The sequence below is a fragment of the Amycolatopsis tucumanensis genome, assembly GCF_021654135.1.
GTDB lineage: Bacteria > Actinomycetota > Actinomycetes > Mycobacteriales > Pseudonocardiaceae > Amycolatopsis_E > Amycolatopsis_E tucumanensis.
Genome location: NZ_JAKGSD010000010.1, coordinates 11,572 through 98,885 on the forward strand (window position 1 = coordinate 11,572; position 87,314 = coordinate 98,885).

Below are 87,314 nucleotides of genomic sequence, written 5' to 3' on the forward strand. Positions count from 1 at the left end.
CCACCAACCCTCACCCCGGCCGCGCGCCGGAAGGGGGCACCGGCTCGGCAACGCACCTACCGCCAACCCTCACCGGCCGCGCGCCAGGAGGGGGGCACCAGCGCAGCAACGCCCACCACCAACCCTCACCCCAGCCGCGCGCCGGAAGGGGGCACCAGCGCAGCAACGCCAGGCCAAGCCTGCCGCGCCGGCGTCGACAGGCCGGCCGGGGAGATCAGCGGTCGCCGCGGTGGCGGCCGTTTCCGGGCTCGCTGCCGTTGCGTCCGTGGCCGTTGACGGGCCGCGGCTCGGAGGACGATTGGTTGCCGAGTCGCTTCACGAGCGCCGCCGCGCTCGCGGTGCCCGCCTGGTGTTCGGCGAGCGCGCGGGCGAGCAGGTCCGCGAGGCCGGCGTCCTCGGGCAGGTCGTCGTCCGGCACGCCGGTCAACTCGGTGCGGAACGGCTCGCCGAGGCCGTCGTCCTGCAGCACCGGCGCGTTCGTGAAGGGAGTCTCCGATGTGCTGTTGCTGGGAGCCGGTTCGCTGTCCGTGTCGGTGGAGTCGTCCCACGGCGCCAGCGACGGTGGCAATCGCAAGCGCGGCAACCAGTTGTCGATGACCGGCATGCTCGGCGCAGGCTCGTTCTCACTGCGCGCCTCGGATTCGGCCCGCCCCGCCGGCGAGACGTCCGCCCGGCTGACCGGCTCCGCATCCGCGCTCAACCACGACTCACTCGACGAGCCAACGTCCTCCCGGGCGGTGTCCTCGCGGCGCGTGCCCGAGTCGCCGCTGAGGGTCGTGCTCTCGTCGGCTCGTCCGGCAGAATCCCGGCCCGCATCGACGGACTCACCGCGGACGCCCTCGCCCACAGCTTCGGGCGCGACGGATTCCCGGCTCGGGCCGTCCTCAGCGCGGCGACGTCCACCAGACTCGGGCTCCCCCGTGCCAGGCGCGCGACGGTGCCCGCCCGACTCGGGCTCTCCCGTGCCAGGCGCGCGCCGGCGCCCGCCACCCGCACCGGTGCTGACCCCCAGCCGGTCCAGCACGCTCCGCGCCGCGACCGACCCGTGCTCCGAATCGTGCCGAGTCTTCCGGGACGCCCGCGTGTCAGCGCGCTCCGAGCGGGAAATCGCCACGATCTCGGACGACACCTCATTCGGCGAGACGTCAGCCGATTGCCCAACCGACTTCTCCTCGGCCCGCCGACGCCCTCCGGCTGTCCGCCGCTCGGATTCCAACGGCATCCCGGACGCGGCCGTCTCGGGCCGCCGGTACCGCACCACGTCGCCAGAAGCCGGTTCGGACCGCGACATACCCGCGTCAGACCGCACCGACTCGCGTGAGTCGAGGCGCGAGACCGCCGCGACCTCGTCAGCTCGGTCCCGCACCGACTCACGCTGCCCGAGCGACGCTGCCGCGCTCTCGTCCGCCTTCGCTCGCGCGGGCTCACGTTCGGACCGGCCCACCTCGTCCGCTCGCGAGGTCCGCTCCAACCGCGACGCGGCCCCGATCTCATCCCACCGCGAAACCTGTGCCGCATCCTCGGCGCGGGAGACCTTCGCAACGTCCGGACGCTTGTCGGCGGGTTCGGGCGCCAGCGACCAGCTCGGCCGTTCGCTGTTGTTCCGGCTCTGTTCCGCCGCCACACGAGGCCGTGGGGCGTCCCCGTTCCCGGTCGCGACCTCGGCGCTGGGCTCACGGCTGGCCGGAACCTTCGGCTCGGGCACCGACAACGGCGCGACCGCAACGGAAGCACTCGTTCCCTCGCCCGCAGGCACCGACCCGAGCACGCGGTCCAGGTCGACCTCGTGCCCGCCACCGCCGAACTCTCCGGCGAGCAGTCCCACCGCCTGGCGGCGGGCCCGCGCGTGGATGTGCTCGGCCGCACGCGCCAGCTGCAGGCACTCGATGGCTTCGGCGTAGCGGCCGAGGCGCTCCTCGACGTGTGCCAGCTCTGTCCACAGCCGCCCGGTCAACGCGTGCAACTCGTGCCGTTCCGTGGCGTGCACGGCATCCCGCAGCATGCGCGCGGCCGCCTCCACACTGCCGGAGGGCAGCAAGACCCGGGTGGCGATCGCCATCCGGAGCCATCCCGCCGGGGCGACCGACGCGGCCCGCGCCGGTTCGTCCAGCACCGACTGCGCGAGGTCCAGCGCGTTCCTGCCGTCCCCGCGGTCGAGCAGCGAGCACACGAGCTGGAGCACCAGCCGGACCCGCACCACACCACCGTCGTGTTGCGCGTCCTCCAGCTGTTCGAGAAAACCGAGCCCCGTGCGCGCCGCGTCGGCCGCGCCGATGACGTCCCCGTGTCGACGCCGATGCGCCGACACCGCGACCCGCAGCAGCGACCGCGCGAGCAGCCGCCCGTCACCGTCGAGGTCGTCGTCCGCCCCGCACAACCGGTCCGCCTCGGCAAGGGTCTTGTCGAGCTCCAGCTTGCGCCCGAACTGCGCCAGACACGCCACCAGCTGGCTCAGCACCGCCGCCTTCCGCGCACCGCCGAAACTGGACGCGTCCAGCACCGGCCGCAGCGCGGCGAGCCCGGTGAGGGGCGCACCGACGCTGCGGGCGCAGACGGCGAGGTCGGTGCGCAGCTGCGCCGCGAGCGTCGTCTGCCCCGTGTCCTCCGCGGCACGCAAAGCAGCCACGGCACGCCCCACCGTCGGCGCGCGCAAACCGAGACGAACCCGCGCGGACACCGCGAGTCCCTCGCCACGCACCCACAGCTCCTCGGCCCCGGCGGCCTCGGCCAGGGCCGCCGCCCGCTCCCCAAGCACGAGCGCCAGCTCGGGCGCGCGCAGCTCGAAGTCGGCGGCCTGGCCGAGCAGGCGCTCGACCGCGGCGATCTCCGCGCTCCGGCCGCCGTCCTGCGGACGCGAACCGGATCGGCTGTGCTGGGTGGCTACCAAGGGGACTCCGCTTCCGTGTCGGCTCGAGCGTGCTAGCACGGGGCTTCCCCGCTCAGTCGCGAGTCAGCTTGCGGTGTGTCACCCGGTGCGGCCGGGCCGCGTCCGGTCCGAGCCGCTCCACCTTGTTCTTCTCGTAGCCCTCGAAGTTGCCCTCGAACCAGAACCACTTGGCCGGGTTCTCGTCGGTGCCCTCCCACGCGAGGATGTGCGTCGCCACGCGGTCCAGGAACCACCGGTCGTGCGAAATGACCACGGCACAGCCGGGGAACTGCTCGAGCGCGTTCTCCAGCGAGCCCAGGGTCTCGACGTCCAGGTCGTTGGTCGGCTCGTCCAGCAGGATCAGGTTGCCGCCCTGCTTGAGGGTCAGCGCCAGGTTCAGCCGGTTGCGCTCACCACCGGAGAGCACGCCCGACGGCTTCTGCTGGTCCGGGCCCTTGAACCCGAACGCGCTCACGTACGCGCGCGACGGCATTTCGGTCTGCCCGACGTTGATGTAGTCGAGCCCGTCGGACACCACCTCCCAGACCGTCTTCTTCGGGTCGATCCCGGCCCGGTTCTGGTCTACATAGGACAGCTTGACCGTCTCGCCGATCTTGACCTCGCCGTCGTCCGGCTTCTCCAGCCCGACGATGGTCTTGAACAGGGTCGTCTTACCGACACCGTTCGGGCCGATCACGCCGACGATGCCGTTGCGCGGCAGCGTGAACGACAGGTCGTCGATCAGGACGCGGTCCTCGAAGCCCTTCTTCAGGTGCGAGACCTCGACGACCACGCTGCCCAGCCGGGGCCCCGGCGGGATCTGGATCTCCTCGAAGTCCAGCTTGCGGGTGCGCTCGGCCTCCGCGGCCATCTCCTCGTAGCGGTCGAGACGGGCCCGCGACTTGGTCTGGCGTGCCTTGGCGTTCGACCGCACCCAGTCCAGCTCGTTCTTCAGGCGCTTCGCGAGCTTGGCGTCCTTCTTGCCCTGGACCTCGAGGCGTTCCCGCTTCTTCTCCAGGTACGTGGAGTAGTTGCCCTCGTAGCCGACGACGCGGCCGCGGTCGAGCTCCATGATCCACTGGGCGACGTTGTCCAGGAAGTACCGGTCGTGGGTGACCGCGAGGACAGCGCCGGGGTAGGTGGCCAGGAACTGCTCCAGCCACAGCACGCTCTCCGCGTCCAGGTGGTTGGTGGGCTCGTCGAGCAGCAGCAGGTCGGGTTTCGACAGCAGCAGCTTGCACAGCGCGACCCGGCGGCGCTCACCACCGGAGAGGTGGGTGACCGGCTCGTCCGGCGGCGGGCAGCGCAGCGCGTCCATCGCCTGCTCGAGCTGGGAGTCCAGCTCCCACGCGTCGGCGTGGTCGAGTTCCTCCTGGAGCCGGCCCATCTCCTCCATCAGCTCGTCGCTGTAGTCGGTGGCCAGCTGCTCGGCGATCTCGTTGAAGCGGTCGAGCTTCACCTTGATCTCGCCGAGGCCCTCCTCGACGTTGCCGCGCACAGTCTTGTCCTCGTTGAGCGGCGGCTCCTGCTGCAGGATCCCGACGCTCGCGCCCGGCTGGAGGAAGGCCTCACCGTTGCTCGGCTGATCGAGCCCCGCCATGATCTTCAGCACGGTGGACTTGCCGGCACCGTTCGGACCCACGACGCCGATCTTGGCGCCCGGGTAGAACGCGGTGCTGACATCGTCGAGGATGACCTTGTCCCCGACGGTCTTGCGCACCTTTTTCATGGTGTAGATGAACTCGGCCATGCCCACGATCGTAGAGCCGTGTCACGCGCGACCGAACGCCGGTCACCATCCCGCGACGGACAGTCAACCCCTCGTCACCGTGGAGAACGCTCCGCTCGTCACGGGCCCTGCCCTCCTCGTGGCCCGGCGAGCGCCGGCGCAGGCTCGTCCACGGGCCCGTCCTGCAGGGTTTCGACGGCGGAGCCGGCAGCGTCCCACAACGGGATCTGGGACGGGACATCGGGTTCGGGCCGCGGGCCCCGCCTCAGCGAGACGCCGCACTGGGCGAGGTTCGGCCCGAGCGCGAAAGCCTCGAGTTCAAGTTGAGCACGAGACCCGCCGGTGTCCGGGTCAGCGGTGTGCAGCCGCCCGTTGACCACGACCGGATCGCCCCGGCGCAGCCCGTCCGCGGCCGATACCGCCATCCCGCGGCGGCACACCACCCGCGCCGAGAACCGCCTGCCCGGCACCCACTCCTGTCTGTTCCGGTCGAACCGGCGCTCATCGCTGCGCACCCAGAAGATCGCCAGCTCGTGCCTGTCCTGCCCGACCCGCTTGACCGTGATGTCGCTGGTCACCGTGCCCACCAGGGTCACCATCGTCTCCCCGATCGCCATCGCCGCTCTCCTTCACACTCGTCGTCACCGGCTTGAGATCAAGAGTGCACCGGGAACGAGCGATTGGGAGAGCGAAAGCGAAATCGGCCGAAATCTGTGGATGGTTTCGGGGCGTGTGGACAACTCGCCGGGCTGATCGGTCGTGATCCCGGAATTGTCGGTGGGCTGTGCTAGGGGCGCGGCTTGCCTTGGTCCGCCATCTGCTTGAGCATCGCGTTGTAGGCCGCCAGCTCCTGGTCTCCGCTGGCCTCCTCGCGGCGGTCCTTCCGCTTCGCCTCGCGCGCGTCGGCCCGCGACCACTGCACGAGCAACGCGATCAGCACCAGCAGCACCGGGACCTCGCCGGACGCCCACGCGATGCCGCCGCCGAGGCGCTGGTCCGCCAGCAGGTCGGACACCCACGGCAGGTGCAGCGCCCGGTAGAAGTTGTCGCCGATGATCGTCTGCTTCGACATCAGGATCACGCCGAAGAAGGCGTGGAACGGCATCGCGGCGAACATCATCCCGAGCCGGCCGAGGTGCGGCAGGCGCCGCGGAGCCTGGTCCACCCCGATCACCGGCCAGTAGAAGACGTAACCGGCGAGGAGGAAGTGGGCATTCATCAGAAGGTGTGCCCAGTGGTAGGTCAGCGCCGCGTCGAACAGGCCGGAGAAGTACAGCGCGTAGAACGAACCGACGAACAAGGCCAGCGCGACGATCGGATGGGTGAGCACGCGGGACACTGGTGAATGCACCGCGGCCAGCAACCACTCGCGCGGCCCCGGCGGAGCGTCCCGGCCCGCGACCGGCAGCGCCCGCAGCGCCAGCGTCACCGGCCCGCCCAGCACGAACAGCACCGGCGCGATCATCGACAGGAGCATGTGGCTGCCCATGTGCACGCTGAACATCGCGGGCGAGTAGCGCCCGATGCCGGACGACGTGGCGATCAGCAGCACGAAACACCCGGCCAGCCACGCCACCGTGCGTCCGACCGGCCACTCGATCCCGTTGCGCCGCAACCGCCGCAGGCCCGCCAGGTAGAGGACGGCCAGCACGATCGCCGCCGTGCCGTAGACGAGGTCGAAGCGCCAGTCGAACAACAGCCGGAGCACGGTCGGCGCGCCGGGCAGGTCATAGCCGATGAGCAGTTCCGTCGTCGACGGCTGGACGGCCTCCTGCGGCGGCGGGGTGCGGCCGAGCGCGGTGGCGATGCCGATCGTGACGAACATGATCAGGACCTCGACCGCGGCCAGCCGCAGCAACTGCCCGCCGCCCTGTCCGTCCACCACCGCGCGCACCCCGCGAGTCCGCTGCTGCTGTCCGAACACGCCGAGCACCAGCAACGCGACGACCTTCGCCACGACGAGCAGCCCGTACTCGGTGGTGAGCAGGTCGGACAGCGGCAGCCGGACCAGCGCGTTGACCACGCCGGACACGGCCATCACGATCCAGCAGACCAGCGCCAGCCGGGAGAAGCGGCGCGCCGCGAGCGACAGGTGCTCCCCGCGCCGCCACCCGAGCGCGAGGAGCGCGACCAGGCCGCCGACCCACAGCGAGGCGGCGATCAGGTGGTAGAGCAGGCTGTTCGTGGCGAGGTCGTGCGAGCCGCCGCTGGCCGAGTGGCCGGTCACGGCGACCGGGACGAGCCCGGCGACGGACAGCCCGAACAGCACCGCGGTCCAGCCCCACGACAGCGCCAGGCGGCAGCCGAGCACCAGCACGAGCGCGATGCCAGCCGTCCACAGCCAGGCCTTGGGCTGCTCGATCGCGTCCACCAGGTCCAGCAGGACCTGCGGCGAGAACAGCTCGGTGACCGGCTTGCCCGCCGCGTCCGCCGCGGTGAACAGGACCGAGGCGAGCGCGGCGAAGAACCACACCCACGCGGCGATCCCGGCCGTGCGCAGCGCCGCGTACCCGTCCCGCGCCAGCACGCCGGACTTCTGCGGCGGCACCAGGAACGTCGCGAGCAGGAGGGACCCGACGCACACGACCGACGCCGCGTCGGCGAGCACCCGGACCACGCCGACGCCGTACTGGGTCACGAGGCCCGGCTCGGGCAGGCCGGCGATCTGGTAGGTGGCCCCGCCCGACAGCGCGAGCAGCGCGACGGCCACCACCGCCGCCAGCAACCCGCACACCAGGAGCAGCGGGAGGACGCTCACCCGGCGCCGGGTCGCGGTCTCGGAAACTTCAGAGGGCACACGTCGAGGGTAGGCCCGCCTCAAACGGGGAGTTCGGCAGCGGTCCGTTCACGGTGACGTGCGCGACTCGCGCCGACCGCGGCCGGCGCGATGAGCGCCGCCAGAACCGCTACCAGCACGAACGAAGCGGACAACGAGGTCGCCTGTGCGATACCGCCGATCAGCGGCGGACCGGCCAGGAACCCGGTGTAGGCGACAGTGGTGACGAACGCGATCTCGCGCTCCCCACCGCTGCCGTCCGCGCGCTTGCCCGCCTCGCCCGCCAGGCTCAGCGCGACCGGGAACGCGGCGGCCAGACCCGTGCCGGCCAGCACGAACCCGGCGAAGGCCAGCGCGGCGACCGGGACGAGTGCGGAGACCAGCAGCCCGGCCGCGGCCACGACCGCGCCGATCGCGAGGGTCCGGGTGGCGCCGAGGCGGCGCTGCACCCACGCGCTGCCGAGCCGGGTGACAGCCATGGCGAGCGAGAACGCGGTGAAGGCGAGCGCGGCGGCGCCCTCGCCCGCGCCGTGCTCAGTGACCAGCAGCAACGCGGACCAGTCCGAGCTGGCGCCTTCGGCCATCGCGGAACACAGCGGCACCACGGCCAGCAGCCACAGCACCGGGCGCCGGGTGGGTGCGGTGGTCGCCGGCCGGGCGGCTCGTTCGGTCCGGGGCACCGCACGCGGCAAGCCGTGGTAGACGACCAGCATCACAAGCGCGGTCACGATGGCGGCGACCAGGAAGTGCCGCTCAGGTGACCAATGCTGCGCCGCGGCGAGCCCGGCGGCGGCGGACGCGACCAGCCCACCGAAGCTGAAACCGGCGTGGAAGACCGGCATGATCGCCTTGCCCGTGCGCCGCTCGACGCTGACGCCGCCGATGTTCATCGCCACGTCGAGCCCGCCGTTGGCGAAGCCGAGGCCGAACAACGCGACCGCGAGCCACGCCACCGAGCCGACCAGCCCGGTCAGCGACAGCACGACGCACGACAGCAGAGTCGCCACGAGCATCACGGCACGCGCGCCGAACCGCTCCGACACGCGGCCGGACAGCGGTGCCGCAAGCAGGAGCCCCGCGGTGCCGCCGAGCAACGCCAGCCCCAGTTCGCCCGGACTGGCTCCGACCTGCTCGGCGAGCGCGGGCACGCGCGGCGCCCACGACCCGTAAACCGCACCGTTGAGCGCGAAGACGACGAAGACCGCTACCCGATCACTGACCCCAATCACCCGTCCCACAATGACTTAAGCGCTTCAGAACGTCAAGCCGGTCGGTGATCGGTCTAGACTGCGGCGATGACCGGTACCCGTCGGCGCCGCCCGACGCTCGACGACGTCGCCGAAGCGGTGGGCGTCTCGCGGGCGACGGTGTCCAACGCGTACAACCGCCCGGACCAGCTGTCGGCCGAGCTGCGGGACGAAGTGCTGCGCGTGGCGAAGCGGCTCGGCTACACGGGTCCCAACCCGACCGCGCGCAGCCTCGCCACGCAGCGCTCGGGCGCGATCGCCTTCATGCTCGACACCGGGTTGTCGGCGGCGTTCTCCGATCCGGCGTTGTCGATCACGCTGGATGCGCTCGCGAGCCGGGTCGATCCGGAAGGGCACGCGCTGCTCCTCCTGCCGGGCGGACACGACGGCGGACCACGGGCGGACCGAGTGCTGGCGGCGCAGGCGGACCTCGCGGTCGCCTACTCGCTGGCGGACAACGCGCCGGCGCTGCGGGCGGTCAAGCAGCGCGGACTGCCGCTGGTGGTGATCGACCAGCCGATCGTGCCCGGGTCGGCGCGGGTGTCGACGGACGACCGCGGCGGCGCGACGGCCGCGGCCCGGCACCTGCTGGAGCTGGGCCACCGGCGGTTCGCGATCCTGTCCGCGCAGTGCCTGTCCGAGCCGCGCGGGGGCCCGTTGAGCGCGACGGAGGCGGCGCGGAGCCGGTTCCTGGACAACCGGGAGCGGCTCGCCGGCTACCTGGAAACCTTGGGGGCGGCCGGGATCGATCCGGACGCGGTGCCGATCTGGGAGGTGTCCGGACTGTCGCGGGAGGCGGCCATGCCGGGCGCGGCGGCGTTGCTGGACCGGGAGCCGACCGCGCTGCTGTGCATGTCGGACGAGCTGGCCCTCGCGGCGCTGGCCGTCGCCCGGCAACGCGGTCTCCGGGTGCCTGCGGACCTGTCGATCGTCGGGTTCGACGACACGCCGCCGGCCGCGTGGTCGGATCCGCCGTTGACGACCGTGCGGCAGGACCTCGTGCGCAAGGGGCAGCTCGCCGGGGAACTGGCGCTGCGCCTGCTCTCCGGACAGCGCGCGCCGAAGGCGACCACTTTGGACGTCGAACTGGTGGTGCGCGGTTCCACGGGTCCCGCCAAATAGCAGAGGTTTCGCCCATTCGGCAAGAACGAATTCGGCACCCTGTGGACAAGTGCGTTTCCGAGGCCCCGATCGGGTTAACGGAACCTACTTATCCACAGAAGTAGAAATCCCTGCTGACAGCCCTTCTCCCACCGGCCATTGTGGAGTCCGGAACCGCGCACCGCGGAGACCGACTCACAGGGGAGATGAGAAATGTTCGGGAATTTTCGCGCGTATCTGCCGAAGGCGCTCGTCCTGGCCGCGCTGGGACTGTTGACCGCGGGCGGCATCGCCGAGGCCGAGACCGCGCCGCCGGTCGGGTACGGCTGCGAGCAGGGCGAGTTCTGCGCGTGGTCCGAGGAGTTCTACGGCGGGTCGGTGCAGTTCCTCGACCTCCGCACGGCCAATCCCGGCGAGTGCATCCCGCTCAGCGGTGACGCGCGGTCGTTCGTGAACCGGCTGGACCGCGAGGTGACGGTGTACCAGGGCGAGGACTGCTCCACCGAAGGCGACTTCACCACGTACCCGGGTGGCGGGACGTTCGTGCCGCACGCGCCGTTCGTTGTGCGGGCGATCCAGATCTGGGACTACTAGGCCGCGCCGCCGCAGACGAGATCGCCGTTCGCCCGCTCCTGGGGACGTGAGTCCGGGCTGGCGGCGGTCCGGGAACCGCTTCCCCGCGGTTCCCGCCCGCGGGCGCGTCGCGGGCACACGGCGCGCCCGCGGGTCACCACTGAAGGTTCTCGCCCACGGGCCGAGGTACCAGCCGTGGTCTCGCGCTCCCGCTTGGTGCCGAAGATCGTCGGCAACACAAGACCGGGATGGTGACACCACTCGAAGGTCCCGGCTGTCAGCTGCGCTCCCGGTAGGGGTTCAGTTCTTCCGGGGGCACGGCCGCGGCAGGGCGAGTGAGGATGGCTCGTACCCGGGCCGGATCGATCTTGGGCACGCGTCCGGCGGTGAGCAGGCCGTTGCGTTCCTGCTCGGTGTCGGTCAGCTGGGTGTAGCAGAAGCCGGCGAGGTCCGGCGACGAGAGGACCGCGGTGACGAGCTGGTCCAGCCGGGCGGCCAGCTCCTCGTCGTCGGTCACCGTCGAGTAGCCGAACCACTTCTCGTCCTCGGCGGGAACGTGGGAGAGGCCACCGAACTCGGTCAGCATGACGGGGCGGTCCGTCGTGGTGTCGTCGAGCAGGAGGCGGCGACCACCGGGCCGGCCGTCGGACAGGGCACGGCGCAATTCGGCACCGTACCGTGTGGACAGTGCCTCACCGGTCGGGGCGTAGTCGTGCACGCCGATGATGTCGGCTTCCGGGATTTCCCAGCCGTCGTTGCCGATGACCGGGCGGCTGGGGTCGATGCTCTTGGTGAGGTGGTAGATCGAGCGCACGAAGTGGGTTTGCCCGGGTGCCGTGGCGACGTCGGGAACGCCCCAGCTCTCGTTGATCGGCACCCAGGTCACGATGCAGGGGTGGCTGCGGTCCCGGCGCAGGATCTCCAGCCACTCCCGGGTGAGCCGCTCGACGGCTTCGGGCGCGAACTCGTAGGCGTTCGCGGTCTCGCCCCAGACGAGCAGGCCGAGCTTGTCGCACCAGAAGAGGAACCGCGGATCCTCGGCCTTTTGGTGCACGCGGACGCCGGTGAAGCCGAGTTCCTTGATGAGCTCGACCTCCCGGCGGAGTGCGACCGAGTCCGGCGCGGCCAGGTGCGACTGCGGCCAATAGCCCTGTTCCAGGACCATTCGCGGGTAGTAAGGGAGGTGGTTGAGGAGGAAGCGGCCGTCGGCCACGCCGACCTCGCGCAGACCCAGGTAGCTGCTCACCGTGTCGGACGGCACTTCCGCGGCGTGCAGTTCGACCGACGCATCGACGAGCACCGGGTTCTCCGGCGACCACAGCAGGCGGGACCGATCCTGACCGTGCCGCAGCGCGGGCACGGCGATGTCGAACCGGAACCGCCGCCGGTCGACGCGCACGGACTGCTCGGCAAGGATCTCGTCGCCGTGCCGCAGCACCACGCGGATCGTCACCGCTTCGCCGGGCGTCGCGGAAAGCTCGCCCTCACAAGAGACCGATGCGCGGGTGAGTTCGGGAGTCCAGTGCAGTTCGCGAAGGTGGAGTGCCGGGACGACCTCCGCCCACACCGGCTGCCAGATCCCCGTGGTGCGGTGGTACCAGATGTCGTGCGGCTCCGGGTGCCAGTCCTGCTTGCCCCTGGGCTGGGTGCCTTCGTCCGGGCGGTCTTCCGCGCGCAGGACGATCACTTGCGGACCGTGGGGCCGCAGAGCCGCGGTGATGTCGAAGGAGAACGGCGTCTGCCCGCCTTCGTGGCTGCCGAGGTGGATTCCGTTGATCCACACCGACGCCGCGTAGTCCACGGCGGCGAAGTGCAGGACGAGCCGGTGGCCGTCGGGGATCGGCGGGGCGTCGAACTCACGCCGGTACCAGACCACGGTGTGCGGTTCGGTCGCGTGCACGCCGGAGAGTTCCGACTCCGGCGGATACGGGACGGTGATCGTCCGGTCGAACGGCTCGGTGGCGGTGAACCAGTGGTCGGCGAGGCCGCGATCGTCGTCGTCGAAGGCGAAGCCCCAGGCGCCGTCCAGGTCGAACCACTCGGACCGGACGAGTTGTGGTCGTGGGCAAAGTCGGTCCGGGTCGGCGGCGATCATGCCGGAAACCCTACGACAGGAAGGACTGTTGAGCATGACCCCGTGAGCTGTTAACTTCGACGCCGTGACTGCCGGGTCGGCCTTGCGCCGCGCACAGACAGGACTCCCGGCCGCGCCGTGATCACCCGGCGGGCCCGCGGCCCGCCACCTCCTGCGCTCTCCCCTTCTCTGGGACGAAGCGAAAGGAGGTGATCACATGTCCCAGTACCAGGTCTCGCAGGCCGTGTGGCGCGATTTCCTCGCCCAGCACGCGAATGGCGGAGTCATCACCGCGACCGTGACGCGAGTGGTTCCGTTCGGCGCCTTCGTCGAACTGCCGCCGGGCGTTCCCGGGCTGTTGTCCCGGCCCGCCTGGACCGCGGAAGCGGAAGCCGGTGAACGGGTCGATGTCCGCATCGCGAGCCTCGACGTCGAGAACCGGCGCGTGAGCGTGGTTCCTGCGTGATTGACACGGTGTGATCGACAGGGTGCGGGGGCAGAATGGCGCTGCCCCCGCACTCTCCGCAGCCTAGCGAGCGCTCCAGCCCTGGGACGCCGCCGTTTCGGCCCTGTCGCGCCGCGCGCTGCCGGGGCGGCCGGACCGCGCCGACCCGATCGAGCAGCCGCGCCGACGTGCACGTGGAGCCGAGCCGTGCGCGGCAACGGCCAGTTGTGGGCAAACCACAACGCCAAACTCGCCGGGTCAGCGGCTCAAGCCGGCGTTCGTTATGGCCGAGCCTCTCAGACGTGAGCGCGACGGCCGTCGTTCTCGGGGTTGGGCCGGGCTTCGGCGGGGCGGCCGTATGCGCGTCCGTCGTTGCTGCGCTGGAGGAGCCCGGCGTCGACGAGGTAGCGGCGAAGCGCGGCATGGTCCTCGTAGATCGCGGCGAGCTTCGCGCGGACCTCCGGCTCGGTGTAGACCCGGCCGGGCTCGAACTGCTCGGCGAGTTTCTCGAGCAGGGCCTGGCGAAGCTTGCCCGGACGCGGAATGGTGGTGAGCCGGCCGCGGCTGAACAGCGCTTCGAGCGGATCGCTCGGCGGCTTGGCGAGCGAGTCGCGGAAAGCTTGCGGCACTGCCCGGTACCGATCCCCGTCAACGGTGACCATCCCAGCCGAAACGAGGCGCTTCGCAAGTTTCGCGGTGTGCCGATCCCCTGCCACCGGTAACCCGTCGGGCGAAGTGCAGATTCGGGCGAAGAGCATCAGGCGTTCAGGGTCCGCCAGCGCGGAGACCAGCGCTTCCGGTGAGGCCATGGCCCAGACCGTACCCGCGGCCGACGCCCCCGCGAACCAGTTTTCAAGATCCGAACCGGCACGCCGCCGGGCCGACCGGGCACGCCCACCACGAGGTAGCGCACCCCACCAAGGGTGCGCGTCGCCGCCGGGCGGCGAAGCCCACCTCGGAGGGCACACCCGCCGGAAGGCGGGCCGCCGCCCGGGTGGAAGAACCAGCGGCGTTCGCAGAGCGCGCGACCAGCCTCAGCCGCCGCGCGCAGCCGCCGCCCGCTGGAACAGCCCTCCACCGGCGCGCGACTCCGCAGGCCTGACCAACCTTCGCCGGCGCGCCGGCCGACCCGAGCGACTAGCCCCCATCGGGCCCATCGGCCCTAGCCAGCCGCGCCAGCCCCATCAGTCCCAACCGACCGTGTCAGCCCTAACCGACCACCTCAGCCGGGTCGGCCCATCGGCCCTAGCCAGCCGCGCCAGCCCCAATCAGCCCTAACCGACTACGCCAGTCCTAGCCGACCACGTCAGCCGGTCGCGTCTGCGTCACCACGCCTGCCGAGCCAGCCACGCCGGCCTCAGCCGGCCATGCCGCCGCGTCCGACATGTCGGCGTCAGCCGGCCGCGTCCATGACCGCCACACCGGCCCCAGCCAGTCACAGCGGACCGAGCCAGCCACGCCGCCCGCGTCACGTCGGCCTCAGCCGGCCGCGTCCGCGTTCGTCATACGAGACCGAGCCAGCCACGTCGGCCCAATCAAGCCACGCCGACCCCAGTTAGCCACGTCGGCCAGCCGGGCCGCGTCCGCGACGCCTGCCCGAGCCAGCCACGCCGACCCAACCAAGCCACCCCGGCCCCAGTTAGCCACGTCGGCCTCAGCCGACCGCGTCCGCGACCCCTACCCGAGCCAGCCACGCCAGCCCGACCAGCGACGCCGGACCGAGCAGCGGCCTCAGCTGGCCACGCCGCCGGCGTCGGAGACGTCGGCCTCAGCCGGCCAGGCCGCCCGCACCGGATAGGTCGGCCTCAGCCGGCCATGCCGCCCGCATCGGATAGGTCGGCCTCAGCTGGCCACGCCGGATCGAGCCAGCCATGCCAGCCTCAGTCGGCCACGCCGCCCGCGTCGGAGACGTCGGCCTCAGCCGGCCACGCCGCCCGCGTCGGCCTCAGTCGGCCGCGTTCGCCTCCGCCACGTCGGCCACGATGCAGCTGATGTTGTCCGGTCCGCCGCCCGCGTTGGCCAGCTCCACGAGCCTCTGGACGGCCTCCTCCGGAGTCGGCACCGTCGTCAGCACCTCCGTCAGCTGCTCCGGCGTCGCGACGTCGGAGAGGCCGTCGGAGCAGATGAGGTACCTGTCGCCGGGCCTGGCGTCCACCACGAAGAGGTCCGGCTCGGGCTCGCCGGCGCCCTGGAGCGCCCTCGTCAGCACCGAACGCTGCGGGTGGCTCATCGCCAGCTCCGGCGAGATCCGGCCCTGGTCCACCAGCTCCTGCACCACCGTGTGATCGCGCGTCACCTGCGCCAGCTCGCCCTCGCGCAGCCGGTACGCCCGCGAGTCCCCGACGTGGGCCACCGCGAACGACGTGCCGTCCCAGGCCAGCACCGTCAGCGTGGTGCCCATGCCCTGCAGGCGGCTGTCCTCCTCGACCTGGGCCCGCAAGCGGGCACCGGCGTCGGCCACGGCGGCCGCCAGCGCCTCCACGTCGGCCTTCGCGGACTCCGCCTCGAGGCGCTCGTCCAGGGCGGCGATCGCGGCGACCGCGCCCGAACTGGCGACCTCACCGGCGACGTGACCCCCCATCCCGTCGGCGACGGCGAGCAGACGCGGACTGGTGTAGACCGAGTCCTCGTTCGCTTCGCGTCGCTGCCCGACGTCGGAAGCCACGGCGTAGGAAATCGTCAGCGGCCCAGGTTCCATGAGTGAAGTAAAGCAGCGGCCCGCGAACCGCGGCACAGCCTCACCCCGTCCGGCGCGCCATGCGCCACAATCGCGGGGTGTGGTTCGCCGTCCTGGGTCCTGTCGAGGCGCGCTCCGCGGCCGGCGACCCGGTGCCCCTCGGCGGGCCACGGCCCCGGTCCCTCCTCGCGCTCCTGCTGCTCGACGCCGGTCGCGTCGTCGGCACGGACCGGCTCGTCGACGGCCTCTACGGCGACCACCCGCCGGGCGACGCGGCCAACGCCCTGCAGGCCCAGGTGTCCCGCCTCCGCCGCAAACTCGGCGACCAGGCCCGCATCGAATCCCACCCCGCCGGCTACCGCCTCGCGGTCGAACCGGACCAGGTCGACCTCCACCGCTTCACCCGCCTCGCCCGCGACGGGCGCCAAGCCCTCAACACCAACGAGCACGCCCGCGCCGCGAAGCTGCTACGCGAAGCCCTGGACCTCTGGCGCGGCCCGGCCCTCGCGGACGTACGCGACGCCCCCTTCGCCGAAGCACAGGCCGCGCGCCTCGACGAGTTGCGCGTCGCCGCCGTCGAGGACCGCGCCGAAGCCGACCTCGCCATCGGCGAATCCCGCGCGGTGATTGGCGAACTCACCGAACTGTGCGCCGCGCACCCCCTGCGGGAACGGCCCCGCGTCCTGCTCATGCGCGCGCTCGCCGCCAACGGCCGCCAAGCCGAGGCGCTCACCGTCTTCGCCGACGCCCGACGCGTGCTCGCCGACGAACTCGGCGCCGACCCGTCCCCGGAACTCGCCGCCGCGCACCTCGCCGTGCTGCGCGCCGAGCCGCCGCCCGAACCGCCGAAGATCCCCGCCCAGCTCACCACTTTCATCGGCCGCGAAGCGGAACTGGCCCGCATCGCCGACCTGCTCGGCACCGGGCGCCTGGTCACCCTGACCGGCCCCGGCGGCGCGGGCAAGACCCGTCTGTCCATCGAGTCCGGTGGCCGTGCCGACGGCGAAGTGTGCTTCGTGGACCTGTCCCCCGTCACCAGCGGCGCCGACGTCGCCCAGGCCGTCCTCACCGCGCTCGGCCTGCGGGAGACCGGCCTGTTCCCCACCGGCGGCGCCCCGCCGGACCCGGTCGGGCGCATCGAGGTCGCGCTCACCGACCGGCGCCTGCTGCTGATCCTCGACAACTGCGAGCACGTCATCGCCGACGCCGCGAAGCTCGTCCACCGGCTCCTCTCGTCGAGCCCCGGGCTGCGGGTGCTCGCCACCAGCCGCGAACCACTCGGCATCACCGGCGAGGCGCTGTGCGCGGTGCCGCCACTCGCGTCCCCGCCGCTCGGCACCGACGCGGCCGAAGCCACCGGCTACGAGTCGGTGCGGCTGTTCACCGAACGGGCCGCCGCCGTGCGGCGCGGGTTCCGCCTCGACGACGACTCGGCCGAGCGGGTGCGGCGGATCTGCGCCGCGCTCGACGGGCTGCCACTGGCCATCGAACTCGCCGCGGCGCGCCTGCGGACCCTGCCGCTGGACCAGCTCGAAGCCCGCCTCGACGACCGGTTCCGCCTGCTGTCCAAGGGCAGCCGCACCGCCGCGCCCCGCCACCAGACGCTGCGTGCCGTCGTCGGCTGGAGCTGGGACCTCCTCACGCCGGACGAACAGAACCTGGTGCGCCGCTTCGCGATCTTCGCGGGCGGCGCCACGGTGGACGCGGTCGCGAGCGTGTGCGGACTGTCCGAACCGGACACCGAAGACCTCCTCGACAGCCTTGTCGACAAGTCGCTCATCGAGTTCTCCGGTGAGCGCTACCGGATGCTGGAGACGATCCGGGCGTTCAGCTCCGAGCGGCTGGACGAATCCGGCGAACGGGACGCGGTGGCCAGGGCGCACGCCGGGCACTTCCTCGCCCTCGCCCAGACCGCCGACCCGCACCTGCGCCGCACCGAGCAGATCGAGTGGCTCGCCCGCCTGACCGTCGAGCGGGCGAACCTGCACGCGGCACTGCGCTGGGCGGTCGAGTCGGACACCGCGCTGGCGCTGCGACTGGTCGGCGCACTGTCCTCGTACTGGCGTCTGCAGGGCGTGCGCACGGAAATCGCGCCGCTCGCCGCGCGGCTGCTGGCCAACCTCGGCCCGGAACCGCCCGCCGACCTGGCGGAGGAGTACGTGCTGTGCGTGCTCAACGCCGCGCCCGCCGAACCACCCGGTCTCGACGAACACCTGCGGCGGGTCGATTCGATCGTGCCGTCGCTGCCGTGGCCGCTGCGGCAGCCGTACCTGCTGGTCTACTGGGCGCTGTTCGCCGGCCCGCCGAGCCCGGCGCGGCGGCCGAACGAGCTGGAACAGGCCATGGTCGACGACGACGATCCGTGGTTCCAGGCGCTGGTGCACTTCTCGACGAGCTACCTGCGCCTGTTCAACGGTGACAGCGCGGGCGCAGAAGAGGCCTTCGCCAGATCGCTCGAGCTGTTCCGGCAGATCGGCGACCGGTGGGGCACCGCGCAGGTGCTCGACGGGCTCGCCGAGCTCGCGGACCTGCGGGGTGACCGGGACCGGTCCGCCGCGCTCGTCGACGAGGCGATGGACCTGCTCGGTCAGCTCAACGCGACGGAGGAGCTGGCCGAGCTGTGGGCGCGGCGGGCGGACCGGTTGCTGCGCGACGGCGACCTGACCGACGCCGAAACCGGTCACCGCCACGCGGCGGACCTCGCGCGGCGCGCGGGCGCCTCGACCCTGCTCGGCCTCACCGAGCGCGGGTTCGGCGAGCTGGCCCGGCGTCGCGGGGACTTCGCGCAGGCCAGAGCGCACTTCGAGCGGGCGCTGGCCACGCTGGGCACGGACTGGCAGAGCGACGCGGCGAGCGCCCGGACCCTCACCGCGATGGGCAGGCTCGCCGAGGCGACGGGCGACTGGACTGAGGCGCGGGCACGACACCGGCAGGCGCTCGACATCACGCTGGCGCAGCACTTCCGGACCGACATCGCGGACGCGCTGGAAGGCCAGGCGGGGATGACCCTGCTCGACGGCGATCCCGAGCGGGCGGCCGAGCAGCTGGGGATGGCGGTGGCGCTGCGGAGCGCCGCCAGGCCGCACGACCAGGACGTGGCGGCGGTGGCGGCCGGCTGCCAGAAGCTGCTGGGCGCCGACGCCTTCGCAGCCGCCTACGACCGCGGCGCCGCCATGTCCTTCGAGGAGATCGCCGAAACCCTCAGCTCCCGGGAGCCTCAGATCCCGTAGTCCTTCAGCTTCAACGTGTTCGCCGCCTTCAGCGTCATCTTGTCGAACACCCCGGAGAACACGCGGGTCGTCAGCATCCGGTGCGACTGGTTCCGCAGCCACAGACCACGCGCGGTGCGGGGCGCCAGGAACGGACCGGTGCCCTTCGCCTGCTTCGCGCCCGCCTCGGCGGCCGGGCGGACCTCCGACTCGTACCGCTCGAACGCCACCGCGTGGTCCCCGCCCGCGGCGGCCAGCTCGCCCGCCAGCACGTACGCCGCCATCATCGCCAGGCCCGTGCCGCCACCGCCAGGCCCCACGCCCCAGCCCGCGTCGCCGACCAGTGCGACCCTGCCGCTGGTGTAGCGCGGCAGGTACACGTGCGCCAGCTCGTCGAAGTACAGGTCGTCGGCGTCGCGCAGGGCGTCCAGCAGGCGCGGGACCTCCCAGCCGACCCCGGCGTACACCGACGCGATCAAACGCTTCACCTGGTCCTCGTCCTTGCGGTCGTAGGTCAGGCCGTCGGCCGCGAAGACGAAACCGATGCTCGCGGGGCCGTCCGGGTCCTGCGCGGCGTACGTCACGCCGCGGCCGAGCACGTTGTAGATCAGCCCGGTGTGGTCGAGCCGCAGGTGGTTCGGCGCGCTGAACCCCGCGCACGCGTACCCCATCTCGGTGCGGAACCGCGACTCCGGCCCGAACGCCAGCGCCCGCACGCCCGAGTGCAGCCCGTCGGCGCCGATCACCAGGTCCACGGTCCGTGGGGCGCCGTGGGCGAACGTCACCTCGACACCCGAACCGGTCTCCGTCAGCGACGTGATCCAGTCGCCGAAGACGTACTCCGTGCGGTCATTCGTCGCCTCGTACAGCACTCGGCTCAGGTCGCCGCGCTGGATCTCGACCTCACCGCTGATCATCGAGGACGGCAGGCTCGCCACGCGCTTCCCGGACGCGTCCAGGATGTGCTGCTCCCCCATCGACGTCTGGTGCGCGCGGATCTCCTCCAGCAATCCCATCCGCCGCAGCACCGCCACCTGCTCGCCGCGGAAGTCCACGGCCTGCCCGCCCTCCCGCAGGGCGGGCGCCCGCTCGACCACGGTCGTCGCGTAGCCAAGACGGTTCAGCCAGAACGCGGTGGACGGGCCGGCGATGCTCGCGCCGGAGATCAGCACAGTCCTACTCATCGAAGCACTCCTCGAACTCGGTTGCCCCGAGCTTCACCAGGAGCGCTGACCGGTGGCTTACCGTCCGCTGACCGGGCGCGCGTGCACGTGCCAGTGGCCGGTCACCACGAAGCCGCACCGCTCGTACACCCGCTGCGCGCCGGTCGGGTTCTCGCCGTCCACACCGAGCACCGCCCGCCGGTAGCCACGCTCGCGGGCCTCCCGCAACACCCGCGCCACCAGGCTCTTCGCCGCTCCGCGGCCCCGCGCCTCGGGCAGGGTGCCGACGTACTCGACGACCACCTCGCCGTCCGCGACGCCGCGTTCGACGCACAGCACCAGCGCCGTCACCCGGTCGCCGTCGAGCGTCAGGAACGACAGCTCCGGCCGGAACCCGGCACTGCCGGTGACGCGGTGCCGGAACACCTCGGGCGTCAGCGGCGCGCTGCCGAAGTGCTCGCCGAACGCCTCGTTGAGGGCGAGCCGGGTGGCCTCCTCGTGCCGCGGCTCATACCGGACCGGCTCGACCGTGGACTCCACGGACGGCAGGGCCGACAGGTCCGCCGTCATGTCGAGGAAGGTGCGCACGTGCTCGTAGCCGCCGCGGCGCAGCACCGACGCGTACCACCGCTGGTTGTCGTGCGCCATGGCGTGCAGTTCCAGCGGCGCTCCCGGGAACACTTTCCGGTGAAGTTCGGAGCTCGCCTCCTCGTACCACCGGAGCAGCTCCGCGCCGAGGGCGTCCGTCCGGTGGTCCGGGTGCACCATCGATTCGACCCGCATCTGGTGCACCGGATCGGCGGCGGTCCGGCGCGCCGTCATCGCGTAGGCGATCAACCGGTCGCCGTCCAGCACGGCGACCCCCGCCTCGGGCAGCGGCGAGTTCGGCGACTCCAGGCTCTCCCTGATGTCGTCGACGCTGTGCTCCTCCCCCGTGGGCTCCACCTTCTCGGCTGCGGCGAACAACTCCGTCACCGCTTCGGCGTCGTCCAGCCGCAGTGCGCGCCAGGTCACAGTCATCGGTCGAGCGTAGGCACAGCCGCTGGCCCGTCCCCAGCGATTTTCCGCGCCCGGGTTACCCTGCTGGCCGTGCTGGTGCTGCTGCCTCCTTCGGAAACCAAAGCCGCCGGTGGGGACGGCCCTCCGCTGAATCTCGACGCGTTGTCGTTCGCCGAGCTGAACCCGCTGCGGCGCAAGCTCGCCGACGCGCTGGTGGAGCTGGCGGGCAACGTTCCGGAGAGCCTGGACGTGCTGGGCCTCTCGGCGCGGCAAGAGGATGAGGTCGCGCGCAACGCCGCGCTCTGGAGCGCGCCCACCCTGCCCGCGCTGGAGCGCTACACCGGCGTGCTCTACGACGCGCTCGACTACGGCGGCCTGCGTCCCGCCGCGCGGGCGAAGGCGGACCGCAGGCTGGCCGTCGCCTCCGCCCTGTTCGGCATCGCCCGCGGCGACGACCGCATCCCGGCCTACCGGCTCTCCGGGGGCACCACCCTGCCCGCGCTCGGCACGCTGCGGTCGCTGTGGCGGCCGGTCCTGGAGCCCGCACTGGCCGAAGTGGACGGTCTGATCGTCGACCTGCGCTCCGGCGCCTACGCCGCGCTGGCCCGCATCCCGCGTGCGATCACGGTGCGCGTGGTCACCGCGAGCGGCAAGACCGTGAGCCACTTCAACAAGGCCTACAAGGGAAAGCTCGCCGCCGCGCTGGCGACCGCCACCCGTGAACCCTCCACTGTGGAGGGCCTGATCGGCGCCGCCGAGCGGGCAGGCATCACGCTGGACCGGGTCGGCGAGCAGGAGCTGGAGCTGATCACCGACCGGTGAACCGCTCCGGCCGGTAGGGCGCGAGGTCGACCGGCGCATCCTCGCCGAGCGCGAGGCAGGCGACGAGACGTCCGGCGAACGGCGCCGCGGTGAGCCCGCCGGGGCCGAACCCGGTGGCGATCAGCACGTCCGGCCGCTCCACCAGCGGCCCGAGCAGCGGCAGGCCGTCCGGCGAGGCGGGCCGGAAGCCGATCCGGGTTTCCAGCAGCGTCGCGTCGGCCAGGCCCGGCGCGACGGTCAGGGCGTGGTCCAGCACCTCCCGCTGGCCGGCCGCGGTGATGCGGTGGTCGAAGCCGGAGCCGGTCTCCCGCGTGGCGCCCGCGACGACCCGCGAGCCGGGGAAGGCCAGCAGGTAGTGGCTGGACACCGGCAGCACCACCGGCCAGCGCGCGGTGTCCGCGCCCGGCAGTTCGAAGTGGCTGATCTGGCCCCGCTGCGGCGCCACGGACACGGACGGCACCAGCTCGCTGCTCCACGCCCCGGCCGCGACGACGACCTTGTCCGCGTCCAGCTCCTCCCCGGTGACCCGGACGCCGCGCCCGGTCAGCTCCGCCGCGCCCTGAACGATCCGGGCGCCGCGCGCCACCGCGGCGTCGAGCAGCGCCTGCCGCATCCGCCGCCCGTCCACGCGGCCGCCGCCGGAGACGTGCACCGCGGCCAGATCGGGCGCGAGCGCGGGGAACAGCTCGCGGGCCTGCGCCGGATCGAGCCGGGAGACCTCGCCCGCCGCCGGTTCCCCGGCAACGCGCGCACTCACCCGGGCGAACGCCTCGTCGAGCTCGGCCGGGTCCGCCGACACGACCATCCCGCCGACCACCTCGAACGAGGTGTCACCGGCGCCGTCCTCGGCCAGCTGGGCGACCAGCTCCGGGTAGTAGGCGGCGGCCGCGGCGGCGAAGCGGTACTCGTCGTCGCCGCGGCGACTGGTCCACGGGCACACGATGCCCGCACACGCGGCCGTCGCCACTCCCGGACGGCCTGCCTCGACCACGACGACCTCGGCGCCGCGGCGGGCGAGCTGGTGGGCGGTGCTCGCTCCGGCGATCCCGGAGCCGATCACGATCACGCGCATGCCGCCAGTCTGCCGGTAATTCGGTTGCGGCCGCAGCGCCGCCGCGGGCATGATCACGCGAAACGCCGGTGCGCTGGGCCCCGGTGGCGAGTGAAGGAGGTGCGTTGTGTCCGTCGTTGTGCTGGGCCGTGCCTTCGCCGCCCGTCCACCCGCCCCACCCGCCTGATCGAACGGCGCAGGTGGGGCCACTCAGCCTTGGAGACCCACCAGTGCGTCAGCACGATTTCGAAGACTTCACACCACGCTCACGTCGTCGCCGCCCGCGGTTCGACGACGAGATCAACCCCGTCCGCAGCGGCCGCCTCACCGAACAGGAACGGCAGCGGCTCGCCCGCGTGCGCGACGACAGCTACGCCGAACCGGCGGTGCCCGGCGGCGCCGACCGGTACTCGACGTGGGACAGCGCCGAGCACGGCCCGCGCCCGCACCCGGCCTGGCTGGTCACCGAACTGGCCGCCGTGGACACCGAGCTGGGTGTCCTCAAGACCGGCAAGGAGGCCGAGGTGCACCTGCTGCGCCGCGGGCTCCCCGACCGCAGCCGGGAATGCCTGCTCGCCGCGAAGCGTTACCGATCAAGCGAGCACCGCCAGTTCCACCGCGACTCCGGCTACCTCGAGGGCAGGCGCATGCGCCGGTCCCGGGAGAACCGGGCCATGGCGCAGCGCACCTCGTTCGGCCGCAACCTCATCGCAGAGCAGTGGGCGGTCGCCGAGTTCGCCGCGCTCAGTCGCTTGTGGACGATCGGCGCGCCGGTGCCGTACCCGGTGCAGCGGGACGGCACGGAACTGCTGCTGGAGTTCGTCGGAGAGCCCGACGGCACAGCGGCGCCACGCCTGGCACAGCTACGGCCCGAACCGGACGAACTACGCGAACTGTGGTTCCAGACGATCGGGGCGCTCGACGTACTGGCGTCGGAGGGGCTCGCGCACGGAGACCTGTCCGCCTACAACATCCTCGTCCACGAGGGCCGGATCGTGCTCATCGACCTGCCCCAGGTCGTGGATGTCGTGGCGAATCCGAGAGGAGCGGAGTACCTCACCCGTGACGTCCACAACATCTCCGCGTGGTTTGCCGCGCGGGGTCTGCAGGTCGAGGCCGATGACCTGGCTTTCGACCTGCGGCAGCGGGCGGGGCTGAGGTGAGGTCCCCGACGGTCTTCAGGTATTCTGATCACAGTCCGCAACCGGGCGACGTGAATTCGGGTCGCCCCCTTCATGGGACGCGGACACACCACCGATGGCGCAGCCGCGCCGGGTTCGTCCTTGTGAAAGCCCGCCGAACTTGTTCTTCAGCCTGCCTGCGCGCAGGCACACCGGGCCTCCCTTGCGACGTACCACCACGTCCGAGAGGCAGTGCGTGAGCATCACCCTTGAGTCCACTTCCACCGTGCAGTCGTTCGCCGACCTGAACCTGCCGGAGCCCCTGCTCGGGGCTCTGCGCAAGGCCGGCATCGACGCACCCTTCCCGATCCAGTCGGCGACCCTGCCGGACGCGCTCGCCGGGCGCGACGTGCTCGGCCGGGCGCAGACCGGGTCCGGGAAGACCCTCGCCTTCGGGCTGGCCCTGCTGGCCCGCCTCGAGGGCGGGAAGGCCCGGTCGCGGAAGCCCCGCAGCCTGGTCCTCGTTCCCACGCGTGAGCTGGCCCTCCAGGTCAGCGACGCGCTCACCCCGCTGGCCCGCGCGCTGGGCCTGTGGTGCCGGACCGCCGTCGGCGGGATGGCCTTCCCCCGGCAGGCCGACGCGCTGCACCGGGGCGTCGACCTGCTGATCGCCACGCCGGGCCGTCTGTCCGACCACGTCCGGCAGGGCACCGCGGACCTCAGCGAGGTCCAGTTCATCGCCATCGACGAGGCCGACCAGATGGCGGACATGGGCTTCCTGCCCCAGGTCCGGGAGATCCTGGACCTGACCCCGCGCGACGGCCAGCGGCTGCTGTTCTCGGCGACGCTGGACGGCGACGTCGGGCAGCTGGTCAACCGGTACATGCACGACCCGGTCGAGCACTCGGTCGCGCCGGCCACGGCCAGCGTCGACACCATGGACCACTACGTGTTCCAGGTCTCGCGCCAGGAGAAGCAGTCGGTGGTCACCGAGATCGGCGCCCGCGAGGGCCGCACGATCATGTTCGTGCGCACCAAGCACCACGTGGACCGGTTGACCGACCGGCTGCGTGAGCGCGGTGTGCGGGCGGGCGCGCTGCACGGCGGCAAGTCGCAGGGCCAGCGCAACCGGGTGCTGCAGGACTTCCGCGACGGCCACACCACGGTGCTGGTCGCCACGGACGTCGCGGCGCGCGGCATCCATGTCGACGACGTCAGCCTGGTGCTGCACGTCGACCCGGCCGCGGACCACAAGGACTACCTGCACCGCGCCGGCCGCACCGCGCGCGCCGGTGCGTCGGGCACCGTGGTCACGCTGATCACGCCGGACCAGCGGCGCACCGTGCGCCGGATGACCGACAAGGCCGGCGTGCGCGCCGACCAGCTGGTCGTGCGGCCCGGTGACGCGAAGCTGTCCGACATCACCGGCGCCCGCGAGCCGAGCGGGGTCCCGGTGGTCGACCGTCCGCGCGACACCGCCCCGCGCCGGGGTGGCGGCTCGCGTGGCTTCGGCGGCCCGCAGCGGCCGCGCCGGGGCGGCAGCTACGGCGACCGGGACCGCGGTCACGGTGGCGGCTACCGGCAGGGGCGCCCGGGCCGCGGCCCGCGTCGCAGCACGCCGTCGGCCAGCTGACGTACTGAACGCAGAACCGCCGCGATCCCAGCCCGGGGTCGCGGCGGTTCTTTCGTTCAGTGAGCCTTTTCAGTGAGTCGCGCGGCGCGCTCATCAACAGCCCCGGCCACCGCCGCTACGCCCTCCGCCGGGTACAAGCCCCAGGCAGCGCTCCAGCGATTCCTGCCGAACCCAGAACTGCCGGGATCCAGCCCGCGATCGCGGCGGTTCTTCAGTCAGCGAGCCTTCCCGGCAAGTCGCGCGGCGCGGGATCGAGCGGCCCGACCACCGCCGCTACGCCCTCCGCCGGGTACAAGCCCAGGCAGCGCTCCAGCAGATCCTGCTGAACCCAGAACCGCCGCGATCCCAGCCCGTGGTCGCGGCGGTTCTTTCGTTCAGCGGCCTTGCCCGGTGAGTCGCGCGGCGTGCAGGCGCGGCGCCGTGGTTCACGCGCTCTGCTCGGCGAGCGCCGCTTCGTAGGCGGTGCGCAGCTTCACGAACACCGACTCCCGCCCTGGCGGGCGCGGGATGCCAAGGTGCTGTTCGCGCAGCTCGTCCATGAACTCGTCCCACAGCTGGGGCCCACCGCGCTCCAGGAGCTCCGCCCGCACGGCCAGTTCGCGGGTCACCGGCAGGTGCCTGCGCCCCCACGCGCCCAGGTGCGCCATCACCGGCACGAGCTGGATCGCCGGCTCCGTCAGGCTGTAGATCACCTTCTGCTTGTGCGTCGGGTCCGGGGCGCGGGACACCAGCCCCAGCTCGGTCAGCCGCTGCAACCGGGACGCGAGGATGTTCGACGCGATCCCCTCCTGCGAGTTCTGCAGCAGCTCCCGGAAGTGCCGCAGGTTGCCGAACATCATGTCCCGGATCACGACCAGCGACCACTTGTCGCCGAGCACCTCGACCGACAGGTTGATCGGGCATCCCGACCGGCGTTCGTCCGTCATCCCACTCTCCTTCCGATTGCAGTTTACAACCGGTTCCGGAAGCAGTACAGTTCCTCGAAACCGATTGCAAACCACAACCAGTCAGGAGAACTCCGATGAGCAAGGTGTTCAGCAGCCCGACCATCTCGATCGACGGCTTCATGGCCGGTCCCCGCCAGAGCCGCGAGCACGGGCTCGGCGAAGGCGGCGAGGAGCTGCACCGGTGGATGTTCGAAGCCGCGGAGGAGAACAAGGCCGAGCGTGAAGCGATCCTCGGCCACGGCGCGTACATCATGGGGCGCAACATGTTCGGCCCGATCCGCGGCGAGTGGGACGACCCCGGCTGGCGCGGCTGGTGGGGCGAGGAGCCGCCGTACCACGCGCCGGTCTTCGTGCTGACCCACTACCCCCACGAGCCGATCGAGATGACGGGCGGCACGACCTTCCACTTCGTCACCGACGGGATCGAGTCGGCGCTCGACCAGGCGCGCGCCGCCGCGGGCGAGCGGTCCGTGGCGGTCATGGGCGGCGCGTCGACGATCGACCAGTACCTGCAGGCCGGGCTGATCGACGAGCTGCGGCTGTCCATCGCGCCGACGGTGCTCGGCGACGGCGCCCGGCTCTTCGCCGGCGTGACCAGCCTGGACCTCGAGCCCGTCTCGTCGCGCACCACCTCACTGGCCACGCACGTGACCTACCGGGTCCGGCGCTAGATCGGGAACAGCTCGAACGTGCAGGCCAGCGGCACGCCGAACGACTCACCGGCCATGGCGGCGAACTGGCGCAGGAACGGCTCCGGCTCGGCCATTTCGCCGCCCAGCGCCGCCAGGTACGCCTTGTGCTCCCGCAGCGAGGCGACCGCCGCGTCGAAGGTGTCGGTGATGTCCACGGCGTGGGTCTGCACCGGCGAGCCGCACACGGCGACCCACCGCACGCCGCTCCACGGTTCCAGACCGAGGTCGCGGAACAGCCAGCGGTTCGCCGCGTCCCGGACCGCGTCCAGGGTCGCCACGCCGACGTTGCGGTGGTCGGCCATGTTGTACCCGCCGCCGGGGAAGGACTCGCGGTGGTTGAGCGTCACCACCAGCTCCGGGCGGTGCCGCCGGACCGCCGCCGCGATGTCCCGCCGCAACGCGATCCCGTTCTCGATCAGGCCGTCCGGGTGGTCCAGGAACTCGACCTCCTCGACCCCGACGACCCTGGCCGCGGCGAGCTGTTCCTGCGTCCGCAGCGGCCCGGCCTCCTCGGGCGGCATGGTGTCGATCCCGGCCTCGCCGCGTGAGGCGAGCACGTAGACCACCGACTTCCCCTGCCCGGTCCACCGGGCGATCGCCCCGGCCGCGCCGTACTCCAGGTCGTCCGGGTGCGCGACCACAGCCAGCGCCCGGTCCCAGTCCTCCGGCATCATCGCCGGTCCCGTGTCGGTCATGGCCCCTCCACTGCCCAGCCGTGGCTCGGTGCGACACTGCGTGACGTGAACCTACCGGCTTCCTCCTCCCCAGAGCAGGTTTTCGACTGGCTCGACGCCGCCGCCGAGAAGCGCGCGGCGGCCGGGCTGACCCGCCGGCTGCGGCCGCGGGGAGCCTCCTCGACGGAGCTGGACCTCGCCGGCAACGACTACCTCGGCCTGGCCCGCGACAAGCGCGTCGCCGGTGCCGCCGCGGCCGCCGCGCTCCGCTGGGGCGCCGGCGCCACCGGCTCACGCCTGGACACCGGCTCCACCGAGGTGCACACCGAGCTGGAGTACGAGCTCGCGCGCTTCTGCGGCGCACAGGCCGCGCTGGTGTTCTCCTCGGGCTTCACGGCCAATCTGGGCGCCGTCACGGCGCTGTCCGGGGCGGAGTCGGCGATCGTCAGCGACAAGCACATCCACACGTCGCTGATCGAGGGCTGCCGCCTGTCCCGCACCGACGTCGCGGCCATCAGCCACTGCGATCCGGCGGCGATCAAGCACGCGCTGGCGACCCGCCGCAAGCCGCGGGCGCTGGTGGTCACCGACTCGGTGTTCTCCGTCGACGGCGACCTCGCGCCGCTGCCGGAGCTGTCCCAGGTGTGCCGCGAGCACGGCGCGGCCCTGCTGGTCGACGACGCGCACGGGTTCGGCGTGCTCGGCGACGGCGGCCGGGGCGCGGTGCACGCCGCCGGGCTGGCCGGTGAGCCGGACGTCGTCACGACCATCTCGCTGTCCAAGGCGCTCGGCGCGCAGGGCGGCGCCGTCCTCGGGCCGCGCCGGGTGATCCGGCACCTCGTCGACACGGCCCGCAGCTTCATCTTCGACACCGGGCTCGCGCCGGCCAGCGCGGCCGCGGCGCTGGCCGCGCTCGGGGTGCTCAAGTCCGAGCCCGACCTGCCGGAGAAGGTCCTGACCAACGCGATCACGCTGTCCGCCCAGCTGCGCGCGGCCGGGTTCCGGGTGAGCAACCCGGAGGCGGCGGTGATCTCGGTTCAGGCGCCCTCCGCCGAATCGGCCGTCGAGTGGGCGGACCGCTGCGCCGAGCAGGGCGTGCGGGTCGGCTGCTTCCGCCCGCCGTCGGTCCCGGACGGGATTTCGCGGCTGCGCCTGACCGCCCGGGCCGACCTGACGGAGTCCGATGTGGACACCGCGGTGAAGGTGATCAGCGAATCGGCGCCAGCCGGCGCCGCATCGTGATGTGCGGGATGCCGTCCTCGTCGAACTCGTCGCCCTCCGCGACGTACCCGAACTTCTCGTAGAAACCGCGGGCGTAGGTCTGCGCGTCGAGCACGCTGTCCGCGTCGCCGACCGAGATCAGCGCGGCGGTCATCAGGCGGGCGGCGAGGCCCCGGCCCCTGGCGTGCTTCGCGGTGACGACCCGGCCGATGCGCTGGACGCCGTCCCCGTCGTCGAGCACCCGCAGGTAGGACTCGATGCCGTCGGGCCCGTCGATCCAGAAGTGGCGGGTCGTCGGGAGCAGGTCACGCCCGTCCAGCTCGGGGTACGGGCAGGTCTGCTCCACGACGAACACCTCCACCCGGAGCCGGAGGATGTCGTACAGCTGCTGCGTGGTCAGGTCCGGTCCGCGGACGCCTCTGTCGGGGTTCACGGACTCCTGACTACCAGAACACGAGCCGCGACGACTCGGCTTCGCTGCGAATCTCGTTCACGTAGGTGAGCACGCGGGTGTACACGCCCGGTTTGCCCGCTTGCGCGCACCCGTCGCCCCACGAGACGAGCCCGATGAGGGTGCCGCCGACGACCAGCGGACCGCCCGAGTCGCCCTGGCAGGCGTCGATCTTGCCGTCCGGGTAACCCGCGCACACCATCGACCGGGAGTCGTAGTTCGAGTAGCTGGCGCGGCAGCCGGAGTCGCTGAGCAGCGGCACCTCGGCCTTGCGCAGCACGTCCGAGCGGGGGCCGCCGTCGGAGGTGCGGCCCCAGCCCAGCACCGTCGCCCGGGTGCCCTCGGCGTACAGCGAGTCGTCGCTGGGCAGCTCCACCGGCTGGTACGGCAGGCTCTGCGCGAGCTTGAGGACCGCGACGTCGTCGCCCTTGCCGGGGTCGGAGAACGAGTCGGGCGTCCACACCTCGCGCACCGACACGGTCTTGCCGTCGTTCGTGCGCTTGTCCGTCCGGCCCGCGACGACCCGCAGGTCCGCCCGTTTCACGGCGTTGGCGCAGTGCGCCGCGGTGGCCACCGCGGTCGAGCTGACGATGACGCCGCCGCAGAACTGGTTGCCGCTCTTGTCGGTCAGGTACACCGCGAACGGGTAGCTGCTGGTGGACGCCTCGGTGCCGCCGACGATGTTCGGGCGGGCGCCGGTGCTCGGCATGGCCGCTGCCACCACCGGCACGAACGCGGCGGCGGTGATGACCGCCGTCAGCGCCAGGCGGAACTTGCGGTCGCGTCGGCGGTGCTTCGCCATGCGCGCGCTCCCTTCGGAAAAGCTCGATGTCCCCCGGTGACGCACCCGATCGCCGGAAACGAATTCGGGGCGTGAGATTGCCGCACATACAGTAATCGACAAGGGCCCGGAACCGGTGTCACTGGATCGGGTGGACTCCGGCTCTGCGAAGCTGGAGACGTGCGAGGAATCGTGGCGCTCCTGCTGGCGCTCGGGCTCGTGGCGTGCGGCGCCCCACCCGAGCCGCCGCCCCCGCCTGTGCCCTCGCCGACGGCCCCGGCGGCCACCACCACGACCACGGCGCCGCCGACCACCACCACCTCCGCCGCTCCGCCGTGGACCGTCGGCGCCACGACGCTGCCCCGTCGCCCGGACGGTTTCGGCGAGATCCGGCCGACCCCGGCGGTGCTGCGCGACCGCCGCCTGCCGACGCGGGACTTCCTGCCGCCGCCCGCGGACGGCCGCTACGCGTCGACAGTCAGCGCGGTCCCGGCCGACGTGCTGGCCCGCAGCACCTGGCAGCCCGCGTGCCCGGTGGCGGTGTCCGCGCTGCGGTACCTGACGATGTCGTTCTGGGGCTTCGACGGGAAGCCGCACACCGGCGAGATGCTCGTCGGCGCCTCCGTCGCCGAGGACGTGACCCGGGTGTTCGGGCAGCTGTTCGCGGCGCGATTCCCGATCGAGGAGATGCGGGTCACCTCGCCTGCCGAACTCGACGCCCCGCCGACCGGGGACGGCAACAACACCAGCGCCTTCGTGTGCCGCCCGGTGCGCGGTCAGACGAACTGGTCGGCGCACGCGTACGGTCTGGCGATCGACCTGAACCCGTTCTGCAACCCCTACACCAAGGGCGACGTGGTGCTGCCGGAACTCGCCTCGGCGTACCTGGACCGCTCGTGGGTGCGGCCGGGCATGGTGGAGGCGGGCGACGCGACCGTGCGGGCGTTCGCCGCGGTCGGCTGGGACTGGGGCGGGGCTTGGCGGGAGCCGGTGGACAGGATGCATTTCACGGCGACCGGCGGGTAGGAACGGGAACAGATTTCGGGTCCGGCCCGGTTGTACGGGTGCGGACTGCTTGGGAGGTAATCACGTGCCCCACTACGACCTGGTGATCGTCGGAACCGGCTCGGGGAACTCGATCCTCGATCCCCGTTTCGCGGGCTGGAAGACGGCGATCGTGGAGAAGGGCGTGTTCGGCGGCACGTGCCTGAACGTCGGGTGCATCCCGACGAAGATGTTCGTGCACGCAGCGGACGTCGCCGCGACGCCGTCGGTGGCCGGCCGGTTCGGCGTCGACGAGACGCTGGACAAGGTGCGCTGGACCGACGTGCGCGACCGGATCTTCGGCCGCATCGACCCGATCGCCGAGGGCGGGCGCGAGTACCGGAAGAGCCACGAGGACAACGCCGGCGTCACCGTCTACGAGGGCCAGGGGCGGTTCACCGGGCACAAGGAGCTGACGGTGTCGTTCGCGGACGGGCGGCCGGACGAGGTCGTCACCGCGGACAAGTTCGTGCTCGCCGCGGGCGGCCGGCCGGTGGTGCCGGACCTGCCCGGCCTCGAGGACGTCCGCTACCACACGTCGGACACGGTGATGCGGCTCGACGCGCTGCCCGCGCGGATGGTGCTCATCGGCAGCGGGTTCATCGCCGCGGAGTTCGCGCACGTGTTCCGCTCGTTCGGGGTCGAGGTCACGCTGGTGGCCCGGTCCGGCGCGTTGCTGCGCGGCGAGGACTTCGACATCAGTGAGCGGTTCACCGAGCTGGCGGCGCAGCGGTTCGACGTGCGGCTCAACCGGAAGGCCGTGCGGGTGCGGTCGTCGGGCACGGGTGTCGCGGTGGAGCTGGAGGGGCCGTCGGGCGCCGAGACCGTCGAGGCGGACGAGCTGCTGATCGCCGTCGGGCGCCGGCCGAACACCGACCTGCTGGACGTGGCCGCGACGGGCGTGACGACGACCGAGGCGGGGCACGTCGTGGTCGACGACCACCAGCAGACCGCGGTCGAGGGCATCTACGCGCTGGGCGACATCTCGTCGCCGTACGAGCTGAAGCACGTCGCGAACCACGAGGCGCGGGTCGTGCAGCACAACCTGCTGAACCCGGAGTCGCCGATGACGGCCGACCACCGGTTCGTGCCGCACGCGGTGTTCACTTCGCCGCAGATCGCCTCGGTGGGCCTGACCGAGCAGGAGGCGCAGGCGCGGGGCGTGCCGTACGTGACGTCCAAACAGGATTATGCGGGCATCGCGTACGGCTGGGCGATGGAGGACACCAGCGGTTTCGCGAAGCTGCTGGCCGATCCGTCGACCGGGCAGCTGATCGGTGCACACATCATCGGCCCGCAGGCGCCGACGGTGATCCAGCCGCTGATCCAGGCGATGAGCTTCGGCCTCGACGCGAAGTCCATGGCGCGCGGCCAGTACTGGATCCACCCGGCGATGCCCGAGCTGATCGAGAACGCGCTGCTCAACCTGCCGCTCTGAGCAGGCGTCCGGCGCACTTCCCCGACGGAAGTGCGCCGGCGCGGTCAGACGTAGCGCGGCCGGTCAGCGAGACGTGCAGGCATCGGCTATCACCGAGGTGTCCCGGTAGAACGGATGCACCTCGGCGATCCGCCCGTGCTCGGCCGGGCGCTGGCGGGAATCAGACGTAGCGCGGCCGCCCCGCGAAGAAGCCGAACACCATCTGCCCCACGACCACGGCCAGCAGCATCGCGAACGGCACGCTCCACCCGTGCGTCACGTCGTGCAGCAGGCCGAACAGGAACGGGCCCACCGCGGCCAGCAGGTAGCCGATCCCCTGCGCCATCGCGGACAGCTTCGCCGTCTCCGCACCCGTGCGGGCGCGCAGCGCGATCGTGGTCAGCGCGAGCGAGAACACGGCCATCCCGATGCCCAGGAAGATCGACCACAGCAGCGGCGCGGCCTCCGGCGCGACCATCAGGCCGGTCACGCCCGCGATCCCGAACACGCCGAGCAGCAGGATCCACCCGCTCTGGCTGCCCCGCTTCGCGGCCAGCGGCGGCACGATCAGGCTCACCGGCAGGCCGAGCAGCGACACCAGGCCCATCAGCAGGCCCGCGTCGGCGCGGCTGACGCCCGCGTCCATCAGCACCTGCGGCAGCCAGCCCATCACGATGTAGGCCAGGCAGGCCTGCAGGCCGAAGAAGATCGTCACGACCCACGCCAGCGGGCTGCGGAACAGCGAGCGCGCGGCAGTCGCGTTCTCACCGGACGTCGGGCCGCCGGGCCGGGTGCGCGCGGCGGCCAGCCACAGCACGAGCGCCGCCACGGCCAGCGCCGCCCAGCTGCCGAGCCCGGGGCGCCACCCGCCGAACGCGCTGTCCAGCGGCGGCGTCAGCGCGGAGCCGAGCGCGCCGCCGGCCTGCAGCGCGCCGGTGTAGAGGCCGGTCATCAGGCCGATCCGCGTCGCGAAGGACTCCTTGACCACGACCGGGATCAGCACGTTCGCCAGCGCGATTCCCGCGGTGCCGATCAGCGTCCCGCCCAGCACCACCAGCGGCCCGTCGAGCACCCGCAGCACCAGGCCGCCGGCCAGCAACGCGAGCGCGAGCGCCACGGCCACCGCGATGCCCAGTCGGCGGGCGACCACCGGCGCGGTCAGGCCGGCGAGCGCGAAGCACAGGCCGGGCGCGGTCGTCAGCGCACCGGCCCACGTCGCGGACGCCCCCAGCGTGTCGCGCATCTCGTCGAGCACCGCGCCGACGCTGGTCACCGCCGGCCGCAGGTTCAGCGCGGCGAGCAGAACCGCCACGCCGAGCAACCCGGTGCCGATGAGCACGCGGGACGCGGGGACGCGCGTCTTCTCCTGCACCGATGCCTCATCATTGACCGTCACAGAGGCTAGTATGACAAACGTAGGATGATCGGGTGAAGGGATATCCCCGTGCCACTCGCCACGACCCGCCGGACCGGTCTCGTCGACCAGGTGATCGGGCAGCTCAGGGACGCCATCGCGCAGGGCGAATGGCCGATCGGGCAACGGATACCCACTGAGGCGGCGCTCGCCGAGAGCCTCGGTGTGGGACGCAACACGGTCCGCGAAGCCGTGCGCGCGCTCGCGCACAGCGGCCTGCTGGAGGTGCGCCAGGGCGACGGCACCTACGTGCGCGCGACCAGTGAGGTGTCCGGCGCGATCCGCCGGCTCTGCGGCTCGGAGCTGCGCGAGGTGCTCGGCGTGCGGCGGGCGCTGGAAGTCGAGGCAGCGCGGCTGGCGGCGACCGTCCGCACCGAAGAGGAGCTGGCGGCCATCACGGAACTGCTGGACCGGCGCGACGCGGCCTACCGCGTCGAGGAGATCGAGACGTACGTGCGCGCCGACACCGAGTTCCACCTCGCTGTCGTGCGCGCCGCCCACAACGAGCTGCTCACCGAGCTCTACCGCGGCATCCTGGAGGCCGTGACCGCGAGTGTCGCGGCCACGACGGACACCCGCCTGCCGGAGTCGGAGGCGATCGGCCACCGCGGCCTGCTGGAGGCCATCGCGGCGCGTGACGCCGAGCGCGCGATGGCCGAGGCCGCGGGTTTCCTGGACTCCCTGATCAGGGAAGCGTGAGGATCTCCGCGCCGGTCGCGGTCACCACCAGGGTGTGCTCGAACTGGGCCGTCCAGCTCTTGTCCTTGGTGGTGACCGTCCAGTCGTCGTCCCAGATGTCGTAGTCGATGGAGCCCAGGGTGATCATCGGCTCGATCGTGAAGGTCATGCCCTCCTCGATCACCGTGGTCACCGACGGGTCCTCGTAGTGCAGCACGGTCGGCGCGGTGTGGAAGGACGGGCCGACGCCGTGGCCGGTGAAGTCCCGCACCACGCCGTAGCCGAAGCGCTTGGCGTAGGACTCGATGACGCGGCCGATCACGTTCAGCTGGCGTCCCGGCCGCACGGCCTTGATCGCGCGCATCGTCGCCTCGTGGGTGCGCTCGACCAGCAGCCGCACCTCCTCCGAGACGTCACCGGCGCAGAACGTGGCGTTCGTGTCGCCGTGCACGCCGCCGATGTAGGCGGTGACGTCGATGTTGCAGATGTCGCCGTCCTGGATCACCGTCGAGTCCGGGATGCCGTGGCAGATGACCTCGTTGAGCGAGGTGCAGCAGGACTTCGGGAAGCCGCGGTAGCCCAGGGTCGACGGGTAGGCGTGGTGGTCGAGCAGGAACTCGTGCACCACCTTGTCGACGTCGTCGGTGGTGTTGCCCGGCTTGACGGCCTTGCCGCCCTCCTCCAGAGCCTGCGCCGCGATCTTGCCGGCCACCCGCATGGCCTCGATGACCTCGGGCGTGCGCACCCCGTTGCCGGTGTCCCGCTTCGGCGCCGGCTTGTCCACGTATTCGGGGCGCGGAATGCTGGCTGGCACGGGGCGGCGCGGCGTCTGGACGCCAGGGGTCAACGGAGCACGCTGGGACATGACTCCACCCTACGACCCCCGCGGGCGGCGCGGCCGTGAGCCCGGTCAGAACAGCACGGTCGCGTACCGGCCGACCTGCCTGAACCCGATGCGCCGGTACGCGGCGAGCGCGGGGCTGTTGAAGCTGTTCACGTACAGGCTGGCGGTGCGGCCGAGCCCGTTGACGAGCCGGCTCACCACGGCCGCCGTGCCGGACGTGCCGAGGCCGTGCCCGCGCCGGTCCGGCCGCACCCAGACCCCCTGGATCTGGCCGACGCTGCGGGACATCGCGCCGATCTCGGCCTTGAACACGACCTCGCCGTTCTCGAACCGGGCGAAGGCGCGGCCGCTGGAGATCAGTTCCGCGACGCGGGCGCGGTAGCTCACGCCACCGTCGCCGGCGCGCGGGTCGACGCCGACCTCCTCGATGAACATCGCGATCGCGGCAGGCAGGTACCGCTCCAGCTCGTCCGGGCGCACCGGGCGCACCAGCGGGTCCGGCTCCACCGCGGGCTGGGCGTCCATCGCCATCAGCGGCTGGTCCTCGCGGACCTCGCGAGCCGGGCCCCACTCCCCCGCCAGCTCGTCCCACAGGCCGAGGACCTGCTCGGCCGGGCCGACCAGCGAGGAGCACACGCGCTGCTTGCGCAGGGCCCGGTCGGCGAAGGACCGCAGGGCCGCGGCGTTGCCGCGCAACGGGATCAGGTTCGGGCCGGAAAAGCACAGTCCGGGCAGCCGGCCACCGCGGGCGCCGCGGTAGTCGGCGGCCCACAGCTCGCCGCCGAGGCGCCAGGGGTCCAGACCGGCCACCTCGACGCGCGCGCTGACCATGCAACTGGCCACCGGGTCCGCCGCGAGCACGGCGCGGACCACGGGATGATCCCGATCACTGAGCAGCCGTGCACCGGCAAGCCGCAACACATCCACCAGATTGCCAGATGGAGTGGTGGATCGGGAAATCGTGGGGGATCAAGGGGCCCCGCGGTAGGTCCCGAAGGTCCACAGGTTGCCCTCCGGATCGCGGGCGGTGAACGTGTGCGAGCCGTAATCGGTGTCGTGGAGCGGCGCGACGATCTCCGCGCCGGCCTGGCGCACGCGGTCGTGGATCTCGTCGACCTGGTCGGTGACCACGTACGCGGAGCCGGCGTGCTTCGTGTCGCCGTGGACGCCCTCGGTGTGGCTGGTGCTGCCGAACATGACGCCGCCGCCCTCGGGCCAGCGCAGCTCGACGTGGGTGATCTGCCCGTCCTCCCCCGGCACGACGAGCGCCTCGCGGAAGCCGAACACCTCGGTGAGGAACGTCAGCGCGGCGTGCGCGTCGTCGTAGCGGAAGGCGGGCCAGACGGTGGGTGGGTTTTCGCTCATGCCTGCGAGTCTGCGTCCGCGGCGGCGTGGCGGTCTTGGAGGAACGGGAGCTCCTCGGTGATCCAGGTGCGAGGCGTGCACCCGGCCAGTGCGCGCCACTCGTTGGACAGGTGGGCCTGGTCGTAGAAGCCGCAGTCGACGGCGAGGGTGGCGAGGTCCGTGGGCGCCTCGCGGAGCCTGCTGATGGCGCGTTCGAAGCGCAGCACGCGGGCGGCCTGCTTGGGCGGCAGGCCCAGCTCGCGGCGGAAGCGTTCGGCGAAGTGGCGGCGGCTCCAGCCGACCTCGGCGGCGAGGTCCTCCACGCGGATCAGACCGCCCGCCGCGGTGAGGCGGCGCCACGCCCAGCCGACCTCCCGGGCGGGCCGGCGGTCGGCGAGGGCGCCGCGGAAGGCGTCGTCGAGGATGCCGAAGCGGTCCGCCCAGGTGGGCGCCTCCGCGAGTTGCTCGGCGAGGTGCTTCGGGCCCAGCTCGCCGAGGTCGACGACGCAGCCGGACAGGTCGGCCGCGGAGACGTGGAACAGGGCGGGCACGGCGAGCGGGTCGATCTCGACGTGGATGCCCGACTGGAAGGCGTCCTGGGCGATGAGGGCGGGCGCGGTGTGCATGCCGCCGACCGCGGCGGTGAAGCGGCCGGGCGACTGGTCCGGGCGGGGCATGCCGGTGAAGCGGATCGGCTCGGCGAGGCTGATGACGAGGGTGACGTGCCGGGAGGGCAGCCCGCGGTGGGTGCCGAGGGTCACGCCGTGCTGCGTGTAGCCGATGTAGCGCGTGATCGCGGGCCGCAACTGCGGGTGCGGCGCGCGAACAGCCCACTCGGCGGCGGCCATCGCTCAGAACTCGGTGGTCTCCAGCCGGATCCCGAACGGATCGCCGACCTCGACCGACTGCCCGAAGGGGACCCGCACCGTGCGGCTGTCCGGAACGGCGTCGCGAGGCACCACGCAGAGATCCGGCACGTAGATGCTCCCGGTCGCCCGGATACCGACACCCAGCGTCTGGAGAATGCCGCAACCATCCAGCTCGGCCGACGCGAGCGCGTCGTGCACCGAGCTCGCGGTCAGGTTGTGCTGTCCGGTGGGTGGCGGGGTCATGCAGATCCCCTCGGCGGTGAGCTCCGGCCGCCAGCCCTCCGGCACGTGCAGTTCGCGCCAGATGTCCAGCGCTCGGTTCCAGGCCGTCTCGGGACGTGCGAACGCGGTGCTCATCGACCCACTCCCGTTCTGCCGGGGCCCTCTGCCAGGAGGCTAGCTCACCGTGACGACGGGCGAACCGCTTCCTTCCGCGTCCCCCGCCTCCTCGGCGATCCGCATCGCCTCTTCGATCAGCGTCTCGACGATCTGGTGCTCCGGCACGGTCTTGATGACCTCGCCCTTGACGAAGATCTGGCCCTTGCCGTTGCCGCTCGCCACGCCGAGGTCGGCCTCGCGCGCCTCACCGGGGCCGTTCACCACGCAGCCCATCACCGCGACGCGCAGCGGGACCTCCATGCCCTCCAGGCCCGCGGTGACCTCGTCGGCCAGCTTGTAGACGTCCACCTGCGCCCGCCCGCACGACGGGCACGACACGATTTCCAGCTTCCGCGGCCGCAGGTTCAGCGACTGCAGGATCTGGATGCCGACCTTGACCTCCTCGACCGGCGGCGCGGACAGCGACACGCGGATGGTGTCGCCGATGCCCTGCCGCAGCAGCGCGCCGAACGCCACCGCCGACTTGATCGTGCCCTGGAACGCCGGGCCGGCCTCGGTGACGCCGAGGTGCAGCGGGTAGTCGCACTGCTCGGCGAGGATCTCGTACGCCCGGACCATGATCACCGGGTCGTTGTGCTTGACCGAGATCTTGATGTCGTGGAAGTCGTGCTCGGCGAACAGCGACGCCTCCCACAGCGCCGACTCGGCCAGCGCCTCCGGCGTCGCCTTGCCGTACTTCTTCATCAGCCGCGGGTCCAGGGAACCGGCGTTGACCCCGATCCGGATGGGCGTGCCGTGGTCCTTCGCCGCCTGGGCGATCTCCTTGACCTTGTCGTCGAACTTCTTGATGTTGCCCGGGTTCACCCGCACCGCGGCGCAGCCGGCCTCGATCGCGGCGAACACGTACTTGGGCTGGAAGTGGATGTCCGCGATGACCGGGATCTGCGACTTCTTCGCGATCGCGGGCAACGCCTCGGCGTCGTCCGCGGACGGGCAGGCCACGCGCACGATGTCGCAGCCGGCCGCGGTGAGCTGCGCGATCTGCTGCAGCGTCGCGTTCACGTCCGCGGTCAGGGTGGTCGTCATGGACTGCACCGAGATCGGGTGTTCACTGCCGACGCCGACGTTGCCCACCATGAGCTGGCGCGTCTTGCGGCGCTCGGACAGCACGGGGGCGGGGAGGGCGGGCATACCAAGCTCGACGCTCATCGAATCCTCTACGGCGTGAGACGGGCTGCTGACGTTGTCCAGCTTACTCACAGGCCGGGCCCGCCCCGGTGGTGACCAGCCGGAGTGAGTTACCCCGCGCGGGGCCCTGACCTGCGAAGACCTGGCGTTACTGCAGCCTGATCGGGTTGACGATGTCGGCGGTGACGGTGAGCAGGGTTACGGCGCCGCCGATCAGCACCAGCACCACGGTGACCGCGGACAGCTTCGAGTAGTCGACCGGGCCACCGGCGGCCTTGCCGCGCAGCTTGCGGATCCAGTCGCGGACGCGTTCGTACCAGACGATCGCGATGTGCCCGCCGTCCAGCGGCAGCAGCGGCAGCAGGTTGAACACGCCGACGAAGAAGTTCAGGCTGGCCAGCAGCAGCAGGAACAGCGACCACAGCCCGGCCTCGACGGCCTCGCCGCCGATGCGGCTCGCGCCGACCACGCTGACCGGCGTGTTCGGGTCGCGCTCGCCGCCGAAGATCGACGACACCACCGCCGGGATGCGCTCGGGGAACTCGATCAGCCGCTGCCAGGTCTGCACGAACATGTCGCCGGTGAACGAGGCCGCGCCACCGATCGCGGTGATCGCGTTGTACTCCAGCGTGTTCGGGAAGGTCACGCCGATCGAGCCGACGGTGACGATCTTCTCCGGGCCGCTGGGGTTGGCCGGGTCGGTGACCGGGCGGTCGACGCGCACGACATCGACGGTCAGCGGCACGATCTGCCCGTTGCGGTCGACCTCGAACCGGGTCGGGCCGGACAGGTTCTGGATCAGGGCCGTGACGTCGGCGTAGGTCTCGGTGCGCTGGCCGTTGACCGAGACGATCTCGTCGCCGGGCTGGATGCCGCCGTTCTTGGCCGGCGCCGCGTCGCCCGGCCGGCACACCGGGTTCGCGTACTCCTCGTCGGTGGTCGCGCTGCGCACGCACTCGGAGACGGACGAGATCTGCGGCTTGCCGACGACCGCGTTGGGCAGGCCCATCGTGGCGGCCATCAGGTACAGCACGACGAAGCCGAGGATGAAGTGCGTGACCGACCCGGCGGCCATCACGACGGTGCGCTTCCAGGTCTTGAAGCGCCACATCGCGCGCGGCGCCTCGTCCGGCGTCACCTCGTCCAGCGCGGTCATGCCCGCGATGTCGCAGAACCCGCCGAGCGGGATCCACTTCAGGCCGTACTCCGTCTCGCCGCGGCGGAAGGAGAACACCTTCGGGCCGAACCCGACGAAGTAGCGGCGGACCTTCATGCCGAACGCCTTGGCGGTCAGCATGTGACCCGCCTCGTGCAGTGCGACGGACACGCAGATGCCCAGCGCGAACAGCACGACTCCGAAAACGTAGGCCACCCGCTACTTCCCTCCGGTCATGATTTCGGCGGCCCGGGCTCGCGCCCACTCCTCGGCCGCCAGTACCTCCGCGACGTCGCCCGGCTCGCGACGCCACTCGTCGGCGGCCTCCACCACCTCGGTAACAGTGTCCACAATCGCCGTGAAGCCCGCGTTCTGCGTCAGGAAGGCCTCGACGCACACCTCGTTGGCCGCGTTGTAGACCGCGGGGAGGCAGCCGCCGACGGTCCCGACGTGTCGGGCCAGCTCCACGGCCGGGAAAGCCTCGTTGTCCAGCGGTTCGAAGGTCCACTGCGCGGCCTGGTCCCAGCGGCAGGCCGGGGCCGCGCCGGGCACCCGGTCCGGCCAGTTCAGCGCCAGCGCGATGGGCAGGCGCATGTCCGGCGGGCTGGCCTGGGCCAGCGTCGAGCCGTCGGTGAAGGTGATCATCGAGTGCACGATCGACTGCGGGTGGACGACCACGTCGATCTTGTCGCAGGGGACGCCGAAGAGCAGGCTCGCCTCGATCAGCTCCAGGCCCTTGTTGACCAGGGTGGCCGAGTTGATGGTGACCAGGCGGCCCATCGCCCAGGTGGGGTGGGCCAGCGCGTCGTCGACCGTGACGTTCGCCAGGTCGGCGCGCTTGCGGCCGCGGAACGGCCCGCCGGAGGCGGTCAGCACGAACCGGTCGACCTCCTCGGCGCGGCCGCCGCGCAGGGCCTGCGCCATCGCCGAGTGCTCGGAGTCGACCGGGACCAGCTGGCCGGGCTTGGCCTGCTTGAGCACGAGCGGACCGCCCGCGATCAGCGACTCCTTGTTCGCCAGCGCGAGGGTCGCGCCGGTCTCGAGCGCCTTGAGCGTCGGTTCGAGGCCCTGGGAGCCGGGCAGGCCGTTGAGCACCACGTCGACCCCGACCGCGCCGATCAGCTGGACGACGGCGTCGCGGCCGGCGAAGATGCGCGGCATCTTGAACTCGCCCCGCGAGTAGCCGCGCTTCTGCGCCTCGGCGTACAGCGCGAGCTGCAGGCCCTCGACGGCCGTGGGCTTCGTCACGGCCACGGCGTCCACTTCGTGCGCCAGCGCCTGCGCCGCCAGCAGCGCCGGGTCGGACCCGCCCGCGGCGAGGCCCGAGATGCGGAAGAGGTGCTGGTTGCGGGCGGCGACGTCGAGGGCCTGGGTGCCGATCGAGCCGGTCGAGCCGAGCACGAGCACGGTGCGGGGTGCGTTCATCGGGGTCATTGTCGCGAACCCGTCCGAGCGGGTCATCGGCGCGGGGCGGGTCGCGGTGTGGAATCATCCGGTTGGACGTTCGTGCAGGGCCTGGAGGAGTGATCGTGGCGAGCAAGGCGGTCGAGAAGCGGCAGCAGGCCGCTCCGGCGAAGGTGGACCCGCGGGACGAGCCGTCGGCCGAGTGGGGCTGGCACGGCGGGTTCCCGAAGGGCGCGCGCATCGCGGGCTGGGTCACGGTCGTCGTGCTGCTGGCGATGATCTACAACAACCACGAGAACAACACCGAGAACGTGTGGCTGGTCGGCATCGCGGCCGGCATCGTGATCGGCCTGCTGCTGGACATCAGGAAGAAGCGCACGGCCTGGCGCCGCTGACGCACCGGACATGATGAGGGGCCCCTCGGCGAGGGGCCCCTTTTTGCTGCTCAGGCGTCCCGCCGGGCGAAGAGGAAGCCGGTCACGGCGAGCGCGGCCACGAGCCACCCCGCCAGCACCAGGCCACCCAGCGCGGGCGGCAGGGCACCCGGCCGGTAGAGCGCCGCCCCGGCGCGGTCGGGCAGGTAGGCGGCGGCGGGCAGCAGCGGGGACACCACATACACCAGCGTCACCACCGTCGCGAGCGCCCCGACGAGACTTCGCACCGCGAGGCCGACGGCGAGCGCGAGCAAGCCGATCAGGACGAGGTACGCGGTGGCTCCCACCACCGGCACGCCAGGCGACAGCGCGCCGGTCAGCGCGGCGGCCGGGGTGGCGACGGCGAGGTAGGCGAGCACCTTCCCGGTGAGCAGCACGAGCCGGTCCGGCACGGCGGCCAGGCTGGTGCGGATCTGACCCCCGGCGTACTCGGTGGCCGCGGACAGGACCCCGAGCAGCAGGAACCCCGCCTGACCGAACTCGACCGCGCGGTGGCCGAGCGGGGGCGTGACGACCACGGTGAGCGCGACCGTTCCGGGCACCACGCGCAGGGTGGCCAGCTTGATCAGCTCGGCGAGGACGACGTGGCGGAGCGCGTTGCTGCCTGCCACGTCAGGCGTCCCGCCGGCGGAAGACCACCGCGCCGACCCCGAGTGCGAGCAGGGTCCACCCGGCCAGCACGAGACCCCCCGCGGTGGGTGACAGCGGCGCCGTCAGGGGGCTGTTCCGCACGAACAGTTGCGCCCCGGCCGCGTCGGGCAGGAACTTCGCCGCCGGGAAGACCTTGGCCAGCAGCAACGAGACCGAGACCACCGTGGTGTTGGCGATGAGCACGACCAGCGGCACCACCCCGCCGCGCGTCACGGTCGCGACGGCGAGCGCGATCAGCGACATGGAGGCGCAGTAGAGGGCGACGCCGCCGATCCGCCAGCCGAGCGCGTCGAGCGCCTGCGCGGGCGGCACGCCGTGGGGACCCAGCAACGGCTGTCCCACGACGACCCCGAGCACGACCGACGCGGCGGTCAGCGCGGCCGTCACCAGCGCCACCACCACCGCTTTCGCCGCGAACAGCAGGCCGCGGCGGGGCTGGCTGGTCAGGCTCACCGTGATCTGCCGCCCGCCACCGGCGTCGGCCGCGCCTGCGGTGTACTCGCTGCTGATGGCGACGACACCCAGCAGCACCCCGGCGGCGGCGCCGACGGCACCGGTCTCGATGCTCAACTCGGTGAGGTTCCGGCCGCCGAGCGAATGGCCTTCGGCGAGCCGCGACCGGATGGTGTTCGCGTTCAGCGCGGTGATCGCCGGAGCGGCGACGAGGCAGATCCCGGCCGCGATCCGGGCCGGCCACAACGACACCAGCTTGCGGAACTCGGCGCCCAGGTACGTCATCGGCCCTCCCCGGTCAGCGCGAAGAAGGCGTCCTCCAGCGATGCGTGACCGGCGGAGACCTCGGCCACGGATCCACTGTGGACGACCGTGCCGCGGTTGATCACAACGAGGTGGTCGGCCGTGTTGGCCAGCTCGCTCATCAGGTGGCTGGACAGCAGCACCGTCCGGCCTTCTCCCGCGTAGGACCGCAGGAACTCCCGCAGCCACCGGATCCCGTGCGGATCGAGGCCGTTCACCGGCTCGTCCAGCACCAGCACGTCCGGTTCCCCGAGCAGCGCCGCGGCGAGCCCGAGCCGCTGGTTCATGCCGAGGGAGAACGCGCCGGCCCGCTTGCGGCCCGCGTCACCGAGCCCGACGAGGTCGAGCACCTCGGCGATCCGCCTGCGCGGGATGCCGTTGCTGGCGGCCACCCACGCCAGGTGGCTGCGCGCGGTCCGCGAGCGGTGCGCCCCGCTGCCCTCCAGCAGCGAGCCCACGGTCCGCAACGGATTCCGCAGCGACCGGTACGGCTTCCCGCCGATCAGCGCGGTGCCCGCGTCGGCCGAATCGAGGCCGAGGAGGATGCGCAGCGTGGACGACTTGCCCGCGCCGTTGGGGCCGAGCAACCCGGTGACCTGACCGGCCTTCGCGGTGAAGCCGACCTCGCGCACCACGACCTTCGCCCCGTGCCGCTTGACCAGACCCGATATTTCGATCATGCCGCCAGCCTGTGGCCTGCCGGGCCGGGCGGCATCGGCCAAAGGTTGACACCTAACGGCGCAGCGAGTCGACGAACCCGGTTTCGTAGGCGAGGACGACGAGTTGCGTCCGGTCCCGCACCGCGAGCTTGTCGAACAGCCGGCTGAGGTACGTCTTCACCGTCGCGCGGCTGAGGAACAACGCGGCGGCGATCTCGTCGTTCGACATGCCCTCGGCGATCGCCGCCACCACGTCCCGTTCGCGTTCGGTCAGCTCGTCGAACCGGGCGCGTTCCGGCTGTTCGCGGCGCCGGGCGAACTCCGCGATCACCCGGCCGGTCACCTCGGGCGCCAGCATCGCGTGCCCGTCGTGGACCGTCCGCACCGCGCGGAGGATCTCCGGCGGGCCGGCGTTCTTCAGCAGGAACCCGGAGGCTCCCGCGCGCAGCGCCTCGTACACGTACTCGTCGAGGTCGAAGGTCGTCAGGATCAGCACCCGGGCCGAGGAGGACGCGCACACCTCGCGGGTGGCCGCCAGCCCGTCCAGCACCGGCATCCGGATGTCCATCAGCACCACGTCCGGACGCAGCCGCCGCACCGCGGCGACCGCGGCGGCGCCGTCGCCCGCCTCGCCCACGAGCACCAGCCCCGCGTCGGCGGTGACCAGTTCGCACAGCGAGCCGCGCAGGAGGTCGTCGTCCTCGGCGACGAGAACACGGATCCGGCCGCTCATCCGCGCGGCTCCGGCAGAACGGCACGCAGGGTGAAACCGCCGTCCGCGGCCGGCGTGGCCGTCAGTTCGCCGCCGAGCGACTCCACCCGCTCCCGCAACCCGATCAGACCGAACCCTCCCCCGCCGTGACGCGTGCCGCCCATGCTTCCACCGCCGTTGGTCACCTCCACGACGACCTCGCCGTCCCGCACCGCGACGGACACCGAGCACCGGCAGCCCGGCGCGTGCGTGGCCGCGTTCGTCAGCCCTTCCTGCACGATCCGGTACACCGCCAGCCCCGTGCTCGCGGGCAGGCCGTCCGCGTTCCGGACGGCGAGGGTCACCTCGACGCCGGTGCCACGCACCCGTTCGGCCAGGGCTTCGAGGTCGGCGATCCCCGGCTGGGGCGCGCGTTCGGCGGGGCGGTCGCTGTCCCGGACCGCGCCGAGCACCGACCGGAGGTCGGTCAGCGCGTCCTTCGCCGTCCGCTCGATGCGGGTCAGCCGGTTCGTCAGCTTCGCGGCGTCGTCCGGGCCGACGTGGGCCGCGACCCCGGCGGTGACCGCGATCGTGCCCAGCGAATGCGACACCACGTCGTGCACTTCCCGCGCCACCCGCAACCGCTCTTCGAGCACCGCGCGCCGCGCGGCTTCCGCGCGCTCCCGCCGGACCGACTCGCCGAGCCGGAACGCGCCTGCCAGCACCAGGAGGCTCACCATGACGTACCGCAGGACGTCGTCCCACGCCGTCGATCCGGCCGTGAGCAGGACGGCCACGACCACGGCGAGCGTCACCGGCGCGATCCGCGAGGAGCGGGCGCCCCCGGCCCGGACCACCAGCGGGTACAGCGTCCACGCCGCCGCGACGAACGGATCGGGCGTGAAACCGAGCAGCGCGCCCGCGAGAGTCGCCGTCGCGACGACGCCGAATGCCACCGCAGGCCACCGGGAGCGCAGCAGGACCCCGGCGACGAGCAACGGGACGAGCACGACGGCAGGTCCGGGCTCCGGTGGGAGCGGAAGCCAGAACACCGCCACGCACAGCACGGCGACGGCCCCGTCGGTCAGGAGCCGCCGGGAAGCGCGCGGAAACGGCATGGGGCCGAGATTAGAGGCGGCCGAGCCTGGGAGGTCAGCCCTCGGCGGCCAGCTGCCCGCACGCGGCGGCGATCTCCTGCCCCCGCGTGTCCCGCACCGTGCACGCCACCCCGCCCTCGTTGACGCGGCGCACGAACTCGCGCTCGACCGGCTTCGGTGAGGCGTCCCACTTCGAGCCGGGCGTCGGGTTCAGCGGGATCAGGTTCACGTGCACCAGCTGGCCCAGGTGCTTGCGCAGCCGCTTCGCGAGCAGGTCCGCCCGCCACGGCTGGTCGTTCACGTCCCGGATCAGCGCGTACTCGATCGACACCCGGCGGCCCGTCGAGTCGGCGTAGTACCGCGCCGCCTCCAGCACCTCGTCCACCGGCCACCGGTTGTTGACCGGCACCAGCGTGTCACGCAGCTCGTCGTCCGGGGTGTGCAGCGACACCGCCAGCCGGACCTGCATCTTCTCGTCCGCCAGCCGCCGGATCGCCGGGGCCAGCCCGACCGTCGACACCGTCACCGAGCGCTGCGAGATGCCCAGCCCGTTCGGCGCCGGGTCGGTGATCCGGCGCACGGCAGCCAGCACGCGCTTGTAGTTCGCCAGCGGCTCGCCCATGCCCATGAACACGATGTTCGACAGCCGCCCGGGACCGCCGGGCATCAGGCCGTCCCGCATGACCGCCGCGGCCGAGCGCACCTGGTCGACGATCTCCGCGGTCGACAGGTTCCGGGTCAGCCCTGCCTGGCCGGTCGCGCAGAACGGGCACGCCATGCCGCAGCCGGCCTGGCTGGAGATGCACAGCGTCGCCCGGTCCGGGTAACGCATCAGGACGCTCTCCAGCAGGGTGCCGTCGTGCGCGCGCCACAGCGTCTTGCGCGTCGCGCCGTCGTCGCAGGCCACCGCGCGCACCTCGGTGAGCAGCGGCGGCATCAGCTCGGACACCAGTCGTTCCCGCGACGCGGCCGGGATGTCGGTCATCGCGGCGGGGTCGGCGGTCAGGCGGGCGAAGTAGTGGTTCGACAGCTGCTTGGCGCGGAACGGCTTCTCGCCGAGGTCGCTGACGGCCGCCGCGCGTTCGGCGGCGGTCAGGTCGGCGAGGTGGCGAGGCGGCATCCCGCGCCGGGGAGCCTCGAAGAGCAGCGGCAATGTCGACACAACCACACATTGTCCCACGCCGCCGCCAGGGGAACCCGCGCCGGGGTGCGCGAACCGCGGGGAAATCCGCGAATGCGCGGCACAAATTCCCGCCGGACGATTGCCCGGATTTCCACACGCTGCGATTCTTGGCGCGGCCGGCCGGCCCGCGGAAAAACATTTCTGCCGCATTGTCACCCAGCTGACAAAACCATCGAGAACCGGAGGAAAACGCATGCCATCGACCCGCTGGCGACGACGGCTGGCCGCACTGGCCACCGGCGCCGCGACCCTGCTCACCCTCGCGCTGACCGGCACCGCGAACGCCTTGCCAGTGCAGGACGTTCCCGACATCGGCGTGGACACCGGCCGGTTCAGCCTGCCGATCAACTGCGCCATCAGCCTGCCGGATTTCGGCGGCATCAAGGTGCTCGACCTCGGCACCACGGTGGACGTGCAAGGCGCCGTCGCCGCGCAACTCGGGCCCGGCCAGGAATTCTGGCTGACGCAGGGATCGGGCAGCATCACCTTTCCGGAAGCACTCACCGCACTGGCCGGGTTCGCCGGTATCGACAAAGCCGACGCGACCATTTCCGCGCTGAACATCGGCGCGCAGAACGCGACCCCCGCGCAGATCAACGTGGCCGACCCGCCCGCGGTGATCAAGGACATCCCGATCCAGGCAGGCCGGCCGCTGAAGGTCGGCCTGCCACTGGAAGGCACCTTCGACGTCGGCCCGTTCACCGCGCCCGGCTCGGGCATCGTCACGCTGCAGTTCGTCGACGCCGTCGCCCGCGTCGCCCTGAAGTCGGCGGCCGGTTTCACCCTGAACGTCGAGGCCAACTGCACGCCGACCGCGGGCAACGCGCTGCTGTCGATCGCCGTCGGCGGGCCGGCGGGCCAGCCGCCGTCGAAGATCACCGGCGCGCCGCTGAACTACCCCGTCCCGCCCGCCGAGTCGCTGATCGGGATCATCAACGCGCCCTACCACTGCACGCTGGGCGGGCAGCCGCTCGACGTGGGCATCGCCGTCGGCGGCACCATCCCGCTGTCGGTCAAGGCGGGCGGTTCGCTGTCGTTCACGAACGCCTCCGGGGCTCTCACCATCCCGCCGGCCACGGTGAACGCGCTGCTCGACGCCGGCGTGCGGACCGTGTCCGGGCGGGTGACCACGCAGAACCTGGTGGTCGAGGGCGGCACCCCTGCCGTGCAGAACGTGGCCGCGGCGGGCATCGACATCCCGCAGACCACGCTGGTGCGGAACCAGAAGATCGTCATCTCGCTCCCGCAGCAGGGCACGCTGACCGCGGGCCCGTTCACCCCGTCGCCGGGCGCGGAGAGCGTGCGGATCTCGCTCGGTGACGCCGCCGCGGACTTCCGGATCAACGGCAGCACCCAGACGATCCGGGCCACCTGCGCCGCCCCGTCTCCGCAGGTCATCCTGGTCGACAACCCGGTGACCTGACATCGGGTTTGCCTTCCGACTGTTTCCGATATATCGTGAGCATGTCGGAACAGTACGGAAGGAGACCGACATGAGACACGGACACTTCCCCCCGCCGCACGGACGGCCCGCCTTCGGTCCGTTCGCCCGCGGTGGTTTCGGAGAGTTCCCCCCGGGCTGGGGCCCGGGCGGTCCGCGTGGCGAGTTCCGGGGGCGCGGCCCTCGTGGCCCGCACCGCGGGCGGCGAGGACGGCGGGGCGACGTGCGCGCCGCCATCCTCGCCCTGCTGGCCGAGCAGCCGCGGCACGGTTACGAGATCATCAGTGAGATCGCCGAGCGCAGCGGCGGTTTCTGGCGGCCGAGCCCCGGCTCGGTCTACCCGACCCTGCAGCTGCTGGCCGACGAAGGCCTGGTGGTGGCCCGCGAGGACGGCGGCAAGCGCCTGTTCGAGCTGACCGACGCCGGGCGCGAGGCGGCCGCGAACCAGGACGGGAAGCCGCCGTGGGAGCAGATCGCCTCGGACGTCGACCCCAACGAGGTCGACCTGCGCAAGGCGGGTGCGATGCTGGCCGCCGCCGCGGTCCAGGTGTCCCAGGCCGGGACGCCGGGTCAGAAGCGGCGCGCCGCGGAGATCCTCAACGAGGCCCGTCGGTCGATCTACGCCGTGCTCGGCGAGATCGACACCGATGACGAGGACGACGAGGAGTGACCGGGCAGCACGAGGCCGGTGGGCTTGTCGCGGACGAGAACGCGGTAGCCCACCGGCACCGTGAAGCCCGCAGCGTGCCGGCCGCGTGATCCGTTGTCCCGCAGGACGTCTTCGATCGCGCGGTCGGCCACCTCGGGGCTGAACTCGATGCGCAGCACCGCCGCGAGGCTTTCGGCGTCGGCGAACCGCCACTTCGCCGTCACGCGACGGCAGCGGAAACCCTGGCCGTCGAAGAACGCGTCGACCGCCGCCGGGTCGTAGTCGGGCAGATCCGCCCGCATCCACCGGCCGTACGGCTCACTGGACACGTCCAGATCGACGATCGCCAGCGCACCCCCGGGGCGCAGCACGCGATCCGCCTCGCGCAGACCGGGTTCGCAGCCGGGGCCGAAGAAGTACGCGGTGCGCGCGTGCACGATGTCGGCACTGGCGTCGGGAACCGGGATCGACTGCGCGGAACCACGCAGCACCCGCACCGAGGACAGCCCGGCGACCCGGCTTTCCGCCCGGCGCACCAACGGTTCGTGTGGTTCGACGCCGATCACCGACCGCGCGGACTCGGCGAAGCGGGGCAGGTGAAAACCGTCCCCACAGCCGACGTCCAGCACATCCTTGCCCTGCCAAGGGCATTCGTCGGCGAGGACCCGCCAGATGTCGCCTTCGACGTCCTGCGCGCGGTTCTCCAGCTCGTAGGTGTCCGGGTAGTACCAGATGTTCGGGCTGGGCAGGACGTCCGCCCTGGACGTGGTCCGCTGCCCACGCCGGGCGATCTTCCACACACCGCAAGGATATCCGAGACGATGCCCGGAAAGCGCTTCGCGTTCGGCATAGACTTGCTGCCCTCCCCACCGATCGGAGGCGGTATGTCCCTCGGATCTTCGGCCCCGTCCGTCCTGCCCTCCGGGGTGCCGTGCTGGGTCGAGCTCGCCAGCGTCGACGAGGCGGCCTCCCACCGGTTCTACGAAGGCCTGTTCGGCTGGACCTTCCTGCTCAGCCGCGATCCCGCGACGCGCACCGGCCGGTACCTGATCGGCACGATGGACGGTGTGCCCGTCGGCGGCCTCTACCAGGCGGCGCCGGACCAGGCGAGCGCCTGGATGATCAACATTTCGGTGCAGAACGCGCACGCGGCGGCGAACTGGGTGCAGCGGCTCGGCGGAGTCGTCACGCTCGAACCGACCGTGCTGCCGCACCGGGGCTGCATCCTGCACGGCATCGAGCCCTCCGGGGCGCCGTTCGTGCTGTGGCAGCCGCCGGCGGACTGGGCGTTCGCGGCGGGCTTCCCGAACACCTTCTCCGGCGCCGACCTGAACACGCGCGACGGCGAGGCGGCGGACGGCTTCTTCACCCGGCTCTTCTCGTACACGAGCCTGCAGGTGGGGGACAACCGCGGCATCGACTACGTGGAGTGGCGGCTGGAACAGCAACCGGTGCTGTACCGGTACGTGATGGGCCCGGAGTACCCGCCGCAGGCGCCGCCGCACTGGATGGTGTACTTCGGCGTCGACCCGGCGCGCGGCACCGACGCGACGGCGGGACACGCGCTGATGCTGGGCGGCACCGTGCTGGTGGAGCCCTACGACACGCCGTGGGGCCGGATCGCGATCCTCGCCGATCCGGCCGGCGCGGTGTTCTCGATCATCGACCACTCCCGCACGAGCGAGGGCTGGGGCCGCGCCGAGGTGGACGACCCCTACGACGACTGAGCCGTCGCTCGCCCTGGCGTGCGATAGGTTCGCCGCCATGTTCGACGCCTGGCCACCCGCCCCGATCCGGACCGAGCGGCTCGTCCTCCGCGAGTCCGCCGCCCGGGACCGGGCGGCGTTCATCGAGCTGTTCGCGTCACCGGAGGTCGGCGCCTATGTCGGTGGGTCTCGGCCGCGCGACGAGCTGGAGCGCTCGGTGCCCGAAGTGCCCGGACGGCGCCCGGGGCTGTTCGTGGTCGAACTCGACGGCGCGATGATCGGGATGATCACCCTCGACCCGCGCGACGCGGAGCGCCCGGGGCACGTCCGCCCGGAGGCCGGGGAAGCGGAGCTCGGCTACCTGTTCCTGCCGCGGGCGTGGGGCTCGGGCTACGCGGCCGAGGCGTGCGCGGCGGCGCTCGGCTGGTTCGCCGGGACGCATCCCGGCGAACCAGTGGTGCTCTCCACCCAGACCGCCAACGAGCGCGCGCTGCGCCTCGCCCTGAAGCTGGGTTTCACCGAGGTGGAGCGGTACGAGGAGTACGGCGCCGAGCAGTGGTTCGGCGTGTGGTCCCGCTGACCGCGGTCAGCTCACGAACGCCGACAGCAGCAGGAACGACACCACGGCGGAGGGCAGGAGCGAGTCCAGCCGGTCCATCAGCCCGCCGTGGCCGGGCAGCAGCGTGCCCATGTCCTTGATGCCGAGGTCCCGCTTCATCAGCGACTCGACCAGGTCGCCCAGGGTCGCGGTCAGCACGATCGCGACCCCGAACACCACGCCCTGCCAGACCTGCCCGTCGAGCAGCAGCGTCAGCGTCAGCGAACCCGCCACGACACCCGCGACGAGCGAGCCGCTGAAGCCCTCCCACGTCTTCTTCGGGCTGATCGACGGCGCCATCGGGTGCTTGCCCTTGAGGACACCGGCGATGTAACCGCCGGTGTCCGACGCGACGACGCCGATCAGGAACGCCAGCACGCGGCCGACCCCGTCGGACGGCGGGACGAGCATCGCCGCGAACGCGCCGAACAACGGCAGGTACGCGGCGGTGAACACGGACGCGCTGATGTCACGCACGTAGCCCACCGGCCCGCCCGGCAACCGCCAGAGCAGGCACGCCAGCACGGTGAGCGCGAACGCGATCAGGGCGCCCTCGTACCCGAACGGCCAGGACAGCCACAGCATGGCCTGACCGCCGAGCAGCAGCGGGACCAGCGCGAGGCGGATGTTCGCGGCGCGCCGCAGCGCCTGGGCGAACTCGTAGGTGCCGACGGCGATCGCCGCCGCGATGATCCCGATGAACAGGTAGCGCACGGTGAGCAGCGACACGAGGATCGCCGCACCCAGTGCCAGCCCGACACCGATCGCCGCGGGGAGGTTGCGACCGGCCCGCGACGTTTTCTTGGCCGGTTCAGCCGGCTCGGGAGAAGCCACCGGGGCCTTCTCGCGTTCTTCGCTCACCTGTGGCATTCAGACCTCGAGCAGCTCGGCTTCCTTGTGTTTGACGAGCTCGTCGACCTTCGCCACGTAGTTGTCGGTCAGGTGCTGCAGTTCCTTCTCCGCGCGCGCGACCTCGTCCTCACCGGCCTCGCCGTCCTTGGCGATGCGGTCGAGCTCTTCCTTGGACTTGCGGCGCACACCGCGGATGTGGACCTTGGCGTCCTCGCCCTTGGCCTTGACCATCTTGACCATCTCCTTGCGCCGCTCCTCGGTGAGCTGCGGGATGGTGATGCGGATGATCTGGCCGTCGTTGGACGGGTTGACACCCAGGTCGGACTCGCGGATGGCCTTCTCGATGGCGCCGAGCTGCCCCTGGTCGTAGGGCTTGACGATCACCATGCGGGCCTCGGGGATGTTGACGCCGGCCACCTGGTTCAGCGGCATCGTCGACCCGTACGCCTCCACCATGATGCGGGCGAACATGCCCGGGTTGGCCCGGCCGGTCCGCACCGACGACAGATCCTCCTTGGCGAAGGACACCGCTTTTTCCATCTTCTCCTCGGCGTCGAGGAGGGTCTCGTCGATCACGGCTACTCCCGTTGTGTGTGCTGTTGTTCCCGGTCCGTTCGGGGTCAGGCGCTGGGCCCGGCCCCGGAGGTGCTCACCAACGTGCCGATCCTCTCACCACGCACCGCCCTCGCGATGTTCCCCTCGGTGAGAAGGTTGAACACGATGATGGGCATGTTGTTGTCCATGCAGAGGCTGAAGGCGGTGGCGTCGGCGACCTTGAGCCCGCGCTCGAGCACCTCGCGGTGGCTGATCTCGTCGAACATCTTCGCGCTCGGGTCGCTCTTCGGGTCCGCGGTGAAGACCCCGTCGACGGCCTTGGCCATGAGCACGGCCTCGCAGCCGATCTCCAGCGAGCGCTGGGCGGCGGCGGTGTCGGTGGAGAAGTAGGGCATCCCGGTGCCCGCGCCGAAGATCACCACACGGCCCTTTTCGAGGTGCCGCTCGGCTCGTCGCGGGATGTAGGGCTCGGCGACCTGGCCCATCGTGATGGCGGTCTGCACGCGCGTGGGGACGCCTTCCTTCTCCAGGAAGTCCTGCAGCGCCAGGGAGTTCATGACCGTGCCGAGCATGGCCATGTAGTCGGCGCGGTCGCGGTCCATGCCGCGCTGGGACAGCTCGGCGCCGCGGAAGTAGTTGCCGCCACCGATGACGACGGCCATCTGCACACCGGTGCGGACGACGTCCGCGATCTGCGCGGCCACGGAGTGGACGACGTCGGGGTCGAGGCCCAGCGCTCCCCCGCCGAACATCTCGCCACCCAGTTTCAGCAGCACCCGCCGGTAACCGCCGTCGGCTCGTTTCGCCTCGCCCATGTCCGCCTCCGCCCGCTCGGGTGCTCTCGTGGAGCCTGCCTTCGCGAGTGTGCCCCGTCCCCGTGATCACGGAGACGGGGCACCCTCACGTCACTGCCGTCGTGTTACGGCTGGCCGACCTCGAACCGGGCGAACCGGGTCACGGTCACGCCGGCCGCGTCGAGCAGCGCCTTGACGGTCTTCTTGTTGTCGAGGACCGACGGCTGCTCTAGCAGCACGGTGTCCTTGTAGAACGCGTTGACCTTGCCCTCGATGATCTTGGGCAGGGCCTGCTCGGGCTTGCCCTCGGCCCGGGCGGTCTCCTCGGCGATGCGGCGCTCGTTGTCGACCAGGTCGGCGGGCACCTCCTCGCGGGTCAGGTACTTCGGCTTGAGGGCCGCGATCTGCAGCGCCGCGTTGCGGGCCGCCTCGGCGGCGCCGTCGCCCTCGCCGTTGTACTCGACCAGCACGCCGACCGCCGGGGGCAGGTCGGTGCCACGGCGGTGCAGGTACGTCGCGACCTGGCCGTCGAAGGCCACCACGCGGCGCAGGACCAGCTTCTCGCCGATCTTGGCGGCCAGCTCCTGCACGGCGTCGCCGACGGACTTGCCGCCCTCGAGCTCGGCCGCGGCCAGCTTCTCGACGTCGTCGGTCTTCAGGGTCTGCGCGACCTTGACGATCTTGTTGGCGAGCTCCTGGAACTGCTCGTTCTTGGCGACGAAGTCGGTCTCGGAGTTGATCTCGACCAGCACGCCGCCGTCGCCGGCGACGAGGCCCTCGGCGGTGGCGCGCTCGGCGCGCTTGCCGACGTCCTTGGCGCCCTTGATGCGCAGGAACTCAACGGCCTTGTCGAAGTCGCCGCCGCTCTCCTCGAGCGCCTTCTTGCAGTCCATCATGCCGGAGCCGGTGAGCTCGCGGAGACGCTTGACGTCCGCCGCGGTGTAGTTCGCCATCGTGCGGTGTCCGTTCCTCTCGGAAAGTTTGGGGGCCGCGCCGGTCCGGCGCGGCCGTGCCGGAAAGATTCAGGAGGCGGTGGTCTGCTCGGCCGGGGCCTCGCTGTTCTTCAGCAGGTCCTGCTCCCACTCCGCGAGCGGCTCGTCGGACACGCCCGGCTCGGGCTTGTCCTGGCCCTCGGCGGCGGCGGAGCCGTTGCGGCTGGAGCGGGCCATCAGGCCGGCGGCGGCGGCCTCGGCGACCACCTTGGTGAGCAGCGCGGCCGAGCGGATCGCGTCGTCGTTGCCCGGGATCGGGTAGTCGACCTCGTCCGGGTCGCAGTTGGTGTCCAGGACCGCGACGACCGGGATGTTCAGCTTGCGCGCCTCGCCGACGGCGATGTGCTCCTTCTTGGTGTCCACGATCCAGACGGCGCTGGGCACCTTCTGCATGTCGCGGATACCGCCGAGGGTGCGCTCCAGCTTCTCCTTCTCGCGGGTCAGCGTCAGGATCTCGCGCTTGGTGAGGCCCTGGAAACCGCCGGTCTGCTCCTGGGCCTCGAGCTCCTTGAGGCGCAGCAGCCGCTTGTGGACGGTCTGGAAGTTGGTCAGCATGCCGCCGAGCCAGCGCTGGTTGACGAAGGGCATGCCCACGCGCTGCGCCTCGCGGGCGATCGCCTCCTGGGCCTGCTTCTTCGTGCCGACGAACATGATGGTGCCGCCGTGCGCGACGGTTTCCTTGATGAACTCGTACGCACGGTCGATGTAGCTCAGCGTCTGCTGCAGGTCGATGATGTAGATGCCGTTGCGCTCGGTGAGGATGTAGCGCTTCATCTTCGGGTTCCAGCGGCGGGTCTGGTGCCCGAAGTGCACGCCGGAATCGAGCAGCTGCTTCATGGTGACGACGGCCATGGCCGGATTCGCACCTCTTCTGTGTAGCGCGCGCCCCGCGGGACGCGCTGGCCGGTTTTGTCGCCGTCGGCCGGGTGGCCGGCGACCCTGGTGCAGTGCCGATGCCCGGACCCCGTGGATGACTCCTCGGGGACCGCCGGGCGCCGTGGGTTCCGTGAGCGGGAACGTGCACGTACACGCGAAGTCGACCTGTCGTGACAGGCCGCGCGAACAGTGTACGCCCTGGCGGCGCGGGGTTCACCACGGGCGGCCTGGTGCTCCGGGCTGCTTGGTCCAGGCCGCCGCGGATGGGTTGGTCGGGCGCGGTTGTCCACAGGCGAAGCGGAGTTGTCCACAGATTCTGTCGCCGCCCGATCGTGGAGCCCGATGTGCGCCAGGCTGGGCCGATGATCGTGGTGATTCGCCGGTTGGTCGGGTTGGTGCTGGTCGGTGCCGTTGGGTGGCTCTTGGTCCCGGCTGCCGTGGGCGCTGTGGCCGAGGTGCCGTGGGGGCAGGGTGCGGCGGTGGCCGAGAACCCACCGGAGGCGCCAGGCACGGCAGCGCCAGCCGCTGCGGCCGCCACCAACTCCCGGCAGGGACCGGCAACGAAGAGACCCACGACCGCCGCAGCCGGCTCACCGCAAGAGTCGGCACCCAACGCGCCGGCAGCGACCGGAGCCAGCTCACCGCAGGGGCCGGCAGCGAAGGAGCCGACAGCCGCCGGAGCCAGCTCGCCGCAGGAACCGGCCGCCAAGGGACCGGCGGCGGCCGCCGCATCGATCGGGTCTCCCGGGACGGTCGGACCTCCCGGGACGGGGACGGCGGCTGTGGCCCGCGGGGTAGCGGACGAGCTGGATCCCCGGTTCGGGTGGCCGTTGTCGCCGAAGCCGGTGGTCGTCCGGCCGTTCCAGGCGCCGTCCGGGCCCTACGGGCCGGGTCACCGCGGCGTGGACCTGGCCGCCACGCCCGGCCAGCAGGTCCTGGCAGCGGGGCCGGGCGTGGTCGTGTTCGCGGGGCTCGTCGCCGGGCGGCCGGTGATCTCGATCGACCACGACGGCGGGTTGCGGACCACCTACGAGCCGGTCGCGCCGTCGGTGCCGGTCGGCACGCAGGTGTGGCGGGGCCAGCCGGTCGGGGTCGTCGAGGCCGGGCATCCGGGCTGCCCGGTCGAGGCCTGCCTGCACTGGGGCGTGCGACGGGGCGAGGAGTACCTGAACCCGCTCCCCCTGGTCCAGACCGGCTCGGCGATCCGTCTGAAGCCGTGGACCGGCTAGACCCCGGCCTGCTCCGTGAGCCGAGCCCGCAGCCGGAGGACCGCGCGGGTGTGCAGCTGGCTGACCCGCGACTCGGTGACGCCGAGGACGCGACCGATCTCGGCGAGCGTCAGCCGTTCGAAGTAGTAGAGGCTGACCACGATCCGGTCGCGTTCGGTGAGCTGCGCGATGGCCTCGGCGAGCTGGCGGCGGTTGTCCCGGTCGACGAGGACGGCGACGGGGTCGATGGCGTCGTCGTCGGGGAGCGTGTCGACCAGCGAACCGCTCTCCCGGCCTGCCGCCATGAGGTCCTCGAGCGCGACGACGCTGGTCAGCTGGAGCTGGCTGTAGAGGTCACGCAGCTCGTCGAGGGTGATGCCCAGCTCGGCCGCGACCTCGGTGTCGGTCGGGGTGCGGCGCAGCCGGCCGCCGAGACGTTCGAGCGCGCGCTCCACTTCGCGGGCGCGGCTGCGCACGACGCGAGGCACCCAGTCCTGCGAGCGCAGGTCGTCGAGGATCGCGCCGCGAATCCGCTGCATCGCGTAGGTCTCGAACCGCAGGCCGCGCTCGGGTTCGAACTTCTCGATGGCGTCGATCAAGCCGAAGATGCCGGACTGGATGAGGTCGCTGACGTCGACGTGCGTGGGCAGCCCGGTGCCGACCCGCCCGGCGACGTACTTGACCAGCGGCGCGTAGTGCAGGACCAGGCGCTCGCGCAGCCGCTGCTCCGGGCGTTCACGGAACTCGCGCCACACCGCCTGGATCGCGGAGTCACCGTCTCCCGCGCTCCGGGCGGCCGACCCACCGACTGGAGCGGTGCTGGTGCCCGCCGTGCCACCGGCCTGCGCCTCACTGTCCGCGACCGCGTCAGTGGTCGCAGACGCTTCCGCGCCGCCGGGTGTCCCTGCACCGGCTTGGGAATCGCCGCTCGGGTTGGCCCCGGCCTGCGCCTCAGCATCAGTCGCGAGCGCGTCACTCCGAGGACCGAGGTCCGGAATGGGCGCGCCGGCGGGGTCGCTCCGAAGCCCACTGTCCGGTTCGGACTCGGGCAGCGTCGGGTGTCCGGCCTGCTCGGGAGCAGGGCGGGCAGGGGTAGCTCGCAAATCGGCCGTCACACGGAAACCGTTCTCGGTAGCGGGCTCAGGTCGTTCTCCGGGCTCGTACGGGACGGGCGGTGTCAACGATCCTGCCTGCCGTCCTCCGAGGTCATCGGGATCGGGGGTGGGCTTGGTCATGGATCGCCTTCAACCGCTCGACGGTCACGTGGGTGTAGAGCTGTGTCGTGGCAAGCGTAGCGTGACCGAGTAGCTCCTGAACGCTGCGAAGGTCGGCACCGCCCTCCAGCAGGTGCGTTGCCGCGGTGTGCCGCAGTCCGTGCGGACCCATGTCGGCCGCCGAGGGCACCGCGTCAAGGGCCTCGTGCACCACCCGCCGGACCGTTCTCGGGTCCAGCCGGCCGCCCCGGACGCCGAGGAACAGCGCGGATGCGTGCGGCTTCGCCACCGCACCCGCCACCGCCGGACGGCCGTGGTCGAGCCAGCCGCGCAACGCGCGGTCGGCCGGCGCGCCGAACGGGACCATGCGCTCCTTGCCGCCCTTGCCGAGGACGCGGACGAGCCTGCGGCCGAAGTCCACGTCGTCGACGTCGAGCCCGCACAGCTCGGACACCCGCACACCCGTCGCGTACAGCAGCTCGAGGACAGCGAGATCGCGCAAGGTGACCGGTTCCTGCTGCGCCGCGCCGCTGCCCGCGGCCGTCAGGACGTCCTCGGCCTCGTCCGGCCGCAGCACCGGCGGCAGGGTCCGGTGCACGCGTGGCGCGACGAGCTTCGCACCCGGGTCGTGGTCGAGCGCGCCCTGCCGACGAGCCCAGGCGGTGAAGGTCCGGGCCGAGGCCGCTCTGCGCGCGAGGGTGGTCCGGCCGGCTCCCCCGTTGCGCTGGTCGGCGAGCCAGGCCCGCAGCGTCCCGATGTCCAGGCCCTTGAGCGCGGCGACGTCCGGCTGCGGCTCCTCACCGTGCAGGAACCCCAGCAGGGACACCACATCCCCGACATACGCGCGCACCGTGTGCGGGGACAGCCCTCGTTCGAGCCCGAGGTGGCGTTCGTAGGCGTCGACCAGCTCGGCGGCGGCGCGCGGCAGGGCGTCCCGGAGGGCGTGCAGGTCCGTTTTGCGGCCCCGAGATTCCCGTGCGGACATGGTTGTTCACGCTGCGCGAAGGGACGCGTGCGGTCAAGCATCGCCACACCGGCGGCAGATGACGATCGCATCACCTCCTCGACCTGCGACGCCAGCCGCTCTCGCAGCGCACGGCGAACTCGTCGAGTTCGAGGGCGGGCAGCAGCGCCCGGACCCGGGCGACCGGCACCCCGGATTCGGTGGCGACCTGCTCGGCGGATTTGCCCTCGCGCCGGTCGAGCGCCTCGTGGACGCGCAGGGCGTCCGGCCCGAGACCGTCCGTCGGCCGTTTCGAGCGGACCTTCTCGGGCCGGGGCGTGCCCAGCCGCCCGACGGTTTCGATCACGTCGTCGACCGAGGCCACGAGGGTGGCGCCGGATTCGCGGATCAGTTCGTGACAGCCGATCGACAACGCGGAGGTGATCGGCCCGGGCACGGCCATCACGACCTTGCCGAGCGCGCCGGCCGTGGTCGCGGTGTTGCGGGCGCCACTGCGGCGGCCCGCCTCCACGACGATGGTTCCCTCGCTGAGCGCGGCGATGAGGCGGTTGCGGACGAGGAAGCGGTGGCGGGCCGGCGGTGTGCCCGGCGGGTACTCGCTGACGACGAGACCGCCGTGCTCGGCGATCTTGTCGAGCAGCACGACGTGCCCAGCGGGGTACCCGGCATCGAGACCGCAGCCGAGCAGCGCGACGGTGGTGCCGCCGACGAAGAGGGCTCCGCGGTGTGCCGCGCCATCGACCCCGTAGGCGGCGCCGGAGAAGACCGACACGCCCTGGCCGGCTAACGCGGAGGCGAAGTCGCCGGCGACGTGCTCGCCATACCCGGTGGCAGCTCGCGCGCCGACGATCGCCACGGCCTGCTCGGTGGCCTCGTCGAAGCGGACTTGGCCGCGCACCCACAACGCGAGCGGCGGGGCGACGCCCTGCACACCACGGCTGGCGGCGAGTTGGAGGGACAGGAGCGGCCAGCCCGGCCACTCGTCGTCCTCCGGGATCAGCAGCCGCATGCCGAGGCGAGCGCCTTCGTCGAGGTCGCGCTGGGCGTGGTCGTGCGTGCGGCGGGCCTCGGTTTCGTCGCGGACGCGGTTGGGACAGTCGCCGGCGCGGATCGCCTCAGCCGCCGCGACGGGTCCGTGCTGAGCGACGAAGTCGACGACGGCGGGTGCCGGCGGCTCGGCGACACGGACCAGGTAGGAGCGGGCAAGGCGCTCTGCGTCGAGCTTGGCGCTGACGGGCTCGGGGGTGGTCGTCATGCGGCCCTCCCCGCGTGGCGTCTCGGTGCGGGAGCAGGGACGAGGCGCGCCACGGCCGGTGCCGGAGCGGTGTAGAGGAATGTCAGAGGTTCTTGCAGCCCTCCGTGGAGGCCGGATGGCGACATGCTCCTGACCAGTGCCGAGGTGGCGCGGCGCGAACGTTGAAGGCTCATGCGGCCCGTCACGGATGCCGGTGTCAGAACCGGGGTTGTGAGATGAGCCGTGGCAAGCGGTGAGGTCCGAGGGCTAATGCGGCCCTCCCCGAATGCCCGGTACCGAAGCACGGGCGACGACGCGCGCCATGGCCGGTGCCTGAGCGGTGCGGAGGAGTGGCGGAGGCTCGTGCAGCCCTCCGTGTGTGAACTGCCTGCGCCTTGGCCAGGGCCGAGGTTGCGCAGCGAACGTCGAGGGCTCATGCCGCCCTCCGGTCTCGGAACTCCAGCGCGGCGGCGACGTGGTCGGCTTGGGGTTCGTCGGCGTCGGCGAGGTCGGCCAGCGTCCAGGCGATCCGGAGGCACCTGTCGACGCCCCGGGCGGTCACCGTGCCGCGTTCCAGGCTTCGGTTCAGCAGGGCTGTCGTCGTGGGTGGGAGGGCGAACTCGCGGTGCAGGGCGGGGCCGGGGACCTCGGCGTTGGTCTTCCAGCCGTGCTCGCTCCAGCGGGCGGCGGCGCGGTCGCGGGCGGCCAGGACACGTTTGCGGACCACCTCCGTCGGCTCGGGCTCGCTGCTCTCGTGGCGGCCCATCGCCGTCATCGGGCGGAGCCGGACGCGCAGATCGACGCGGTCGAGCAGCGGGCCGGACAACCTGCTGAGGTAGCGGCGGCGCTCGGTCGGTGAGCACGTGCAGTCGGTTTCGCGGGGTGGCGCGCACGGGCACGGGTTAGTGGCCATCACGAGCTGGAAGCGCGCCGGGTAGCGGACCGAACCGCGGGCGCGGGCGATGCTGACCTCGCCCTCCTCCAGGACCGTGCGCAGGGAGTCCAGCCGCTGCGATCCGAATTCCGCCGCTTCGTCCAGGAAGAGGACCCCGCGGTGGGCGCGGCTGATCAGGCCCGGTGTGGCGATGCCCGCGCCGCCACCGATGAGCGCGGCCTCGGACACCGAGTAGTGCGGCGCGACGAACGGCGGGACTTTGATCAGCGGGGACTCGGGTGTCAGTTTGCCGTTGATCGAATGCACGGCAGTGACTTCGAGCGACTCCTCCGGCGAGAGCATGGGCAGGAGACCGGGCAGTCGCTTGGCGAGCATGGTCTTCCCCACGCCCGGCGGACCGGTGAGGAGGAGGTGGTGCGCGCCTGCGGCCGCCACTTCGAGCGCCCAGCGCGCCTCGGGTTGGCCGACGACGTCCGCCAGATCCAGCCCCTTGGGCGGCTCGCTCTCGGTGGGTGGCTCTGGCCGGGCCAGGGCGTTTTCGCCCTCGAGCCAGGCAAGGACGTCCCGCAGCCTCGCCGCGCCGTAGACCTCGAGGCCGTCGACCAGTGCAGCTTCGAACAGCGTCCCGGACGGGACGATCGCGCGCTTGATCCCTTCCTTGCGCGCCGCGAGCAGGCCGGGCAGGACTCCGCGGACTTCGCGCACCCGGCCGTCGAGCGCCAGCTCGCCCAGCAGGACCGTGCCGAGCAGCCGAGTGGCCGGGACCTTGCCCGCGGACGCGAGGATGGCCACCGCGATCGCGAGGTCGTAGCCAGAACCGAGCTTGGGCAGGTTCGCCGGGAACAGGCCGAGGGTGAGCTTGTCCTCCGGCCAGTGCTGGCCCGAGTTGCGGATGGCCGAGCGGACCCTGTCTTTCGCTTCGCGCAGGCCGGCGTCGGGCAGGCCGATCATCTTGATCCCGGGCAGGCCACCGCCCAGGTCGGCCTCGACCTCGACCAGGCGGCCGTCGAGGCCGACGAGTGCCACCGACCAGGCGCGTCCGAGCGGCATCAGAACGCTCCCGGGATGTGGCGGACGCGGGGCTCGCCGTCGCCATCCGCGTAGACCGCGACGACGTCGAAGCGGACCCGGCACCAGCCGACGCGGTGGATGCTCAACCACTGCCCGGCGAGGCGCCGGATGCGGGCGACCTTGTCCTCGGTGACCGCCTCCGCGGGATCGCCGAAGCTCTCCCGGGTGCGGGTCTTGACCTCGCAGATGACCAGGGTGCGGCCGTTGGTGGCGATGAGGTCGAGCTCGCCCTGGCGGCAGCGCCAGTTCCTGGCCAGCACGACGAAGCCGAGCTTCTGCAGGTGGCGCGCGGCGATGTCCTCGCCCCTGCGGCCGAGTGTCAGGTGGCGGGCGGGTCTGGCCGCGGTGGTCATGGCTGGTCCCCCAAGGTCGGTGGTCGTTCACTGCCTTCGACGGTGCCATGACCTGCGGTTTCGCCGACAGAGCGAGTTGCCGGGCCTGTGGACAAGTGGGGTGATGTGGACAAACCGCGGTGGGGTGCGGCTCGGTGGGGCGGAAATGTCGGTCCCGGGTGGTAGGGGCGGCGGGCGAGAGATGAGCTGGGGTTGGAGGCGCGCGGGCGGCCGGGAGCCCAGGTGAAGGCGGGAACGGGCCGGGCAACGGTCGGGATTCGGGTCGAGATGGGAAACGGGCCTCGCAGCGGCCGGAGTGAGGGCAGAAGCAGAGTCGAGAGGTGGGTGGCGCTGGGGGAACGGCTGGTGGGGCGCGCCAGGGGCGGACGGCTGTGTGGCGCGCCGGGAGGCCGACGGCCGGTGAGGTCGCGCCGGGAGGCAGACCCGTAGGTCGCGCCGGGAGGCGGGCCCCCGGTAGGTGGCGCCAGGGGCAGACAGCCGCTGGGTGACGCCGGGAGGCAGACGGCCGGTGGCTCGCGCCAGGAGGCGGACGACCGGTGGGTCACGCCGGGAGGCGGACGGCCGGTGGGACGCGCCAGGGGGCGGACAGCCGGCGGGTGGCGCAAGGGGCAGACGGCCGGTGAGGTGCGCCGGCCCCAAAAAAAAGGGACGTCCCGCTGGGGGACGTCCCTCGTCGAGCTTGGGGTGTCAGCTGGAGAACGGGCCCTCTTCGGGGAGCCTCAGCTCTGGCTTTTCCAGCTCCTCCACGTTCACGTCCTTGAAGGTGATCACGCGGACGTTCTTGACGAACCGGGCAGGGCGGTACATGTCCCACACCCACGCGTCGGACATGCGGACCTCGAAGTAGACGTCTCCCCCGCTGTCCCTGACCTGCACGTCCACCGCGTTGGCCAGGTAGAACCGCCGCTCGGTCTCCACCACGTACGAGAACTGGCTGACGATGTCGCGGTACTCGCGGTACAGCGACAGCTCCATCTCGGTCTCGTACTTCTCGAGATCCTCTGCGCTCATGAAATCCGCGCCCCTCCTCGCGAGTTCGACCGGTCTCCGGCGGCGGAACTCCCATTCTGAACCACGGTGCCCTCCAGAGCACGTACCGGAGCATCGGACTGCCCCAATGCAGCAGCGGTGAGCATGACCTTCCGCGGTGGTCGCAGACCGTGGGCGGCGGCCGCCGCTGCCACATTGGTGTACGACCACCGGTGTACCTCACACGGCCCGTGTTCGACGAGCGCCGCGCCGTGGTCCGCGGTCGTGTACCCCTTGTGCACATCGAATCCGTACATCGGGTACTCCAGGTGCGTCTCGGCCATGATCCGGTCCCGCGTCACCTTCGCCAGCACCGACGCGGCCGCCACGCACGCGACCGCCCGGTCCCCCTTGATCACCGGCACGCTCGGCGCCGGCAGACCCGGCACCTTGAAACCGTCCGTCAGCACGTACCCGGGGCACTCCCGCAACCCCGCCACCGCCCGGCGCATGCCCTCGATGTTCGTGACATGAATGCCGAGCTGATCCACCTCTTCGGGTGAAATGACGACGATCGAGTAGTCCAGGGCACGCACCAGGAGCCGCTCGTAGACCCGCTCCCTGGCCAGCGCGGTGAGCAGCTTCGAGTCGTTCAGCTCCGCCAGCCGGGCCGCGTCCCCCGGCCGGAGCACGCACGACGCGACCACCAGCGGACCCGCGCAGGCCCCGCGGCCCGCCTCGTCGACCCCGGCCACCGGGCCGAGACCACGCCGGTCGAGCGCCGACTGCAGACCCCACGCCGTCTCACCCCGGACGATCGCCCTGGGCGGGCGGAAGGAGGCCAGAACCGCCGAAGACCTACCCAACCTGGTTACCGCTTTCGCTCGACCGCCTCGCGCACCTTCGAGCCCAGTCGCCGTCCGCCCCACACCGCGGGCCACGCGGCGACGACCCCGAACCCGAGCGGAACGCCTTCCTGCCACGCCGGAGCGCTCATGCCGAGCGCGGCCGGCTGCGCGGCGGCCTGCGGGTTGTGGTCGCTGACCCCGCCCCACCGGCTGGGTGGCAACACGATGATGCGTGCCTTGCCGATGATGTTGTCCACCGGGACGGCACCGCGGACCCCGCCGCCGCCCTGGCAGCGCGAGTCGCACGAGTCGTTGCGGTTGTCGCCCATCACCCAGACGTAGCCGTCCGGCACCGTCACCGGATCGAACGGCTCCTGCCGCTGGTTGTCCGGATTCTGCCAGTGGATGTAGGGCTCGTCGAGGGCCTTGCCGTCGACGACGACCCGGTTCTGGGCGTCACAGCACTCGACGGTCTGGCCACCGGTCGCGATGATCCGCTTGACGAAGTCGCGCTCGTCCGGCGGCGCCAGCCCGAACACCGAGCCGATGTTCTGGAAGAACCGCACGACCGCGTTACCCGACCGCTCGGTCGCGACCTCGTTCTCCACCCACGGCTCCGGGCCCTTGAACACCACGACATCACCCGGTTCGGGGTCGGTGAAGTCGTAGGTGATCTTGTCGACGAGGACCTTGTCGCCGTAGCACCCGGTGCACCCGTGGAGCGTGGTCTCCATCGACCCCGAAGGAATCGTGTAGACCCGCGCCAGGAATTGCTGGAACACGAATGCCAGCGCCAGCGCGACGACGATCAGAATCGGGAGTTCGACCCAGAACGAGCGCTGTTTCTTGGGTTTACGGCGGCGCCGTTTCCCATTTGCGCCGGCATCGGCACTCTCGTCCGGTTCCGGGCGTTCGGGCTCGTCCTCAGCGGCGCTGGAGGGCACAGGTTCGACCACTTCGCCAGGCTATCGGAGAACGTCCGATCCCTCAGGACGCGGTCGGAGCCTCGCGGCGCTCCTTGATCTTGGCGGCCTTGCCGCGCAGCTCGCGCAGGTAGTACAGCTTGGCGCGACGCACGTCACCGCGCTTGTGCACCTCGATCTTCGCGATGTTCGGGCTGTGCACCGGGAAAGTGCGCTCCACACCGACACCGAACGAAACCTTGCGCACGGTGAAGGTCTCGCGAATACCGCCACCCTGGCGGCGGATCACGACGCCCTGGAAAACCTGAACACGCTCACGGTTTCCCTCGATGACGCGAACGTGCACCTTCAGCGTGTCACCCGGGCGGAAGTTCGGGATGTCGGAACGCAGCGACTGAGCGTCCAGGGCGTCCAGGGTGTTCATCGGGAGTCCGTCCTCGTCCTTCGTCTGTCTGGCAGTCATCCGAGCACGCGCACGCTCACTCACGGCAGGCGACCCGGGGGCTTGTGGCAGGCACGCACCACTGGCACGGCCAACCTGTCAAGTATTGCAGACGCGTCCCCGGCCGGATCACCCGGCCTGCCGCTGCTCGGACCGGACACGGTCGAGCACGGCGAGATCGCGCTGGTCCAGCGTACCTTCCGGCAACCGGTCGAGGAGATCGGGGCGGCGCAGGAGGGTCCGTTCGAGGGCCTGGTCGCGCCGCCAGCGGTCGATCAGCGCGTGGTTGCCCGACCGCAGCACCTCGGGCACGGACAGGTCGCGCCACACCTCGGGGCGCGTGTAGCTGGGGCCTTCGAGCAGGCCGTCGGAGAAGGAGTCCTGCTCGGCCGACACGGGGTTGCCCAGCACGCCGGGCAGCAGCCGGACCGTGGCCTCGACCATGACGAGCACCGCGGCTTCGCCACCGACCAGCACGTAGTCGCCGATGGACACCTCGTCGACCGGCATCCGGCGCGCGGCGTCGTCGATCACGCGCTGGTCGATGCCCTCGTAGCGGCCGCAGGCGAACACGAGGTGCTTCTCGCGGGCGTACGAGTGCGCCATCTCCTGCGTGAAGGGGCGGCCCGCCGGGGTCGGCACGACCAGCCGGGTCTCCGGACCGCACACCGCGTCCAGCGCGTCGCCCCAGACCTGGGGCTTCATGACCATGCCCGGACCACCGCCGTAGGGCGCGTCGTCGACGGCGCGGTGCACGTCGTGGGTCCAGTCCCGCAGATCGTGCACCCCGACCTCGATCAGCCCGCGCTCGATGGCGCGGCCCAGCAGCGCGGCCCGCAGCGGGTCCAGGTATTCGGGGAAGATGGTGACGACGTCGATCCGCACGGCGCGAGCGTAACCAGCCCGTCAGCCGGCGTCGTCGAGCAGGCCCTCGGGCGGATCGACCACGACGCGGCCGCCCTTGACGTCCACCACGGGGACGATGGCCTGCACGAACGGCACGAGGACGGTGCGCCCGTCGCGGTCGAGCGCGAGCAGCTCGCCGTGCGGGGCGTGCACGACCTCGGTGACGGTGCCGATCACCTCGCCGTCGCTCAGCTCGGCGCGCAGACCCTCGAGTTCGTGGTCGTAGAACTCGTCCGGGTCGTCGGATGGCGGGAGGTCGGCGGTGTCGGCGAGCAGCAGGGCGCCGCGCAGGGCCTCGGCGGCCTCACGCGTCACCACCTGCTCGAACGTGACCAGCAGCCGCCCGCTGTGTGGGCGGGCGGCTGCGACGGTCAGCGGGCGCGTGGTGCCGTCGCGGAAACGCGCGGTCACCGTCGCGCCGTCGCGGAAGCGTTCCTCGGGCGAGTCGGTCCGGATGTCCACGGCGAGTTCACCGCGCACACCGTGGGCCTTGGCGACCCGCCCGACGACGACGTCCACGGATGGGTCAGCGGTCGGTGTCGACGACGTCCACGCGGACGCCGCGGCCACCGATGCCGCCCATGACGGTGCGCAGCGCGGTCGCTGTCCGGCCGCCACGGCCGATGACCTTGCCGAGGTCGTCCGGGTGGACGTGGACCTCGAGCGTGCGACCACGGCGGGTGGTGATCAGGTCGACCCGGACGTCGTCCGGGTTGTCCACGATCCCCCGCACCAGGTGTTCGAGGGAGTCGGCGAGGAAGCTCACGCCTCGTCCTTCGCCGCCTCGTCGTCGGCCTTCTTGGCCGACTTCTTCTTCGGGGTGGTGGCCTCGTTGGCGGGCTCGTCACCGGCAGCCGCGAGGGCCGCGTTGAACAGCTCCTCCTTGGTCGGCTTCGGCGCGGCGGTCTTCAGCGTGCCCTCGGCGCCCGGCAGGCCCTTGAACTTCTGCCAGTCACCGGTGATCTCCAGGATGCGCTGCACCGGCTCGGTCGGCTGTGCGCCGACACCCAGCCAGTACTGGGCGCGCTCGGAGTCGACCTCGATGAAGCTCGGCTCGGACTTCGGGTGGTACTTGCCGATCGACTCGATCGCCTTGCCGTCCCGGCGGGTGCGGGCGTCGGCGACGATGATGCGGTAGTACGGCGCACGGATCTTGCCGAGGCGCTGGAGCTTGATCTTGACGGCCACGGTGTGTGGGTACTCCTTGGTTCTCTGCGTGCTCGCGGGTGTCGGGTCACGATCCGTGTGGGGACACCGGACGAGTACCCGAAGCTTTCGGTCGCCACGGCACGGTGAGAGGGCCCGGCCGCAGCAGGCAAGCGACTATTCTGCCAGACCCGTTCGCGTGGCTCGCAGGCGGCGTCTAGATCGCCATGACGCCCAGCGCCGTGAGCAGCATCGCCACGGCGGGCAGGAAGTTGTTCATCTGGTGCGCCACGATGCTGCCGAGCAGGCGGCCGGTGAACAACCGGGCCAGGCCGATCGGGATGGCGATCACCAGCAGCAGCGTGGTGCGCAGCGGCTCCAGGTGGCTGGCCGCGAACACCGCGGTGGACAGCAGGAACGCCGCCAGGCGCGCCCACTTCTCCTGGCCCCAGTGCAGCCGCTCGACCGCGCCCCACAGCAGGCCGCGGTAGATGACCTCCTCGCAGATCGGACCGAGCAGCCACAGGTAGGCGAACATCACGATCGCCGCGCTCACCGACATCGGCTGTTCCTCGACCAGGGCGCTGATCGCCGAGCCGGCGTTCGCCTCGCCCACCGCCTGGGTCCAGATGAACGCGCTCACGGTGGTCAGGACCAGCCCGAAGGAGCCGAGTTTGAGGCCGAGCTTCACGTCGTCCCAGCGCCAGGACAACCGCAGGTCGGCCAGCGGCCCGTTGCCGCGCACCTTGGTGATCAGGATGGCGACCAGCGCGGCGAGGACGGTCGGGGCCATCGTGCCGATCAGCACGTCCCGCGCGGGCAGCGGCTGACCGGGCGGCGCCGGGCCGAGCAAGACGCTGACGAACGCGGCGGAGGCCAGCAGGACGGCCTCGACGACCAGGAAGGCGCCGAACCCCCAGCGGTGCGACGGCGCCGGCTCCGCGGTGGCCGGCAGATCAGGCGGATCGAGCTCGCCCGGATGTGCCGTCACGGCTCGCCTCCCTCTGATCCTCGCCCAGCACCTACCGAGCCTAGTCGCCATGGTCGTTCCGCTCAGGACCCGGTGAACAGCAGCAACGCCGGGGCCAGGTTGTTCGCCGCGTGCGCGACGAAACTCGCCCCCACCCGTCCGGTCCGCCAGCGGGCCGCGCCGATCACCAGCCCCTGCGCGAGCAGCGCCAGCGTGCGGGTCGGCTCGCCGTGCAGGTAGGCGAAGACGACCGCGGTGAGCACGAGGATCACCCACTGCGGGACGCGGTGGTGCTCGAGCGCTCCCCACAGCGAGCCGCGCATCAGCAGCTCCTCGGCCATCGGGGTGGCGACCACGACGACGAGCGCGGCCAGCGCCAGCCAGACGAACTCGTCCCGGCCGCCGTCCTCGGCGAGGTCGGTGAGCGGGCTGTCGGAGACGCGGTCGGTGCCGTAGATGCCCAGCAGCACCAGGTTCACCAGGTAGCCGGCGAGCAGGGCGAGCGCACCGCAGGCCAGGCCCACCTTGACGTCGCGCAGCGTCGGGAGCCAGCCGAAGTCGCGCCGCGGCCCGCGCCCCCAGCGGCGCGACGCGACCAGCGGGGCGAGCCCGAGCAGGAGGCTGGGCACGAACGCGAGCAACAGCACCGGACCGACGTCGAGCAGTTCCAGCGGGTCGACGCTGGCTTGCCCGGACCGCAGCGCGGTCATCACGACGGTGACGAGGTGGTAGCCGCCGAGGCCGGCGAAGAACGCGACGAAACCCCAGTGGGCGCCGAAGACCAACCGGTTCCGCACGTCCTCGCCGATGCCCTGGCCCACCCTCGACGCGCTCATGGAGTTCAGGCTATGTGGCTGGGCGCGATCAATCGACCCCGGGGCGTGAGCGGTGTCACCGGATCCACAGGCCGACGGCGACCGGTACCGGTGTGGCGAGCGCAGTCGGTGCGGCGCTAGCGGGGGTTGCCGGAGGCGTCGGCGACGAGCTCTCCGCGACGCTCGGCGCCCGACCGCCCGACGTGCACCCTGATTTCGACCGGTTCCCCGCGGCGCGGGCGGGTCACCTCGACGCGCAGCACGTCCGTGGCGTCGGGGTACCGCTGGCGCGCCTGGTCGATCAGGCCCGGGACCGCGCCGAAGTCGACCTCGTCCAGGCCGAACGCGTAGTCGGGATCCGGCCCTGCCGCGTCGCCCGGGGCCGGTGACAGGTCGCCGTCGCGGTAGATCACCGCGCGGTCGCCGCGCTGGCCGCGGATGACGTCGTGCTCGATGTAGATCGCGTCGTAGGTGGTGGCGACGCTGCGTAGCTCCTCGACGCCGGTCTCCAGGCCCTCGGCGGTCAGCAGGTCCGGGCCGCCGAACAGTTCCGCGCGCAGCGGGAGCAGGCCGGCGACGACAAGCACGACCGTCGCGACGGTGACCCGCTTCCAGTCGGCGGCTGCGCGGCCGTTCATCCGGGCGACGACCAGCGCGAAGACGGCGGCGAGCGTGCCCGCCGCACCCACCCCGAAGGCCGCCAGGTAGAGGCCCTCCCCCAGGACGAGCCCGCCGACGACACCGACGACGAGCAGGGTCAGCGGGACCGCGTAGAGCAGTCCCAGCGACTTGATGATCTTCACTCGGACATCTTGTTCAAGGATGGATCGGGACGGTAGCGGCATTTCGGCCGTCAGTGGCGGAGAGGGAAGGGGGCGGGGGCTCGCGTTGGGTGGTGGGGAGCGGATCGGCGGGGCGCGACGGCGCCTGCTGGCCGATGCTTGGGCCCAGTGGGGCAGCTGATGAGCTGATCGGCAACGCGGCAGAGGCGGCAGGGCGGCGGGTGCTGGTGCGGTGGGGCGGGGTGGGCGGCAGGTGCAGCAGGGCGGCAGGCGGTATGGCAGCGGGGCGGCTGGGCAGGCGAGGGCGGCGGGGCGGGCGGCAGGTGCAGCAGGGCGGCAGGCGGTATGGCAGCGGGGCGGCTGGGCAGGCGAGGGCGGCGGGGCGGCCAGGGGCGAACCGTGCAGCGGGCGGACAGGGCGGGCAGCCCAGTGGGCCAGGCAGCAACCCGGGCAGCCCAGCGGGCCAGGCGGGCAGGGCGGGCAGCCCTGCAGGCCAGACGGGCAGGGCTACCAGCACCGTAGGGCGGGCAGCAGGGCGCCCAGCGGCTGGGCGACCGGAGCGGCTAGAGCAGCGGGGCGGGCGGCAGCGCAAGAGGACGCCAGCGCAGCGGCGCGACGCAGGGCGGCAGAGGGAAAGCGGTGCCGCCAAACCACGTCCCCGCGGAGGCGGTCTCGGTGAACCCTCAGCGGATGATCGCGCCGCGGAGGATTATGTGCCTGGGTGTGCGCAGGGCGGAGAGGTCCTCGCGCGGGTCGGTGTCGTAGATCAGGAAGTCGGCGGGGGCGCCCTCGGTGATGGTGGCGTGGCCGAGCCACTTCCGGGCCGCCCAGGAGCCTGCGGCGAGCGCCTGCTCCGCGGTCATCCCCGCGCGGTGGAGGGCTTCCAGTTCGTCCACGAGCCGTCCGTGGGCGATCATGCCTCCCGCGTCGCTGCCCGCGTAGACCGCCACGCCGGCGTCGAGTGCGTTTCCGACCAGCTCGCCGACCCTCGCGTGCAGCGCCCTCATGTGGGCGGCGTACACCGGGTACTTGCCGGCCGCGTCCGCGATGCCCGGGAAGTTCTCGATGTTGATCAGCGTCGGCACCAGCGCCGTGCCCCGGCGGGCCATCTCGGCCAGCAACGACGGGTCCAGGCCGGTGCCGTGCTCCAGGCAGTCGATGCCCGCGTTGATCAGGCCCGGCAACGCGTCCTCGCCGAAGACGTGCGCCGTCACGCGAGCTCCGGCCTCGTGGGCGACCTTGATCGCCTCGGCCAGCACGTCGTCCGGCCACAGCGGCGCGAGATCGCCCACCGAACGGTCGATCCAGTCCCCCACCAGCTTGACCCAGCCGTCACCGTCCGCGGCCTGCTCGGCGACCGCCGCGGGCAGCTCGTCCGGGTGCGACAGGTCGATGCCCAGCCCGGGGATGTAGCGCTTGGGCAGCGCGAGGTGCCGCCCGGACCGGATGATCCGCGGCAGGTCGGCGCGCTCCTGCAGGGGGCGGGTGTCGATCGGCTGGCCGCAGTCGCGGATCAGCAGCGTCCCCGCGTCCCGGTCGGCCAGCGCGTTGACCACCGCGCCGTCCAGATCCGTCGGCCCGCCCGGCCCGATCGCCGGGTGGCAGTGGGCGTCCACCAGCCCCGGCACCAGGAAACCGTCCGCCACCAGGGTCCGCGCGCCCTCGACCGGGGAGAACGTGACCCTGCCGTCACTGATCCAGACGTCGCGCTGCTCACCGTCGGGCAGCACCACCCCGCGCAGGTGCATCTACTTGTTCTTCGGCAGCTTGAACTTGGAGGGGTCGAAACCGGGCACGTCGTTCATGCCGCCGCCGAGCTGGGACAGGTCGGGCATGCCGCCGCCGGCGCCACCGGGCGGGAGCATCGGCATGCCGCCGGGGAACCCGCCGCGCACCTTGGGCTGCGTGGGGCCCTTGCCCTTCTTCCCCTTCTTGCCCTTCTTGCGCTTGGTCGCGCTGCCACCGCCGAAGCCGAAGCGGCCCGCCATCTGCTGCATCATCTTGCGGGCCTCGAAGAACCGGTTCACCAGGTCGTTGACCTCGCGAACAGTCACACCCGAACCCTGCGCGATGCGCTGACGGCGCGAACCGTTGATCATCTTCGGATCGGCTCGCTCGGCCGGGGTCATGCCGCGGATGATCGCCTGCAGGCGGTCCAGGTGTTTGTCGTCGACCTGCGCGAGCTGGTCCTTCATCTGCCCCGCGCCGGGCAGCATGCCGAGCAGGTTGCCGATCGGGCCCATCTTGCGGACCGCGAGCATCTGCTCCAGGAAGTCCTCCAGCGTGAGCTGGCCGGTGCCCAGCTTCGCCGCGGCCTTCTCGGCCTGCTCCTGGTCGAAGGCCTGCTCGGCCTGCTCGATCAGGGTGAGCAGGTCGCCCATGCCGAGGATCCGGCTGGCCATCCGGTCCGGGTGGAAGGTGTCGAAGTCCTCGAGCTTCTCACCGTTGGAGGCGAACAGGATCGGCTGGCCGGTGACCTGCCGGACGGACAGCGCCGCACCACCGCGGGCGTCACCGTCGAGCTTGGTCAGCACCACACCGGTGAAGCCGACGCCGTCGCGGAACGCCTCGGCCGTGGTGACCGCGTCCTGACCGATCATCGCGTCGACGACGAACAGGATCTCGTCCGGCTGGACCGCGTCGCGGATGTCCGCGGCCTGCTTCATCAGCTCCTCGTCGACACCGAGCCGTCCGGCGGTGTCGACGATCACGATGTCGTGCTGCGCGTGCTTGGCCTCGTCGATGCCGCGGCGGGCGACGTCCACCGGGTCGCCGACGCCGTTGCCCGGCTCGGGCGCGAACGTCTGGACCCCGGCGCGCTCGCCGACGACCTGCAGCTGCGTGACCGCGTTGGGGCGCTGGAGGTCACAGGCGACCAGCAGCGGCGCGTGCCCCTGCTTCTTGAGGAACAACGCGAGCTTGCCCGCCAGCGTCGTCTTACCGGAACCCTGCAGACCGGCGAGCATGATCACCGTCGGCGGGTTCTTGGCCAGGCTCAGCCTGCGGGTCTCGCCGCCGAGGATGCCGATGAGCTCCTCGTTGACGATCTTGATGACCTGCTGCGCCGGGTTGAGGGCCTCGGAGACCTCGGCGCCCTTCGCGCGTTCCTTGACGTGCGCGATGAACTCCCGGACGACGGGCAGCGCGACGTCGGCCTCCAGCAGCGCGATGCGGATCTCGCGCGCGGTGGCGTCGATGTCGGCGTCGGTCAGCTTCCCCTTGCCCCGCAGGTTCTGCAGGACCGAAGTGAGCCGGTCGGAGAGGGTGTCGAACACGGGTGTGCACGCTCCAGCTGGTCGTGGTTGTCCGCCTGCGGCGTCCCACCAGGGTAGCCGCTCGTGGCGGGTGACCTGTCAGGCCTGCCGTTCGGCGAGCAGCCGCATCCCGCCGGGTTCCAGCAGCACCACGCACGGGACCAGCTCGGTCGTGTCGTACTCGGAGCCCAGCACCTGCTCGTGGATCACCTCCGCCCAGCCCGAGTCCGCGCCTGCCACGAACAGCTCGTCCGGACAGGGCAGGCCGACCACCAGCCGCTCTGTGCCGAGGTTGCGGGACATCTGCGCGGCGAAGTCGTCCAGCGCCAGCGCGGAGCCGGCCAGCCAGTTCTCGCGGGTGAGGTGCAGCAGGTCGCCGCGCTCGCCGCGGTGGCCGGTGACGCGCAGGCCGCGCTTGAGGTTCGCGCCCGCCTCGGCCATCAGCTCGGCGAACGGCGGCGAGCCCAGCTCCTGGTAGCCGTGCGTGGTGACGTGGTGCATGCCGACGGTGCCGCGCGGGGTGGGGCCGACGTGGGCGAGTGCGACGGACAACCGGCCGGGCACCAGCGGGTGGTGCGGGACCGCACCGAGCACCTCGGCCCGCGGCGACGACGCGCTCCACAGCACCGGCAGCAGCTCCGGCTCGGGGGCGGCCTGCTCCGCCAGCACGCGCTCGGCCTCGGCGAACGCGGCCGCCCAGCCGTCCGGGCCCGGGCGGTCGAAGCTGTAGGTCTGCCGGATGCCGGGGAACATCAGCGCCACCAACCCGAGGTCCTCGGCGGAGGGCTCCCACTCGCTGTAGACGGCGGCGACGTCCCCCGGCTGGACCTGGCGCTCGGCGCGCACCTTGGCCCACGCCTGCCGCAGGGCGTCGTCCGCCACGGTGGGGGCGCTCGCGACGACCGGTTCGTCCAGGCCGTGGAGCTGGAAGGCGAAGAGGTTCTGCGTCACGTCCGTGTTCACGCCGCGCTCACCAGCCCCGCCAGCGCCGGGTGGGCGCGGCCGACGTCGATCGTGGTGATGGAGTACTCGGCGACACCGGCCCGCACGAACGGGTCCTCGGTGGTGATGGCCAGTGCCGCGGCCCGGTCGACGCCACGCGCGAGGATCGCGCCGCCCTCGCTCGCGGGCACCGTCTGCCCCGACGCGATGAACGTGCCCGCGGCGTGGTGCCGCTCGAGGTACTCGACGTGGCCGGCGATGTGCGGCTCCACGTCCGCCTCGCTCCCCAGGTAGCGCAGGATCAGCAGATGCAGCATGCGCGACATCCAACCGCGCATGGGAAAGTGCGGGTGGCCCGCCCCCTCGCCGGGCCACCCGCACACGCACGCCGCGACCGCCGGTCCCCCGGTGCTCGCCGTACCCCCAGTCCCAGCGAGTCCCTCCGGACATCCGTGGCGTGATGTCCCAAGACTGCCGGTTCCGCGAGGCACGGGGCAGCGTGAAGACCCCCAAGTAGTGGTAGGTAGATCTACTCAGGAACCGCGTGCGCGCAGGGGTGTGACCCGCATCGCGCGGGTGCGTGACGCGGGTTCGGGCAAAAAGATTTCAGCGCTGCGACTTGGGCGCCGACTTCACCTTCGACGTGGCCTTGCGCGCCCGGCCCTTCGCCTCCGCGGCCTTCTTCGCGGCCGCCTTGGCCTTCGCGACGCCCTGGTCGGCGTCGGTGCGGTCCTGCGCGCTGCTCTGCAACGCCTGCAGCAGTTCGGTGACGGCCTCGTCCTGGATCGCGGCGGTCGGGCGGACCACCTCGCGGCCCTCGACCTTCGCGTCGACCAGGTCGTGCAGCGCGGCCGCGTAGCCGTCGGCGAAGGCGGACGGCTCGAAGTCGCCGGAGAGGTTCTCGATGAGGTTCGCCGCGGCCCGCAGCTCGGGCATGCGCACGTCGATGTCCTCGTGCAGGAACGGGAAGTCGGGGCGGCGGACCTCGTTCGGCCAGTGCATCGTGTCGAGCACGATCAGCTGGTCGCGCACCCGCAGCGCGCCCAGGGTCTCCCGCTGCCGGATCGCGACCTTCACCAGCGCGACGCGGCCCGCGGTGAGCAGCGCCTCGGCCAGCAGCACGTACGGCTTCGTGGCCGGGACCTCGGGCTGCAGGTAGTAGCTCTTGATGAAGTAGACCGGGTCGATCTGCGACGGCGGGACGAACCCGCACACCTGGATCGAGTGAGCGCTTTCCGGCGCCAGTGACGCCAGTTCCGCCTCGGACAGGACGACGACGTCGCCGCCGGGCAGGGCGTAGCCGCGGCCGACCTCCTCCGCCGGGATCTCGGCGCCGTCGACCTCGCAGACCCGTTTGAACCGCAGCCGCCCGCCGTCGGTCAGGTGCAGCTGGTGCAGGCCGCTGCCGGGCTCCTCGGTGGCGCTGTACGCCTTCACCGGGATGGCGAAGCTGCCGACCCCGATCGTGCCCTTCCAGACTGTCCGCATCCCACCGACGTTAGCGACGCGGGAACGACGTTCAACAGCTACAAACGGGTGCTCTCACCGGCGTTCGCGGCGATGAACGCGGCCAGCGGCTCGCTCTCGCCGAGCGCGTCCGCCGAATAGCCGAACGCGGCGCCTGCTGCCTGGAGTATCTCCACGAGCGCGGCCATTTCGGCCGACGGCATCGCGGCCAGCGCGCCGAACCGCGCTTCGCCGAGCCGCTCGGCGAGCCCGGTGAGCGCGCCGGACAGGTGGCGCTGCCCGGCGACGAGGTGTTTGAGGACGGCGACGATCTCCCCGAGATCGGTTTCCGGCGCCCGGTCCAGCTCCGCGGCGCAGGCCTCCAGGTGCGCGGCGGCGACCGTGAGCGGCAGGATCGTCGACTCTGGCACGAGCGACATCCTGCCACCCCCGATCAAGAAAACCGTGGCGACACCCCGGAGCGGATCACGACGCCGCGGCGAGCACCGCCTGCTCGACCCGCTGCCGCCAAGCCGGGTCCAGCTTCCCGTCGCGCGGGGAGACGGCGAAGGAGTCCACGACGGCCGCGCCGAGCGTGGCGACCTTGGCCCACTTCACCTCCGCGCCGCAGGACTGCAGCGCGCCGGCGACCCGGTGCAGCAGGCCGATCCGGTCGGTGGCCCGCAGTTCCAGCACGACCGTGTTCGGACCGCTGGTCTCGTCGTCGAACCACAGCACCTTCGGCCTGGCCGACACCCGCGTCGGCTGGTAGTCCCGTTCCTTCGCCGCGAGCTTCGCCTCCAGCGCGAGCCCACCGGCGACCGCCCGCGCGAACTGCTCGCGCAGCAGCGCCGGATCGGGCAGCGATCCGAACTTCGGGGACGCGGTGAAGATCCCGGCCCGTCCGCCGTCGTGGCCGCGCAGGACCGCGGTGTGCACCTCCAGCGAGTGCAGCGCGAGCACCCCGGCCGCGGGGGCCAGCAGGTCGGTGCGCGCGGGGGCGGCGACCACCACCGTGGCCATCTTGCCGTCGTGCGTGATCAGAACTTCGCTGCGGCCGGACGCCACCGCCGCGGCGACCAGCTCGCGCCGGCGCGCGTCGAGCGGCTCCGGCGGGCTGAACCCCTTGCCCTGCACGACCTGGCGGCACCGGTTGACCAGGTTGGCGACCAGCCCGGCCTTCCAGTCGGTCCACATGCCGGGCCCGGTGGCCAGCGAATCGGCCTGGGTCAGCGCGTGCAGCAGTTCCAGCAGGACCACGTCGTTGTCGACGGTCTTGGCCACCCGCGCGACGGTGCTTGGCTCCTCGATGTCGCGGCGGGTCGCGGTGTGCACCAGCAGCAGGTGGTGCCGCACCGCGGCGGAGACGAGCGCGGCGTCGGAGTCGGGCAGCCCGATGCGGCGGGCGACCTGCATCGAGATCGCGGCGCCCAGCTCGGAGTGGTCGGCCTCGCGGCCCTTGCCGATGTCGTGCAGGAGCGCGGCCAGCAGCAGCAGGTCCGGCCGGGACACCGTGGTGGTGAGCTTCGCGGCCTCGACCGCGGTCTGCACGAGGTGCCGGTCGACGGTCCACTCGTGCACCGGCTCCCGCGGCGGGAGGTCGCGTACCGCGCCCCACTCCGGGAACAAGCGTGCCCACAGGCCGGTGCGGTCCAGCGCCTCGACCGCGTCGATCAGGCCCTCGCCCGCGCCGAGGAGTTCGGTGAGCGAGTCCCGCGCGTCGGGCGGCCACGGCGTGCGCAGTTCCGGCGCCGAATCGGCGAGCGTGCGCAGGGTGCCGTGGGAAATCGGGGTGCGGGTGCGGGCGGAGGCGGCCGCGACGCGCAGCAGCAGCGCGGGGTCCTTGGCCGGGACGGCGTCCCTGGCCAGCGCGACCTCGTTGCCGTGCAGCACCACGCCGTCGTCCAGCGGGGTGCGGCTGGGCCGGCGCGAGAACCGCCCGCGCGGCACCTCGGCCGTCGCGCGCAACGCGACGTCGACCGCGTACCCGACCGCGCGCCCGGCGCCGGAGAGCTTGCGCGCCAGCGTGAACCGGTCGCCGAACCCGAGTTCGGCGGCCACCAGCTCGGCGTCCACACCGGACAGCACGTCCCGGTCGCGCCGCAGTTCGCGCCGCATCTCGGTGCGCACGTCCAGCAGCAGTTCCCTGGCCTGGCGCAGTTCCTCGCCCGGCCGGTCGGTGAGCTGGGCGACGGCGAGCGCCTCCAGCACCCCGAGGTCACGCAGGCCGCCCCGGCCGTACTTGAGGTCGGGCTCGGCGGACTGGGCGATCTCCCCGCTGCGCTGCCAGCGCTTGCGGGTCGATTCGGCCAGCTCCGGCAGGCGTTTGCGCGCGGTGCGGCGCCACTGGTCGCGCGCCGCCGTGGCGAGCCTGCCGGTCAGCTCGGCGTCCCCGGCGATGTGCCGGGCGTCGAGCAGTCCCATCGCGGTCCGCAGGTCCTCGGAGGCGACCTGGAGGGCCTCCCCCGGTGTGCGGACCGAGTGGTCGAGGCCGATGCGCGCGTCCCACAGCGGGTACCACAGCGCGTCGGCGATTTCGGCGATCCCCGGGTGCTGGTTGTGGACGAGGACGAGGTCCAGGTCCGAGAACGGCACGAGTTCGCGGCGGCCGAGGCCGCCGACGGCGACCAGCGCGACACCGGGTTCGGCGGTGTCCACGCCGGCCGCCGCGGCGGCCTTGCTGAGCCAGAACTCGTACAGGTCCACCAGCGCGGCGCGCAGTGCCGAGGCACCGAGCCTGCCGTGCCGGCCTTCCAGCAACCGGTTCGCCGCCTTGGCGAGTTCCCCCCCGACGACCATCCGGTGCTTCCCTAGAGCGCGTCCGTGCCGCGCTCGCCGGTACGGACGCGGACGACGGTCTCGACCGGGGTGACCCAGACCTTGCCGTCGCCGATCTTGCCGGTGTGGGCGGCGTTGACGATGGCCTCGATGACCTTCTCGACGTTCGCGTCGTCGGTGAGCACCTCGACCCGCAGCTTGGCCACGAAGTCGACGGCGTACTCGGCGCCGCGGTAGACCTCGGTGTGGCCCTTCTGCCTGCCGTAGCCCTGCACCTCGCTGACGGTCATGCCGAGCGTGCCCAGCTGCTCCAGCGCGGCGCGGATGTCGTCCAGCGTGAACGGCTTGACGATGGCGGTGATCAGCTTCATGCCTTGCTTCCTTCCAGGGCCGCCCCGTCCTTCGACGGCAGCGGAGCGGGGGACGATCCACTGTGGCCGCCGATGCTGCCGCCAACGAAGTCGTACGCGCTCTCCGCGTGCTGCGCCTCGTCGATGCCGCTGACCTCGTCCTCCTTGCTGACCCGGAAACCGCCGGCGACCTTGATGATCCCGCCGATGATGAAGGTCAGGACGAACGAGTACACCAGCACGACACCGGCCGCAGCGGCCTGCTTGCCCAGCTGCGTGAACCCGCCGCCGTAGAAGAGGCCGTCGGCGCCCAGCGAGTTGACGCTGGTGGTGCCGAAGAAGCCGATCAGCAGCGTGCCGACGAGACCACCGACGAGGTGCACGCCGACCACGTCGAGCGAGTCGTCGAAGCCCAGCTTGTACTTGAGGCTGACGGCCAGCGCGCAGACGGCGCCCGCGATGACACCGATCGCGATCGAGCCGAGCGGCGTGACGAAACCGGCGGCCGGGGTGATGGCGACCAGACCGGCGATCGCGCCGGACGCGGCGCCGAGCGTGGTCGGCTTGCCGAACCGCAGCTGTTCCACGATCAGCCAGCCGAGGACGGCGGCCGCGGTGGCGACGGTCGTGTTGGTGAAGGCGACACCGGCGAGGTCACCGGCGCTCAGCGCGGAACCGGCGTTGAAGCCGTACCAGCCGAACCACAGCAGGCCGGCGCCGAGCAGGACGAACGGCACGTTGTGCGGGCGACCGGTGTCGCGCGGCCAGCCGCGGCGCTTGCCGAGGACCAGCGCCAGCGCCAGGCCCGCCGCGCCGGCGTTGATGTGGACCGCGGTGCCACCGGCGAAGTCCAGTGCCTTGAGCTCGTTGGCGATCCAGCCGCCGACCGCGTCGGCGCTCATGAAGCCGTCGAACGCGAACACCCAGTGCGCCACCGGGAAGTAGACGATCGTCACCCACACCACGACGAACAGCGCCCAGCCCCAGAACTTGGCGCGGTCGGCGATGGCACCGGAGATCAGCGCCGGGGTGATGATGGCGAACATCAGCTGGAACATGGCGAACACGAGCATCGGGATGCCGTCGCCGCCCGGCCACGGGATCTCCGGCGTCGTGTCGGTCGCCGCGGTGGCGAAGCCGACCAGCTGACCCCAGGTGTCCGCCATGCCCGCGTGGCTGAAGTTGCCCAGCAGCCCGCTGAACGCGTCGTCGCCGAACGCCATCGTGAACCCGTAGAGGGTCCACAGCACGGCGACGATCGCCAGGCAGATGAAGTTCATCATGAGCATGTTCAGGACGCTCTTCACGCGGACCATGCCGCCGTAGAAGAACGCCAACCCTGGTGTCATGAGCATGACCAGCGCGGCGCTGGCCAACACCCATGCGGTGTCTCCTGCGTTCAGCACATCGTCCTCCCGTACACGAGATATTGACGGGGAGTTTTCGATTCCCGTGTTTCACGACGGCACTTCGCACGTTTCCCGCGGGTGAACTGTGCCGCCGCTCTTGTTACGAGCACGTTTCGCGCCACCAGGGCTGATATGTCCGGTCACGAAACGTCGGCGTCGAATACCGCCCGTCACCGGTGACGTTGGGTGAGCCCGCCGGTGTGATGAGATGTGGGCATGACCAGGCCCGCCACGCTGCCCGGCGCCGTCGTCGCGGCGTTGCGGTGCCCGTTGTGCGCGTCCGCGTTCGACCTCGACGGGCGGTCGCTGCGGTGCCCGTCGCGGCACTCGTTCGACCTGGCGAAACAGGGGTACGTGAACCTGCTGCACGCCGGCATCCCGGCGGGCACGGCCGACACCGCGGAGATGGTCGCCGCGCGGGTGGCGTTCCTCGGCGCGGGGCACTACGACGGGTTGCGGGACCTGTTGGCGCAGGTAGCGTCAGGTGCCGTCGGTGACGGCCTGGTGGTCGACGCGGGCGCCGGCACGGGCTACTACCTCGCCGGCGTGCTCGACCGGCTGCCGGACGCGGCGGGGCTCGCGCTGGACGTCTCGGCGGTCGCCCTCCGCCGCGCCGCGAAGGCGCACGCGCGGCTGGGGGCGGCGGTGTGGAACCTGTGGGAGCCGTGGCCGGTCGCGGCGGAGACGGCCGCGGTGGTGCTGAACGTGTTCGCGCCGCGCAACGCCGCCGAGTTCCGGCGGGTGCTGCGGCCGGGCGGGACTTTGCTCGTCGTGTCGCCCGAACGGGGGCACCTGGCCGAACTCGCGGCGGTGGCGCCGGTTCTCGAGGTGGATTCGCGGAAGGAAGAACGTCTCGACGCCGCGTTGTCGGAGCATTTCGAACTGGTGTCCCGGCGGTCGCTGCGGGACCGGGTGACGCTGGAGCCGGACGACGTCCGCAACGCCGTGCGGATGGGGCCGACCGGGCACCACCCGGACCGCCTGGCCGCGCTCGACGGCGTGGCCGGACCGGCGGCGGTGACGCTCGCGTTTTCGTTGTCGGAGTACCGGAGGACCGCATGACAGCCGTGCCGGCGACCGCGATCACCGACCGCGACTGGCTGTCCGCGCAGCTGCGGCTGGCCGCCGGGCTGTACGGCGACGCCGGGCCGGTCGTGCTGGGGACGATCTGGTGGTACTCGGTGTCGGCGGTGCTGGTGACGCCCGCGCTGGACCCGCTGGTGGCGACCGGGCGCGCGATGGACCCCGCGCTGGAGGCGGTGACGCTGGACGTGGTGCCCGACGGCCGGGTGCTGGACGCCCGCTCGTCGCGGCCGCTGGGGTCCGATGTGGACGAAATCGGCAAGGCGCTGGCCGGGTCGCTGGACGCCGGGATCGCCGCCGTGGCCGAGGTGAGCGGCGCCGGAACCCGGGCGTTGTGCGCGATCGCGACCGACTCGATCGCGAACGTCCTGTTGTGGGCCGGGAAGGCGGCCGGGGACGTCGCGCGCGGGGTGTCGCTGGCCGGCGCGGTGGTCGCCGCCGTGGGCGACCACCTGCCCAGGCCCCGCTTCGTCGAGGTCGGCGGAACCCCGGTGGTGCGGCGGGCGTCGTGCTGCCTGATCTACCGGACCGGCGGGGCGCCCAAGTGCGTCAGCTGCCCGCGCCAGACGCCTTCGGAGCGGGAGCAGCGGTTGCGGATGACGTTCGGCTGAGGGATCAGCGCACCGCACGGGGCTCGCGGACGCCGGCCGGTTGCAGCAAACCCACAGACAGCGCGACGACGAACAGACCGAGCCCGACGAGCAGTCCGGTCTGGGTCACCGAAGCGAACCCGTGTCCGGCCCAGCCGCCCGAAGAACGCTGTGCCGATCGTCACGGGCCCGGCCGACAGCCCCAACTGGACGGCGGTGTTGACGACCCCGGACGCGGCGCCCCCGTCCGCCTCGCCCGCGCCGGACAGCGTGGCGACCATGAGCTGTCCGCGGTGGCGTCCCACTTCGCGGAGCAACTCGCACGGCTCTTCGGGACGAAGGGCTGACTCCAGCTGGACGGGAGCAGCGGTTGCGGCTCACGTTCGGCTGAGGAACTCGTCCAGCAGCTTGTTGACGGTGTCCGGCACCTCGGCGGCGACGAGGTGGGCCGCGTCCTCGATGACGACCAGTTCGGCGCCCGGGATGGCGGCGGCCATCTCCTCGACCTCGCCGGGCGGGAAGGTCGCGTCCTCGCGGCCGCCGATGACCAGCACGGGCGTGCTGATCGAGGCGAGCAGCCCGCGCTGGTCCGGCCGCCGGGACACGACGCTGGTCACCGCGTGCCTCACGGACCGTGGATCGTTGCGGCGGGCCAGGCCGAGGACGCGGGCGACGACCTCCGGCCGGGTGCGCAGCGAGGTCGGCCCGAGGAACGCCTTGACCACCGACCCGGTGAGCGGCGGGCGGATGCCGCCCAGGAGCCGCACCGCCGCCACGAGCACCGCGTACTCGGCCTTCTGACGGTCCGGCGCGGCGGAGGCGGTGCCGTTCATCAACGTGCTGGTGAGCACCCGCTCCGGGTGGCGCGCGGCGAAGGTGGCCCCGACCATCGCGCCCCACGAGTTGCCGACGAAGTGCGCCCGCTCGAACCCGAGCGCGTCCAAGACCTCGCAGACGACCCCCGCGCACTCGTCGAGGGTGAAGGTCCTGGTGAGCGCGCTGCTGGCGCCGTGCCCGGGTGGATCGAGGGCGACGGTGGTGTACCGCTGCGCGAAGTGGCCGGCCTGCGCCTGCCAGAGCGTGTGATCCATCAGGAGGCTGGGCCACATCACGATCGGTTCACCGGAGCCGCGGACGGCGACCCGGAGCGTGCCGAGAGCGGTGGGGACGTCCCGATCCTCGTTGATCATGAACTCACCGTACGCGGCGCGCTCGGGGTCCACCGCGCGGGAACGGTCGCCCGACCGCCGCACCGGGAGGTAGCGTCGGCCGGGTGAGTGAGCGCAGCTGGGGCTTCCGCACCCGCGCCCTGCACGCCGGCGGGTCTCCCGATCCGGTGACCGGGGCGCGGGCGGTGCCGATCTACCAGACCACGAGTTTCGTCTTCGAGGACGCGGCCGACGCGGCGAACCTGTTCGCGTTGCAGAAGTACGGCAACATCTACAGCCGGATCGGCAACCCGACCGTGGCGGCCTTCGAAGAGCGCCTGGCCAGCCTGGAGGGCGGCATCGGCGGCGTCGCGACCAGCAGCGGGCAGGCCGCGGAGTTCCTCACGTTCGCGGCGCTGACCGAGGCGGGCGACCACGTCGTGTCGGCGAGCGGGCTCTACGGCGGCACCGTCACGCAGCTGGACGGGACCCTGCGCCGCTTCGGCGTGGACTCGACCTTCGTGGCCGGCGACAGCCTGGACGACTACGCGGCCGCGATCACCGACCGCACCCGGCTGATCTTCACCGAGGTCATCGGCAACCCGAGTGGCGGCATCGCGGACCTCGCCGGGCTCGCCGACCTCGCGCACAGTCACGACATCCCGCTGGTGGTCGACGCGACGCTGGCGACGCCGTACCTGTGCCGCCCGATCGAGCACGGCGCGGACATCGTGCTGCACTCGGCGACGAAGTTCCTCGGCGGGCACGGCACCACGCTCGGCGGGATCGTCGTCGAATCGGGCACGTTCGACTGGGGCAACGGGAAGTTCCCGCGCATGACCGAGGTCGTGCCGAGCTACGGCGGCCTCAAGTACTGGGAGAACTTCGGCGAGTACGCGTTCTGCACCCGGCTGCGTGCCGAGCAGCTGCGGGACATCGGCGCGGTGCTGTCGCCGCACTCGGCGTTCCTGCTGCTCCAGGGCGTCGAGACGCTGCCGCAGCGGATGGACGCGCACCTGGCCAACGCCAAGGCGGTCGCGGAGTTCCTGGACGCCGACGACCGCGTGGCGTGGGTGAGCTACGCCGGGCTGCCCGGGCACAAGCACCACGAGCTGGCGAAGAAGTACCTGCCGCTCGGGCCGGGCGCGGTGTTCTCGTTCGGCGTCAAGGGCGGGCGCGCGGCGGGCGAGAAGTTCGTCGAGTCCGTCGAGCTGCTGTCGCACCTGGCGAACGTCGGCGACGCCCGCACGCTGGTCATCCACCCCGCCTCCACGACGCACCAGCAGCTCTCCGACGAGCAGCTGGAGGCGGGCGGCGTCGGCCCGGACCTGATCCGGCTGTCGGTCGGGCTGGAGGACGCCGAGGACATCCTGTGGGACATCGACCAGGCCCTGACCGCGGCGGTGAAGGCCGCATGAGCCTCGAGACGACCGTGCCCGCCGGAGCCGTCCGGTCGGAATCGCCCCTGTCCTGGTCTCCGCCGACGGCGCGGGAGCGGCTCGCGCTGCTGTCGCGGACGAAGTCGGTGACGATCGTGGGCGCGTCGGACAACCCGGCGCGGCCGAGCTACTTCGTCGCGACCTACCTGCTGTCCTCCAGCGAGTACGAGGTGCACTTCGTCAACCCGCGGCTGTCGACGCTGCTGGGCCGTCCGGTGTACCCGTCGCTGGCGGACGTGCCGGGTGAGCCGGACCTGGTCAGCGTGTTCCGCAAGCACTCCGACCTGCCCGAAGTGGCCGAGGAAGTGATCAAGGCGGGCGCGCGGACGCTGTGGCTGCAGCTGGGCCTGTGGCACGAGCCGGTGGCGCAGCGGGCGAGCGAGGCGGGCCTCGACGTGGTGATGAACCGGTGCGTGAAGATCGAGCACGCGCGCTTCGCGGGCGGGTTGCACCTGGCCGGTTTCAACACCGGGGTGATCTCCTCGCGGCGGCGGTTGAAGCCCTGATCCCCCGCCCACGGAAGCGATCCGGCGCAACTCACCCTCCACTGAGGCTCCTCCGGGAACGGCCGTTCGTGTCAGACTCATTGGTGTGGCGGGAAGTTCCCCGTGTGGAGGTGGGTGCTGGTGATGGCGAACGGTGTGCAGGTGACCTACGTCGGCGGCCCGACGCTGCTCCTGGAGGTGGGTGGCAAGCGGTTCCTGACCGACCCGACGTTCAGCCCGGCCGGCGTGCACGAGACGACGCCGGGGCGGCCGCTGACGAAGACCGAGGGCCCCGGCCTGTCCGCGGCGGAGGTCGGCCCGGTCGACGCGGTGCTGCTGTCGCACGACCAGCACGCGGACAACCTCGACCCGGACGGCCGCCGGTACGTCGAACAGGCCCTGCTGACGCTCACCACGCCGAGCGGCGCGCGCAGGCTGGGCGGCACCGCGCAGGGGCTCGCGCCGTGGCACCAGCTGCACATCGGGCCGGTCGCGGTGACCGCCGTGCCTGCCCAGCACGGGCCGAAGGGCAGCGAGGAGCTGACCGGTGAGGTCATCGGTTTCGTGCTGACCGGCCAGGACCTGCCGACGGTGTACGTCAGCGGGGACAACGCGTCGCTCGACGTGGTGCGGGACATCTCCCGCCGCCTGCGGCGCCTGGACCTGGCGGTGCTGTTCGCAGGCGCCGCGCGCACGTCCCTGTTCGACGGCGCCCCGCTGACCCTCACCAGCGAGGACGCCGCCGAGGCCGCCCACGCGCTGCGGGCGCGCAACATCGTGCCCGTGCACACCCGCGGGTGGGCCCACTTCAGCGAGGGCCCCGACGAGGTGCGGAAGGCGTTCGCCGGGGCGGGGTTGAGCGACCGGCTGCACGTGCTGGAACCGGGCGAAAGCGCACATATCAGCTGATACGTTCGGTTCCATGATCGAAACCGGCTTGCGTGACCGGACGGTTCTGGTCACCGGTGGCGCGGGCGGCATCGGCGCGGCGATCAGCCGCGCGTTCGCCGCCGAGGGGGCGCGGGTCGCGGTGCACTACCTGGCGGAGGACCCGGCGCCGCCGGAGGGTGGCGAGTGGGCGCACGTCACGCCCGCGGTGGAGGCGGCGGTTTCGCTGGCGCGGGACCTGGGTGGGGTCGCGGTCGCGGCGGACCTGGCGGATCCGGAGGGCCCACGCCGCCTGGTGGCCGAGGTGGCGGAGCAGCTCGGCCCGGTGGACGTGCTGGTCAACAACGCGGCGCACTGCGAGACGCCGGACACGATCGACGCGCTGTCGGCGGCGTCGTTGGAGCGGCATTACCGGGTCAACGCGGTGGCGCCCGCGTTGCTGATCGCCGAGGTGGCGCGACGGCGGGGCGCGGAGCCGCCGTGCGTGGTGAACGTCTCGACCGACAGCGCCAGGGCTTTCCCGGGGCAGATCGGATACGGGACCTCGAAAGCAGCGCTGGAGGCGCTGACGCGCGCGAGCGCGCTGGACCTGGGCGGGCAGGGGATCCGGGTGAACGCGGTCGCGCCGGGGCCCGTGCAGACGGGCTGGATGAGCGCCGCGCTCGAGGAGGAGGTGCGAGGCCTGGTGCCGCTCGGCCGGGTCGGCGAGCCGGAGGACATCGCCGACGCCGTGGTGTTCCTCGCTTCGCGGCAGGCGCGCTGGATCACCGGCCAGGTGCTCCAGGTGGCAGGCGGACACGCGCTCTGACACGTCCCGGGCAGCCCGCGCGCCGTCAGCCCGCGCTGTCGGTGAACCGCCGTTCGAAGTCCGCCCGGCCA

The 87,314-nt window shown here is 72.0% G+C and carries 86 protein-coding genes; 24 read left to right on the forward strand and 62 right to left on the reverse strand.

Annotated elements, in window-relative coordinates; all coding sequences use genetic code 11:
• Positions 1–214 precede the first annotated feature (214 nt).
• The 5 genes from L2C96_RS12785 to L2C96_RS12805 all read right to left on the reverse strand — a co-directional run bounded on the left by L2C96_RS12785 (position 215) and on the right by L2C96_RS12805 (position 8,600).
• On the reverse strand, positions 215–2,887 hold the full coding sequence (locus tag L2C96_RS12785) for a hypothetical protein (RefSeq protein WP_237336287.1): 2,673 nt from the start codon (positions 2,885–2,887) through the stop codon (positions 215–217).
• A gap of 52 nt (positions 2,888–2,939) precedes the next feature.
• Positions 2,940–4,616 (reverse strand): energy-dependent translational throttle protein EttA, encoded by a 1,677-nt coding sequence (gene ettA, locus L2C96_RS12790; RefSeq protein ID WP_020418209.1) that lies wholly within the window; start codon positions 4,614–4,616, stop codon positions 2,940–2,942.
• Positions 4,617–4,714: 98 nt separating this feature from the next.
• Positions 4,715–5,212, reverse strand: a complete 498-nt coding sequence (locus L2C96_RS12795) for a single-stranded DNA-binding protein (RefSeq protein WP_020418208.1) — start codon at positions 5,210–5,212, stop codon at positions 4,715–4,717.
• Positions 5,213–5,382: 170 nt separating this feature from the next.
• Positions 5,383–7,392, reverse strand: a complete 2,010-nt coding sequence (locus L2C96_RS12800) for a bifunctional copper resistance protein CopD/cytochrome c oxidase assembly protein (protein WP_237336288.1) — start codon at positions 7,390–7,392, stop codon at positions 5,383–5,385.
• A 20-nt stretch (positions 7,393–7,412) separates the two neighbouring features.
• Positions 7,413–8,600: an MFS transporter gene (locus tag L2C96_RS12805; RefSeq protein ID WP_237336289.1), complete on the reverse strand. Its 1,188-nt coding sequence runs from the start codon at positions 8,598–8,600 to the stop codon at positions 7,413–7,415.
• A gap of 66 nt (positions 8,601–8,666) precedes the next feature.
• Between L2C96_RS12805 and L2C96_RS12810 the strand changes: the two genes are divergently transcribed.
• Both L2C96_RS12810 and L2C96_RS12815 read left to right on the forward strand, forming a co-directional pair.
• Positions 8,667–9,740 (forward strand): LacI family DNA-binding transcriptional regulator, encoded by a 1,074-nt coding sequence (locus L2C96_RS12810; protein ID WP_237336290.1) that lies wholly within the window; start codon positions 8,667–8,669, stop codon positions 9,738–9,740.
• Between the two features lie 192 nt (positions 9,741–9,932).
• Positions 9,933–10,313 (forward strand): peptidase inhibitor family I36 protein, encoded by a 381-nt coding sequence (locus L2C96_RS12815; protein WP_237336291.1) that lies wholly within the window; start codon positions 9,933–9,935, stop codon positions 10,311–10,313.
• A 256-nt stretch (positions 10,314–10,569) separates the two neighbouring features.
• Here L2C96_RS12815 and L2C96_RS12820 read toward each other — a convergent pair whose 3' ends face one another.
• Entirely contained in the window at positions 10,570–12,387 is a 1,818-nt protein-coding gene (locus tag L2C96_RS12820; RefSeq protein WP_020418203.1) for a glycoside hydrolase family 2 protein, read from the reverse strand.
• A 196-nt stretch (positions 12,388–12,583) separates the two neighbouring features.
• On the opposite strand from L2C96_RS12820, the gene L2C96_RS12825 reads away from it, so the two are divergent.
• Positions 12,584–12,832, forward strand: coding sequence for a S1 RNA-binding domain-containing protein (locus L2C96_RS12825; protein WP_237336292.1), 249 nt, complete (start codon positions 12,584–12,586; stop codon positions 12,830–12,832).
• A gap of 275 nt (positions 12,833–13,107) precedes the next feature.
• Here the strand turns inward: L2C96_RS12825 and L2C96_RS12830 are convergent, their stop codons facing one another.
• Together L2C96_RS12830 and L2C96_RS12835 are read right to left on the reverse strand one after the other, a co-directional pair.
• Complete coding sequence (locus L2C96_RS12830; RefSeq protein WP_237336293.1) at positions 13,108–13,620, reverse strand: DUF2087 domain-containing protein; 513 nt, start codon at positions 13,618–13,620, stop codon at positions 13,108–13,110.
• 1,136 nt (positions 13,621–14,756) lie between these two features.
• The gene (locus L2C96_RS12835) at positions 14,757–15,509 is read right to left on the reverse strand and encodes a PP2C family protein-serine/threonine phosphatase (protein WP_237336294.1); all 753 of its coding nucleotides are present in this window, start codon (positions 15,507–15,509) and stop codon (positions 14,757–14,759) included.
• Between the two features lie 77 nt (positions 15,510–15,586).
• Here L2C96_RS12835 and L2C96_RS12840 point away from each other — a divergent pair, with 77 nt between their 5' ends.
• Positions 15,587–18,718, forward strand: coding sequence for an AfsR/SARP family transcriptional regulator (locus L2C96_RS12840; RefSeq protein ID WP_237336295.1), 3,132 nt, complete (start codon positions 15,587–15,589; stop codon positions 18,716–18,718).
• Here the strand turns inward: L2C96_RS12840 and L2C96_RS12845 are convergent.
• A complete protein-coding gene (locus L2C96_RS12845) occupies positions 18,706–19,881 on the reverse strand; it encodes an FAD-dependent monooxygenase (protein WP_237336296.1) in 1,176 nt (391 codons plus the stop codon). The two genes, L2C96_RS12840 and L2C96_RS12845, sit on opposite strands and share 13 nt — an antisense overlap.
• A 57-nt stretch (positions 19,882–19,938) precedes the next feature.
• Positions 19,939–20,880, reverse strand: coding sequence for a GNAT family N-acetyltransferase (locus L2C96_RS12850; protein WP_237336297.1), 942 nt, complete (start codon positions 20,878–20,880; stop codon positions 19,939–19,941).
• Between the two features lie 69 nt (positions 20,881–20,949).
• On the opposite strand from L2C96_RS12850, the gene yaaA reads away from it, so the two are divergent.
• Complete coding sequence (yaaA, locus tag L2C96_RS12855; protein WP_237336298.1) at positions 20,950–21,681, forward strand: peroxide stress protein YaaA; 732 nt, start codon at positions 20,950–20,952, stop codon at positions 21,679–21,681.
• Here the strand turns inward: yaaA and L2C96_RS12860 are convergent.
• Positions 21,668–22,753 carry an NAD(P)/FAD-dependent oxidoreductase gene (locus L2C96_RS12860; protein WP_237336299.1) on the reverse strand — a complete coding sequence of 362 codons (1,086 nt, stop codon included), beginning with the start codon at positions 22,751–22,753 and terminating at the stop codon, positions 21,668–21,670. The two genes, yaaA and L2C96_RS12860, sit on opposite strands and share 14 nt — an antisense overlap.
• Positions 22,754–22,962: 209 nt before the next feature.
• On the opposite strand from L2C96_RS12860, the gene L2C96_RS12865 reads away from it, so the two are divergent.
• Positions 22,963–23,895 carry a serine protein kinase RIO gene (locus L2C96_RS12865; RefSeq protein ID WP_020418194.1) on the forward strand — a complete coding sequence of 311 codons (933 nt, stop codon included), beginning with the start codon at positions 22,963–22,965 and terminating at the stop codon, positions 23,893–23,895.
• Between the two features lie 214 nt (positions 23,896–24,109).
• Entirely contained in the window at positions 24,110–25,486 is a 1,377-nt protein-coding gene (locus tag L2C96_RS12870; RefSeq protein ID WP_027931758.1) for a DEAD/DEAH box helicase, read from the forward strand.
• A gap of 425 nt (positions 25,487–25,911) precedes the next feature.
• Here the strand turns inward: L2C96_RS12870 and L2C96_RS12875 are convergent, their stop codons facing one another.
• Positions 25,912–26,412, reverse strand: a complete 501-nt coding sequence (locus L2C96_RS12875) for a winged helix-turn-helix transcriptional regulator (protein WP_237336300.1) — start codon at positions 26,410–26,412, stop codon at positions 25,912–25,914.
• 95 nt (positions 26,413–26,507) lie between these two features.
• Here L2C96_RS12875 and L2C96_RS12880 point away from each other — a divergent pair, with 95 nt between their 5' ends.
• The gene (locus tag L2C96_RS12880; RefSeq protein ID WP_237336301.1) at positions 26,508–27,104 is read left to right on the forward strand and encodes a dihydrofolate reductase family protein; all 597 of its coding nucleotides are present in this window, start codon (positions 26,508–26,510) and stop codon (positions 27,102–27,104) included.
• Here L2C96_RS12880 and L2C96_RS12885 read toward each other — a convergent pair.
• Positions 27,101–27,820, reverse strand: coding sequence for a PIG-L deacetylase family protein (locus L2C96_RS12885; protein WP_237336302.1), 720 nt, complete (start codon positions 27,818–27,820; stop codon positions 27,101–27,103). The two genes, L2C96_RS12880 and L2C96_RS12885, sit on opposite strands and share 4 nt — an antisense overlap.
• A 45-nt stretch (positions 27,821–27,865) precedes the next feature.
• Between L2C96_RS12885 and L2C96_RS12890 the strand changes: the two genes are divergently transcribed.
• The gene (locus L2C96_RS12890; protein ID WP_237336303.1) at positions 27,866–29,041 is read left to right on the forward strand and encodes an 8-amino-7-oxononanoate synthase; all 1,176 of its coding nucleotides are present in this window, start codon (positions 27,866–27,868) and stop codon (positions 29,039–29,041) included.
• Here the strand turns inward: L2C96_RS12890 and L2C96_RS12895 are convergent.
• Complete coding sequence (locus L2C96_RS12895; protein WP_020418188.1) at positions 29,007–29,453, reverse strand: GNAT family N-acetyltransferase; 447 nt, start codon at positions 29,451–29,453, stop codon at positions 29,007–29,009. The genes L2C96_RS12890 and L2C96_RS12895 overlap by 35 nt on opposite strands.
• A gap of 10 nt (positions 29,454–29,463) precedes the next feature.
• Entirely contained in the window at positions 29,464–30,273 is an 810-nt protein-coding gene (locus L2C96_RS12900; protein WP_020418187.1) for a S1 family peptidase, read from the reverse strand.
• 171 nt (positions 30,274–30,444) lie between these two features.
• Between L2C96_RS12900 and L2C96_RS12905 the strand changes: the two genes are divergently transcribed.
• Both L2C96_RS12905 and L2C96_RS12910 read left to right on the forward strand, forming a co-directional pair.
• The gene (locus tag L2C96_RS12905) at positions 30,445–31,278 is read left to right on the forward strand and encodes a M15 family metallopeptidase (RefSeq protein WP_020418186.1); all 834 of its coding nucleotides are present in this window, start codon (positions 30,445–30,447) and stop codon (positions 31,276–31,278) included.
• 64 nt (positions 31,279–31,342) lie between these two features.
• The gene (locus tag L2C96_RS12910) at positions 31,343–32,734 is read left to right on the forward strand and encodes a mycothione reductase (protein WP_237336304.1); all 1,392 of its coding nucleotides are present in this window, start codon (positions 31,343–31,345) and stop codon (positions 32,732–32,734) included.
• A 160-nt stretch (positions 32,735–32,894) separates the two neighbouring features.
• Here the strand turns inward: L2C96_RS12910 and L2C96_RS12915 are convergent, their stop codons facing one another.
• Positions 32,895–34,109 (reverse strand): CynX/NimT family MFS transporter, encoded by a 1,215-nt coding sequence (locus tag L2C96_RS12915; RefSeq protein WP_372491207.1) that lies wholly within the window; start codon positions 34,107–34,109, stop codon positions 32,895–32,897.
• A gap of 48 nt (positions 34,110–34,157) precedes the next feature.
• Between L2C96_RS12915 and L2C96_RS12920 the strand changes: the two genes are divergently transcribed.
• Positions 34,158–34,826 (forward strand): FadR/GntR family transcriptional regulator, encoded by a 669-nt coding sequence (locus tag L2C96_RS12920; protein WP_020418183.1) that lies wholly within the window; start codon positions 34,158–34,160, stop codon positions 34,824–34,826.
• Here the strand turns inward: L2C96_RS12920 and map are convergent.
• The 8 genes from map to dxr all read right to left on the reverse strand — a co-directional run bounded on the left by map (position 34,813) and on the right by dxr (position 41,970).
• Positions 34,813–35,670 carry a type I methionyl aminopeptidase gene (gene map, locus L2C96_RS12925; protein ID WP_237336305.1) on the reverse strand — a complete coding sequence of 286 codons (858 nt, stop codon included), beginning with the start codon at positions 35,668–35,670 and terminating at the stop codon, positions 34,813–34,815. The two genes, L2C96_RS12920 and map, sit on opposite strands and share 14 nt — an antisense overlap.
• Before the next feature lie 45 nt (positions 35,671–35,715).
• Entirely contained in the window at positions 35,716–36,570 is an 855-nt protein-coding gene (locus tag L2C96_RS12930) for a GNAT family N-acetyltransferase (RefSeq protein ID WP_027935890.1), read from the reverse strand.
• Positions 36,571–36,618: 48 nt separating this feature from the next.
• On the reverse strand, positions 36,619–37,014 hold the full coding sequence (locus tag L2C96_RS12935) for a VOC family protein (protein WP_237336306.1): 396 nt from the start codon (positions 37,012–37,014) through the stop codon (positions 36,619–36,621).
• Entirely contained in the window at positions 37,011–37,841 is an 831-nt protein-coding gene (locus L2C96_RS12940; protein ID WP_237336307.1) for a helix-turn-helix domain-containing protein, read from the reverse strand. The genes L2C96_RS12935 and L2C96_RS12940 overlap by 4 nt, the downstream gene beginning before the upstream one ends.
• A 3-nt stretch (positions 37,842–37,844) precedes the next feature.
• Positions 37,845–38,219 (reverse strand): PDDEXK family nuclease, encoded by a 375-nt coding sequence (locus L2C96_RS12945; protein WP_237336308.1) that lies wholly within the window; start codon positions 38,217–38,219, stop codon positions 37,845–37,847.
• Positions 38,220–38,258: 39 nt separating this feature from the next.
• Entirely contained in the window at positions 38,259–39,410 is a 1,152-nt protein-coding gene (gene ispG / locus L2C96_RS12950; RefSeq protein WP_027935889.1) for a flavodoxin-dependent (E)-4-hydroxy-3-methylbut-2-enyl-diphosphate synthase, read from the reverse strand.
• A 127-nt stretch (positions 39,411–39,537) separates the two neighbouring features.
• Positions 39,538–40,761: a M50 family metallopeptidase gene (locus tag L2C96_RS12955; protein WP_237336309.1), complete on the reverse strand. Its 1,224-nt coding sequence runs from the start codon at positions 40,759–40,761 to the stop codon at positions 39,538–39,540.
• A gap of 3 nt (positions 40,762–40,764) precedes the next feature.
• On the reverse strand, positions 40,765–41,970 hold the full coding sequence (gene dxr, locus L2C96_RS12960; protein ID WP_237336310.1) for a 1-deoxy-D-xylulose-5-phosphate reductoisomerase: 1,206 nt from the start codon (positions 41,968–41,970) through the stop codon (positions 40,765–40,767).
• Positions 41,971–42,074: 104 nt separating this feature from the next.
• Here dxr and L2C96_RS12965 point away from each other — a divergent pair, with 104 nt between their 5' ends.
• On the forward strand, positions 42,075–42,344 hold the full coding sequence (locus tag L2C96_RS12965) for a DUF2631 domain-containing protein (protein ID WP_027935887.1): 270 nt from the start codon (positions 42,075–42,077) through the stop codon (positions 42,342–42,344).
• Between the two features lie 50 nt (positions 42,345–42,394).
• Here the strand turns inward: L2C96_RS12965 and L2C96_RS12970 are convergent, their stop codons facing one another.
• From L2C96_RS12970 to rlmN, 6 genes are read right to left on the reverse strand one after another with little or no spacing between them, the layout of a single operon-like run.
• On the reverse strand, positions 42,395–42,994 hold the full coding sequence (locus L2C96_RS12970) for a hypothetical protein (RefSeq protein ID WP_237336311.1): 600 nt from the start codon (positions 42,992–42,994) through the stop codon (positions 42,395–42,397).
• Position 42,995: 1 nt separating this feature from the next.
• Entirely contained in the window at positions 42,996–43,772 is a 777-nt protein-coding gene (locus tag L2C96_RS12975; protein WP_237336312.1) for an ABC transporter permease, read from the reverse strand.
• Positions 43,769–44,470: an ABC transporter ATP-binding protein gene (locus L2C96_RS12980; protein ID WP_020418171.1), complete on the reverse strand. Its 702-nt coding sequence runs from the start codon at positions 44,468–44,470 to the stop codon at positions 43,769–43,771. The genes L2C96_RS12975 and L2C96_RS12980 overlap by 4 nt, the downstream gene beginning before the upstream one ends.
• Positions 44,471–44,522: 52 nt before the next feature.
• Complete coding sequence (locus L2C96_RS12985; RefSeq protein WP_237336313.1) at positions 44,523–45,182, reverse strand: response regulator; 660 nt, start codon at positions 45,180–45,182, stop codon at positions 44,523–44,525.
• Complete coding sequence (locus L2C96_RS12990; protein WP_237336314.1) at positions 45,179–46,258, reverse strand: sensor histidine kinase; 1,080 nt, start codon at positions 46,256–46,258, stop codon at positions 45,179–45,181. The genes L2C96_RS12985 and L2C96_RS12990 overlap by 4 nt, the downstream gene beginning before the upstream one ends.
• A gap of 34 nt (positions 46,259–46,292) precedes the next feature.
• Positions 46,293–47,399, reverse strand: a complete 1,107-nt coding sequence (gene rlmN / locus L2C96_RS12995; RefSeq protein ID WP_027935886.1) for a dual-specificity RNA methyltransferase RlmN — start codon at positions 47,397–47,399, stop codon at positions 46,293–46,295.
• Between the two features lie 214 nt (positions 47,400–47,613).
• Here rlmN and L2C96_RS13000 point away from each other — a divergent pair, with 214 nt between their 5' ends.
• Entirely contained in the window at positions 47,614–48,843 is a 1,230-nt protein-coding gene (locus L2C96_RS13000; protein WP_020418167.1) for a DUF6801 domain-containing protein, read from the forward strand.
• A gap of 241 nt (positions 48,844–49,084) precedes the next feature.
• Entirely contained in the window at positions 49,085–49,531 is a 447-nt protein-coding gene (locus L2C96_RS13005) for a PadR family transcriptional regulator (RefSeq protein ID WP_017987599.1), read from the forward strand.
• Here L2C96_RS13005 and L2C96_RS13010 read toward each other — a convergent pair.
• Entirely contained in the window at positions 49,480–50,310 is an 831-nt protein-coding gene (locus tag L2C96_RS13010; protein WP_237336315.1) for a class I SAM-dependent methyltransferase, read from the reverse strand. The two genes, L2C96_RS13005 and L2C96_RS13010, sit on opposite strands and share 52 nt — an antisense overlap.
• An 84-nt stretch (positions 50,311–50,394) precedes the next feature.
• Here L2C96_RS13010 and L2C96_RS13015 point away from each other — a divergent pair, with 84 nt between their 5' ends.
• Positions 50,395–51,237 carry a VOC family protein gene (locus L2C96_RS13015; RefSeq protein WP_027935885.1) on the forward strand — a complete coding sequence of 281 codons (843 nt, stop codon included), beginning with the start codon at positions 50,395–50,397 and terminating at the stop codon, positions 51,235–51,237.
• Positions 51,238–51,274: 37 nt separating this feature from the next.
• Positions 51,275–51,796, forward strand: a complete 522-nt coding sequence (locus tag L2C96_RS13020) for a GNAT family N-acetyltransferase (protein WP_237336316.1) — start codon at positions 51,275–51,277, stop codon at positions 51,794–51,796.
• A gap of 6 nt (positions 51,797–51,802) precedes the next feature.
• On the opposite strand, the gene L2C96_RS13025 is transcribed toward L2C96_RS13020, so the two are convergent.
• From L2C96_RS13025 to rpsB, 5 genes are all read right to left on the reverse strand, one after another.
• A complete protein-coding gene (locus L2C96_RS13025) occupies positions 51,803–52,684 on the reverse strand; it encodes a phosphatidate cytidylyltransferase (RefSeq protein WP_237336317.1) in 882 nt (293 codons plus the stop codon).
• Positions 52,685–53,242, reverse strand: coding sequence for a ribosome recycling factor (gene frr, locus L2C96_RS13030; protein WP_017987595.1), 558 nt, complete (start codon positions 53,240–53,242; stop codon positions 52,685–52,687). It abuts the gene before it with no gap.
• 44 nt (positions 53,243–53,286) lie between these two features.
• Positions 53,287–54,036, reverse strand: coding sequence for a UMP kinase (gene pyrH / locus L2C96_RS13035; protein ID WP_017987594.1), 750 nt, complete (start codon positions 54,034–54,036; stop codon positions 53,287–53,289).
• 104 nt (positions 54,037–54,140) lie between these two features.
• Positions 54,141–54,968 (reverse strand): translation elongation factor Ts, encoded by an 828-nt coding sequence (gene tsf / locus L2C96_RS13040; RefSeq protein ID WP_017987593.1) that lies wholly within the window; start codon positions 54,966–54,968, stop codon positions 54,141–54,143.
• Between the two features lie 69 nt (positions 54,969–55,037).
• Positions 55,038–55,859, reverse strand: coding sequence for a 30S ribosomal protein S2 (rpsB, locus tag L2C96_RS13045; protein WP_017987592.1), 822 nt, complete (start codon positions 55,857–55,859; stop codon positions 55,038–55,040).
• An 806-nt stretch (positions 55,860–56,665) separates the two neighbouring features.
• On the opposite strand from rpsB, the gene L2C96_RS13050 reads away from it, so the two are divergent.
• Complete coding sequence (locus tag L2C96_RS13050) at positions 56,666–57,112, forward strand: murein hydrolase activator EnvC family protein (RefSeq protein ID WP_237336318.1); 447 nt, start codon at positions 56,666–56,668, stop codon at positions 57,110–57,112.
• Here L2C96_RS13050 and L2C96_RS13055 read toward each other — a convergent pair.
• The 25 genes from L2C96_RS13055 to L2C96_RS13175 form a co-directional block, all read right to left on the reverse strand.
• On the reverse strand, positions 57,109–58,089 hold the full coding sequence (locus L2C96_RS13055; protein WP_372491212.1) for a FliA/WhiG family RNA polymerase sigma factor: 981 nt from the start codon (positions 58,087–58,089) through the stop codon (positions 57,109–57,111). The two genes, L2C96_RS13050 and L2C96_RS13055, sit on opposite strands and share 4 nt — an antisense overlap.
• A gap of 208 nt (positions 58,090–58,297) precedes the next feature.
• Positions 58,298–59,290: a tyrosine recombinase XerC gene (locus L2C96_RS13060; protein ID WP_237336320.1), complete on the reverse strand. Its 993-nt coding sequence runs from the start codon at positions 59,288–59,290 to the stop codon at positions 58,298–58,300.
• Positions 59,291–59,360: 70 nt separating this feature from the next.
• Entirely contained in the window at positions 59,361–60,524 is a 1,164-nt protein-coding gene (gene dprA, locus L2C96_RS13065; RefSeq protein WP_237336321.1) for a DNA-processing protein DprA, read from the reverse strand.
• A gap of 412 nt (positions 60,525–60,936) precedes the next feature.
• Entirely contained in the window at positions 60,937–62,448 is a 1,512-nt protein-coding gene (locus tag L2C96_RS13070) for a YifB family Mg chelatase-like AAA ATPase (RefSeq protein WP_020418159.1), read from the reverse strand.
• The gene (locus L2C96_RS13075) at positions 62,448–62,822 is read right to left on the reverse strand and encodes a YraN family protein (RefSeq protein ID WP_237336322.1); all 375 of its coding nucleotides are present in this window, start codon (positions 62,820–62,822) and stop codon (positions 62,448–62,450) included. Before L2C96_RS13075 ends, L2C96_RS13070 begins: the two co-directional genes overlap by 1 nt.
• A gap of 687 nt (positions 62,823–63,509) precedes the next feature.
• On the reverse strand, positions 63,510–63,833 hold the full coding sequence (locus L2C96_RS13080; protein ID WP_017987585.1) for a DUF2469 domain-containing protein: 324 nt from the start codon (positions 63,831–63,833) through the stop codon (positions 63,510–63,512).
• Positions 63,830–64,609 carry a ribonuclease HII gene (locus L2C96_RS13085; protein WP_027931788.1) on the reverse strand — a complete coding sequence of 260 codons (780 nt, stop codon included), beginning with the start codon at positions 64,607–64,609 and terminating at the stop codon, positions 63,830–63,832. The genes L2C96_RS13080 and L2C96_RS13085 overlap by 4 nt, the downstream gene beginning before the upstream one ends.
• Positions 64,610–64,662: 53 nt before the next feature.
• Entirely contained in the window at positions 64,663–65,595 is a 933-nt protein-coding gene (gene lepB / locus L2C96_RS13090; protein ID WP_020418156.1) for a signal peptidase I, read from the reverse strand.
• A gap of 31 nt (positions 65,596–65,626) precedes the next feature.
• Complete coding sequence (gene rplS, locus L2C96_RS13095) at positions 65,627–65,986, reverse strand: 50S ribosomal protein L19 (protein WP_017987582.1); 360 nt, start codon at positions 65,984–65,986, stop codon at positions 65,627–65,629.
• Between the two features lie 147 nt (positions 65,987–66,133).
• Positions 66,134–66,889, reverse strand: coding sequence for a tRNA (guanosine(37)-N1)-methyltransferase TrmD (gene trmD / locus L2C96_RS13100; protein ID WP_017987581.1), 756 nt, complete (start codon positions 66,887–66,889; stop codon positions 66,134–66,136).
• Between the two features lie 21 nt (positions 66,890–66,910).
• Positions 66,911–67,429, reverse strand: a complete 519-nt coding sequence (rimM, locus tag L2C96_RS13105) for a ribosome maturation factor RimM (RefSeq protein WP_017987580.1) — start codon at positions 67,427–67,429, stop codon at positions 66,911–66,913.
• Between the two features lie 7 nt (positions 67,430–67,436).
• The gene (locus L2C96_RS13110) at positions 67,437–67,676 is read right to left on the reverse strand and encodes an RNA-binding protein (protein WP_017987579.1); all 240 of its coding nucleotides are present in this window, start codon (positions 67,674–67,676) and stop codon (positions 67,437–67,439) included.
• On the reverse strand, positions 67,673–68,098 hold the full coding sequence (gene rpsP / locus L2C96_RS13115; RefSeq protein WP_020418154.1) for a 30S ribosomal protein S16: 426 nt from the start codon (positions 68,096–68,098) through the stop codon (positions 67,673–67,675). Before rpsP ends, L2C96_RS13110 begins: the two co-directional genes overlap by 4 nt.
• Before the next feature lie 175 nt (positions 68,099–68,273).
• Positions 68,274–69,047, reverse strand: a complete 774-nt coding sequence (locus tag L2C96_RS13120; protein WP_020418153.1) for a CPBP family intramembrane glutamic endopeptidase — start codon at positions 69,045–69,047, stop codon at positions 68,274–68,276.
• 62 nt (positions 69,048–69,109) lie between these two features.
• Positions 69,110–69,862, reverse strand: a complete 753-nt coding sequence (locus tag L2C96_RS13125) for a CPBP family intramembrane glutamic endopeptidase (RefSeq protein WP_237336323.1) — start codon at positions 69,860–69,862, stop codon at positions 69,110–69,112.
• 116 nt (positions 69,863–69,978) lie between these two features.
• Positions 69,979–70,644, reverse strand: coding sequence for a hypothetical protein (locus tag L2C96_RS13130; RefSeq protein ID WP_237336324.1), 666 nt, complete (start codon positions 70,642–70,644; stop codon positions 69,979–69,981).
• Positions 70,645–71,306: 662 nt separating this feature from the next.
• On the reverse strand, positions 71,307–72,371 hold the full coding sequence (locus tag L2C96_RS13135) for an amidohydrolase family protein (protein ID WP_237336325.1): 1,065 nt from the start codon (positions 72,369–72,371) through the stop codon (positions 71,307–71,309).
• On the reverse strand, positions 72,372–73,898 hold the full coding sequence (gene ffh / locus L2C96_RS13140; protein WP_017987574.1) for a signal recognition particle protein: 1,527 nt from the start codon (positions 73,896–73,898) through the stop codon (positions 72,372–72,374).
• Positions 73,899–73,976: 78 nt separating this feature from the next.
• Positions 73,977–74,840, reverse strand: coding sequence for a hypothetical protein (locus L2C96_RS13145; protein ID WP_237336326.1), 864 nt, complete (start codon positions 74,838–74,840; stop codon positions 73,977–73,979).
• A complete protein-coding gene (locus L2C96_RS13150) occupies positions 74,837–75,136 on the reverse strand; it encodes a YciI family protein (RefSeq protein ID WP_237336327.1) in 300 nt (99 codons plus the stop codon). The genes L2C96_RS13145 and L2C96_RS13150 overlap by 4 nt, the downstream gene beginning before the upstream one ends.
• A gap of 289 nt (positions 75,137–75,425) precedes the next feature.
• Positions 75,426–76,307 carry a non-homologous end joining protein Ku gene (gene ku, locus L2C96_RS13155; RefSeq protein WP_237336328.1) on the reverse strand — a complete coding sequence of 294 codons (882 nt, stop codon included), beginning with the start codon at positions 76,305–76,307 and terminating at the stop codon, positions 75,426–75,428.
• 38 nt (positions 76,308–76,345) lie between these two features.
• Positions 76,346–76,705 (reverse strand): hypothetical protein, encoded by a 360-nt coding sequence (locus L2C96_RS13160; RefSeq protein WP_020418146.1) that lies wholly within the window; start codon positions 76,703–76,705, stop codon positions 76,346–76,348.
• Between the two features lie 46 nt (positions 76,706–76,751).
• The gene (locus tag L2C96_RS13165; RefSeq protein ID WP_020418145.1) at positions 76,752–79,064 is read right to left on the reverse strand and encodes a [protein-PII] uridylyltransferase; all 2,313 of its coding nucleotides are present in this window, start codon (positions 79,062–79,064) and stop codon (positions 76,752–76,754) included.
• A gap of 11 nt (positions 79,065–79,075) precedes the next feature.
• A complete protein-coding gene (locus tag L2C96_RS13170; protein WP_017987570.1) occupies positions 79,076–79,414 on the reverse strand; it encodes a P-II family nitrogen regulator in 339 nt (112 codons plus the stop codon).
• Positions 79,411–80,799 carry an ammonium transporter gene (locus tag L2C96_RS13175; protein ID WP_051123526.1) on the reverse strand — a complete coding sequence of 463 codons (1,389 nt, stop codon included), beginning with the start codon at positions 80,797–80,799 and terminating at the stop codon, positions 79,411–79,413. Before L2C96_RS13175 ends, L2C96_RS13170 begins: the two co-directional genes overlap by 4 nt.
• A gap of 219 nt (positions 80,800–81,018) precedes the next feature.
• Between L2C96_RS13175 and L2C96_RS13180 the strand changes: the two genes are divergently transcribed.
• Positions 81,019–81,864, forward strand: a complete 846-nt coding sequence (locus tag L2C96_RS13180; RefSeq protein ID WP_237336329.1) for a putative RNA methyltransferase — start codon at positions 81,019–81,021, stop codon at positions 81,862–81,864.
• Positions 81,861–82,496 carry a (2Fe-2S)-binding protein gene (locus L2C96_RS13185; RefSeq protein ID WP_237336330.1) on the forward strand — a complete coding sequence of 212 codons (636 nt, stop codon included), beginning with the start codon at positions 81,861–81,863 and terminating at the stop codon, positions 82,494–82,496. Before L2C96_RS13180 ends, L2C96_RS13185 begins: the two co-directional genes overlap by 4 nt.
• Before the next feature lie 356 nt (positions 82,497–82,852).
• Here the strand turns inward: L2C96_RS13185 and L2C96_RS13190 are convergent, their stop codons facing one another.
• Positions 82,853–83,665 carry an alpha/beta fold hydrolase gene (locus L2C96_RS13190; protein WP_237336331.1) on the reverse strand — a complete coding sequence of 271 codons (813 nt, stop codon included), beginning with the start codon at positions 83,663–83,665 and terminating at the stop codon, positions 82,853–82,855.
• An 83-nt stretch (positions 83,666–83,748) separates the two neighbouring features.
• Here L2C96_RS13190 and L2C96_RS13195 point away from each other — a divergent pair, with 83 nt between their 5' ends.
• The 4 genes from L2C96_RS13195 to L2C96_RS13210 all read left to right on the forward strand — a co-directional run bounded on the left by L2C96_RS13195 (position 83,749) and on the right by L2C96_RS13210 (position 87,243).
• The gene (locus tag L2C96_RS13195; protein ID WP_237336332.1) at positions 83,749–85,041 is read left to right on the forward strand and encodes an O-acetylhomoserine aminocarboxypropyltransferase/cysteine synthase family protein; all 1,293 of its coding nucleotides are present in this window, start codon (positions 83,749–83,751) and stop codon (positions 85,039–85,041) included.
• A complete protein-coding gene (locus L2C96_RS13200) occupies positions 85,038–85,568 on the forward strand; it encodes a CoA-binding protein (protein WP_020418139.1) in 531 nt (176 codons plus the stop codon). The genes L2C96_RS13195 and L2C96_RS13200 overlap by 4 nt, the downstream gene beginning before the upstream one ends.
• Positions 85,569–85,682: 114 nt before the next feature.
• Positions 85,683–86,456, forward strand: a complete 774-nt coding sequence (locus tag L2C96_RS13205) for an MBL fold metallo-hydrolase (protein ID WP_020418138.1) — start codon at positions 85,683–85,685, stop codon at positions 86,454–86,456.
• A gap of 13 nt (positions 86,457–86,469) precedes the next feature.
• A complete protein-coding gene (locus tag L2C96_RS13210) occupies positions 86,470–87,243 on the forward strand; it encodes an SDR family NAD(P)-dependent oxidoreductase (RefSeq protein WP_237336333.1) in 774 nt (257 codons plus the stop codon).
• Positions 87,244–87,314 lie beyond the last annotated feature (71 nt).

Bases quoted from the DNA above. Each gene is read 5' to 3' on its own strand.
- ettA (WP_020418209.1), bottom strand. From the start codon at position 4,616: ATGGCCGAGTTCATCTACACCATGAAAAAGGTGCGCAAGACCGTCGGG.
- L2C96_RS12795 (WP_020418208.1), bottom strand. From the start codon at position 5,212: ATGGCGATCGGGGAGACGATGGTGACCCTGGTGGGCACGGTGACCAGC.
- L2C96_RS12810 (WP_237336290.1), top strand. From the start codon at position 8,667: ATGACCGGTACCCGTCGGCGCCGCCCGACGCTCGACGACGTCGCCGAA.
- L2C96_RS12815 (WP_237336291.1), top strand. From the start codon at position 9,933: ATGTTCGGGAATTTTCGCGCGTATCTGCCGAAGGCGCTCGTCCTGGCC.
- L2C96_RS12820 (WP_020418203.1), bottom strand. From the start codon at position 12,387: ATGATCGCCGCCGACCCGGACCGACTTTGCCCACGACCACAACTCGTC.
- L2C96_RS12825 (WP_237336292.1), top strand. From the start codon at position 12,584: ATGTCCCAGTACCAGGTCTCGCAGGCCGTGTGGCGCGATTTCCTCGCC.
- L2C96_RS12830 (WP_237336293.1), bottom strand. From the start codon at position 13,620: ATGGCCTCACCGGAAGCGCTGGTCTCCGCGCTGGCGGACCCTGAACGC.
- L2C96_RS12835 (WP_237336294.1), bottom strand. From the start codon at position 15,509: ATGGAACCTGGGCCGCTGACGATTTCCTACGCCGTGGCTTCCGACGTC.
- L2C96_RS12845 (WP_237336296.1), bottom strand. From the start codon at position 19,881: ATGAGTAGGACTGTGCTGATCTCCGGCGCGAGCATCGCCGGCCCGTCC.
- L2C96_RS12850 (WP_237336297.1), bottom strand. From the start codon at position 20,880: ATGACTGTGACCTGGCGCGCACTGCGGCTGGACGACGCCGAAGCGGTG.
- L2C96_RS12860 (WP_237336299.1), bottom strand. From the start codon at position 22,753: ATGCGCGTGATCGTGATCGGCTCCGGGATCGCCGGAGCGAGCACCGCC.
- L2C96_RS12875 (WP_237336300.1), bottom strand. From the start codon at position 26,412: ATGACGGACGAACGCCGGTCGGGATGCCCGATCAACCTGTCGGTCGAG.
- L2C96_RS12880 (WP_237336301.1), top strand. From the start codon at position 26,508: ATGAGCAAGGTGTTCAGCAGCCCGACCATCTCGATCGACGGCTTCATG.
- L2C96_RS12885 (WP_237336302.1), bottom strand. From the start codon at position 27,820: ATGACCGACACGGGACCGGCGATGATGCCGGAGGACTGGGACCGGGCG.
- L2C96_RS12900 (WP_020418187.1), bottom strand. From the start codon at position 30,273: ATGGCGAAGCACCGCCGACGCGACCGCAAGTTCCGCCTGGCGCTGACG.
- map (WP_237336305.1), bottom strand. From the start codon at position 35,670: ATGTCCCAGCGTGCTCCGTTGACCCCTGGCGTCCAGACGCCGCGCCGC.
- L2C96_RS12935 (WP_237336306.1), bottom strand. From the start codon at position 37,014: ATGAGCGAAAACCCACCCACCGTCTGGCCCGCCTTCCGCTACGACGAC.
- L2C96_RS12940 (WP_237336307.1), bottom strand. From the start codon at position 37,841: ATGGCCGCCGCCGAGTGGGCTGTTCGCGCGCCGCACCCGCAGTTGCGG.
- L2C96_RS12945 (WP_237336308.1), bottom strand. From the start codon at position 38,219: ATGAGCACCGCGTTCGCACGTCCCGAGACGGCCTGGAACCGAGCGCTG.
- ispG (WP_027935889.1), bottom strand. From the start codon at position 39,410: ATGAGCGTCGAGCTTGGTATGCCCGCCCTCCCCGCCCCCGTGCTGTCC.
- dxr (WP_237336310.1), bottom strand. From the start codon at position 41,970: ATGAACGCACCCCGCACCGTGCTCGTGCTCGGCTCGACCGGCTCGATC.
- L2C96_RS12975 (WP_237336312.1), bottom strand. From the start codon at position 43,772: ATGACGTACCTGGGCGCCGAGTTCCGCAAGCTGGTGTCGTTGTGGCCG.
- L2C96_RS12980 (WP_020418171.1), bottom strand. From the start codon at position 44,470: ATGATCGAAATATCGGGTCTGGTCAAGCGGCACGGGGCGAAGGTCGTG.
- L2C96_RS12985 (WP_237336313.1), bottom strand. From the start codon at position 45,182: ATGAGCGGCCGGATCCGTGTTCTCGTCGCCGAGGACGACGACCTCCTG.
- L2C96_RS12990 (WP_237336314.1), bottom strand. From the start codon at position 46,258: ATGCCGTTTCCGCGCGCTTCCCGGCGGCTCCTGACCGACGGGGCCGTC.
- L2C96_RS13000 (WP_020418167.1), top strand. From the start codon at position 47,614: ATGCCATCGACCCGCTGGCGACGACGGCTGGCCGCACTGGCCACCGGC.
- L2C96_RS13015 (WP_027935885.1), top strand. From the start codon at position 50,395: ATGTCCCTCGGATCTTCGGCCCCGTCCGTCCTGCCCTCCGGGGTGCCG.
- L2C96_RS13020 (WP_237336316.1), top strand. From the start codon at position 51,275: ATGTTCGACGCCTGGCCACCCGCCCCGATCCGGACCGAGCGGCTCGTC.
- L2C96_RS13025 (WP_237336317.1), bottom strand. From the start codon at position 52,684: ATGCCACAGGTGAGCGAAGAACGCGAGAAGGCCCCGGTGGCTTCTCCC.
- pyrH (WP_017987594.1), bottom strand. From the start codon at position 54,036: ATGGGCGAGGCGAAACGAGCCGACGGCGGTTACCGGCGGGTGCTGCTG.
- tsf (WP_017987593.1), bottom strand. From the start codon at position 54,968: ATGGCGAACTACACCGCGGCGGACGTCAAGCGTCTCCGCGAGCTCACC.
- rpsB (WP_017987592.1), bottom strand. From the start codon at position 55,859: ATGGCCGTCGTCACCATGAAGCAGCTGCTCGATTCCGGCGTGCACTTC.
- L2C96_RS13060 (WP_237336320.1), bottom strand. From the start codon at position 59,290: ATGTCCGCACGGGAATCTCGGGGCCGCAAAACGGACCTGCACGCCCTC.
- dprA (WP_237336321.1), bottom strand. From the start codon at position 60,524: ATGACGACCACCCCCGAGCCCGTCAGCGCCAAGCTCGACGCAGAGCGC.
- L2C96_RS13070 (WP_020418159.1), bottom strand. From the start codon at position 62,448: ATGCCGCTCGGACGCGCCTGGTCGGTGGCACTCGTCGGCCTCGACGGC.
- L2C96_RS13075 (WP_237336322.1), bottom strand. From the start codon at position 62,822: ATGACCACCGCGGCCAGACCCGCCCGCCACCTGACACTCGGCCGCAGG.
- L2C96_RS13080 (WP_017987585.1), bottom strand. From the start codon at position 63,833: ATGAGCGCAGAGGATCTCGAGAAGTACGAGACCGAGATGGAGCTGTCG.
- rplS (WP_017987582.1), bottom strand. From the start codon at position 65,986: ATGAACACCCTGGACGCCCTGGACGCTCAGTCGCTGCGTTCCGACATC.
- L2C96_RS13125 (WP_237336323.1), bottom strand. From the start codon at position 69,862: ATGAGCGCGTCGAGGGTGGGCCAGGGCATCGGCGAGGACGTGCGGAAC.
- L2C96_RS13135 (WP_237336325.1), bottom strand. From the start codon at position 72,371: ATGCACCTGCGCGGGGTGGTGCTGCCCGACGGTGAGCAGCGCGACGTC.
- L2C96_RS13150 (WP_237336327.1), bottom strand. From the start codon at position 75,136: ATGCTGCATCTGCTGATCCTGCGCTACCTGGGGAGCGAGGCGGACGTG.
- ku (WP_237336328.1), bottom strand. From the start codon at position 76,307: ATGCGGACAGTCTGGAAGGGCACGATCGGGGTCGGCAGCTTCGCCATC.
- L2C96_RS13160 (WP_020418146.1), bottom strand. From the start codon at position 76,705: ATGTCGCTCGTGCCAGAGTCGACGATCCTGCCGCTCACGGTCGCCGCC.
- L2C96_RS13165 (WP_020418145.1), bottom strand. From the start codon at position 79,064: ATGGTCGTCGGGGGGGAACTCGCCAAGGCGGCGAACCGGTTGCTGGAA.
- L2C96_RS13170 (WP_017987570.1), bottom strand. From the start codon at position 79,414: ATGAAGCTGATCACCGCCATCGTCAAGCCGTTCACGCTGGACGACATC.
- L2C96_RS13180 (WP_237336329.1), top strand. From the start codon at position 81,019: ATGACCAGGCCCGCCACGCTGCCCGGCGCCGTCGTCGCGGCGTTGCGG.
- L2C96_RS13185 (WP_237336330.1), top strand. From the start codon at position 81,861: ATGACAGCCGTGCCGGCGACCGCGATCACCGACCGCGACTGGCTGTCC.
- L2C96_RS13190 (WP_237336331.1), bottom strand. From the start codon at position 83,665: ATGATCAACGAGGATCGGGACGTCCCCACCGCTCTCGGCACGCTCCGG.
- L2C96_RS13200 (WP_020418139.1), top strand. From the start codon at position 85,038: ATGAGCCTCGAGACGACCGTGCCCGCCGGAGCCGTCCGGTCGGAATCG.
- L2C96_RS13210 (WP_237336333.1), top strand. From the start codon at position 86,470: ATGATCGAAACCGGCTTGCGTGACCGGACGGTTCTGGTCACCGGTGGC.